This is a genomic window from Nakamurella sp. UYEF19 (genome assembly GCF_040546275.1).
In the GTDB taxonomy this organism is placed as follows: domain Bacteria; phylum Actinomycetota; class Actinomycetes; order Mycobacteriales; family Nakamurellaceae; genus Nakamurella.
The window spans coordinates 55638-170980 of sequence record NZ_JBEPNO010000010.1 but is presented as its reverse complement, the minus strand read 5'-3'; the positions used below and the strand labels follow the sequence as shown (position 1 = coordinate 170980).

The window sequence follows — 115343 nt, the reverse complement described above, 5'->3', positions numbered from 1 at the left end:
TCGTCGGGACGGTCGTCGGCGTCGTGAAGCCGACGGTCGGTCTGGTCGCCACGGTCGCGGCACCGGTGACCGCGACGGTGACGCCGGTGCTCGGTGGCGTGGCCGCCGTGCTCACTCCCGTGGCCAGGGCCGTTGCCCCGATCACCCAGCCGGTCATCGACACGGTGTCACCGATCCTGAGCGCCGCCGGGCCGATCGTCGTGCCGATCCCGCCGGTACTCGACCCGGTCGTCGCACCGATCCTCGACCCGGTGGCGCCGGTGACCGGACCGGTCCTCGGAACGACGCCCATCGTCCCGCCGGTGCCGCTAACCGCCGCGCTGCCGTCGGCCATCCCGCCGTCGACCACTCCGCCGTCGACCACTCCGCCGTCGACCACCCCGCCGTCGACCACCCCGCCCGGATCGCCCGACGGAGGCGGCACCACTGAACCGACCCGGCCCGGCCAGGCCGCGGGATCCGGTCACGGAGTCGCCACCAACCCCGGTCATCCGGCCCCCGGGCGTCCCGTCTCCGGGCGTCCGGCATCGGTCGCGCTCGGAAGCAACGCTCCGTTGTCCGCCTCGGCTGGTCACCGCACGCGGACGGACGCCGTCGTCGCCATCGGGACGCACCATGGCCTGGTCGCCACCGCTGCCCGCGGTGGTTGGGCCCCTCCGTCGGCCGCTCCGACGAAGACCGGCCAGGCTTTCCTTGCGCCGGCACTGTCCGTTCCGAGCCGGTCGGCTCACCTCTCGCTCGAGGATGCTCGTGCATCGCACCCGTTCGCGCGACACGCCGTGACGTCCTCGACCAGTGGCCAGTTCCTCGGCCAGGGTGGGCCGCCGCCGAACGGGAGCATTCCCGCGCCGGCGTCCGCCCCGGGTGCGCCGAGCTCGTCGTCCGGCGGATCGAACGGCCCCGGCGGTTCGGGCGCTGGCGGTTCCGTCGGCGGTTCGTCCTGCGCCTCGGACGTCGTCGACAGCGCCGCATCGGCGCAGCTCGCACTACTGGCGGCACTGTCCGCTTCGGACGAGGCATGCATGGCGCGCTGCGCCCACCGCCCGTCCTTCTCACCCGACTAGGGGTCTGCCCGCTCGCAGTCGATCTCGCCACCGCGGTGCACTTCCGCCCACGGTGAGGAGCGATCGTTCGCGCGTGCCACGGCGCCAAACCCCTCGCTGATCCCTGATCGCTGACGTCGTCCCCACGGACGTCGGGGCCAATCGCCACGGCACCTCACGGTGTCACCGGACACATACGTCCGCCCCTTCGCCCCGCCGCTCACCCCGCCGTCCCTGCCGTGTCCGTCCCCATGGGACATCGGCACACGACAGCCGGGTGACCTCGTCAGATGAGGCCCAGTCATGACCGCACATCCAGCGATCCTTTCACCCGTAGTGCATCAGCGAACCGGTTCGGAAACGACCGGTGAAGCCAGCGATCTCGACCTGATACCGGCAATTGCCGGTGGTGATCGGGGCGCATTCGGACAGCTCTACCGCCGACATCGCACCGCCACCTATCGTCAGGTGCACCGCATCATCAGGGACCCCGACCAGGCGGAGGAGGTCACCCAGGAGGTCTTCCTCGCCGTGTGGCGGCAGGCGGACCGGTTCGACCCGGCTCGCGGCACGGTCTCCGGCTTCCTCTCCGTGCTGGCCCACGCGAAAGCCGTCGACCGGGTCAGGTCCTCGCAGGCGGCCCGGGACCGGGACCTCCGCTACATGACGGTCAACGTCGATCTCGGGACCGGACGCGATCCGGTCTTCGAACTGATCCAGCTGCGTGCCGAGCATTCGCAGGTGCGCGAAGCTCTGGCAGCCCTCACCTTGCAACAGCGTGAGGCGATCACCCTGCACTACTTCGATCGCTACACGTATCTCGAGGTCGGCGCCCTGCTGGGCGTCTCGCCCGGCACCGTCAAGACACGGGTGCACAGCGGGATGGCCAAGCTACGGAACCGGTTGGCCGAGCACTGGTCGCCGGAGTCCGTGCCTCCGGCCCGTCCGTGACGGCCTCACGCTCTGGCTGATCGGTGGCACACCGGGCCGTGAAGTCAGTGGGCGGTGAATACTGGGCGGCATCGTGATCCGGTGCTCCCGCGGCGCCGGGCAGGTCGACCAGCGGAAGGATTGACGTGATGACGCAGGAACCGCCATCGATGACTCCCGAGGAGATCGAGGCCATGAAGAAGTTGTTGTCCATCAATGCGTCGCACGCTGCGCAACGCTTCACCGATCTGGCGGCGACCTGGGGGCTCGGCGGCCTGCGACACCAGCTGGACGAGCTGGTGGAGGGCTTGGTCGAGCACGATCGTCCCGAGGTGGCAACGAACCTGGTGGCGGCGATCGACGCCTACCTGGAGGAATTCGGGCCGAAGGGTGTCGTTGGTCAGTCCGACACGTACCGGGATCACGCCTAGAAAACCCGACACCCCTCGTGGTCACGCGTCAGGCGACACGTACCGGGATCACGCCTAGAAAACCCGACACCCCTCGTGGTCACGCGTCAGGCGACACGTACCGGGATCACGCCTAGTTCATGGGTCTTGCAGAAGCCCGGCGCTAGCCGACGTCGGAAAGAGGGAGGTCGTCCTCACGGCGGTGCAGCCAGAGGTTGCGCCATCCGAAAGGTGCCTGGGTCGAGGCAGCGTGCTCGCGTTCCGAGGCCCAGCGGTCCAGGATCTCGTCGGTACGGCGCTGCGCATCGGCGCTGAGGCGATCGATCTCGGCAAGCTGGGCGTCGAGCTGCTGGCGGGTAGTCATCGGCAAGTTCCTGCTCCGTCGAATGCGGTGATCGAAGTACTGCACTTCGGCCCTTGTGCCAATGAGACGTCGGACCCGCATGCTCATCACGCAGTCGTAACGAAATCTTCTGGGTCACAACGATGAGTCATCGGTGGTCCATCTGGCGCGTTCAGAGCCGTGACGGGGTTCCTTCCACCTCAACAGCCCATCAAGGTCGCGGCGAGCCTCGTCAAGATTCCACCAGGAAGCCGAGATGCATCCGCTCCGTGCCTTCTTCGCTCCGATCTGGCGGCGGAGCTACCCCACCCGTCGGCCAGCTGATGGGCCCGTCGAGCTAGCAGCTCCCCGGCGGAAACGCTGCGCAGGTCGATCACCCCAGACGCGGTCGGCGAATCTCGGTCTTGTTCCGGTACATCGCCTGATCCGCGTCCTGCAGGATCTGCGCAGCATCGCCGCCTGACGCGGTGATGGGGCTGGCGCCCACGCTGACGGTGAGCGAGACCGCGACGCCCTTGTTCGTGATCGGCGCGGACACCGCGACCTCGATCCGATGAGCCAGCCGGTGTGCCGACTCGAGGTCGAGATTGTCGGCGATCACCACGAACTCGTCCCCGCCGAGTCGGCCCACCAGATCGGGTTCACGCACGACGGACCGGATACGCGGACCGATCATCGCCAGCACCTGATCACCGACCCGGTGTCCATGTTGATCGTTGATCAGCTTGAAGTCGTCGAGATCCAGGAACAGCAGAGCGCCCGGTTTTCCGAGCAGACGCGCGGCTTTGACCGACTGGTGCAGCCGCTCGAAGATCAGCGTCCGGTTCGGCAGGTTGGTCAGCGGGTCGTGACGCGCCTGGTGGTGCAGCTCCTCGAGTTGGGCCCGCCGCAGGGAGATGTCCTCGACCTGGCTGACCGCGCAGAGCGGCGACCCGTCATCGGACCGGGCGACGGTCGCCGTCACCGTGACCCAGACCGGGGTACCCCGGTGGTGTAGATATCGCTTCTCGCGCCGGTAGAGGTTGGATCGGCCGGTGATCAGATCCCTGATCAGCTGCTTGTCCGTGGCACGGTCCTCGGCGTGGGTGAGATCCTCCGGAGTCATCCGGAGAAGCTCCTCTGCGGCGTACCCGACGATGCGGCAGAACGCCGGATTGACCCTGACGAACTGACCGGCGTCGTCACCATCGATCCCGATCAGGGCCATGCCGCCGGCGGTGCCGTCGAATGCCTGCCGGAAGATCTCCTCGCCGGTGCGCAGTCGCTCGGCGAGCAGTGCGTTGTCCAGGGCATTGCCGGCCTCGACCGACAACACCTCCAGGAGCTGCCGCTGGGACGCCGACGGCCGCAGTCCGTCCTGCGGCAAATCGACCGAGAGCACGCCGGTGAGCTCTCCGGCCGAGGACCGCAGGGGAGCGAAGAGAGCATCCAGCGGATGCCACGCGTTGCTATGAGACGAGACGGCGAGGTCCGGCACCCAACCGAGCGAGGAGTCGACCGGGGCCCGTTCGGCGGGGACAAATTTGAGCCGGCCCCAGTTGTCGGCGACCTCGAACTCGTCCTCGTATTCCGACAGCGGACGTTCCGTCCCCAGCAGCTGGTGGCGGGCCTGATCGCTGCCGGCCACGGCGATGGTCTTGAACTGGCCGTCCGGCCTGACAATGCTGACGGCCGCAACTCCGAACCCGACCGCCTGCACGACGGCGTCGACCACTGCCTGCATGGTGCCGGCGAGGTCACGCTGGGCGTGGATGTCGGTGATCAGCCGGTAGACGTCGCCCGCCGTGTCGAGCCGGACGACGGACGCGACCTCGTCCATCACCCCGTCCCGTTCCGTCACCACACAATTCTAGTGAGATCCGGCGGCCGGGAGGCGACTTGCCAGAACTGCCACTGCGAGTTTCCAGATCAGGTCAGCCCAGCCGTTGCACCTGCGGCCAGAGTCGGCTCCACGGCAGCAGCTGACCGGTGCACAGCCAGACCACCTCGTCCTGTTCCTCGTTGTCAAGGCCGACGCCGTTGTCGATGGTGGCAACGGGCTGCACCGTGGCGAACCATTGCCGCAGGCGGTCCGGGTCGATGCCGACGGCCACCGCGGATCCGGCGGCGCCCCCGGTGGCATCACGGTCGCCGGGCGGGCCCCAGAGGCCGTAGGCGTTGTGCCCGCTGTAGGCGTGCGGCAGGTGATCGGCCGGCCCGAAGTGGTCGACGGCTCCGGCCTCGCCGTAGTTGCCCATCAGCAGGACCGACCCCGCCGGCGCCGCCCGGTACGCGGCCGCAACGGTGTCGACGAACTGCGGCCACCCGACGGTCTCGCCGGCATCGGCGTTGAGCGCCATCACCGGGCTGTCGGACAGAGTGTCGACCGGTAGGAGCGGCAGCGAGATGACCGCGTCGACCAGCAGGCTCAGCACCACCGCCGCGGTGATGGCCACCCGGCGAGCGGCCGTCCGGCCGCGCTGCAACCACGCCACCGTTGGCTCCGCGCCGGCGGCGAACAGGACGGGATAGAAGCCCACCAGGTAGTACGGCTTGCCCCCGGTGACCACGAAGACGACGGCCAGCAGGACGTAGGCCCAGCCGAACGCGCTGAACTCGCGTCGACGCGGAAGTCCGAGGCCGGCGCCGAAGAGCCGGCCGAGCCCGGCGGCCCACACGGGCACCAGCAGCGGGCTCATGAAGACGAGTTCGAGCGGGACGAACAGGTACCACGGCTCGGAACTGGTCGACCCGCCGTCCGCGATCGACCGGGAGAGCGCGAGCTGGGGCCAACCGTGCTGGGCCTGCCAGAGCAGGTTCGGCAGCCACAGCAGGACCGCGATGAGCGCCCCGACCCAGAGCCACCGCGACCGCAGCGACTCGCGTGGCCCGGCGATCGCCAGTCCGGCCAGGACCGCGACGGCGAAGAACCCGACCAGCCACTTGTTCTCCAGCGCCACGCCCAGTACGACACCGACGACGAGCCACCACCGGCTGTCGGCGCCGGCCAGGATCCGCACCACGAGATAGCCGAGCACGGTCCAGCACAGGAGGTCCAGCGCACTGGTTCCCAGCGTGTGCGTGATGGCAAGTGTGCCGCCGGCTGCCCCCATGCAGCACGCGGCGAGCAGCTGTCCGGCGCGACCAGCACCGATGGTTCTCGCGATGAGGCCGGTCAGCACCACCACGATGCCGGCGATGATCGCCGATGGCAGGCGCAAGACGGTCAGCGAGTCGGGTGCGATCCATGAGATTGCCCGGGCCAGCAGCGGGGTCAGCGGAGGTTGGTCGGGATACCCCCACGCCGGGTGCTGGCCCGACGCCAGGAAATAGAGCTCGTCACGGTGGTACCCGTACCGCGACGAGAACGCCGCCAGCAGCGCGGTGGTGAGTGCCCCGAGCGCCAGTAACGTCCCGCTCGAAGATCGGGTGTGACTCGGTCGGCTGATCATCTCTGGCCCCCGCGGCGGCTGGGTCTTGAACGACTCGGTGTGGCTCATGGTCCGAATCTAGGCACAGCCGGCGCCGGCAGGAAGTGGTTCACCACCCCGGCGATGGGGGTCTAGCCCCCGTGCTTCACCTCCACCGGAGCGACATCCGCAGCGCCGGGCAGGTGCGCGGCGAGGAGTTGAGCCAACGTCATGGACGGCGCGCCGCCCAGTTGGTCGATCTGGGTGCGGCAGGAGAATCCGTCGGCAAGCACGATCGTCGCCGCCGACCGGGAACGCAGCGCGGGCAGCAGGGCGTTCTCGGCGACCGCCACCGACATCTCGTAGTGCCCCGCCTCCATGCCGAAGTTGCCGGCCAGGCCGCAACATCCGGCCACCGAGGTCACCGTTGCGCCGGCCTCCTCCAGCAGTTGCCGGTCGGTTCCGAATCCCATCACGGCGTAGTGGTGGCAGTGCGGCTGGACGAGCAGTTCGACCCCGCCGAGATCCGGCGGCGACCAGGCGTCGGGTGTCCCGTGCCGGCTCGTGAGCTGCTCGGCGAGCGTGCGGGTGGCACCCGCGACGAGGAGTGCGCGCGAATCGTCCGGCAGCAGTTCCGTCAGGTCCGACCGCAACACGGCGACGCAGGACGGTTCCAGCCCGACGATCGGAATCCCTTGGGCAGCATACGGTTCCAGGACGTCGAGCAAGCGGAGAAGCCGCTTTCGAGCGCCGTCGAGCTGACCGGTGGTGATCCAGCTGAGACCGCAGCACGCCACCTCGCCAGCCACGATCACCCGGTAACCGGCGCTGCCGAGGATCATCGCCGCAGCCTGCGCCGACTCGGGGTTCATCCCGTCGGTGAAGGAGTCGGCCCACAGCAGGACGGGATCGCCGGAGCCCGCAGCAACGGGCTTGCGCCGCCAGGTTCGGTGGAACGTCCTCGTCGAGAACCGTGGGGCGCGGCGCCGAGGGTCCATCCCGCCGGCCCGCAGCACCAGACGTTCGACCGGCCGGAAGCCCAGCGCCACGTTGACGACGGACGCCGCTCCACGGGGCAGCCGATCGAGCATGCTGATCCACCGGGGCAACCAGCCGATGCTGTAGTGGCTGATCGGCCGCAGCCGGCGCCGGTACCGGCGGTACAGCACCTCCGACTTGTACTGGGCCATGTCGACCCCGGCGGGGCAGTCGGTGGCACAGGCCTTGCACGACAGGCACAGGTCGAGCGAGTCGTGCACGTCGGACGAGTGGAAGTCCGGGATCAACGACCCAATGGTGATCTCCTGCAGCACCCTCGCCCGTCCGCGGGTCACGTCCTTCTCGTCGCGGGACGCCAGAAACGACGGGCACATGAAACCGCCCGCGGCGGTGGTGTCCGCTCGGCACTTCCCGACGCCGACACAGCGGTGGACGGCCTTCGTGAAGTCCCCGTCGTCATGCCGGAAACTGAATCCGCCGGCCGCGAGCAACGGCAGCGCCAATGGCCGCCGGAGGTCGGCGACGATCGGCCGCGGCCGCACCAGCACACCGGGATTGAGCAGATCGTGCGGGTCGAACATCGCCTTGACCGCGGCGAACAGTTCGATCGCGGCGGGTGAGTACATCAGCGGAAGGAGTTCGCTGCGTGCCCGGCCGTCGCCGTGCTCGCCGGAACACGAACCGCCGTACTTCACGACCAACTTCGCCGCATCGGTGACGAACGCGTGCAGCGTGTCACCGTTGCGTTCGAGGGGAAGGTCCAGCCGGACGTGGATGCACCCGTCGCCGAAGTGGCCGTACGGGAGCCCGGTGACGCCATAGGACTCCATCAGCGCCTCGAACTCGCGCAGGTATGCACCGAGCACGGCCGGCGGGACCGCTGCGTCCTCCCATCCGGGCCACGCCTGACGCCCGTCCGACGTGCGCCCGGCCAGTCCCGCCCCGTCCTCCCGGATCCGCCAGATCGCCGTGGCGGCCGGTCCCGGCGGGAACACCATGGAGTCGACCGCGGCCGAGTCCGTGATGATTCCGACTGCGGCGGTTCGTGCTTCCGCGTCGCTCTCGCCGCCCACCTCGACCATCAACCAACCACCGCCGCGCGGAAGATCGGGCACCGCCTCCACGCCCTTGGCCTGACGGACGATGTCGACCAACCGGGCGTCAAGACCCTCGACGGCCAGCGGCCGATGCGCGAGCAACGCCGGAACCGCGTCGGCGGCCGACGCCATATCGGGGTAGCCGAGCACGACGAGCAGCCGGGCCGGCGTGATCCGGACGAGGTTCACCCGGGCGTCCAACACGACGGCGAGGGTACCTTCGCTCCCCACCAGCGCCTTGGCCAGGTTTCGTCCCTTCTCCGGCAGGAGGTGTTCCAACGAGTACCCGGAGACCTGGCGCGCGAAGGTGCCCAGCTCGGTCCGCAGGACGTCGAGGTGGGCGGCGACGAGTGACTCCAGCCCCGGGACCGCGGCGGTGCCGTCCGAGCCGGCCGAGATCTGCCGGCCGCTGCCGTCGATGATCGTCAGCGATTCGACGTTGTCGGCGGTCCGCCCGTAGCTCAGCGCATGGGGGCCGCAGGCGTTGTTGCCGATCATCCCGCCCAGAGTGGCCCTGGCCTGCGTCGACGGGTCCGGGCCGAAGCGGAGCCCGAAGGGCGCCGCGGCGCGTTGCAGGTCGGTCAGCACCACACCGGGCTGGACGAGCGCGGTGCCGTTCTCCGCGTCGATGTCCAGGATCGTGTGCAGATGACGGGAGAAGTCCAGCACGATCCCGGTGCCGATGGCGTTGCCCGCCACCGTTGTCCCGCCGCCCCGGCTGGTCACCGGTACCCCGGTGTCCCGGCTCACCGCCAGCGCGGCGAGGACGTCGTCGACGTCCAGCGGCGCGACCACCACCTGCGGCACCACCCGGTAGTTGCCGGCATCGGTGGAGTACTCCGCCCGCCTCCGGGCATCGGCCGCGACCTCGCCCCGCACGGTCGACCGCAGTCGCCGCACCACGTCGACGGTTGCCGTCCGATCCTGGTGCACCGGGTCCCCGACGTTCGTCACACCCGCGATGTTACGGGCGCGAACTCGGGCATAAGAAGCTTGTCGAAACTGTTGAATCGGAGGTCAGTGAGCACAATCACCGGACAACAGCCGCCAGATTCGACATCCAAGGACGTCTTATCAACGAATCTGGAGAAGTAAGTCAAGATCCCCGGCCGACCGACCTGGTCGACCGGAGAGCGCAGGTGTTCCAAAGAGGGCAAGCGCACATCGCAACGCGAAGAAGAGAAGGACCCACGCAATGTCCCGCATCATGAGCAACATCAAGCACCGCCGCATCGAGTCGCGCAACGCCCGGGAGTGGCAGCGCATGATCGCGAGCGTCGGTTCGCCGGCCATGCGCGATGAGCTGATCATCATCAGCCAGCGCTCTATGAACGGACTGGGACGATGACCGATGTCGCTGACCGGGCTGGGACGATGATCAGAATCGCCCAGGCCGCCCGGAAGCGCCGCGAACGCCGAGAGGCCTACCGCAAGTCCGTTCACTACGCGATCGCCCACGCGATGTCCGACAGCGAGCGCAACGACCTGTTGCTGCTCGCCGGCGAGCAGGGCGTCCTGGTCTGATCTGCCCGGTCTGATCGACCTGGTTTGATCAGTCACACCCGCACCACGCAAAGAGCCCGCACCGCGTAGCCCACGCTGTGCGGGTTCTGCCGTTTCATGCACCTTCGCATTCGCGCAGAACGCCGTCGAGGTCACCACGTGGTGCGCGACACCACCGACAGCAACAGTGCTCTCGGAGCGATCAACGGGCCTGAGCCTGCCCGGGTGGGCGGCGAAGTGCCGCGGACATCTACGGTGAGCACCACCGGTCCTCGTTCGAGAGGACCGCGCAGGCAGACCCGAGAACGGCGGATGGTCCAGGAGGCCGCATGTCCGGCAGCACCAGTTCTCCTCCGCCGCTGCGCACCGAGGTGGTGATCATCGGCGGCGGGGTGATGGGCGCGAGCGTGGCCTACCAACTGGCCAGGGCCGGCGTCACCGACGTCGTGCTGCTGGAAGCCGGAGAGCTCGCCGGCGGGTCGTCGGGCAAGCCGTTGGGCGGGGTCAGGGCGCAGTTCTCCGACCCGGCCAACATAGAACTCGGCGTCCGGAGCCTGCGCGTCTTCCAGGGCTTCGCCGGCGACCTGCACGTGGATATCGGTCTGCAGCAGGTCGGCTACCTGTTCGCCCTCCGCGACCAGAACGACGTCGCCGCCTTCGAAGCGGGCATCGCATTGCAGAACGAGATGGGCGCCCCGGGACGGATGGTGGACGCCGCGGAGGCGGCTGCACTCTGCCCGTATCTGTCCAAAGAGGGTCTGGTAGCCGCGGCCTGGTCGCCAGAAGCCGGATTCGCCCGCCCCACCGACGTGGTCCGGGGTTTCCTCGAGGCGGCGTCGGCGATGGGGGTGCAGGTACGGACGCACACCTCCGTCATCGGCATCCGGGAGGCGACCGGGCGCCACGCTGTGGTCGAGACCTCGGCCGGGCAGATGTTTCTCGCGGAGGCGGTGATCTGCACGGCGGGGGCCTGGTCGGGAAGGGTGGGCGGCCTGGCCGGTGTCGACCTGCCGATCGAACCCCTCCGCCGGCAGATCGTCTTCACCCCGCCGATCGCCGGCCGGCCATCGAGCCTGCCGTTCACCATCGACTACTCCAGCACGGCCTACTTCCACGGCTCCGAGAACGGCGGGATGCTGGCCGGCTGGGCCGATCCGGACGAGTCGGTCGGCTTCGACACCGGCGTGACCACGTCCTGGCACGCACCGCTCCGCGAGACGCTCCGGCTCTTCGCGCCCGATCTGGCCGATGTCCCGTTCTCCAGTGGGTGGGCGGGCCTCTACGAGATGACCCCCGACTGCAACGCGCTGATCGGCGAGGCCGGCCCCGGGTTCCGCTTCCTGTACGCGGCAGGATTCTCGGGCCACGGCTTCCTGCAGAGCCCGGCGGTGGGGGAATGTGTGACTGCCCTGTATCTCGGACGGGTTCCGCCCGTTGACGTCTCACCGTTCGACGCACGGCGCTTCCGCCGTCCGGCGGTCCGTACCGAACTCGCCATCATCTGACCCACCGGAGAACCCACCATGACGCAGGCCCTTTCCGCCACCTCGACCACCACCGCCGGACTGGCGGACCTTGCCGCACGGGCACTGTCGCGCTGCGGGGCGGACACGGCGGTGCTCACCGGGGATCGACGCCTCGACGTCCGTAGCCCCATCACCGGCGAGGTGGTGATCACCGTTCCGATGGCCGACGCCGGCGATGTGGAGGCCGCGATCGAATCAGCACACCGTTCCTTCCTGGTGTGGCGTACGGTCCCGGCCCCGGCCCGCGGCGCCCTCGTCAAACGGTTGGGCCAGCTGCTGACCGAGCACAAGGAGGACCTGGCCGACCTGATCGGTGTCGAGGTCGGGAAGATCCGCTCCGAGGCGCTCGGCGAGATCCAGGAGATGATCGACATCTGCGATTTCGCCGTCGGGCTGTCCCGGCAGCTGGACGGACGGACGATGCCGTCGGAACGGCCGGGCCACCGGCTGATGGAAACCTGGCACCCGGTGGGGGTTGTCGGCGTGATCAGTGCCTTCAACTTCCCCGCTGCCGTCTGGTCGTGGAACACCGCGCTGGCCCTCGTGTGTGGCGACACCGTCGTCTGGAAGCCTTCCGAGACCACACCTCTGGTGGCGATCGCGAGCTCGGCGCTGCTCGCCAGGGCGGCCAGGGAGCTGTCGGCGCCGGGGAATCTGAACACGGTGGTCGTCACCGACGCCGCGGGCGCCGCGCCGCTGCTGGACAGCCCACGGGTCCCGGTGGTCAGCGCCACCGGGTCCGAGCGGATGGGGGCACAGATCGCGCCCCGCGTCGCGGCCCGGTTCGGCCGCACCATTCTCGAGCTCGGTGGTAACAACGCGGCCGTGGTGACGCCGTCCGCGGACCTGGACATCGCCATCCGCGGCATCGTCTTCGCTGCGGCGGGGACCGCCGGTCAGCGCTGCACCACCCTGCGGCGGCTCATCGTGCACGAGTCGATCGTGGACACCGTGGTCGAGCGGATCGCCGCGGTGTACGGCAACCTGCGCATCGGCGATCCGTTCGCCGATGGGATCCTGGTCGGCCCGCTGATCAATGGCAAAGCCTTCGAGGCCATGGCGGCGGCGCTGCAGGAGGCGGAACGAGCCGGCGGCACCGTCGTCATCGGCGGTCACCGGGTCGACGTCGGACACGACGGTGCGTTCTATGCCGCGCCGGCCGTCGTCCGGATGCCGGCGCAGACCGACATCGTCCGCACGGAGACATTCGCCCCGATCCTCTTCGTGCTGACCTACTCGACGTTCGCCGAGGCCGTCGAGCTGCACAACGGTGTCCCACAGGGACTTTCGTCCAGCATCTTCACCGCCGATCAACGGGAGGCCGAGCGGTTCATGGCCGCCGACGGATCCGACTGCGGCATCGTCAACGTCAACATCGGGACGTCCGGAGCGGAGATCGGCGGCGCGTTCGGCGGGGAGAAGTCGACCGGCGGAGGGCGCGAATCCGGATCGGACGCGTGGCGCGCCTACATGCGGCGGGCCACCAACACGGTCAACTACTCCGACGAACTCCCGCTCGCCCAGGGCGTCGACTTCTCATGACGGCCGATTTCTCGTGACAATCCTGTCCACCACCGGGTTGCGGGCCCGGTTCGCGCGGACGCTGTCCGAGTTGTACGGCCGGGAGGTCCCCGCCTACACGACCCTGGTCGACCTCTCGCAGCAGGTGAACAGCGAGGTGGCGGCCGCCATGGGTGCCGACGCGGAGAGACTCGGCAGCCTGGATCGGGTCACCGCGGAACGGCACGGCGCGATCCGGGTCGGCACCCCCGGCGAGCTGGCGCAGGTTGCGAGAATCTTTGCCGCCATGGGAATGTCACCGACCGGCTACTACGACCTCCGCGATGCGGCCGCGAGCGCCATCCCGGTGGTGTCGACGGCGTTCCGGCCCACCGACCCGGCCGAGCTCGCCCAGAACCCGTTCCGGGTCTTCACCTCGCTGCTGGCCGTCGACGACCGCCGGTTCTTCTCACCCGATCTGTCCCGCCGGCTCCGCACCTTCCTGGCCGGCCGGGAACTGTTCTCGCCGGCGCTGCTCGTCCTGGCCGACAGAGCGGTCGCTGACGGCGGTCTGGGGGAGTCGGACGCGCAGAAGTTCCTCGCCGGCGCTGCCCGGTCGTTCGCGCTGTCCGCCGAACCCATCGACCGGGCGTGGTATCAAGAGCTGGAACAGGTCTCGGCGGTCGCCGCCGACATCGGGGGCGTGCGGTCCACCCACATCAACCACCTCACTCCGCGGGTCCTGGACATCGATGCGCTGTACCGCCGGATGGCCGATCATGGCATCACCATGATCGATTCCATCCAGGGACCGCCGCGCTGGGACGGCCCGGAGATCTTGCTCCGTCAGACCTCCTTCCGGGCCCTGGCCGAACCCCGCCGCTTCCGGAATCCCGACGGCACCGTCACGGAAGGGTCCCTGCGCGTCCGGTTCGGGGAGGTCGAGGCACGGGGCATCGCCCTCACTCCGGCCGGCCGGGTCCGCTACGACCGTGCGGTGGCCGAGATCGACCTGGGCAGCCTCGATGTCGGCGGCCCGGCCGATATCGATGTCACAGCCTGCCGGCAACAGATCTGGGGACAGCACTTCCCGTCGGACGAGAACAGTCTGTTCGCAGAGGGTCTCGGGGTGTTCACCGTCAGCCCGGTTCGTCGACCACCGGACGGTCGACGACCACCGACCTCGGTGGCGGGCCTGATCGCCGGAGGCTGGCTCACCGCCGAACCGGTGGTCTACGAGGACTTCCTGCCGCGCTCCGCGGCCGGCATCTTCTCCTCGAACCTGACCGGCGCCGGGGCCAAGGATGTCACCGTGGACGGTGCCGATCTTGACGAGTCCTGGCTCGAGGGTGTGCTTGGCACCACACTGCACCGTCCCGACGATCTCTATGGCGCGCAACAGGAGTCGAGCATCAGCTGGGCGCTGGCCGCCCTTGGCCTGCCGAGACCGACCGGGCCCGATCACCCCACCTTGACGGCCAGCAGGTATCCGTCGGAATCGTAGATCTGCCGGTAGTCGACACCGGGATGCTGCTGCTCGGCCCAGGTCGCGACCTCCTTGATGTCCTCGGCGCTACGGGTGTCGATCAGGACGTAGTCCGGGACGGCGCTGCCGACGGTTCCGGTCCAGTAGACCTGGTAGTCCGACACCAGGTGGGTGATCAGCCCGAGATTGGTCTCCACGCTCGACCCCTTTGGCATCAGGGCCACGGCCGCGTCAGCGGCCACGGCGTCCGGATTCGCCTGGTAGGTCTCGGCTTTGAACAGATTGTTGATCGGGAACTGCAGGCAGAGCGCCAAGGCCACGGCGAGGGCCGCGGTCGGTGCATGCGCCACGTACCGGCGTAGCCACGCAGGGCCGCCCCTCCCGTCCCGGACCCGCTGGATCGCGTCGAGCATCGCGAGGAAGACGATCGGCATCAGGATCAGCGAGTAGTGGAAGTTGGTGTCCCAGTAGGTCGAGTTCTCCCCGATCCAGCGCCATCCCAGGGTCGGCAACGCGACCAGTACCCACGGTGACCGAAGAGCAAGGAACCCGGTGATGCCGAAGGTCAGCAGTAGGGTCACCGTCTTGAGATCCCAGCCAGTGAAGAATGTCTCGAGAGCGCTGGGGCCCGCAGTGCCGAAACTGACCGACCCCCAGTAGTCGAACGTGCCGTGCTGGTTGAAGGCTGGTACCACGACGAAGACCACCAGGAGGAACCCGACGATCCCGGACGCGAGCAGCGCGACCCCGACCCGACGGGCGCCGACCAGCACGAGGACCAGTCCGATGGCGGCCACGGTGATCCCGAGGTCCTCCTTCACCAGCAGCAGGGGCAGCGACCACCAGGCCACCGCCTTCCACCGGCGGCGAAGGAAGGCGGCGCCGCCGAACGCGACCAACGGTGCCGCGAACGCCACCTCGTGGAAGTCGGTGAAGACCGCGGACTGGATGCCGAACGACAGCGCGAAGGCCACCGCAACGGCGGATCCACCGGCCGCACCTAGTCGCTCGACCGCGATCCTGGTGATCGGCACCAGTGCCACGGTGATCAGCACCGCCTGTGCCACCAGCAGCGTCTGCGCGAACGGGAACACCCGGTAGATCGGGGCCAGCAGCGCGAGGATCGGCGAGAAGTGGTCGCCCAGGATCAGATACCCAGGGCCTTTGATGTCCACGATCGGCGCCCGGAAGTGCGCATAGGCGCTGATCGCCTGCTGGAAGATGGCGTTGTCCCACGACGGCGTCGACAGCCGCGCGAACCGGGTCAGCGACAAGGTCGAGTAGACCCCGGCGAACGCCACCCACATGAGATAGGGCAACCACCGTTCGGCGAAGGGCCGACCGAGCCCCGGCGGCTTCCCGCGAAGTCGCCGCGCCGGCTCCGGCGGAGGCCAGGTCCGCTCGATCTGTTCGGTTGGTGCGAGCAGGCCACCCACGTCGTTGTTCTCCGATCGACTGCCGAGCGTTCACATCAACTGACGTCGATGAGACGGATCTCGGTCCGGATCTGTTGCACGCGGTGCTCGGTTATCCGGCGGAGTACCCCTGCCGGAGTTTGAACTTCTGCAGCTTGCCGGTGGCCGTGCGCGGCAGTTCGTCGACGAACTCCACCTGCTTCGGGCACTTGAACCCGGCAAGGCTGCGGCGGCAGTGGGTGATCAACTCCTCGGCCGTCACCGCAGAGCCCGGAGCACGCACCACCAGCGCCGTGACGAGCTCGCCCCACTTGGCGTCGGGGATCCCGATGACGGCGACCTCACGGACCCCGGTGTGCGACATCAACGCGTCCTCGACCTCGATCGAGCTGACGTTCTCGCCGCCGGTGATGATCACGTCCTTCTTGCGGTCCGAGATCGTCAGGTAGCCGGCCTCGATGCTGCCGCCGTCCCCGGTGTGGAACCAGTTGCCCGCCTGCGCTTCCGCCGTCGCCTCCGCGTTCTGCCAGTAGGCATCGAGGTTGTGGTTGGACTGGGCGAGGATCTCGCCGTCCTCGGCGATGCTCAGACGCACCCCGATGGCCGGGGCGCCGGCGCGGGTCAGCAACCGGGCCTGTTCGGTTGCGGGCAGTTCGTCCCACTCGGACCGCAGCCGGTTGACCGTCAGCAGCGGTGAGGTCTCGGTCAATCCGTAGATCTGGATGAACTCCCAGCCCAGATCTGCACGGACCCGCTCGATGGTGCGGGTGGGCGGCGCGGCGCCCGCGCAGATGACGCGGACCGTTCCCCGGCCGGGGATCTCACCCTCCCAGGTCGCCAGCGCGTCGAGCACGCTGTTCACCACGGCCGGGGCCGCGCACATCACCGTCACGCCGTGCCTGGCCACGCGCCGGAGGATCTCCGTGCCGTCGATCTTGCGGATCACCACCTGCGGGACCCCGACCCCGGTGGTGCCGAACGGCATGCCCCATCCGTTGGCGTGGAACATCGGGAGGGTGTGGAGGTAGACGTCACGGTCGGTCAGGCCGGCGTGCAGCGCGAACACGGTGGCGTTGATCCAGGTCGCCCGATGGGTCTGCTGCACGCCCTTCGGTCGCGCCGTCGTGCCGGAGGTGTAGTTGATCGTCGCGGTGGCCGATTCGTCGCCCGCCCAGGGGCAGGGCGTCGCGTCGGTGCCGGGCCTGCCGAAGATCTCCTCGTCGTCCTCGCCGAGCACGCGAACCGTCCGGGCGGTGATCGGCTCGTCGATGTCGAGCAGGGTGGCCCGCAGCTCCGGGTCGACCAGCAGCACCTCCGCCCCGGAATGCTCGACGATGTAACGCACCTCGGCGGCCGAGAGCCGGAAGTTGATCGGGACGTAGACACGCCCGTAACCGGCGACACCGTAGAACGACGTCAGCATCCGGGAGGCGTTGTGACTCACCACCGCTACCCGACCGCCGGTCTCGACACCGATCGAGTCCAACCACGCCGCCTGGTGACGGGCGCGCCGGGCTAGTTCCCCGTAGGTGATCTCACCCCAGCTCGGCGCGGTTTGGTCCGGCTCGTCGACGAGGCCGATGCGCTCGGGGTAGACCGTCTCCGCTCGGTCGAGGAAGTCCAGGACTGTCAACGGATAGAACACATGAACCTCCGGCGGCGCTGCAGGATCTTCGATGACGCGTATACCCACGTCATTAAACCCGGACGAGTGGCTCCGGTGTTGCCCGGCCTAGTCCTCGGTCACTCCGACTCGAGCATGCAGTGCCCGCAGCGGCCGCGGGGCCCAGAAGTTCGCCGGGCCCAGCAGGCGCATGACGGCGGGCACCAGCACCCCGCGAACCAGCGTCGCATCGATCAGGACCGCCAGGCCGGCCCCGAAACCGAAGAGCTGCAACATCGAGACCGACGACGTGGCGAAGGCGAAGAAGCTGACCGAGAGCAGGACGGCTGCGCTCGTCACGATCCGGCCGGTCCGGGCCAGCCCCTGCGTCACCGCCGTCTGCAGGTCGGCACCGGCGAAGTGCAACTCGGTGATCCGGCTGGCCAGGAACACCTCGTAGTCCATCGACAGACCGAAGGTGATGCAGAGCAGCAGCACCGTCATCGAGGCATCCATCGGTCTCACCGTGGCGCCGAAGAGCCCGATCAGGTGGCCGTCCTGGAAGATCCAGGTGACGATCCCGACCGCAGCGGACAGCGAAAGTCCGTTCACCACCAGCGCTCTGATCGGTTGCACGACGCTCCCGGTGAACAGGAACAGCAGCACGAAGGTGGTCAGGACGATGATCAACAACGCCAGCGGGAGTGGCCGGCCGATCCCGGTGAGGGTGTCGGCGAGCGACGCGTCGACGCCGCCGACCAGAAAACCGGCAGCTGCGCCGCTTCCAATGGCAGCCCGCAATGCGGTCACCACGGCCCTGGCCCGGTCGGACCCGGCCGGTACGTCGGTGCGGACCCCGAGCTTCTGGTAGCCGTCGGACCCGTCGCCGGTCGGCGCCACCGCGACGGCGGTGACGTCGGGCACCGCCCCGAGGCGTGCGGCGACGGCCTGCGCGGTGGGCAGGCCGGCCGGGGCGGATGAAACCACTGTGATGACGGCAGTGGCGCGGGCGGGATACTGCTGCTGCAGCGCCGTTGACACCTCTCTGCTGGCCGCGTCCGTCGGGAGCACCGTTTCGTCGGGCAGGGCGAAGTGAATGCCCAGCAACGGGATCGCGGCCACCAGGAGAGCAAGCAGGACCGGGCCGGCCGTCCGGATCGGGTGCCGGAAGACCGTCACGGCGATGCGCCCCCAGAACGGCGACGCCGACCCCCGTGCGGTTCCGGCGAACGGCAGTTTTCCGGCGTCGACCCGGCGGCCGAGCAGTGCCAGCGCGGCCGGCGTGATGATCAGCGCTGCGAGTGCGGCGATCACCACCACCCCGATGCCGGCGTAGCCGAACGAGGACAGGAAGTAGAGCGGGAACAGGGTCAGGGTCGACAACGCCGCCACCACTGCGGCGGCGGAGAACAGGATGGTCCGCCCGGCGGTGGCGACCGTCCTGGCCACGGCATCCGGTACCGGGGCACCGGTCGCCAGCTGCTCCCGGAACCGGGCGACCAGCAGCAGTCCGTAGTCGATGCCGAGACCGAGCCCGAGCGCGGTCGTCAGGTTGATGGCGAACACCGAGACGTCGGTGACCGAGGCCAGCAGGGACAGCTCGAAGAAGGTCCCGACGATGGCGAAGGTTCCGATCAGCAGGGGCAGCAATGCCGCGACGACCGATCCGAAGACCAGCAGCAGCAGGATCATCGTCACCGGGATGGCGATCGACTCGGCCAGCACCAGGGAACTGCTCACGTGGCTGTTGATGTCGCTGAACACACCGGCCTGCCCGCCGGCCCGCACGGTCACTCCGTGCTGCTCACCGCCGAAGGCCGTCGTGATCTGGAGGCCGCGCGAGACCATCTGCCCCTGGTCGCCGGCCACGACGATCAGGATCAGCGCGGACGTCCGATCGGCTGCGGCGAGTTGCGGGACCGGCGCCTGGAAGTAGGAGGCGGTGATCTGCACGTGGGGCTGCGCAGCCAGCTCCTTGGTCAAGGCCATTCCCGCAGCCCGGCTGGCGGTCGAATCGAGCTGCCCGTCGTCCGGTGTGACCAGCAGGATCAGATTCGGATCGGCTTGGAAATGCGTCCCGGAGATGCTCGCAGCCCGAGCGGAATCACTGGACGGATCGTCGAACCCGCCGGCCTTCAGCCTGCCGAACGCACCCGCGCCGAGCATCCCGAACACCACCAGAGCCAGTGCGCCGATGACCAGAACGACCGTGGCGTGACGGAAAAGGAACAGGCCGAAGCGGTACAACGGCCCGGGCCGGGCCGGTGCAACCGTTGGAGCGGCGGCCATGGTGCCTCCGAGGTGCTCGGTCTGCCGCTCCGAATGCTAGCGGGGTGACGATCTTCGGCCACCACCACCGTCGACGGGCCGGGACGTCGGCCGACGAATTCCTCCAGGCCTGCGGCCGCTCAGTCGTCCCAGCCGACGTCGTCCACCTGGAAGTGCGGGTTCCACGGTGCAGTGGTGCCGACGGCGTGGAAGGTGACGTCGACCCGGGTGATCCGGTTCCGGCAGTCCCAGTCGGCGACGTCCACTGCCACACGATTCCACTGGTCCGTCTTGAACGACGACGGGCTCGAGATCAGGACGTCGTTGCCGCAGTGGAGGATCACCTGCGCGACATAACCCGTTGCGCCCGGCGCGCCGCCGTAGGCGTCGACCCAGACGACGACGGCCTGGGCCGTGGAGAGGTCGGGCGCGATGGCGGGTGTGAGGCTGACGGTGCGAGCCGCGGAGGCGTCGGTGTCGGCGGTCTGTGCGTCGAGCGCACCCGACCCACCGTGTGGGGTTCCGGGGCCGTTGGGGAAGCTGGCGACAGCGGCGATGCCGGTGACGTTCTGCCCGGCCACCCAGCCCTCGGTACCGCCCTCGAAACCGTAGAGCACCGTCTCGGTCGGTGGCGGCAAGGTGAGCACCGTCGGCAGCTGTTGCGTGCCGTATCGGAAGCACAGGAGTGGACGGGTGCGGTCGGCCGGCTGGTATCGGGTGATCCGGACGGTCACCGTCCTGGTGCCGCCGGCGCCGGCGATGCCGACGATCGGAATCGCCGTCGGCGTGAGGCCAACGCCGTCGCAGGCCACGGCGACGAGGCTGCCGGTGGACCGCGCCGGATCGTGGTTTGTCACCGTGATCGCCACCGTGGCGCCGACCCCGTTGCGGCTGGAGGCGGTGGTCGTCAGGTCGATGTTCCGGACGGCCGGCGCCGGGTTGACGGACGCGGAGAGCGTGATCTGGTCGAGATCGAAGCTACCGAGCCAGTTGTCGTCGGTGGTGCCGCGGACCCAGATCTTGATGCGGTCGATGGCGGACCTCTCCGGCCAGGCCGTCAGATCCAGGTCGAGGGTCGTCCACGCCCCGTTGGCATCCACCCTGGCCAACCCGAACGCGACGTGCCCGTCAGTGCCGTAGACCCTGATCTGGACGTAGTCGACGTTGCCCGACGTGAATTGCCCGGGCGGGGGTGTCGGAACCCGGACGGCGAGTCCCAGATGCGGAGTGCGCGAGGCGTTCACCGGTGTGGTGAAGATGCGGTCTGCGCCCTTCCAGGTCTTCGCATCCGTTGACCAGGCGGGCAGGTTCTGGTCGAAATGCACTCGTAGGGCGCCCTTCCCGGCTGCCGGCGAGGTGGTGATCCGCTGGATGGAGGAAGCGTTGTCCGAGGTGAGCCAGCCATCGGTGCCGGACTCGAAACCGGATACCGACCGGGGCGCAACCGGACGTGCGCCCACCTGCGTGCCGACCTGCCGGGGCAGGGCCTGTTGATCGAGACGAGCGGCGTCGAAACCGGGGATGACCTGCTGCCAACTGGTGATGCCGATGATCGGCAGGGCAAAATTCGTCACGCTCGCCGATTTCGACGTGTCGATGTACTTGAAGACGTCGTAGAGGTATTTGTGATCACCGGGCACGGCGAGGTCGGTCCTGTTGGCGTCCCACGTCCACAGGCCCAGTTGCAGGCCACCTTCGGCCTGGTGATCGACGTGCCGGTGCAGGATGAACGCGTCGATCCCGTCGAGGAATCTGACCTTGTAGTAGGCGTAGGCGTAGCAGGCGGCCTGGAGCTTCTGCGCGTCCAGCGAATCACCGGGCGTGTTGCAGCCCTGCTCGGACAGGATGATCCGGCGTTGCTGCCCCTGGTAGGGCAACCCGCCCTGCCGCAGGTACGTCGGCAGCACCTCGATGTTCTTGAACGTGATCAGGGGCGTCTCGAAATCTTTGGTGGCCTGGGTGTCCTGCCAGAAGGCCGGGTTGAACAGATTCTGCGGGTACGGGTGGTAGGCGACACCCCACGGGAAGTCGCCTTCCGCACGTGACAGGGCGGCCAGTCCGTCCACCACGTCCTTGCCGGCGTAGGACTGCAGCGGCTGCCCGGGATCGACCGGGACGGCCCACTGGTGATCCAGCGAGACATAGACCCGGGGTTCGTTGTAGGCCTGGCGCGCCGCCAGCCAGGCAATGCGGACGGCGCGTTGGTAGTACTCCAGGAACGACTGCAGTGGCTGGTCACCCATGTTCGACCAGACGTACGCCGAGTCGACCTCGTTGCCGACGATGTAACCCAGCGCGCGGCCGTACCGCTGGTCGGTGCGGGTGTAGCGCTGCGTGAGGAACTGCATCCCGGCCTTGAAGTACTGAAGTCCGAGCGCGGTCTTGGTGTTGAAGGCGTAGACCGTACCCTTGCCGACGACGGCGTCCGGATGGACCAGCTCGCTGAACGCGGAGTTCGGGTTACTGTCGGCATACAGGATCAGGATGAGGTCGACCAGTGCGCCGTTGTCCGACAGCGCCTTGATCTGGCCGTCGAGGCTCTCGATGTAGGCCCGGTCGAAGAAGAAGGTGCGACCGTCGGTGGTGAACGTGAGCGTGGCGGCCGGTGCAACCGGTTCCCGGAGCATCAATTGGTTGAAGGCCACATTGATGGCCCCGTGGCGGACGCCGAGTTGCTCGGCGTCGTCGGTCATCTCGACCTGGAGACCCTTCTTGTCCCGGATCGCCGGGAAGGGGTAGGTGTTGGTTGCCGTGAACCGGACGTCATCGACGTAGTGCGCATCCCCGAGCGGGCTGCTCGTACCGTCCGCGCCGCCCGCTCCGGCAGCGACGGCCACGGCCAGGTACTTCGAGTAGTAGCCATCGCGGGCCTCGGCGAGGCGCGGAAAGGACACCCGGAACGATGCGGACGAGGGTGAGATGGTGGCCACCGGAGTGCCGGTCGCATATTGCGAGTCGTCCTGCGCCGGATCCAACTGGTACACATCGACCGTCGTGACGGCCGAGTCGTCGGCAGGCGGAAGGGACCCGACGACCGTGATGGACGTCGTGTCGGCGATTACCGAGGTGATGCCCACCCCGACCGCCGCCGGTGACGCGACGACCGGAGCGGTCGCCGCTCGGGCCGGCAGGGTGGCCGGGGTCGCCGCCCGGGCCGGAGCGGCCGAGACGGCGACACCACCGGTCACGGACAATCCGACCGCGACGGTCACCAGCAGGACCAGCACCGAGCAAGCCCGTGACCGGGCCACCCGTCAGCCCACCGTTCGGACGTCGTCGATCTGGAACCGGGGCTGCCAGATCTGCGAACTGCCCACGGCATTCATCGACGCCGAGATGGACGCAACCGAGCTGCGGCCGGCGAACCCGGACAGGTCGAGGGTCAGGGTGGTCCAGCTGTCCGGGCTGATCGGCGCGGTGATCTGCGCCGTCCTGCCGTCGGTACCGGTCACCACGATCGTGCCGGCGTACCCGGTGGCGCCGGGAGCACCGCCGTAGCTGTCCATCGCCAGGGCCAAGGTGGTCGCGCCGCTCAGGTCCAACGGTGACGACGGGGTCACCGAGACCGTCCGCGGGCTGTCGGCCGCGATGCCGGCGCCGATCGCCTCGAGTGCGGCCGCGCCCTGCTCGGGCCGGCCGGGGCCGTTGGCGAAGCTACCCACCGTCGCCAGCGAGGTCACCCCGGTGCCGGCCGTCCAGCCTTGGGTGCCCGACTCGAAATCGTAGATGATGGTGCTGCGCTGCAACGTGAACGGAACCGACGCGACTGCGGTGGCCCCCGATCCGGAGAAGGTGAGTTTCACCGTCGGCGAACCGCTGGCGGCCTGGGGCGAGACGTAGGCGTAGACGTCGACCGTCCGGCTGACCACCCGGCCGTCGCTGGTCACGTCGACACCGGTGGTGGCCGGACTGATCACCCAGCCGGCCGGTCCGGTGACGGCCAGCCGGCCCGTCAGGGTGCCGGCCGCGCGGCCGGTCAGCGTCGCCGTCAGGTGCACGGTGGAACCCGGAGCGACGGAGCTCTGGTCCGACGAGGCGATCAGGGAGACGGTCGTCCTCACCGGACTCGTCGGGGTGACCACCACGGTGTGCTTGCCGGCGCCGACACCGTTGACGGTCACGTAGCCGCCCTGCACCGTCGCCGTCCCCCGCTTGCCGTCCCACACCGTCCGGCCGTCGACGGTGACCCTGACGGAGTCGCCGAAGGTCGGCACCTGGACCGAGCCCGATGTCTTCTTCGGCGCGGTGAGCTGCAGGGTGAAGCCGGACCGGGTGTGGTCCCAGTGCGCGTCCAGGTTCCCCTGCGGAGTCGGCACCGTCCCTTCGGCCCAGGTCAGCGACCCGGGGGTGGGGCGGGCCAACCAGGTCGCATACCCGCCCGAGGTCGGCCGCAGTCCGAGGACACCCTGCGTCAGCGACACGGTCGGGCCGGCCGCCCAGCCATGGGCCAACGACGAGAACTGGGACAGGTTCGGCGTGCCGTCGGGCCGCACGTGCTCCCAGAACGTGGTGCCCGGATCCTGCTGGAGCATCCAGCCCCAGAAGGTCGTCATCAGCTGTTCGGCGGACTGGCCCACCAGCGGGTCGGTTCCGGCCTGGGTGAGGCGGGCGTCGACCTCGAACCCGGACGGCAGCGGGGCGTAGAACGCCGGGAGCGAGGACGGCGCGTTGTCGACCGGCACCGTCAGGGACCCGAGAGTGGACCAGGTGTGCGACCGCAGGTAGGCCAGCGCACTGCTCGCGCGGGCTCCGGTCGCCACCCCGGTCAGGACCGCGGTGGCATTCGCATCCTGCGGGTAGGAGTTCGGTGTCTCCCGCGAGTAGCGGTAGGCACCGGCTACCGGATCCCACAGCTGCACGTTGATCGCGTTGCTCACGGTCGTAGACCTGGCGGTGTAGGTCGCAGCGGAAGCGTTGTCGCCCATCACCTTCGCCAGGTCCGCGGCCTGCTGGAGGTTGCGGACGTAGAGGGCGTTCAGGTAGGTCTCGTGCCCGCAGTCGGTGTACCCGTAGTGCCCGCAGGAGTTCACCGCGGCGAAGGAGATCAGACCCTGTGGGTCCTGCAGCCGCACCGATTCCAGCCAGGCCATGGCCTTCGTGACGGCCGGCCACCAGGTCGTCAGGAACGCCTTGTCCCCGGTGTACATCCAGTTCTGCTCCATGTTGTTGACGAACCACGTGACGTATTCGCCGTAGGTACGTTCCTCTCCGGTGTTGTGGTCGCCCACCAGGCTCTCGGCCGGCATGAATCCGTCGGCCAGCTGCTGGGACGCCAGTGATGCCAGGGAGTTCTCCACCGCGCTCTTGTCGTTGGTGGACAGGTAGGTCACCGGACCCTGCACGGCGAGGTCGCCCTGCCAGACGATGCGGTCACGTTTGCCGCCGTCGTAGATGACTTCCTTCGTCGGATCGGCTCCGGGTACCACGGCGTCCGAGGAGTCGGCCTCACCGGTCACGTACGGCCAGGACTTCGCCGAGTTCGCCGGGCCGGTGTCGAGCTGGGTCGTGTAGGCCCCGGCGTACCAGATCTTGTTGAGGGTGTCGTCGCTGGAGAGGAAGTGACCGGGGTAGTTGCGCAGATCGGTCTGGCCCGGGGCGGCGGTGAAGTTCACCGTGACAGCGTCGACGTCGACCCAGCCCGGGCTGTCGAGAAACAGGGTCAGGTAACGGAAGCCACCGCGCAGCACCTTGTCGCTCGCCGTCCCCGGGAGCGTCGCCGGCAGGTCGAGGAGATGCGAGTCGCTGTCGTAGGTGTATCCGACACCGGGGAATCCGTTGAAGATGTTGGCCGTGTCGCAGCCGGGTGCGATCGCACCTTCACCGCTGTTCTGCGCGTCGGTCAGCGCGAGGTAGTTCTGCGATTCGGAGAAGCAGGCGCGCAGGGACGGTCGTGGATCCGAGGCCGCGAGGACCCGGACGTCCGCCAGTCCGCCGACGTCCTGCCCGAGATCGACGGTGAGCAGGGGAGACCCGCTTCGACCACCGGTGCTGGTGAGCCGCACGGACTTCCCGTCGGTGGCCAATGCGTTGGCCGGTGCCCCGGTGATAATGCCCGCGCGGTCCAGTGCGTGGACCACCGCGGTCGGCTTGATGGTCCGGGACGCCGGGCTGTTCACGTACTGCTGCCACTTGCCGGGCTGCGGCACACCCGTGGCCGCCGCGGCGGAACTGCCAACCGTGCCAACGGCCGCGCTGCCCGGCGCGGACGCTCGGTCGACACCCGGAGTGGCTGCGCCGGTAGCGAGCAGGGCACTGGCCACGAGTGCGGTGGTGATCAGCAGTGGTCGAATTCGCTTCATGGTCTGGGCTCCCTGCCGATGGGGGTTCAAGAAGTGGTGATGTCGGTGGTGCCGTGCAGTCCCTCGAGCACCAGGTCGCCGCCGCTGCGGCGGACGGTGCCCGAGGACGAACCGGTGACGGCATGTCCGGCCTCGAAGACGGTGGCGCCGCCGACTACGACAGTGCCCGTGCCGTCCGGGAGGACGATGCGGTAGCTGCTGCCCGCCGGGGCCGTCACGGCGATCTGGAACGACTGGCCGTGCTGGCGCCAGCCGGCCCCGATCGGGCCCCGGGGCGTGGGGACGGTGCCCTGCGCCCAGGTGACCCCGCCCGCGGGGCGCGGCGCCACCTGGAACGAGGCGAAACCACCACTGGTCGGCGTGACCCCCAGCAGCTGGTTGGTCAGATAGGCCGTCGGCCCGGTACCCCAGCCGTGCGCCATGCTGGTGTAGGACCCGAGACCGAGACCACCGCTGGGCGAGACGGTTTCCCACAGGGTGCTGGTGGTGTCGCCGGTCAACATGTGGGCCCAGGTGCGGCGCAGATCCGACATCGCCTGGGTGTCGCCGGCGGCCGTCCCCAGGGCCGAGTCGGCGAGCAGCTCCTGATAGGACACGAACGGGCTGATGACGTTGGAGACGTTGTTGTTGTCCGTGCTGTCGACGTTGAGTTCGCCGAGCGGCGTGCCGAGCGTCTTGTGCACGAACGCCAGGGCGCGGGTGGCGCGGTCGCCGGTGGCGATACCGGCGACGACGGCCATCGTGTTGCCGTCCAAGGGATGTGCAGTGCTGCCCGGGAGTACCAGGTAGGCGCCTGCGGTGTCATCCCACAGCGTCGCGTTCACCGCCGCAGCCGTCTGCGTCGCCCGCGTCGTGTAACTGCTGGCTGCCGAGGTGTCCTCCTCGACAGCGGCCGCAGCGGCAGCGTCCCGCAGCGCCATCGTGTAGACGGCGTTGTCGTAGGTTTCCTTGCCCGACTGGCCGTAACCCCAGTGCCCGCTGGTCGCCCCCGACACGTCCCACAGATGATCGGCACCGACCTGGGTGGCGAACCACGCCAGGTTTCCCTTCATCGCGGAGTAGTAGCTGTCCAGGAAGGCACGGTCGCCGGTGTACAGGTAGTAGGTCCAGTAGTTATGGACCCACCAGGCCGCGTACTCCCCCCACGCCGACTGGAATCCGGCCGGTGCCGGCAGGTAGACACCCGGGATCTGGCCGTTCGGGAACGGATGGTCCCCGAACCACTCGATGCTGTTCTGCACCGCCTCGCCGCGACCGGTCGTGAGCAACGCCACCGGACCCGAGATGCCGTTGTCGCCGCCCCAGTCGAGGCGGTCACGCTTGGCGCCGTCGCTCAGGAAGCTGGTGCCCTTGGCGACCGTGACGTCGTTGGCCACCGGACCGGGCTGGGCGGGGTAGGGACGACCCGTGTTCGACGCGATGGTCGACAGCTGGGTCGTGTAGGCGCCCGAATACCAGAGCTTGTTGAGCGTCGTGTCGCTGGAGAAAAATGCGCCCTTGTAGTTGCGAAGATCGGGATTGTCCGGGTCACCGGTGAAATGCAGCGCCAGATTCGAGACGGACAATTCGCCGGGTGCGGCGAGGTAGAGCATGAGGTAGCGGAATCCACCGCGGATCACCGAATCGTTGATCGTGCTCCGGCCGGCAGCCGGCTGGAAGAAGTGGGTTTCGGTGGCGACCCCACTCGGATCCTGGCTGAAATCCGACTGTGTGGTGAGGAATTGGATCGACTCGCTGAACGCCACCCCGATTTTGGGCGATCCGGCGCGGTTGTCGACATCGAGGCTGACGGTTCCGGCGACATCCTTGCCGAAGTCGTAGATGACATACGGCGCGCCGAAGATGTCTGACTTCAGCACGGTGGTCCCGGTACCGGAAGCACCCTTGGGGTTGGTCACCGATCCGCCGAAGGGCGCCTGTGCGGCGCCGGTGGCGGCGGAATCCCAGACCCCGGCGATCTGGGCGCCGTCCCCGGGGGTTGCGGTGTTGCGGAAGGTCAGGCGGTAGGTGCCGTCGGCAGCGATGGCCGCCGCCGGCACGGTCAGCGCGTAGTGCACCATCCCGATGGCCCGGCCGCCGAACGCATAGTCCGCGGCGGTCGGCCGACGCTGGTGGAGCGTCGTGGTCCCGACGAGGACGTCGTAGCTGGACGATGCGCTGCCGGCCTCTTCCACCCGCACCGTCTGGGCGCCTTTGCCACTGCCGTGCAACAGATACGAGAAGGATGCGTCCGGTGACGTGCCGCTGCGCCGGACCGCGGTGCCGTCGACGGTGGCGACGCTGGACCCGCTACCGACGGTCCGCAGGCCGTGCGCGGACTGCTCGGAGATCAGGGAGGAGGCGGAGACGTAGTCGGCCAGCAGGCCGGTGCTGTCGGTGACCGTGACGGGCCGGATCGTGCGGGTGGCCGGCGCCAAGTTGTACGCCTGGGCCGAGCTGATCGGCGGCAGACCGAGGATGCCGGCCACCGTCACGGTTGCCGGCATCCGGTGGGTGGCCACCGTCGTGGCCGCGATCGACCCGATGAGGATGACGGCCACCGCACCGACTGCGGTCAGGACGGGCCGGGACGGGCGTCGAGCCCTGATACGCAACATTGCGGTCCTCTCGGTCGATCAGGTTGTCCGGCAGGCCGGGGCCTGACAGGCCCCGGATGACCGGCGAATGCAAAAGCCATCGAAATTCAGATGAAAAGCTCGAGAAACTCCTGGTGCAATCGCATGATGATCGTGCAACGACAGGACGATCACTGTCAAGCCTGGTGATGATAATTCCCGCTCCGAAAATGACGCCCTTCCGAACGCAGACGTGCAGGTTTCAAAAGTCGGTGATATTGCGGTATCCAGTCGGTATTTTCAGGCCGTTGATTGCCCCGGAACCACGGGGACCGGGGCAATCAACGGGGCAGGTCATCCGTTCAGCGCACGACCTGCATGATGGTCCTGGCGGCGGACGCGACCAACTGCGACGACCCGCTGTAGGCGAGGGTGACCGTGTAGGTCCCGGCGGCCAGGTGGGGCAGCGTGGCAATGGCCCTGCCGTTGGCCAGCCGGACGGCGATGGTCGCCACCGCCCGGGAACCGGTGGTCACCTTCGCGGTCACCACCCCGGCGGCGATGGTGCCGGCGGGTGTCGACGTCACCGAGATCGCCACCGCAGCCCTGGTGGTGGTGGTGATCCGCGACGGGGTGACCTTGGCCTTGACCGTGGTGGCTGCCTTGACCACCACCAGCGTGGCACCAACGGCGGAGGCGGCGACGGCGGAATCACCGCCGTAGGTGGCCGTCAGCGCGTGGGTACCCACCGCAAGGCGGATCGGCAACTTGATCACGGTGGCACCGCGGGCCAGTCGCCCGGTGCCGACGACTGTCCTTCCTTCCCTGATGGTCACGATGCCCGTGGCGCTGACCCCGCTTGCACTCACCCTCACGGTCGCACTGACCGCGGACCCGTAGGGCACTTTCGCCGACGACAAGCTGATGCTGCTGGCAGACGGGGCCTTGCTCACCGTCAGGATGACGGCGTCCGAGGAGCCCGCGTAGGTGGTGTCACCGCCGTAGGCGACGGTCAGCGAGTAGCGACCGGTGCGGAAGGCGCTGCCCTTGATCGTCAGCGTCGCCCGGCCACCGGACAGGGCGGCCTGGCTGATCTGTGCGCTCCCGGAGGTGACCCGCACCGTCCCGGTGGGTGTCGCGCCCTGGCCGCCGACCTTGACGGTGAGGGTGACGGTCCCGCCGGCGACCACCGAACTCTTCGACAACGACGCAACGGTGCTGGAATCCAGCAGGGTGATACCCACCCTCGGTACCGAGACCTGATGCGCGGCTTCGCTGTTGCCGGCCTTGTCGATCGCGCGATAGTTGACCACCATCGCGGCGCTGCCGAGCGTCACCGGTCCGGACACGCTCGTCCAGCCCCCGCCCGGCAGCTGGTACTCGACGTGGCCGACGCCCGAGGTGGCGTCCGCCGCAGTGAAGGTGAGCGTGCGGGCCGCATCGTCGAACGTGGCGTTGGACACCGGAGCCAGCTGGTCGATCTCCACCGTCCAGGGCGTCGAGGCGGAGACGATGCCGTCGGCGTTGGTCGCCCGTACGACCGCCGCGTGGGTGCCGTCGGTGGTGAACTGCACCGGGGCCGAGATCTGCGCCCAATCGGCACCGTCCACCTGCGCCTGCACGATCGGGTTCGGATCGACCGGATCGGTGGCGACGACCGCCAGTCGCACCGGGACGGTGTACCACCCGGTGCTGTTCGGCGCCGTCGGGGTGGTGACGAGCCGGACCTTCGGAGCGGTACCGACGGTGAGGGACAGGGTGGCGAAGGACGCCTTGAACTTGTCGTCACCCGGGTAGGAGACGGTCAGCGCGTGTACACCGGCGGGCAGGTCTGCGCCGATCGTCATGATCGCGGTTCCGCCGGTCAGCGCCTTGGTGGCCAGCACCGCGGTGCCCTCGGCGATCGTGACCGTTCCGGTGGGCGTGCCGCCGGTCCCGGTGACGAGGACGGTTGCCGTCGTGGCCGTTCCGACCGCGACGGCGATCGGCGACAGTCCGGCCGTGGTGGTCGAAACAGCAGCCTGGCCGTCGACCGGAGTGACCTGCAGGTCGAACAGGTGCAGCCGGTTGCCGGCCTGGTCGCTCGTCGAGGACGACGGGAGCGTCAGATAGGCAACGGTTTTGCCGGGGTTCAGGGTGATGGTGGTGGTGTACAGGCTGACATCCAGCGCATCGGGATATCCGCTGCCGGGCTTGGGGTTCCACTCGTGGGCGGTCGCCACCAGTTCGTCCTGCGGCAGCAGGGCGGATGACGTCCAGTTGTTGAGTGCCAGCGTGAACGGCGTGGAACTGCCGTCGGTGTAACGGATGGTGCCGGTTCCGGTACCGCTCCCGTTGTTGGCGGCCCCGAGGATCGAGAAGGACCTACCGGCCTGGTTGATGGCGATCCGTTGTCCGGCCGCGACCACGTTGTCCGGCGCCCCGGCCGCGACATCCGGCCAGGTGTAGGTGATCTCGCCGTAAACGACCGGCTGTCCCGGCACGATTCCGACTGCGGCCAGCCCCTGCCTCGAGTAGCTGAAGCCGGCACCGTCGAAGTCCGCGACACCGGGGTTGGCGTGATCGCCGACGCCGACGTTGCCGTAGGCCTTGGCCAGGGAGGCGAACAGGATGGGGATGGACAGCGTGGCGCCGTCGGTCGGGATGACCTCGGAGCCGATCTTTACCTGCAGCGTCGCGTCCAGGGTGGCCGAGGAGGCACCGGCACCGACGGACACGGTGAACGGCACGTCGACCGACGAGCCCGCCGGCACCGTCACGGTGGCGGTGGCCGGCGTCGCGGTCACGCCCGTGGTACCGGTGAGCTGATAGGTCACCTCGGCGTCCGTGTCACCACCGTTGCGCAGGGTGAGGTGGGCCGCCACCGGGGTGCCCGGCTCGACCATGTCGGCCGTGGAGGTGAGTGTGGCGGTGACGATCGACCCGACGGTGACCTGCAGTCCATTCGACGTGGCGTAGCCGCCGTCAGCCGCTGCGGTGGCCGCAAGCCGGAAGATCCGGTTCTGCGTGTCGGCGGGCGGTGTCACCAACCAGGTGGTCTTCAGCTCGACCTCCGGGGCTGCGGTGGCGAAGGTCGACGCACTCGTGGCGATTGCGGTCCAACCGACCGGGACGTCAAGGCCCAGCTCGAGATCGGTCAGGGTCTGCGTCCCTCCGGCGGAGAACCTGGCGGTGACGACATTGCCCCTCATCGGGGTCAGCATCGCCGGCGCTGTCGCCACAGCGGAACGGCTGCCCGCTGTCACACCCAGGGTGAAGCCGACGGTCAGCGGAAGGTTCCGGGACGAGTCGCCCACGTGCACCTGGTAGTCGCCCGGGGTGGTCGACCAGTGATGGGTGCTGCTGTCCCACACCTGCAGGTCGGCCGGTGTCAGGGTGAAGCTGACCCCGGTGGTGGCCTGGGGGGCCAGGGTGACCCGCTGGAAGCCCTTGAGAGCGTTCGGCGGCTCGCCGGCTGCGGACGGATAGCTCAGGTAGAGCTGGGCGACCTCGGAGCCGGTGGTGGTCCCGGTGTTGGTGACGGTCGCCGTCACCGTGCGGCTGCCGTCGACGCCGGCTGCACCGATGGCCACGTCGCTGAAGCCGAAGTCGGTGTAGGACATGCCGAAACCGAAGGGGAGCAACGGCGTCAGATGATGGGAGTCGTACCAGCGGTAGCCGACGTCAAGGCCCTCGCTGTAGTTGATCGTGGTCGTGTTGGTCGACACGTCGACGTCGCCCGGGTAACGCGCGGTGTCGGCGGTCGGCAGCTGGTTCATGCTCGCCGGCCAGGTCTGCGGCAGCTTGCCGGACGGATTCACGTCGCCGAAGAGCACCGAGGCGAGCGCGGCTCCGTTCGCCTGCCCGCCGTACCAGGACTCCAGCAGCGACGGCACCGAGCCCAGCCATGGCATCAGCACCGGCCCGCCGGTGTTCAGCACGACCACCGTCTTCGGGTTCGCCGCAGCGACGGCGGCGACCAGATCGTCCTGCGCACCCGGCAGGGTGAGGTTCTGGCGGTCGCCGTCCTCGCTCTCGTTGTCGTTGACGACGACGACGGCCACGTCGGCTGCGGCGGCAGCAGCAGCTGCCGAGGCGATGGCCGCAGTGTCCGGCGTCTGCCAGCCGAGGGTCACCGATCCGTTGGTCGGCGGGCTCGTCGGAGTGCCGGCCACCGGCCCGGTGGCGCTGTTGATCGGCTGGTAGTTCTCGACCGAGATCGGGGTCGCCACCCCGGCGGTCAGATGGATGGATGACGTGCCGGGTCCGTACTGTGCCCAGTCGTCGAACACGGACTGCCCGTCGACCCTCATCCGGATCCCGCCGGTGTTGGCCATCGAGAAGGTGTAGGTGCCGGTGACCGGTGCCGTCAGGAATCCGGTCCAGCGCACCGAGAATCCGGCTGCGTTGACACCGGGCCCTGGCGAGGCCGTGTAGTGGTCGTCGACGTTCGGTTCGGTCTTCGTCAGGGCCGGTGTCCCGGACAGGTCGAGGTTGTTGAAGTACTCGGCTGTCAGCCCGGGCTTGCCGTCGACCGAGGTGAACGGAGTGGTCGGCACGGTCGGCAGCTTGTCGAAGACGCCCGGCACGTGCAGACCGCCGCGGGACAGCGCGACCTGACCGCCGGCCCCGTCGCTCTTGGAGACGTTCAGCTCCGCGATCGACCACCAGCTGCTGTTGGTCGCGGTCTGGACGACCTCGACGTAGCGCGCGGACGCCGACGGGAAGGACGCGGTGGTCTGCGGGCCGGTTCCGGTCCCCGCCGCCACCGGCCGGCCCCACGTTGCGCCGTCGCCGGAGAGGCGGATCTCGTAACCGCGGGCGTAGTCGCCGACGCTGGTACCGGAATCCATGGAGATCTGGTCGATGGCCTGCGTGGCGCCCATGTCGATGACCAGGCTCTGTCCTGGGACCATCGGGGTGCCGCTGGTCCAACGGGAGGCGAGCTGCCCGTCGAGCATGTTGCTGGCGGCATCCCCGGCACTGGCGGTGGCGAACGGCGTGATCGTCCAGGGGCCGACGTAGTCGACGCGACCGTGAGCTCCGACGCGAGCGGCGATGCTGTCGGCGATGGTCGACACCGCGGCGGCACCGACCGGGACGTGCGAGCTGCCGCCGCCGCCGGTGATCGGTACGGTCTTGGCCGCCTCTCCGATGACGACGATGGACTGCGCGGAGGTCGGGTCGAGCGGGAGCAGACTTCCGCGGTGCTGCACCGGGCTGTTCTTCATCAGGACGGTGGCCTCGGCAGCGACGTCCTGGGCCGTGCGGGTGTGGGCCGCGGACGTGGCATCGGCAGAGGCTGACCCGGGCTGGTTCTCGAACATTCCGTACTTGAACTCCTGCGTCAGGATGCGCGAGATCTTGTCGTTGAGGACCGCCACCGAAACGGCGCCGGAGCGGACGGCATCGGCAAGGGGTTGGCCGAAATTACCGGGGGTGGGCATGGTGAGGTCCAGCTGGGCGTTGGCGGCCCGCACCGTGCTCCGGGCGCCGTCCCAATCGGTGACGACGAATCCGTCGAATCCCCAGTCCTGCTTTGCCGCATCCTTGATCACCGCGGAATTCTCGTTGCTGTGCACCCCGTTGACGAGGCTGGTGGCGGACATGATCGAGGCGGCGCCGCCCTCCTGCACTGCCTGCTTGAAAGCGGGGTAGTAGATCTCGTTCAAGGTGCGCTCGTCGATGACGGAGTCGGCATTGTTGCGGTTCTGTTCCACGTCATTGGCGACAAGATGTTTCAGGTCCGACATGACACCCCGCGACTGCACGCCCTCGACGTAGGCGGTGGCTGCCGATCCGGCCAGGTACGGGTCCTCACCGGCAGTCTCGAAGGCCCGCCCACCGCGGGGATCGCGGACCAGATTCACGTTGGGGCCCAGGTTGACGCTGATGCCCTTGGTCTTGGCCTCTGCGCCCACCACCTGTCCATAAGCTTTCTGCGCGTTGATGTCCCACGTCGCTGCTGCCGCTATCGGGGCCGGCATGGCCGTTGCCCCGCTCATCACCACGCCGGCTCCACCGTCGTGCAGCGTGAGAGCCGGGATGCAGAGTCGGCCGATGGCGGCGATCGATCCCGCGTAGCCGGGGACCGAGGACGAGCCGCGGGTCATCGACAGCTTCTCGTCCAGCGTCATCGCTGCGAGCACCTGCGCTGCCTTGTCCTCCGGGGTGGCGCTGGAACCGACCCAGGGGCACGGCGTTGCGGCGGCTGCGGCACCAGCGACGGCCGGGGAGACGGTGACCAGCAGACCGGCGGTGAGCGCCGCGATCGCCAGCAGGGACGGGAGACGTCGTTGTTTCACAGCGTTTCCTGACGGGGGGTGGAGTGGCTGAACGAAGAAAAGGGCGGGGGGAAGTCGTTCACGCGTCACGTCCATCGTCGTCGAAGGGGCGAGTTCGGGCGAACCATAGCAGCGCTCATAGGCTGTGGTAACACCACACCGATAAACAAAAGCCGCACGGTTTCCTACGGAAGCGCCGCGGTTTCTGCAGGTGCATATTTTCACGCTGAGTACCCGATGCACAGGCATTCGAGTGGTGCCCTCCGAGGAGAATTCGAGCCGTCCGAGTCATCCCGAGACATCATGATCGGTCATCGAAACCGGAGGAGTTTCATACGGAGGTATTCGACCTTCGTTAAATCCCGACTCCTTCCGGTCGCCGGGAATGCCCCCGGGGATCTGGTTCCGTCGATCGGGCGACATTTTCCTTTCACCGGGAAAGTATCGGTTGACCTGCGGAAGCAGGACGTGCATGCTGTGCCTCCGGGACTTGAATGTCCGGTTACTCTTACAGTCTTCATTCGAAAGCAAAGGTGCTTTGAATGCGCATCAGATTCGTGATCGCCATCGCCGCGACCATCGGGCTCGTCACGGTCGGCGGGGGGATCACGCCGGCGTTCGCCGGTACCCCGTCGGCGGCAGCGACACCCGCCGCCATCAGGGCAGCTGCGCCCGCCGCGGCGCCCGAGGCCGCCGGCCTGACCACCAACGACCTGACGAACCCGCTCGGCATCGGTGGCACCACGCCGCGCCTGTCCTGGCAACTCGACGACCCGGCCCGGGGGAGTGTGCAGACCGCCTACCAGGTCCGCGCCGCTACGACGGTGAGCGAGCTGGCCCTTACCCCGAGCTGGGATTCGGGCAAGGTGACGTCGAGTAGATCTCTCGACGTGCCATGGGGCGGTGGCACTCTCGCCTCGAGTAGCCGCTACTACTGGCAGGTGCAGCTCTGGGACAACACGGGAGCCGCGTCGGCATGGAGCACCCCGGCGTGGTTCGAGACCGGACTGCTGAACGTTTCCGACTGGGCAGGTAGCAACTGGGTCGGCTCGGCGGGCAACAACAGCTGGGCGGACTACACGCTGACCTCGGACTTCACCATCAACAACTCGGACAGGTCGGCGGTCGGGTTCTTCTTCCGCGCCAAGGACACCAGCAACGCCTACATGTGGCAGATCAACTTCAACGAGGACCAGACCGGTCTCGCCTTCCGGCCGCACACCAAGGTCGACGGGAACTACTCGGTGCTGGCGGGTGAGTCCAAGGACATCACCGCTCTGATCGGCGATCACGGCGGCGTGATGGCGCAGCACACGATCAGCATCACGGTGGCGGGCAACCGGATCACCACCCTGCTCGATGGCGTTTCCCTCGGCACCATCACCAACGGCGATCACCCGACCGGCGGCGTCGGACTGCGCACCAACGGAGTCGAGAGCGCGACGATCCACGACATGAAGGTGGTCGCAGCCGGGGGCAGCACGTTGTTCGACCCTGACTTCGCCGCCACCAACCCATTCACCGGAGGCAGCACTTCGGCGACCGGGCTGCAGATCAGCGGTAGCAACGAGGTGTGGCAGAACGTCTCGCCGCCGATCCTTCGCGGCACCTTCGCCACCGACACGGCAAAGACCGTGGCATCGGCCCGCGCGTATGCCTCGGCCCAGGGTCTCTACCAACTCAACGTCAACGGTTACCAAGTGGGCGATCAGTACCTGGCGCCCGGCTGGACCGACTACAACGTGACCTACCAGTACCAGACCTACGACATCACGAGCCAGGTGGTACCGGGTGCCAACACCGTTGGCGTCCAACTCGCCGACGGCTGGTTCGCCGGCAACCTGCTCACCGGCCGAAACTTCTGGGGCTCCGACCTCTCGGTGGTCGCGCAGATCCGGGTGACCTACACGGACGGCACCAGCACGACGTTCGGATCCGACGGCAGCTGGACGGCCTCCACCGGCGCCGTCACCTCGGCCGACCTGTACAACGGCGAGTCCTACGACGCCGCCAAGGAACAGAAGGGTTGGGACACCAACACCTTCGATGCCTCGACGTGGAGTCCGGCGGTCGTCCGCCCGTCCCAGACGGCCAAGCTCACCGCGCAGACCGATCAGCCGGTGCGCATCACCGGTGAGCGTCCGGCACTGACGGTGAACGAGCCGAGCACGGGCGCCTTCGTCTACGACCTCGGCCAGAACATGGTCGGCACTGCGAGGTTGACGCTGACCGGACGGACCGGGCAGCAGATCCGGATCCGGTACGCCGAGGTGATCAATCCCGACGGGACGGTCTACACGGCCAACCTGCGTGCGGCGAAGGCGACCGACTACTACACCTTCGCCATGGACGGCACCATCACCTTCCACCCGACGCTGACGCAGCACGGTTTCCGCTACGTCGAGATCACCGGCGTCGACACGGCTCCGGCTCTGAGCGACGTCGTCGGGACCGTCTGGGGCTCCGCCGGTGACAAGACGATGAACCTCACCACCTCCAACGCCCTGGTGAACCAGATCCAGAGCAACATCACCTGGGGGCAGCGCGGGAACTTCGTCTCGATCCCGACCGACACCCCGGCTCGCGACGAACGTCTCGGCTGGACCGGCGACATCAGCGAGTTCGCCAGCACCGCCACCTACAACTTGGATTCCGAGGCCTTCCTGTCGAAGTGGCTCGGCGACCTCCGGACCGGTCAGCAGACCAACGGCGCCTACCCCGACGTCGCACCGTCGTTCAGCGGTTTCGGCAGCGGCAACGCCGGCTGGGCGGACGCCGGCGTCACCGTGCCCTACGCCATCTGGCAGAGCTACGACAACACCGCAGTCATCTCCGAGGGCTGGGCGTCGATGACGAAGTACATGAACTACCTGGCCGGGACGAGCAACAACTTCCAGCGTGACGGCGGGGCCTACCGGGACTGGCTGAACCTCAACGACGACACCGCCTCGAACATCATCGGTACCGCGTTCTACGCCCACAGCGCGGACCTGATGGCGCAGATGGCCTCCGCCATCGGCAACGACGCCGACGCCGCCAAGTACCGCACCCTGTACAACAACATCAGGAGCGCCTACCAGACCGCCTTCCTCGCAGCTGACGGCAGCCTGGCCGGCAACACGCAGACCGGCTACGCCATCTCGATCTCGTTCGGGCTCGTCCCGGATGCGCTCGCAGCTGCGGTGGCGACCAAGTTCGTGGCCACCCTGGAGCGTGCCGACTGGCACCTGTCGACCGGTTTCCTCGGTCTGAAGGATCTGCTGCCGGCCCTCACCGACATCGGCCGCAGCGACGTCGCCTACCGGGTGCTGCTCAACAAGGACTACCCGTCCTGGGGTTACGAGATCAGCAAGGGTGCGACCACGGTCTGGGAGCGCTGGGACTCGATCAAGCAGGACGGCTCGTTCGGCGACGTCGGGATGAACTCTTTCAACCACTACGCCTACGGCTCCGTCGGCGCCTGGATGTACGACACCATCGGTGGCATCTCGGCTCTCGAGCCCGGCTACAAGAAGACACTGATCGCCCCGGTTCCGGGCGGTGACCTGACCAGCAGCTCGATGGACTACCAGACCCCCTACGGAAAGGTCAGCAGCGACTGGACCAAGACCGCGGGCAGCTACCACCTCGACGTCTCGGTACCGGCGAACACCACCGCCCGTGTGGTGGTGCCCGCAGTCAACCCGTTGGCCGTCACCGAGGGTGGCCAGTCCCTCGCGTCGGCTGACGGGGTCGTCTCGTCCACCGACACCGGGCAGACGGTGACCGTCGAGATCGGTTCCGGCGAGTATGTCTTCGCCGTCCAGTCACCGACCGCGGAACTGGCTTCGGTCAAGGACGGTCTCACCGCGTTCAGCACGGCGCTGACCGGCGCGGATCTGACGGGGGACCAGCGAGCGGCGTTGTCGGCAGATGTCCAGCAGGCCGACCAAGCGGTCGACGCGGCGTTGTCCGACCCCACGGTCTCCGCTGCCCGCATCGCCGCAGCCCTGGCTGCCCTCCAGGACGCGAAAGCACTTCTCGCAACCGATCTGGCGGCCGGGCCGCTCGACCAGGCCGGCGCGGATGCACTGACCGCACTGCTGAGCCCGATGCTCGACAGCCTCGGGAGCGCCCTCGCCTCCATCCTCGGCGTCTCGGTAGCCACCACCGGCCCGACCGCTGATCTGATCCCGGGACAGAGCACCGTGGTGAACGTGACGGCGGTCAACAGTTCGGCGACGGCCATCACCGATGTCGGTGCCTCCTTGGACCTTCCGGCCGGATGGACCGCGACGCCGGTCTCGGCCGACCGCGTCACCCTTCCGGCCGGCGGGACCACGACCTTCGGCTTCGCCGTCACCGTCCCGGCGGGCGCCCTGGTCGGCAGCAACCCGATCGTCGGGCGGGTTGACGTGCCCAGCGCGTCCGGCCGGGCGTCGATCCCGGCGTCGACGACCGTGACCGTGGTCACCCCTGTCGTCCTGACGGCTGCCGCTGTTCCGGGGTCGGTCGCACCGGGCGGGTACGCACGGGTGAACGTGTTGCTGCACAACCGTTCCACCACGACGGTTTCGGGCACGGTCACGGTGGCGGTCCCGACCGGCTGGGCGGTCCCCGATCCGTCCGCGCCGATCACCGTGACCCCCGGCGCCGACGCCACCGTCCCGGTGACGCTTGTCGCCCCTGCGACGGGGAACGGCGGTGCGATCGCCGGGATCACGGCCTCCTTCGCCTCGGCGACCCAGACCATGGCCAAGCAGGATGTCCCGATCACCCTGGCCATCGGGAATCCGGACGCGTCCCAGGTGGTCGACTACCTGGACATGGGCAACACGGGGTCCGGGGTCGCGGATGAACCCGCCCACGCGGTGAGGTTCTCCTCGCGGTCCGGGAACCTCCCGGACGAGGCCGGCTACACCCGCCGCTACACCTTCAAGGGCACCACCGACGGCTTCATCCAGTTCACCATGAAGATCACCAAGGGACAGCCGTTCGTCCTCCGGGCTCGTGAAACCTACGACGGCGCGCAGATCAAGCAGTACGCGATCCGGGTCAACGGCGTCGTGGTGAACTCGCGGATGTTCAGCCACCCCGGAGGTCTCGGCACCGAGATGTATCAGGTGCTGGTCGACGACCCCACCCTGCTCACCGGCGACACCGTGACGGTCCGATTCGAGAACAACCCGCAGGGCCTCAACTACGACCCGTCGATCGCCGACGTGTGGACCCTGCCGGCGCCGGGCGCCGACACCACCCCTCCGACGGTCACCCTCACCACGGATCCGTCCGTGCCGACGGGACTGAACGGTTGGTACAACGGCCCGGTCACCGTTTCGGCCATCGCGGTCGACGACGTCGATCCGTCGCCGGTCCTGTCCGCCGTCGTCGACGGGGCCGAGAGCGCCCAGGTCTCGGCGCCGGTCAGTTTGGTCACCGACGGGCGGCACACCGTGTCGGTGACCGCCGCCGACGCCGTCGGGAACGTCTCGGCCGCCTCGAACCTGTCGGTGAAGATCGATGCCACGCCGCCGGTGTCGAATGTCGCGGTCGACGCGGTGGCCCGCAGGATCACCTTCAACGCCGCGGACAACACGTCCGGAGTGTCGAAGGTCGAGTACCAGTTACCGGCCGGTTCCTGGCTCACCGCAACGAGTCCGGTGACCGTGGGGTCGGGAGCAACCACGGTGCAGTACCGCTCGGTCGATCAGGCCGGCAATGTCGAGGCCACCCATCAGGTCTCGGTATCGAAGGCGGGAATCACCCTGCTGGCGTCGTCCACCGTCGCCGTGTTGTCGGGAAGTACGGTGGTCGTCGGCGGATCGGTGACCATCACGGCGAAGGTCACCGGCGCGGGCGCAGTTCCGACTGGAACCATTCGCATCACCGCTCGGGGGGTCCAGGTCGGCCAGGGTATCCTGTCCGGTGGCCGGGTCGTCCTGACGATCAAGGCCGGCGCCTTCCTCCCCGGGTCGTACCAACTGCTCGTCGACTACTCCGGAGGTGCGCTGTACGAGGCGTCCTCCGACACCGTCACGCTGACGGTCGTCAAGGCCACCTCCACCACAGCGGTCAAGGTCTCACCGAGCAGGGTCGTCTACGGCAGCGGGGCGAAAGCTGCAGTGCAGGTGAGTGTTCCCGGAGTCACGGCCACCGGGGTCGTCACCATCACGGAAGGGCGCACGGCGCTGGGACAGGGTCGACTGGCCAAGGGCGTCGTGACCATTACCCTTCCGGCGTCGTTGGCCGTCGGGACCCACACCCTCAAGGCCACCTACGCCGGTGACGGATCGGTCATGGCCTCCTCCGGGACGGCGACCCTGACGGTGGTGAAGGCCGCGGCACGAATCAGCGCGGTCGCTGCCGCGGTGCGGGGCTCAGCCAAACCGGTGGTGGCAGTGACGGTCTCCACCGCGCCGGCCTCGGTCACCGCAACCGGAGTCGTCACCGTGAAGGTGCTGATCGGCAGCCGGACGGTGGCCTCCGGCAGTGCGAGGCTCTCTGGCGGACACACCTCGGTGACGCTTCCGAAACTTGCGATCGGTCGCTACAGCCTGGCCGTTTCCTACCCCGGTAGCATCACCGTCTCGGCTGCTTCGGCGACGATCGGGTTGACCGTGACCCGCTGACCGAAGATCACGGACGATGTACGAACCTGCTCGGGCCACTGCGATCCCGGGCAGGCTTGTGCGCAGGGGCAGATCGCACACCATGGCCGAATGCTGGACATGGATGCGGAGGAGGCAGTGGGGCCGTAGGGGGACGGGCCCACAGGTCGTCCGGGCACGAGTGCGAGCCCCGCGTCTCGGATGGGTTCACGTCGCCCGGTAGTCGACTCCGGTCGCAGCTGTGCCCGTCAGAGGAGGGAGCTCGGCGCGTAGACCGTCGAGGACGATGGTCAGCGTGCGTCGACGCAAGGTGCGTGACCGTGTCTGACTCTCTCCCCGGACTGCGGAGATGGCCTGTAGGAGCACGCCAATATCGGCGAATTCTGCTCCGGCGCGAAGGACACCGCGGTCCCGGACTGCAGTGAACAGCGCTCGGTTCTGGTCGGTGACCTTGTCCCACTGCGTCCGTCGCCGTTCGAAGATCGTGGCCAGGGCCGGCGTACCAGCGGACACGAAGTGAACGTTGGCATCGACGATGGCGGCGAGGAAATCCGAGTAGACCGCCCACGGGTCCTCGCTCGCAGCCAGACGCTCCTGCGCGCAATCGATCTCGCGCTCGTAGGTCAGGCGTGCCTCGTCGAGCAGAGCGGTCAGCAGCTCCTCCTTGCTGGCGTACCGACGGTAGAGGGCGGACATTCCGACACCTGCAGCCTGCCCCACCTCGGAGATCGAGGCACCCGGATTGGCCCCGAAGACCGAGCGTGCCGCCTGGATGATCCGCTCGTCGTTGCGCAAGGCCTCCGCTGCTCGGCCTCGCCGCGATGCTGTGGGCATGGCCTGAATCTATCACTTGCGGAACGGAATATTCCGTTCTACGGTCGTTGGGTCAGGTCAGAACGTGTCAGATCCAGAACACACCGTTCGAAGGAGACGCCCCATGAAGACCGCCCATCGCTCCCCATCTGTGGCAACCAACTCTGCGGAGCCCACCGAGCCATCGAAGAATTCGCGCGAAAGCCACACCGCCGTCACCCCCTTCCGGGTCGAGGTGCCAGAACAGCAGATCGACGACCTGCGTCGGCGCCTCGCCGAGACCCGCTGGCCACAGCCCGAACTCGGTGATCCCTGGAGTCGGGGCGTACCGCTCGACTACCTACGCCAACTCACGGAATACTGGCGGGACGGTTTCGACTGGCGTGTCGCGGAGTCCCGGCTCAATGCGTACCCGCAGTTCACCACCACCATCGACGGCCAACGGATCCACTTCCTCCAGGTGACCTCGCCGGAGCCGGAGGCGACCCCGTTGATCCTGTTTCACGGCTGGCCGGGGTCCGTGCTGGAGTTCCTCGACGTGATCGGCCCACTCAGTGATCCCCGCAGCCATGGCGGCGACCCTGCCGATGCGTTCACCCTGGTCATCCCCTCACTGCCGGGTTTCGGCTTCTCGGCCCCGCTGGCGGACGCGGGCTGGACCGAGCACCGCATGGCGAAGGCGTTCGCCGTCCTGATGGCTCGCCTCGGCTACCAGCGATATGTCGCGCAGGGCGGCGATTTTGGCGCCGGACTGGCGCCCGAGATCGCCCGTGTGGCAGCGGACAAGGTGATCGGCGTCCATGTCAATGCCGCCACTGGTGGCTTCATTCCGTACCACCAGCTCTCCGAGCAGGAGATCACCGCCCTGACGCCGATCGAGAAGGAGCGCCTCGGGCGCCTGGCCGGGTTCATGTCCGACGGCGACGGCTATTTCAAGATCTCCGCCACCAAACCCCAGACCCTCGCCTACGGGTTGCACGATTCACCCGTCGGGCAACTGGCCTGGATCGTGGAAAAGTTCCACGACTGGACCAACCAGGCCAAGGCCCTTCCCGAGGATGCCGTCGAACGCGATGTCCTGCTGGCCGACGTCTCGCTCTACTGGTTCACCGGCACCGCCGGATCCTCGGCGAACCTCTACTACGAGACAGTCCACCAGCGGCAGCAGGCCCAACCGTCCGGAGTCCCCACCGGGGTCGCGTGCTTCGCCCAGGACGTGTCCATCCGCCGCTACTCGGAACCGCTCAACAAGATCGTGCACTGGTCCGACTTCGACATCGGCGGCCACTTCGCCGCCCTGGAGACTCCGGATCTTCTCGTCGACGACATCCGCACATTTGTCCGTGAACTAGACGGCTGAGACAGCGTGAGAATCGTTCCCCGAGGAGGTGAGGACCAGTTCGGCGAAGTGGCGGAGCCTGGACCCGGGACCGGGCACAATGGTGAGTACGGAGTGTGTGGACGGTCGCCCTGCGACCGAACCCCTCCCAGGTCCCGCCGGTCAGCGACCCCCCGCCTGACCGGCGGGACCGCCTCACTTCCAGGGCGCCGATCCGACATCGATGACTTTGTTCTCTTCTGTAAGGCGGCCGAAGGCGTCTACCGTCGAAGTTGATGCCCTGCTCGGCCGGGATCGCATCGCACGCCACCATCGGTCATCGACCAGTCGGCACACACCATGCGACCCCATTCGGGAAGAAGACGGCATGGCAAACATCATCGCGAACACTGCTCCGGAATCCAGCGCTTTGATCCGGGCGCTGGCCGCCCATCCGGATCAGATGGCGGACCTCATCGAAGCGCTGCACCACCGGGCGCAGGATGCCGACGACCTGTTGGACCTGATGGGCAGGCTGTCCCGGCAGGCGGTCCGATTGCTCGATGGTGTCCGCTGGGCCGGGGTGACCGCGCAATTCGACGACCAACCCTTCACTGCGACGCACACCGATGATCAGGTGCTGATCGTCGACGAGGGCCAGTACTCTGCGCACGACGGTCCGTGCCTGCGGGCGATGCGGACCAACCTGCCGGTCAGGATGACGACGGAGGCGGTCGGCACGATCTGGCCCCGTCTCGGTCAGATCGCCGCCGGCGTTGGGGTCCGTTCGTTTCTCGCGGTGCCACTGCATGCCGACGGGCGGTCGGTGGGTGCACTGAACCTCTACAGCTCGCGGGAGGTACCTCCGGACCCGGACCCGGATCTGTTGACGGTTCTGACCGAGTTCGCCGACCGGGGTCTCACCGACTACCAGAACAGCCGGCCCTTCCCGAGCGCGGAGGAGGCCGTCCGGCGGGCCCTGGTCCAGTGGAACGTCATCGAGCGGGCGGTCGAGATCCTGGTCTCCGTCAACGGATTCACCCTGGAATACGCCCGTGACGTGCTCCGTGACCAGGCCGAGGACTGGGGTCGCAGTCTCGCCGAACAGGCTGCGTTCGTCGTCACCGACAACAGCGTGGGGGATTGACCACCGGCCCGACCGACGCCCGTGTCTGCGCTCGCCCCGATGACGTTGGGATATCCCCGGTGACAACGACTTGCATCGTGTTCGAGCAGGGCTCCGAACGGCTGGTGCCGTTGTCGGACATAGGACCCACCATCAGCGGCGTGGCCCCCGGCTTCGTCTGGATCCATCTCGATCGACCGAGTGCCATCCAGATCATCGACACGGCAGGTCGTCTGGGTATTCCGGCCGAGGTGGCCAACGGAATCTCCCACCCGCATCAACGCCCGACGATGGTCTTGCTCGACGATTTCGCGGTCGTCGTTCTCACGGCGAAGCAGTCCGGAATGCCGAGTTAACCGACCGGGTTCGACGACATCTCCATCGTGCTGGGCAACCACCTCGTCCTGACGGTGATGCTCTCCCCGAGCACATTGATGGAGGAGGTCGGCCTCGCGATGAGGGCCGGCGTGAATACGGTCTCACTCGGGCCCGTGGGAGTGCTGGTTGCGACCGCCACGTGTGTGATCAACGGCTACGAGGACGCCATCGGCACGATGAATGATGACGTGGATGTGCTGGAGCGTCTGGTTTTCGGCTCGGGCGAAGCCGATCATTCCGAACAGATCTATCTGACGAAGCGCCGCACCACAGACTTTCGTCGGTCCGTCGTCCCGCTGGCTCGGGGCCTCGAGCGACTGTCCAGGACCGACCTACCCTGGCTGCTCGCCATGCCCGATCGGGTACTGCAGGTCGTGACAGCAGAGCTGTCTAGATCCGGATCCGCTGCCATAGACCGATAGTGGCGTTATCGCCTTCGACTTGCACTGCCGCCGGACGGTTCCAGGACCAGAGGTAGAGCGCTGAGGAGGTGCCCGTCACGGTCGCGGTGGCCGCACTGAGGTCGTCGGTCTGCACGCTCTGGTTCCGTTCCCCGCCGAAAGTCACCAGCCAGGAGGGACCGTCGGTGCACAAAAGCGCCAGCACGCCAGGTGTTTCGGAGGCAAATGATCGCTGGAGCGCGAAACCGGCCACAATCTCCGCGATGCCGTCCTGGGAGAACTCGGGATCGAAAGTGGTGACATCGCCCATGGCCGCCTGCGCGTCGGCCCGATGAATCGCCGTCTCGTGCGCCTGCCGACGTGCCCAGAAGTGGCGTGCAGTCGGCGATCTCAGGAAGGTGAAGGCCGTCAGATCGTCACCACACGACCGCAAGGTTGCCACCAGGGTCGCCAGTCCGTCGGCGATCCAACCGGGCATCTGGTCGTCCTCGACGCGGCTGTGGAACGCCGCACTCCCACCGGTCTCGTTCGTCGCCAACTGCCGGGTGATCGCGTCGTTCGCCCAGCGGTGCACCGCCCCGGTGTGCATGACCAGGGACCGTAGGTCCCAGTCCGTTCCGGGCACCGAAGTTGTCAGATCGGCACCATCGATGACCTGAGCCATCAGCGTGCCATCGAACTCGAGTTGGTCGATGAGGCCAGGGACGTCCATGCCCGACATCGTGCCACTGCGCCGGACGATGCGGACCATGAAGGGCCTGCACCGTCCTGCGCCTGCGACATGCGAACTTTCATCTTGATGGACTTCGCTAGAAGGTTCCGTTCCCGTTGTTCAGGGACACCCAGACCCCGACGTCGCCGAAGCCGGCGATGTCCGCGCTGTGGTCCCCGTTCAGGTTCGCCAGGAACCGCGGATGACGCTCGACCCGCCACCCACCCGCGACGTACCCGAAGTTGGCGATGGCGAGTCGGAGCGCTGCCTTGGTCTTGACCACCATCTCCTGGTCTGGCACCGAGATCGATTGGATGTTGAGCGACCAGGCGGTTCCGTCCTACCACTTGCTGTTCGGCGAAGAATTGTCTCCGAACACCGTCGAGGTCGGCGAGCCGTACAGGTCGGTGCTCTCGCCACCATGGCACGGTATTCGAGATCAAATCGATTGCCAACTGGGCCAGCGACAACTCGTAGTGGAGGGCTGGCGTCATCTATTCGTTGTTGTTACTGCCCAACTTATCTATGTGCGAGATGAAAAGGCCGGCATCGGGCAGGCTGCTGCCTCGGCCGGTCTGCCGACGATTTTCGAGGATGAAGTATTCGGTGGCATTCTTCCGGTAGATCAGAAAATCATTTTCGGCCTGCCTCGACATCGGCTTCCATGCCGTCGTCAACAGTCTCGATCGCACTGGTCCTGCCCGCCGCGTTCTTCAGATAGACATTCACCTCGACGGGATTGAGATCCGAACCGCCGTAGCACATGAGGCAGTAGTTGCCGACGCCGCCGCCCCCGTTCCCGTAGTCGTAGAGGTCCGGAAAGTCGCACACCATGTGACTGTTCTCGTGGCAGAACGTCCGGAGAGTCAGCTCGGTACCGATATCGGTGATCTGGTAGTCGGACAGTTCCGTGCCCGCCGTGACCTGATAGAAACTGGCGAGTGAACAGGAGTGTGGCCCGAGGCCTTCTGACCAGTTGTTGACAGCGCCACCGGCATAGAAGACGTTGAGGGCGAACACAAATCCGCTGCTGTCGCTGCTCAACTGCCCGAAGTCGTGTCCCAGGGCGGTCAGATGATCCAGCGCCTCCACGATCAGCTCACGCGCACGCTGGGTGTAGGGAATTGCGGGATCCGTGCAGTAGGAACGGTTGTGCGCAGCCGTGTAGTAGGCGACCGCTTTGTTCCGGTACTGGAGTTTCCCGCCGGATACCTTCAGGAAGTAGTCGTGCACCGACCCGTTGTTTCCAAACGCCGAGTAGCCGGGAAGGTTGCAGAAGTCGTCGATCTGCTGCTGCGTGATCGTGCCGGGTACGTCGGGAAATTGTCCGAGCAGGCACAGCCCGGTCACGGGTCCGGGCGCTGTCGGCAGCGGTGGCGGAGCAGCAAGTCCGGCACCGGCGGCGGCCCTGACCACCGAGCGACGCTCCTGCCTGCGTTCCTCCCACCGGCGGCGACCGGCATCATCTCGCGCGGCCTGGGCCTGCAGTCGACGAGCCGACGGGGTCGTGCGGGCATGCTTCTCAACATCCAGCGTGGCCGGATCGACCGATCCGGCCCCGATGGCCGTTGCCACCAGCGAGGAGTGGGCGGGGGAGAGGCGAGCGTAGTCGAAGAATCCGGTGGCCGGATTCTTGACCACCGTGTAGCCGTCGGCGGTCTCGAACGTGGCCTGGAACTGGTTGCCCCAGCCCCGAACCCGAATCTCCGACCCGGCGGGATTGTGGAGGGTGAATTCTTCTCCGGCAAAAGCAACTGGCATGACTTCTCCTCGTCGAATGGTCGCTGCGGTCCTTTGACTTACCGCTGGTTTACCCAACAGAAGACCGGCGTGACCACCCAGATACGTTCCGTTCGACCCAACTTGCCGTGGCAAGGCGGAGTGGCCGTGGTTGCTTCGGCGCCAGCCCAACTCGCCCTGGTCTCGTGGCGGCACTGGGGGGCCAGCCATAGCAACTGACCGCTGGTCACGCCGTCGGCACATCTGATCGCAAAGACCTGTCTGCGCGAGCCGTCAGAACGGTGGTTGGTTGGCGCGAGCCGTCAGAACGGTGGTTCGTCGGGGTCGGGGTATTGGCGGGCTTTGTCGGCTGCCAGTTGTAGGCCGTAGGCGATGGGGTCGAAGCGTCTGAGGGTGTTGCTGTTCTGGGTGCGGAACCGTTCGTAGGAGCCGGCGGCGGCGATGTCTTCTTCGATGCGGGCTTTGAACTCTTCCTGCGTCTCCTGGTCGTCTTCGTCGTCTTCGTCGGCGGGCCGGGGGTCTGTGTCCGTGCCGAGGCGGTGGATGAAGGTGGTGCGGTGGTCGAGTTTGATCCGTTGCGCCTTCAGCAGACGGGTGTTCTCGGCTCGGCGGCGTCGCGGCGTGCGATGAGGATTTTGGTTTGTTCGGCGTGACTCTGTGCGGTGCTGCCGCCGTCGAGGATGACCGGGGACGGGCGCGCGCAGGGGCAGCAGTCGTGGTCGTCGGTATCCGCGGTGTGCAAACCGTTTTCGGCTGGTTCGCTGCCGGTCGTCGTCCCGCCGCCAGCGCGGTCGGGGTCGGGTGGGTGTGGTCGTTCGTGGTCGGGGATGGCGAATTCTTTGGGGTGGTCGACGTAGTGGTGCCCGGTGGGGCTGGTCCACAGCATGGTCAATCCATCGTCGGGCTACGGCTGGCGGTCCAGTCGGTGAACGTTTTCAGGAAGTGATGGTGTCGGGACAGCGGGTCGAGACTTTTGGCGTCGGTCTGCCCGCCTTGTTCTGGGTGCTGGTGGTCGAAGGGTTCCCGGTGGTCCAGGTCGCACAGTGGTCCGGGGATCCGGCAGGACGGGAAGCGGCAGGTCCCGGCGGCGGTGAGTACCTGATCGGTGACTGTCTGGGTGGGGATGTATGTCGGAACAGGCGCGGTGGATCCGACGGCCATCGCGTGGCCGTGTTCGTTGACGACGATGACCGCGAGGGTTCGGATGGACGTTTTCATGGCGAGGGCGAGGTGGGCGGGGAGGAATCCGTGTCCGGTGAGTTCGGCGGGGTCCTGGTTGAACTCGGTGAACGCGGCGAGACTCATGGTCAGGTTGAAGTGGGCGCCGCGGCCGTGGTGTTTGGTGATCTTCGACAGGCGCTTACCCGGCCGCGCGGTGATCGGCTGCGGTGCAACGGAGACAGTCGGGTCGGGTGGGACCGCAACCTCGACCGACGCGGCAGCGACGGTCCCGTCGGCAGTCTCGTCGCCCTCGACGGACTCGACGGGCAGATCGGCAGAGTCCTCGGCCCGCTCAGCGGCGGAAGTTTTGTCGAGAATGTCAGTATCGGTGGTTGTTTCGGCTGGAGCGGTCTCTGCGTTGTCGGGGGTGCAGGTGTCGCGGAGGTCGACGAACCCGTTGGCCAGGATCTGCAGGCACATGTCGACCAGGGCGTCGGCGCGGCACGCGGCGATGCCCCGTTCGTCCATCCCGACGGTGGCTTTGGCGATCCGGTCCAAAAGGTCGAACACGGCGACGGCGCCTTCGGCGGTCAGGTGCGCCCGGATCATCCCCATCCCGTCGACGCTGGGGGTGTGGTCGACGAACCGGTCCTTGCGGGCCTTGTCGGCCCGTTTCTTCGACGCGGTGGGGTCGGCCAGGATGACGCGGAGGTCGATCATCGGGCGCAGCAGCCCCGGGGTGCGGGTTTCGGCCAGCGGCAGCACTTTCGCTTCCACCGCGGTGCGCAGGGTGGGGTCGAGGTTGGCGGTGCGTTCGGCGATCATCCGGGCCCGGGGTAGGTCGATCCGCCCGGCCTTCAACACCTCCAACGTCGCCGGCAACTCCTGCACCAACTCCACCGCGGCGGACACCCGGTGGGCGGCGCCCAGCGGCGATTGGTGCAGGGCGGCGCTGATCTCCGCGGCGGCCATGTCCTGGGCCCGTTCGGCGATCAGCACGCTCATCGCTTCCGGGTCGACCAGCCCACCGGGGCGGTTCGCCAGGCCGGTGTGGTCGATCAAACCGTCGATCAGCTTCGTCATGGATCCGCACCGGCCGGGTGTGGCGAACTCCGCGACCGCGGCGATCTGCACGGCCTGCAGGTGGGAGATCAGCCGGTTCGCCGCGACGATCAGATCCGGCAGCTCGGACGGCGACAACGCTGCCGGGACAGCGGAGGTGACCCATTCGAAGGTGTCGGCGACAGGTACGGCAGCGGGGGCAGCAGCCGGTTCCGGCGTCGGCGCAGCGGGCGGTCCGGAAGGTGCGGCAGCACTGTCGGGGTCGACCGGTACCGTCGTCATGACAAACCCCTCCCGTCTTCGGTGAACCTAAATCTCTCGTACATTGATTCGATTCTAACACTGTGAAGTGTTAAAACATAAGTTTCAGCTTGTGGCTGATTCCTGAGCTGCCCGTCTCGCGCAATGCCGCCGAGAAGCTGATGAGGTGCCAGGAGGACCCGATCGCTCCGGCGCCGTTGGGCCTCAAAGACACTCGACACGGTCGGACTGGAAGGGGTCCCGTTCGTCGGACTCATCAACCGGGACGTGAGCCATGCAACCCACGTGCGCATATCAGTCGGCGTCCTCAAGGGCGGACGCTTCGCTCCCTCCGGCCACATGGAAGGTGACCCCGTCCTCGCTTAAGAGCAGGCCCGCCCCAATCCAGACCAGCCACCGCCGTCAGCCGCGAAATGTCGCCACGGAACCGTACGAACCGCCACCCAGCAGGCGATCGGGTCGCGCGGCTACACACCGGGACCGCCGCTGTCCTAAGTCGGCAAACGGATCGATCAAGTACGTTTTGAGCCCGTCGAAGGTAGCCCAACGAAGCCGTGAGGACCCAATGCCCAGCCGATAGTGGTGGGCGATGGAGCAATCGGATTATTGCCATGCCATGAATCGCCTCGATTGTCCGTATTCCAGCGGAATCTTTGCCGATTGATTACTCGATTGGCGCAGGCCGCTTGACCACTTGATTGGAGAGGCCTGAAATTGTGCTGTCGACAACCTGTGACTACGGTCACGTGTTGTCGATCACTATTGGGAGCCATCCATGCCATTGCCGTCCGTCGTCCATCGCGAACCCTCCAGTCGCCCGGCCCGAACGTCAAACCACCATCGGCGGCGAGCGCTATTCCGTCGCAGGGCCTTGGCTCTGGCCTCCGCCCTGGCCCTGGCCCTCTCCAGCTTCGGCACCACCGCCGGACCGGTGAGCGCCAGTCCGGCCCCGACATCGGCCGCAGCGGCCGGCGGGCCGACTGAAGTCACCGTGGCCGGCAGCCTGCAGAGCGAACTCGGTTGTGCCGACGATTGGGCCCCGGCCTGCAGCAACACCAACCTGGTCGACAGCGGCTCCGGCACCTGGTCCAAGAGCTTTTCCATTCCGGCCGGCAACTATGAATTCAAGATCGCGATCAACGGTAGCTGGGACGAAAGCTACGGCGCCGGCGGCTCGGCCACCGGCGGGAACATGCCGCTGGTCCTGACTGCGGCCTACCCGACCGCAGTGACCTTCAGTTTTGACACCGCGACCCATCTGGTGACGCTGACCCCGACCAAGGCTCAGCCCGGGCTCAACGCAGAGGATGGGGCCATGGCCGGCACCAGTCTGCGCTCCGACCTGACCAAGGAGCGCTTCTACTTCGTGATGACGGACCGGTTCAACAACGCCGATCCGAGTAACGATGACGGTCACATCGCCGTGCCGGCCGGGTCGACCGCGGAGCAGGCCAAGATGATCAACGGTCTCGACCCGACGGCGAAGGGCTTTTACCACGGCGGCGACATCAAGGGAATCACCCAGAGACTCGACTACATCAAGAAGCTCGGAGTGACCTCGGTCTGGCTGACACCTTCGTTCAAGAATCGGCCCGTGCAGGGCGAAGGGGACAACGCCAGTGCCGGCTACCACGGGTACTGGATAACCGACTTCACCCAGATCGACCCGCACCTTGGCACGAACGCCGACCTGCAGGCGCTGATCCAGGCCGCCCACCGCAAGGGCATCAAGGTCTTCTTCGACATCATCACCAACCACACGGCCGACGTCATCACCAACGAACAGGGTCTGGACAAGTACGTCACCAAGGCCGAGCAGCCCTACAAGGATGTCGACGGGGTCGAATTCGACGACCACGACTACGCCGCCGGCAACACCTTCCCTAAGCTGGACAAGACGTCGTTCCCGTACACCCCGACATTCGCGACCGAAGCCGACAAGACGGTGAAAGTACCGGCCTGGCTGAACGATCCGACCTATTACCACAACCGCGGCAACGCGGCCTTCGACGGTACCGAGGGTGATGTCTACGGCGATTTCGTCGGTCTGGACGACCTGTTCACCGAGCAGCCCGCGGTGCGCGACGGCCTGATCGACATCTACAAGTTCTGGGCTGAATTCGGCATCGACGGTTTCCGGATCGACACCGTGAAGCACGTCAACATCGAGTTCTGGCAAAAGTTCTCGCCGCAGATCCGGGCCGCCGCGGCCAGCGCCGGCAAGCCGAAGTTCTTCATGTTCGGTGAGGTCTACGACGCAGACCCGGCCAAGATGTCCCGGTTCACCACCGAGGGCGGGCTGCAGTCGACCCTTGACTTCGGATTCCAGGCCCGGGCCACCGGTTTCGGTCAGGGACGACCGACCACGGAATTACGTGATCTCTATACCGGCGATGACTATTACACCGACGCCGATTCCAACGCCCACGAACTGCCGACCTTCCTGGGCAACCACGACATGGGACGGATCGGCAATTTCCTGAACACGCCCGGCATCAGCGGCGCCGAGCTGCTGCAGCGGGATTTGTTGACCCAGCAGTTGATGTTCCTGACCCGCGGCCAGCCGGTCACCTACTACGGCGACGAGCAGGGCTTCACGGGCGACAACGGCGGGGATCAGAACGCCCGGCAGGACATGTTCGGGTCCAAGGTCGCCACCTACAACGACGACACCCTGATCGGAGCCCCCGGCGCCACCACGGCCACCCCGAAATTCGGCACCAGCAACCCGGTCTACCAGGAGATCGCGGCCCTGTCGAAGCTCCGGCAGAACAATCCGGCATTGGCCGACGGCGCTCAGATCCATCGCTACGCCAGCAGCAAGGCCGGGGTCTACGCGTTCAGCCGGATCGACGCCAAGCAGCAGATCGAATACGTAGTGGCCAGCAACAACTCCACCGCGCCGGCCACCGCCACCTTCGACACCTTCAACGTCGACACCGCCTACCACGGCCTGTGGCCGGCCGGCACCAAGAAGATCGTCTCCGACCGAGAAGGCCGGGTCACCGTGACCATTCCGCCGCTCTCGTCGGTGGTCTGGAAGGCCTCTCACGCGCTGGTCAAGCAGAAGCAGGCGCCGGCAGCGAGTTTCAACAAGCCTCTCGCCGGCGGCACGGTCGGCGGCCGGGCCGAGGTCGGCGTCACCGTCCCGGCCGGTGGGTTCAACCAGGTCACCTTCGCCTACCGGGCGGCCGGGACCACCAAGTGGACCAAGCTGGGCACTGACGACAACGCGCCGTACCGCGTGTTCCAGGACGTTTCGACCCTACCCAAGGGGACGCTGCTGGAGTATCGGGCGGTGCTCAGGGATCACTCCGGCAATCTCTCGGTCGCGACCTCGTCGGCCGTGGTCGGTGACCCCCCGCCACCGGTGGTCGGCGGCGGGGGAGCGACCGACGACCCGGTCAGCCCCCAGCCGACCTCGGTCACCGTCGCCGGCGACCTGGACAGCGAGATCGGTTGTCCGGCCGACTAGCAACCTGAGTGCAGCGCCGCGTTCATGACCCTGGACGCCAACGACCAGATCTGGAAGAAGACGGTCACCTTGCCGGCCGGAACCTACAACTACAAGGCGGCGATCGACGGGTCGTGGACGGAGAACTGGGGCGCCAACGGGAAACGGGACGGCGGCAACATCAGCCTGGTCATGCCGACGACGGGTGAGGTGACCTTCTACTACGACCACACCACGCACTGGATCACCACCAGCATCCCCGGGCCGATCGTCACCGCCGCCGGTTCGTTCCAATCCGAACTCGGTTGCTCCTCGGACTGGGCCCCCGACTGCATGCGGGCCTGGCTCAAAGATGTCGACGGTGATGGCACGTACACGTTCTCGACGAACAAGATCCCGGCCGGCTCGTACGACACCAAGGTGGCGCACGGGCTGTCCTGGGACGAGAACTACGGGGCCGGCGGCGCACCGGGTGGCGCGAACATCTCCTTCACGGTCGCAGCCGGAGCCAAGGTCACCTTCTCCTACGTGCTGGCCACCCACGTACTGACCGTCACCTCGTCGACGGCGGCCTCGGCGGCCGACCCGACCAAGGCCAGAGCCCAGTGGCTCGACAAATCCTGGCTGGCCTGGGATCTGCCGGCGGCCGCGGCGAACTGGACCTTCCGGCTGAGCTACTCGAAGCAGGCCGGGCTGGAGCTGGACTCGGAAGCGATCACCGGCGGGCCTTCGGTCGGGCTGACGCTCGGCAGCTTGCCGACCAAGCTGACCACCAAGTTCCCGGCGGTGGCCAAGTACGACGGGCTGCGCCTGCCGGACTGGGTGAGCAAGGACCGAAAGCTGTTGGCCGGCATCCTGTCCGGCCAGATAGCGCTCGCCGCGTACGACGACCTGGGCCGGCTGGTCGATGCCACCTCGGTGCAGATGCCGGGCGTGCTGGACGCGCTGTACCCGGGTGCCGTGAAGCGTGCCCTGGGGATCAGTTGGCACAGCTGGTCACCGATCCTGTCGGTCTGGGCGCCGACGGCGCAGAACGTCAAATTGGTGATCGACCCGGCGGGTTCGGCCCCGCAGCAGGTGCTGGCCATGCACCGGGACGATGACGGCGTCTGGTTGGCCCGTGGCAACACCAAGTGGCGGGGGGCGACCTACGTCTACCGGGTGACGGTTTTCGATCCCGACAGCCGGAAGTTGGTCACCAGTGACGTGACCGACCCGTACAGCGTCGCCTTGACCCTCAATTCGACCGCCTCGGTGATCGCGGATCTCGACGACACGACGTTGAAGCCGTCCGGCTGGGACAGCCTGAAGAAGCCGAAGCTGGCGCAGCCCGAGGACTCCACCATCTACGAATTGCAGATCCGCGATTTCTCGATCGGCGACAACACCGTGCCGGCCGCGCACCGGGGTGGCTATCTGGCCTTCACCGACGCTCAGAGCGACGGCATGAAGCACCTCAAGGCGCTGTCCGCGGCCGGAATGAACACGCTGCATCTGCTGCCGGTGTTCGACATCGCGACCATCAACGAGAACAAGAGCGAGCAGGCCACGCCCGACTGTGACCTACCCGCCCTGTCCGCAGCCGACCCGGCCGGCGAGGCCCAGCAGGCCTGCGTGGCCAAGGTCGTCGAGAAGGACGGCTTCAACTGGGGCTACGACCCTTACCACTACACCGTGCCCGAGGGCTCGTACGCCTCCAACCAGAACGGGGCGGCCCGCACCAAGGAATTCCGGCAGATGGTGGCCGGCGTCAACGGCGCCGGACTCCGGGTGGTGATGGACGTCGTCTACAACCACACCGCAGCGTCCGGGCAGGCTCAGTACTCGGTGCTGGACAAGGTGGTTCCCGGCTATTACCAAAGGCTTTCGGCCACCGGATCGGTGGAGAACTCGACCTGCTGTGCAAATACGGCGGCCGAGCACGCGATGATGCAGAAGCTGATGGTGGACTCGGTGGTCACCTGGGCCCGGGACTACAAGGTCGACGGCTTCCGGTTCGATCTGATGGGGCATCACCCGAAGTCGACCATCCTGGCCATTCGCGCAGCCTTGGACAAATTGACCCTGCGGCACGACGGAGTGGACGGCAAGAAGGTCTACCTGTACGGCGAGGGCTGGAACTTCGGTGAGGTCGCGGACAACGCGTTGTTCGTCCAGGCGACCCAGGCCAACATGGCCGGCACCGGCGTCGGCACTTTCAACGACCGCCTGCGAGACTCGGTTCGCGGCGGCGGTCCGTTCGACGACGATCCACGTTTGCAGGGTTTCGGTTCCGGTCTGTACACCGACCCGAATGTCGCCCCCGGCAACGGGTCAGCCGACACCCAGCTGGCCACCTTGCTGCTGGACCAGGACCGGATCAAGATCGGGTTGACCGGCAACCTCGCCGGCTACACCTTTGTCGACCGGACCGGGGCGACCGTCAACGGCGCCCAGGTGGACTACAACGGACAACCGACCGGATACACCGCCGATCCGTCGGAAACGATCAGTTATGTCGACGCGCACGACAACGAGACGTTGTTCGACACCTTGACCTACAAGTTGCCGCAATCAACGTCCATGGCGGACCGGGTCCGGATGAATACGCTGTCGTTGGCCACCACCGCCCTGGGCCAAGGGCCGTCGTTCTGGCACGCCGGCGCTGACCTCCTACGGTCGAAGTCGTTGGACCGCAACTCCTTCAACTCCGGAGACTGGTTCAATCGGATCGACTGGTCGGGGCAGAACTCGACGTTCGGGTCCGGGTTGCCGCTGTCGACGGACAACTCGGCCAAGTGGTCGTTCATGAAGCCGCTACTGTCCGATTCAGCGTTGAAGCCGACCCCGGCCGACATCAAGGCCGCGGGCGATGGCAGCGTCGACCTGCTCAAGCTGCGGTTCTCGTCGCCACTGTTCAGGCTCGGTTCAGCAGCCCTGATCCAGCAGAAGGTGTCGTTCCCGTCGTCTGGCCCCGGCCAGACTCCGGGGGTGATCGTCATGCAGTTAGACGACCGTGTCGGCCCGAACATCGATCCCAAGGTTCAACGAATCATAGTGGTGTTCAACGCCTCGGCCGTGACGGCCACCGTCGCGGTGGTGGGGAATGCCGGAATGAAGCTGAGCCCGATCCAAGCCACCGGGTCGGACCCGGTGCTGAAGACATCGGTCGTCGCGGCCGGGTCGGTGCAGGTGCCGGCCCGAACGGTGGCCGTGTTCGTGCAGTGAGGCCGGGGTGGCTTCCGGTGTGGATACGGCCGGAAGCCACCGATCGGGCGCTGATCGACCGATCAGCCGACCCGGGACGAACCGGCCGTGACAATCAATCACCTCTACCACCGGACCAATCTTGCAGCGGGCCGGTATGTCGACCTGACTGTGTCGCCGGAGCAGGATGTCTCCAGCGCGGCCCGGGACCTGCTGACCGACTCCGGACTTGATCCCCAGATCCAGCTTGGTTACTTCGTCTCCGTTTTCCCGAGCCCGGCGGCCGAGTGAGCCAGGTCCTGTTCGGCGTCGGCGATGTCAGTTGCGCAGATTCCACAAAAATGGAAGAAACGCTGTTCTTGACGTCAGCGATCGCCACTAGGAGGCATTTCTTGACGCAATACTGTTTTCAGCAGGCCGAATGCAGGCCACATGGACACCACGACAGGAACGGAGACTGGGCTGATGCACCTCGCCCCCGGAACCAGCTGGCCGGACACCTACGCACGGGCCTGCCGCGCCGCGCCGGAGGCATTCGCTCCGGATCGGATACTCAATCTGATCGACGGCGAATGGGTCGACAACGGGGTGATGGGCCATCACGTCACCCCGATCGACGGAACCGTCGTTCCCGGGCCGCCGTGCATCGACCTCGCCGCCGCCGAACAGGCTGTCAGCGGAGCCGTTCGCGAGCATCGCCTCTGGGCCGGTACGGATCTGGACGAGCGGCGCTCGCGGGTCCTGGCCGCCGTCGAGGCGATGCAGGGGCACCGCGATCTGCTGGCCATGTTGCTCGTGTGGGAAATCGGGAAGCCGTGGCGCCTTGCCTGTGCGGACGTCGACCGTGCCCTGGACGGGGTCCGGTGGTACGTCGAACAGATCGAGCGACAGTTCGCCGGCCGAATGCCGCTGTCCGGCCCGGTCAGCAACATCGCCAGTTGGAACTATCCGATGAGCGTGCAGGTCCACGCCGAACTGGTGCAGATGCTGTGCGGTAATGCCGTGATCGCCAAGACGCCGAGTCAAGGGGGTTTCCACTGCCTGACGCTGGCGCATGCCCTCATGCGCCGAGCGGGCCTCCCGGTCACCCTGGTGTCCGGTGTCGGATCGCAACTGGGCGACACGCTCATTCGCGGTGAGGGTCTCGGTGCGCTTGCCTTCGTCGGTGGCCGCGCAAACGGTCGGAAGGCCGCCACCTCGTTGGCCGACACGGGACGCCGCCATTTCCTGGAGCAGGAGGGCCTCAACACCTGGGGCGTTTTCGGGTTCAGCCAGTGGGACCTCTTCGCGCGACACCTTCGAAAAGGGTTCGAATACGGCAAGCAACGGTGCACCGCCTACCCCCGCTACGTGGTTCAGCGTTCGCTGTTCGACCAGTTTCTGCAGACCTATCTGCCGGTCGTCGACAGTCTGCAATTCGGCCATCCGCTGGCTGTGGAGCACGATACCGATGACCTCCCGGAGCTCGATTTCGGCCCGGTGATCCATGCCGACAAGGCTGGCGACCTACGGGCGCGATTCGACGAGGCGGTCGGCGGCGGCGGAATCCCGCTCGTCCGACGGACCGTTGAATCCGGCAGGTTCCTGCCGGGGCAGGATGTGAGCGCCTACGTGGCACCGGCGGCCGTGCTGGCGCCGCCCCCGGCCTGGTCCTTGCACCACAGCGAGCCTTTCGGCCCGTTGGACTCGGTGGTCCTGGTCGACACCGAAGCCGAACTGCTGTCGGCGATGAACGCGTCGAACGGATCGTTGGTCGCCTCGCTGGCGACCGACGACCCTGACCTGGCCGCCCGGGTCGCAGAAGAATTGCAAGCTTTCAAGGTGGGCGTCAACCAACCACGATCACGCGGTGACCGTGACGAGGTGTTCGGTGGGCTGGGGGCTTCGTGGAAGGGAGCCTTCGTCGGCGGTGACCTCCTCGTCCAGGCCGTCAGCTGCCTCGCGGACGGTTCTGCGGAGCAGCTCTACGGGAACTTTCCCTCCTACTCGCTGTATCCACGGCGGTAGGCGATGTCACCACGCCCGGGGAGAACCGGAGTCCGATCAACTGTGTGTGTCCGAGAGGGGACTTGAACCCCCACGCCCTTGCGGGCACTAGCACCTCAAGCTAGCGCGTCTGCCATTCCGCCACCCGGACCGGGTGCGCTGCGCGGTGGTGCGCAGTGCGATCACCCACTTTACTGGACAGGGTCGCCTTCCGAAGAACCTGCAGGTCAGAACCCCGTCAGGTGATCGACGTCGGCGACGGTGACCGACCAGCCACCGACTGCTCCCACACCTGCACCAGGACGATGGTAGGAAAGCAGGATGGCCGACACCGAGTCCCCCCAGCACACGCTCACGCCCACCATCGCGGCGGACGAGGTGGTCCGGTTCTGCAGCGAGCTGATCCGATTCGAGTCGGTCAATACCGGCGACCCGGACACCATCGGCGACGGCGAGGCGCAGGCGGCCCGCTACATAAAGGAGAAGCTCGAGGAGGTCGGCTACGAGACGATCTACATCGAGTCAACGCCCGGCCGCGGCAACGTCGTCTGCCGGCTCGAGGGTGCAGACCGGGTCAGGGGATCGCTGCTCATCCACGGCCATGTCGACGTGGTCCCCGCCCAGGCGGAGGAATGGACGGTCGACCCGTTCTCGGGCGCTGTGCAGGACGGTTTCGTCTGGGGGAGAGGCGCTGTCGACATGAAGGACATGGTCGCCATGACCCTCGCGATGGCCCGTGAGTACAAGTCCAACGGTATCGTCCCGCCGCGGGACATCATCTTCGCGTTCGTCGCCGATGAGGAAGCGGGCGGTACCTGGGGCGCCCAATGGCTCGTGGAGTTCTATCCGGAGCTCTTCGCCGACGCGACCGAAGCCATCTCCGAAGTTGGTGGCTTCTCGATCACTCTCGACGACGCCCGTCGCGCCTATCTGGTCGCCGCAGCCGAGAAAGGCGTGGCTTGGGCGCATCTCAAGGCTACCGGCCGTGCCGGGCACGGATCGATGATCAACGACGACAACGCCGTCACACGGATCGCCGACGCGGTCTCCAGACTCGGTAGCCACCAGTTCCCGCTGACCATGACGGCCACCGTCCGCAGCTTTCTCGACAAGATGACCGAGCTGACCGGGATGGTGTTCCCCGAGGACGATCTCGCCGGCAGCATCGCCAAGATCGGCCCGGTGTCCAGGATCGTCAATGCGACGCTGCGAAACACGGCCACCCCCACCATGCTCAAGGCCGGCTACAAGGCCAACGTCATTCCTTCGTCGGCCGAGGCCACCGTCGACTGCCGAGTCCTCCCCGGGTCCGAGGAGCACTTCCGCGAGCAGATCGCCGAGATCGTCGGGGACGGCATCGAGATCACCTGGACGTGGCAGCCTCCCCTGGAGGTGCCGTTCTCGGGTCCTCTGGTCGAGGCCATGAAGGCCGCGCTCACAGCGGAGGACCCCGACTCGATCGCAGTGCCGTACATGTTGTCCGGCGGCACCGACAACAAGGCGTTCGCCCGACTGGGCATTGCCGGGTACGGGTTCTCGCCGCTGAAACTTCCCGCTGACCTGGATTTCTCGTCGCTGTTCCACGGCGTCGACGAGCGGGTGCCGGTCGAGTCGCTTGTCTTCGGGACCAGGGTGCTGGATCGGTTGCTCCGCAACTGCTGACGCGTTGTCACCGCGGGGGGATCGGGTCACATGGCCGGTCACATCAATGGAATGAATTGGCTTGACTGACCCGCTCTGTCGGTTCCGCAGTCTGTTTCGGAATCTCGGTCAGGAACCCGGGACAAAATGACGCACCAGGCCGGTCGTCACGGCCGCCAGGATCACCACCACCAGGAACGGCGCTCGCCGCCAGACGGCGATCCCGGCCACCGCGACTCCGGCGAGCCGAGCGTCGAGGTGGATCGACTGACCGCTGCCGAGGGCCTGCACGGCGATCAGCGCGGAGAGCAGCACGACCGGCACCAGAGCAGCGATGCGTTGCACCACCGGACGCGCCAGGACGGCCGCGGGAACGGACAGTCCGGCCAGTTTGAACAGGTACACGCCGAGGGAGGCGACCAGGATCGCGGCCCACGTCACGACTTCGCTCCGGCCATGCCCTGACGCGGCCACGCCCCGACGACGATGCCGAAAGCTGCCGCGATCAACACCGGGATACCCGGCGCCACCAAGGGAGTCGTCAGGATGGCGATGATCGCTGCAGCAAGCGCAATAGCCCACGGTTCCCGGCCCCGAAGTCTTGGAGCGAGCAACGCCAGGAAGGCTGCCGGTGCCGCCGCGTCCAGGCCGAGCACCCGTGGATCGGCCAGGACCGATGCGCCGACAGCGCCGATCAGCGTCCCGAGATTCCAGAGCGCGAACACACCGATACCGGTGGCGTAGAAGCCGAGTCGACCGACCTGCGGCGACGATCGACCCATCGACATCGCACTCGATTCGTCGATCACCACCTGGGCCGCCAGCACCCGCCGCCACGACCGCAGGTTCAGCAACGAGGACAACCGAAGGCCGTAAAGCGCGTTCCGACCTCCGAGCATGATGGCAGTGGCAGCACCGGCCCACGGCGAGCCGCCGCCCGCTATCACCCCCACCAGCCCGAACTGGCTGCCGCCGGAGAACATCAGCAGAGAGAGCGCCATGGTCTGCCAGACATCGAGACCGCCGGCCGTCGAGATCGCCCCGAAGGAGAGCGCGTACGCGCCGGTGGCGACGGCGACCCCGAGGGAGTCACGCATTACCGATCGGCGCTCGGCGACATCGCTTTCGCGGAGTCCGGCAGACAGTTCGTCCTGTCCTCCCGGCTGTCGGTCCTGTCCTCCCGGCTGTTCCATCGCCCCTACGACGCCACCGTGAGGACGACCGCCAGTGCCGCCGGGACGAATTGGATCAAGGCCGCGCGCAACTTGCTCAGGCTGATGGTGAGCAGGACGATCGCAGCCAGCGCCATGCTGCCGCACCCGAACAGCACCAGGGCCCGGCCGACGCTCTCGTGGCCGGACACCAGGAACAGTCCGACGCCGACGCCGACTGCCAGGAACAGGTTGTAGAAGCCCTGGTTGTAAGCCAGGACCTTGGTCGTCTCGGCCTCCTGCTGACTGGCCAGTCCGAACCGGGCCCAGATCTTCGGCGTGGTCCAGAGGACACTCTCGAAGACGAAGAACACGACGTGAAGCAGGGCAGCCAGCGCGGCGAAGATCACGGCAAAGAGCGACATGGCGCGGCCTTCCGACAGTGGACACCGGCAGTCGGGAGTGGCTGCGGGCGGGCCGAGCCTATCCAAGTACCGCCGATCGCCAGTCGATCCAGCTCCGTCAGGGCGTCAGGTCGGGTAGCAGTCCGGGGGAGCGCCTGCGTCGCATCCAGACCTGGCGACTGCCGTCCTCGAATCGCAGCACCCGGTCCAGCTCCCAGCCGGCAAACTCGGCTCGGAGCGAGAGCATCGTCGCTGCAGCTGATCTCGTGGTGTTCGCGTCGATCCGGAGGCCTTGGTATTCGAAGTCGGTGATCGCCTCGGACGGCGTCGGATAGCTTGCCCAGCGCGGTACGCGGCGGGGGAATCGGGCCGATTCGATGGCCGGTCACCTCCAGTCGTTCGTCGGGCCGCCTCACGCCTGCCCGTCTGGACCATCATCCTCCACGTCTGATTCGCGGACCTTTGCGCTTGGACGACTCGACGTCCGGCCGTATGACTCCACGCCCGGCCGTATGACACTTGAGGGTCAGACCGGCTGGTCTGGCGTCATGCGGGTGCCGGACCGTCATACCGGGCACTCACCTCAACCGACCTGGTCGGCGGTACCGGCATCGGCATCGGCATCGGCAGCCTGATGAACAGTGCCAGGATCCGCGTCGGCCGTGCCGGACTGCTGCAACAGCGCGCACAGCCGGGTGCGCCGCGGCTCGGCTCCGATGGACCGCACCGCTCTGGCCAGCATCGGGCCCGCAGCGTGGATCACCGAGAGATGCCGACGGGCCCGGGTGAGCGCTGTGTAGATCAACGGTCGCGACAGCATCGACCCGGCCTCGGGCGGCATCACCGCGACGACAGCCTCCCACTCGCTGCCCTGGGCGCGGTGCACGGTGATTGCCCAGCCGTGTAGGAGATCACCGAGCGACTTGCCGGCGATGTCCGACTCACCGGTGGTGAAAGCGACCCGGAGGGAGTTGTCGCCCGTGGAGATCACGGTGCCGACCTCGCCGTTGGCGTAGCCGGTGGGTTCGGCGTCGAGATGGTTCGCAGTCGCAACCACCCGATCGCCGGCGTCGAACCCACGGACGGCGCCGCGGCCCGGATTCAGCACCGCCTTGAGAGCCCGGTTCAGGGCCTGGGTGCCGGCCGGACCCTTGTGCACCGGGGTGACGACCTGCAGCTGATCCGGTGTCGTTCCGAAGACACGGGGGATGGAATCGGTGACGAGTTGCACCACCCGGCGCGCGCCGTCCTCCGAACCGCGGGCCGGCACGATCACCACCTCGCGGCTCTCGTCGGCGACCTGCACCAGCTCGCCGCCGCGGACCGCCATGGCCAGGCGTGCGATCGCGCCGCCCTCGGTCTGCCGATACAGGGTCTTCAACTCGGTGACCGGGATGACGCCGCTGTCGATCATGTCGCCCAGCACCCGGCCCGGGCCGATCGACGGCAGCTGGGCCGGATCGCCGACGATCACCAGATGTGTCTTGTCCTTCAGAGCCCGGAGCAGCGCAGCAGCAAGTTCGACATCCAGCATCGAGGCCTCGTCCACCACCACTAGCCGGGCCTCGATCGGGTTGCTCTCGTCGTGGTCGAAACCTGCTGAGACAGAACCGTTCCCGCGACGAGCACCGAGCAGGCGATGGATCGTGGTAGCGGGTGACCCGGCGAGTTCTTCCAATCGCTTGGCCGCCCGGCCCGTCGGCGCGGCCAGTGCGATGTCGACGCTCACCCGGTGGCAGAGCGCGACCACCGCCGCGATCGTCCGACTCTTGCCGGTGCCGGGACCACCGGTCAGGATCGAGACGCCGTGCCCGGCCGCCGCACTCACCGCGCCGGCCTGCACCGTGTCGAGCTCCTGGACGACGTTCTTCACCGCCCGCTCACCGGCCAGCGAAGTGGAGGTCGCCATCAACCGCTTCAGGTGCTCGGCGATGCTGTCCTCGGCCTCGGCCAACACTGTCCGCGCCACCCAGGGCTCCGGCTCCGGCTCGGTCTCGGGCTCAACAGGGTCCGCGCTTATCAACTTGGCCGTTTTGGGACTGGTGGGACGCGAATCGACCACTTCATGAGCGCCGTTGAAGTTGATAAGCGCGGCGGGGGGCGGGGCGGGGACGGTGGCGACGAGGCCGGCGTCGACGGCGGCACGGACGGCGGCGCCCGCGTCGACCCCGAACGCCCGGAGTGCGTCGGCCACCTGCTGCTGGGAGGCGGCGGTGTGGCCCTGACGGGCGAAACGGGCCAGGGTCCAGTCCACCAGCGACCGGCCGCGGCGCGGGTCGTTCCGTTGCACACCCGGGTCGACCGCCAGCGCCACTCGATCGGCCTGGGCGACCGTGGCGTCCGGCAGCGCCAGCAACCGCCACGGGTCCTGCGCCAACTGGTCAGCGGCGTCGTCCCCGATCGCTTCCATCAGCCGACCGGCCCAGCGGACCGGGATCTCCTGCGGGACAAGCAGTTGCGCGACGGCGTAGGCCTGGCCGGCACCGATCCAGGAGGTGTAGATGCGGTCGGCCCGCTTCGGAGTCATCTTCGGCAGCGCCGCCAACGCGGCCACCGACACCTTCGACGCCGACGTGATCCCGCCCTTGACCAGCGTCTGCGACATCGCCTGCCCCACTCCCGGCCACAGCCCGGACCCGGCGAACTCGGTGAAGACATTCGTCGACACCGGTACGCCACCGTAGGACGTCACGCCGCAACCACCGGAACCACCGGAACCACCGACGCCACCGGTCACTGCTGCTGGGGGTCGTCGGCCGCTTCGAGCGAGCTGACGTCCTCCAGCGCCGACCGGATCTCGGCCGGCAGGGTGATATCGACGGCCGCGAGCGACCCCAGCAGCTGGGCGTTGTCCCTGGCCCCGACGATCGCGCTGGCCACCCCGCGTCGATCACGGACCCACGCGCAGGCCACGGCGAGCGGTGACGTGCCGAGACCTTCCGCCGCGGTGACCACCGCCTCGACGATACGACCCGCATCCGGCCGCAGGTGACGACCCACGTAGCGGGTGAAATGTGGTGAGGCGCCGCGGGAGTCGGCCGGCGTGCCGTGTCGGTATTTTCCGGTCAGCACCCCGCGACCCAGTGGCGCCCAGGCCAGCAGGCCCACTCCGTGCAGCGCAGCGGCCGGCAGCAGTGACTCCTCGGCGCCGCGCTCCACGAGCGAGTACTCGGCCTCCGTGGACACCAGGGGACAGCCGGCACCGCGCAGCCACGTCGCGAAGGTGGCCAACTGCCAGCTGGCGAACCCGGACAGTCCGATGTACTGGGCGCGCCCCGACTCGACTGCCCGTACCAACGCCGAACAGGTCTCCTCGAACGGAACGGTCGCGTCGTAGGCGTGGACCTGCCAGAGGTCGACGTGGTCGGTGTTGAGCCGGCGGAGAGAGCCGTCCAGGGTCGCCAGGAGTCGGCCGCTGCTGCCGCCGATCCCCACGGTCGTGGTGGCCAACACCACGTCGTCGCGGGGGATGACGTCCGGGACGAGGGTGCCGATGATCGACTCGGCGTCTCCGTCGCCGTAGACGTTGGATGTGTCGATCAGCGTCCCACCGGCCCCGACGAACGACTCCAGCTGCGAGGCGGCGTCGTCGGCGTCCGTGTCACGGCCCCAGGTCATCGTGCCCAGACCCAGCCGGGACACCTCCAGCCCGCTGCGACCGACCCGCCGATGATCCATGGGCATCAACCTAGTGGCTCGCTCCACACCCCCCGGCGACACCACGCTGCGCCCGACACCGGTGCCACACTGCGACAGCGCGAGACACCGACCCGGGCCGCAGGCCCGGCTCGCTGACCGAACGGGCCACCACGGACCGGTAGCGTCCTACCGCATGCGACTCGGTTTGAACCTTGGCTACGTGACCTCTGCTGCGGAGCTGCACGACAACCTCGAACTCGCCAGGGCAGCGGACCGCATCGGGTACGACGTGGTCTGGGTGGCCGAGGCCTACGGCTCGGACGCGGCCAGCGTGCTCGGCGCGATCGCGGCCACCACCACCCGGATCGACATCGGTTCGGCGGTGTTCCAGATCCCGGGTCGCACCCCCGCGATGACGGCGATGACGGCCGCCACGCTCGACGCGCTGTCGGGTGGCCGGTTCCGGCTGGGTCTGGGGGTGTCGGGACCACAGGTCAGCGAGGGCTGGCACGGCGTCCGGTTCTCCGATCCGGTCGGCCGGACCCGGGAGTACGCCCAGATCGTCCAACAGGCCATCGCCCGACGACGGGTCACCGCCGGCGGTAACCACTTCACGCTGCCGCTTCCCGACGGCCTCGGCAAGTCGCTCGTGCTCTCGCTCCAGCCGGTGCGACCGAGGGTGCCGCTCTACCTGGCCGCCGTCGGACCGAAGAACCTGACCCTCACGGGCGAGATCGCCGACGGCTGGCTCGCCATCTTCTTCGACCCGGAACTGGGCGCCGGGCAAATCCAGCGCATTCGGGACGCGGCGAACGCCATCGGGCGTGATGCGTCCGCGATCGACATCTCGGTCCAGGTGTCGCTGGCGCTGCACGACGATCCCGAGCAGGCAGCCGCGCTGATCCGCCCCGGAGCGGCGCTGTACGTCGGCGGGATGGGCGCGAAGAAGGTGAACTTCTACCACGGCATCGCGACAGCCATGGGCTTCGAGAAGGAGGCCGACGAGGTGCAGGAGAAATTCCTGGCCCGCGACTACGCCGGGGCAGCCGCCGCGGTCCCGTTCGAGTTCATCGACCGCACCAGCCTGATCGGCGATGCCGGCAGAATCGTCCGGCGCCTGCAGGCGCTGGCCAGAGAAGGAGTGACCACCGTGAACATCTCACCGGCCGACCCCGACCCCGCGGCACGTCTGGAAGCCTTACACGTCCTCCACGCAGCAGCCTCCGCGGCCGGGGTGCTCGCGTGACCCTGATCGCCGCGATCATCCTCGGCATCGTCGAGGGTCTGACCGAGTTCCTCCCGGTCTCCTCCACCGGGCACCTGACCATCGTCAGCCGGATGCTCGGCTACAACATCTCCGACCCGAGCATCACCGCCTTCACCGCCGTCATCCAGGTCGGCGCCATCGCAGCCGTCATCATCTACTTCTGGTCGGACATCTCCCGGCTGGTGGTGGCCTGGGTGCGCGGACTGTTCGACAAGGCGCAACGGCGCAATCCCGACTACCGGATGGCGTGGCTGGTCATCATCGGGTCACTGCCCATTGCGATCGTCGGATTCCTTCTGCGCCATGTCATCTCCAACCAGTTGCGCAGCCTGTGGATCGTCGCGTTCGCGCTGATCCTGTGGGGCGTCGTGATGCTGTACGCGGAGGCGGTGGCCAAGCAGGACCGTCCGGAGAAGGACCTCAACCTGGTCGACGTGCTGCTGATCGGCTTCGGTCAGTGCCTGGCCCTGATCCCCGGCGTATCGCGCTCCGGCGCCACCATCTCCATCGGCCTGATCCGCGGCCTCGACCGGGTGGCCGCCACCCGACTGTCCTTCCTGCTCGGCATCCCGGCGCTGATCGGCGCCGGCGCATTCGAGCTGCCTACCGCACTCAAGACCCCGGTACCGACCGTCGAGTACCCGCACCCCGTGCACGTCGGCCTCGCGCCGACGCTGATCGCGACCATCGTGTCGTTCGTCGTCGCCTATGCCTCGGTGGCCTGGCTTCTCAAGTTCGTCTCCGGCCACAAGATCACCTGGTTCGTCTGGTATCGCTGGGTGGTCGGCGTCGCGCTGATCATCGCCCTGTCCGCCGGAGCACTCTCATGACGAGGAGTTGCCCGTGACCCACCCCAACGCTGCCACGATGGTGGTCGCCATCTGCAACGCGAAGAGGCCCTCTTGACCCACCCCAACGCTGCCACGATGGTGGTCGCCATCTTCGACGCGAAGGTTTCTCAGTGACGACCGTTGTTCTACTACGCCACGGCCGCTCCACCGCCAACGTCGCGGGCGTGCTCGCCGGCCGGACGCCTGGCGTGTCCCTGGACGACAAGGGCCGGGAGCAGGCCGAGGCGGTCGCGACGAGGCTGGCCGGCATCACCCTCGACGCCCTGATCAGCTCCCCGATGGACCGTTGCCAGCAGACTGTTGCGCCGCTGGCCGCGGCCAGTGGGCTGGCCGTGCGTCTGGAACCCAGGCTGGCCGAGGTGGACTACGGCGACTGGACCGGCCGGGCCCTGAAAGACCTTTCCGGCGAGGAACTCTGGCGCACGGTGCAAGGTCATCCATCCGCCGCGGTCTTCCCTGGCGGCGAAGGTCTGGCCGCCGTCGGAATGCGCGCCGTCGGCGCGATCCGCGAGCTGAGCGCCGAATACGGTCCGGACGCCGTCATCCTGGTCTGCTCCCACGGCGACGTCATCAAGGCCATCCTGGCTGACGCGCTGGGCCTGCACCTGGACGGCTTCCAGCGGATCGTCGTCGCTCCCGCATCGCTCTCGGTCATCCGCTACACCCTGTTCCGGCCGTTCGTCGAACGCATCAACGACTCCGGAGAACTGGGGTCGCTGCGGCCGCCGCCCCCACCCCCGGCCGAGGCGACTCCCGAAGACCCAGCGGGACAGCCCACCGGGCAGGGCCGGCACCAGGCGGACGAATCGAGCTCCGACGCCCCGGTCGGCGGCGGCGCCGGCTGAGGACGGAGAGCCGACCCGGTGACCCCCACCACAAACCGGCCGGACGGTCGACAGCCTCGTCGCCAGCGGGGCCCCGCCCACCGGCCGTTGGCATAAGCTCGAAGGCGATATGACACGACAGGTCCACGTCTTCCGCTCGCCCGACCGCTTCCTCGCCGGAACCATCGGGCAACCTGGCGACCGCGAGTTCTTCCTCCAGGTGGCCAAAGGCCGCCGCATCTTCTCCGTGGCCTGCGAGAAGCAGCAGGTGGCCGTGCTGGCCGATCGGCTCGGCTCCCTCATCACCGAGGTGGCCAAACGATTCGACGTGACGGCGCCGGCAATGGAGGGAGCGGGTTCCACCGAGCTGACGCTGACCACCCCGGTCGACGCCGAGTTCCGGGTCGGCACCATGGGTCTGGCCTGGGACGGCGAGGAATCGCAGGTGATCGTCGAGCTGCTCGCGCTCAGCGAGGAGGAGGTCGGCGAGGACATCGTGCTCGAGGACCGGGAGGACGGACCCGATGCTCTGCGCGTCTTCCTGACCCTGGCCGAGGCCAGTGACTTCGCCCGTCGCGCAGAGCTTGTCGTCTCGGCCGGGCGACCCCCGTGCCCGCTCTGCTCCAACCCCCTCGATCCGGAAGGGCACATCTGCCCGCGGCTGAACGGCTACCACCGCGGTGCCGGGGCCTGACGCGCCATCGGTGATCCGATGAGTGCCGGAGATCTGCCGGACCCGGCCGAGATGACGGACCAGTTGCTGGACGAGGACACCGTCAGGCAGGTGTTGACCGAGGGCACGCTGGAGATCAGCGGCCGACTCACCGACGCGTCGAACCTGACCTTGCTGGCGGTGTCGTCGCTGGACGGCGTCGAGTTGGAATGCGTCTACAAGCCGATCCGTGGTGAGCGCCCGCTGTGGGACTTCCCGGACGGCACCCTGGCCCACCGCGAGGTGGCGGCCCGCCGAATTGCCGAGTATGCCCAGTGGGACTGCGTCCCGCTGACCATCATGCGTGGCGGCCCCTACGGAAACGGCATGGTGCAGCGCTGGATCGAGCAGCCGGACGACAGTCCGGACCTGGTGGACCTGGTGCCCGCCAAGAAGATCCCCAGGGGATGGCTGCCGATCATGCGCGCGGTCGACACCGGGGGCGCCGACGTGGCCGTCGTTCATGCCGACGAGGACAAGCTCAAGCTGCTGGCCGGTTTCGACGTCGTGGTGAACAATGCCGACCGCAAGGGTTCCCACATCCTGACGACAGCCGCCGGGGGAGTGCTCGGCGTCGATCACGGTCTGTGCTTCCACACCGACGACAAACTGCGCACCGTCCTGTGGGGCTGGGCCGGGGAGTCCCTCCCGGACTCCGTCGTCGAGGGACTGGCACGGCTCGCGACGGGTATGGCCGGCGATCTCCGTCTGGAGATGGACGAATACCTGACGGTGACCGAGATCGACACGCTGGCAAGGCGGATCGACTACCTGCAGATGTCGCCGCTGTACCCGATGCCGCCGCGCGGGCGGTCCGCCATCCCGTGGCCGCCGCTGTAGCCGTGGCGATCCGCAGGAACGACGAACAGAACGCGTCCCCACGGCGACCGACCGGCTCGGGCCTGCTCGGACCGGTCACCGGATTCGCCCGTGCGTTCGGCCGCACGGCTGCCGGTATGACGCTCGACCTGGCCAGCGGAGCCGCCCGACTGGGTGAGGCCACCGTCGACACCTTGGTCGGCCGCCACCGCGCGCCGGGAGTGCTGCGGGTCCAGGTGCTGATCCTGCGGGACGAGAGCGGGACACCGCTGTGCAGCGCCGACGCCGTGCGCCCCTCGCTCGAGAACGCCGGCCGCATCCTGCAGCAGCATGCCGGTCTCCGCGTCCGGGTCGTCGGAGTTCGCACCGTCTCCGAAATTCCTCCGCCCGAAGCGCTGGACCCACGCGCCAACCGAGGGCTGATGATCGATGACATGTTGGGGCACACCGCTTTCTACCGTCGTCATCTCGGCGCCGAGGTGAATGACGGGGTCGATCCCGGGCTCGTCGCCGCGCCCATCACGGTGGTGGTGGTGCGGAACATCGCGGGCAACACCACCGGCTGCTCGCTCGGGATCTCGGCGGACTGGGTCATCACGCAGAGCACCCTGTACGACGCCGCCAACCCACACTCGTACGACGAAACCGTGCTCGCGCACGAACTGGGCCACGCGTTGAACCTGCCACACCACTCCGATCACGCCAACCTGATGTTCCCGGTGTCATCGCCCCCGCAAAACGTCAGGGGGATGGCTCTCACCCGGTGGCAGCGGGCGGTCCTGCAGACCAACCGTCACGTCGTCCCCGGACGGTCCGGGGACCCTGTCGACCTTGGATAGTCTGGTCGGGTGCGTTCCTGGCTCTCTCCTTCCGTGCCCACCCTCACCCCACGACCTGATGGTTCCGGAGGGAGCGCGATCCTGAGTCTCTACGACTCCTCGACCGGCACGGTCCGTCCGACCGGTCCCGGCCCGGTGGCGACCATCTACGTCTGCGGGATCACCCCGTACGACTCGACGCATCTCGGCCACGCCGCCACCTACCTGGCATTCGATCTGGTGCAACGGTTCTGGCTCGACGCCGGACACCAGGTGCACTACGTGCAGAACATCACCGACATCGACGACCCGCTGCTGGAACGCGCCGAGCGCGACGGCATCGAGTGGGCGGATCTGGCCGCCGAGCAGATCGAACTGTTCCGTCAGGACATGACAGCCCTCCGGGTCCTGCCGCCCGCGGACTACATCGGCGCAGTCGAGGCGATGGACGAGGTCTCGGCCGCTGTGCACCGGCTGGTCGAACTCGGAGCGGCGTACCGGGTCGACGATGCCGAATTCCCGGACGTCTACTTCGACGTCGAAACCTCCGGCCGTTTCGGGTACGAATCCCGGTACGACCGGGCGACGATGGACAAGTTCTTCGCCGAGCGCGGTGGCGACCCCGATCGACCGGGCAAGAAGCACGAGCTCGACCCGCTGCTCTGGCGGATGGCCCGACCCGGCGAGCCGTCCTGGCCGTCAGCTCTCGGGAGGGGAAGGGCCGGCTGGCACATCGAGTGCGCGGCCATCGCCGGTCACCGGCTGGGCGTCCTCGGAGCCGATGGCCGGCCGATCGACGTGCAGGGCGGGGGCAGCGATCTCATCTTTCCGCACCACGAATGTTCGGCGGCCCACGCCGAGGTGCTGTCCGGGCTGGACCGCTTCGCGCAGCACTACACGCACGCCGGGATGATCGGGCTCGACGGTGAGAAGATGTCCAAGTCCCGCGGCAACCTGGTCTTCGTGTCGAAGCTGCGGACGCAGGGTGTCGACCCGATGGCGATCCGGCTGGCGCTGCTGGCGGGCCACTACCGAACCGACCGGTTCTGGGACGACCTGCTGCTGCAGGTCGCCGCCGAACGCCTGGCCACCTGGCGGGCCGCCGCCGGACGTCCCGGAAGCGACGGCGCCCCGGTCGTCGCCGCACTGCGGGAGGCCCTGTCGAACGATCTGGACACGCCCGCCGCTCTGTCGATCCTGGACGAGTGGGCGGCCGGCACCACGGTGGGGGGGCCGACGGTGGCCGCCGCGGTCGACGCCCTGCTGGGTGTGGAGCTGTAGAAGGCCTGGACCGAGCACTCGGGCTGGGTCCGGCGTCCGCGGAACGGGTGGGTCAGGGCCGGCTCGATCAGGCCGGCACTCCCATGCAGTCGCGCAACCTGATGAGTCCGTCACGCATCCGGGTCTTGATGGTCGGCAGCGCAGCACCCAGCATCTCGCCGACCTCACGTTGCGTGTGTCCGCCGAAATAGGCCAGCGTGATGGACTCGCGCTGCAGTGGGGTCAGGGTGTCGAGGCATTCGCGCACCTCGACGGCGTCCGCTTGGTCCACCACGGAGTCGGCCACCGAATCGACGTCCCGATCGAAATTGTCGACCGACGAGCGGAGATCGCGCACGCGTGACGCCTGCGACTGGCGCACCCGGTCGACGGAACGGCCATGCGTGAGCGTCATGATCCAGGAGGTCGCGCTGCCACGGGCCCGGTCGAATCGTGCGGCCCGGCGCCAGATCTCGAGGAAGATTTCTTGTGCAACCTCCTCGGCCTGGCTCGGATCGCGGAGGATGCGATTCGCCAGGCCGAAGACCCTGGCCGAGAACCGCTCGTACAGCTGGGTGAACGCCGGCCGGTCACCGCCGCTGACGCGCTCGAGCAGAAACTCGGGCGTGACGTCCTCGGACACGACAGATCCACCGAGCGACGACACCTGCGCCTCGGGGGAACCCATGTGACCATCCTGACTCACGGATGCACTCCGTGTCTAATGTTGGACGCAAAGTAACACTGATTGTGACCTTCGGCTGAGATGGACACCCTCAGTGAGCAAGTTTGCGGATCCGCCACCCCAGTGCCAGTTCCCCGACACCGCGGACGATGAACGAGATTCCGGCAATCAACGCCACCGTCACGATCGCGACACCGGGGTGGGTGAGCAACACGATGGCAGCCACGATCGACAGCACGCCCAGGATGCCGAACCATACCCGGTTTGCAGGCGACGCGGAGGCGACGAGGAGGTCACCGAGCCCCGTCAGCAGGAACCAGATCGCACTGCCGAGGACGATCGCCCAGATGCCGGCTCCCGGGTGGAAGATGCAGATCAGGCCGGCCACCACGGCGATACCGCCGATGACGTACGTGGCGACCGGGCTGCCGCCGGCCCGGCGCACCACGGACCCGACCCCGATGGCCATGACGCCGACCATCAACAGCAGCAGGCCGAAGATGAGCGCCAGGACGACAATCGTCACCCCAGGCCAGGCGAGCGCGATGAGGCCGGCGACGACGTCGATGCTGCCGATCACCAGCAGATGACCGCTGCTGTAGGAGCGGGTCAGTCGGCGCATGGCGCCGAGGCCCCCAAGGCCGCCGGCAGCGCCTCCGGACAGGGCGGAGTTCGACGAGAAATCAGGACCGATGCTGTTGGACACGACTGGCCGCCTTCTGTTCTCGAGGTGCTGATGCTGTCAGCGCGTCCGAACAACGACCGGCAGGCGTCATTGGGTTCCCCGAGCCCGGCACGGGGAGGACATCATCGACGCGAGTCGCCCGGCTTCGGGCCACGACGGCGCAGGTAGCGCTCGAACTCGGCGGCGATGGACTCGCCTGATGCCGGCTTGAGCGGCTCGTCCTCCTCGTCCCGTTCCTCGAGGGCCTTGATGTACTCGGAGATCTCCTCGTCCTCCGCGGCGATCTGGGTGACCTCGACCTCCCATTCGTCGGCCTGCTCGGGGAGACCGCCCAGTGGGACCTCGATGTCCAGGACCTCCTCCACGCGATGGAGCAGCGCGAGGGTGGCCTTGGGAGACGGAGCCTGCGAGACGTAGTGGGGGACGGAGGCCCAGAACGAGATCGCCGGGATGCCGACCTGGATGCAGGCGTCCTGGAACACCCCGGAGATCCCCGTCGGGCCCTCGTAGCGGGAGCTGGTGAGCCCGAGCCGCTCCGCCGTCGACTCGTCGTGGGCCGAACCGGTCACCTGGACCGGCCGCGTGTGGGGCACATCCGCGAGCAATGCACCCAGGGTGATGACGGTGGCCACATCGTGTGCGAGCGCGATGTCCAGCAGTTCCTGGCAGAAGGCCTTCCACCGGAAGTTCGGCTCGATGCCGTGCACCAGGATCACGTCGTACGGGACGGTCGGCAGGCGGCAGACGGACAGTCTGGTGGTCGGCCACTCGATGGTCCTGGTGACGCCCTCGATGAGGCGGACCGTCGGACGGCTGACCTGGAAGTCGTAGAACCCCTCCGGATCGAGCTCGCTGAGCGGTGACGCGTCCCAGACCAGGCCCAGTTGCTCCACCGCCGAGGTGGCCGCGTCCCCTGCATCGTTCCAGCCCTCGAATGCGGCGATCATCACCGGACTCCGAAGCGCCGTAGGTTCGCCACTGTCGAAAACGTCACTCACGTCGCTCACCCTACGTCGGGGGAAGGCCGCTCGTGGCGACCCCGACGCCGCGCCGGACGCTCCGTCAGCCGCTCGTGGACCCGATATTCTTCTGGGCGTCGCCCCGCCCGATCCGTCCAGGATCGGGTCGACCCCAACCGAGGAGTTCCCATGATGTCCCCAGCCGCCGGCGCCTCTCCCGAGCTCCGGGCCGTGCTGTTCGACATGGACGGCACGCTGACGGACTCCGAGCGGCTCTGGACCATCGCCCTCGACCGGGTGGCCGCCCACTACGGCGGGGCACTGCGGCCCGAAACCCGCGAGGCCATGGTCGGGCAGGACATGTGGGCGACCATCGGCCTGATGCACCGTGAGCTCGGAGTCGACGGCACGCCCGAGGCGACGGCGCGGATGCTGACCGATCACACCTTGCAGATATTCCACGACGGGCTGCCCTTCAAGGATGGTGCCGGCGAATTGCTGGCCGCCGTGAAAGCGGCCGGGCTGCGGACCGCTCTCGTCACGGCGACCTACCGGAACCTCGTCGAGGTCGCGCTGGATACGTTGGGCCACCGTACTTTTGACGTCATCGTCTGCGGTGACGAGGTGTCGAGGAACAAGCCGGACCCGGAACCCTACCTGCGGGCCTTGGAACTGCTCGGCCTACCCGCCCAGGATTGCCTCGTGGTCGAGGACTCGCCGACCGGGTCACGGTCCGCGTCGCTGGCCGGCATCGGCGTGCTGGTCGTCCCGTCCGAGATCCCGGTTCCCGAGGCGCCCGGACTCGTCTTCGCCGAGACGCTCGTCGGCATCGACGTGGACCGGCTGGATCAGATCCACTCGACGCTGCTCGGCGCCCGCGTCTGACCGGCGGCGGTCGCCCGCCGCCGGTCACTGCGTCATCCTGGCTAGGTCACTCAGTCATCCTCCGGGGCGATTCGCGCCCGCACCGGGCCTGGTGAAGCCACCCGCTCCGTTACCCGTGTTGGCGTTGCCGCTTCCGCCCAGCAGACCGGCGGCGCTACTGCTGCTGGGCGTCGCCATCGGCTGGTCGAGATTGGCGATCGCGACCTGCTGGCCGGCCTCGAGCCCGGAGGTGATCTCGGTCAGGTCGGTACCGATCGCTCCGACCTCGACCGCCACACTCTCCAACTGGCCGTTGGTCAGCACCGAGACCGAGTGGACATTGCCCGACGTGTGCACGGCAGAGGTCGGGACGGTCAGCACATTCGCGACCTGTGCCAACGTGATCGCCACCGAGGCGCCGGCGCCCTGGTACAGCGTCTGCGCGGACGGATCCAACAGGACGGTGACCGGATAGGTGGTCGTTCCCGAGGTGGCGGAACTGCTCAGTATCCCGACGTAGGTGACCTTGCCGGGGATCGAATCGGTGATGCCGTTGACCGTGACAGCAGTCTTGTCGCCGACCTCGAGCTGATCGATGAGCGCGAGGCTGATGGTGGTCGACACCTGGTACTGACCCGGCCCCAGAATCGTGATGACGCTCGTGGTGGAGTTGGCGCCGACCGCGGTACCCGCCGTCATGGACACGGAGGCCACGGTGCCGGCGATGGGACTCGTCAGCGTGGCCGCCTTCAGGTTCTGGGCGACCACCGAGATGTTGGCCTCGTCGAGATCGATCTGCGCCTGATCGGCGGCGATGTCGGCGGCTGTCGGCGTGCGTCCCGACTGCCCACCATTGGCCGCCGCTCCGCCGGAACCCTGCGGGTTGGAGGCCGATCCACCTGATCCTGCGATGCCGGTGCCGGTGCCGGTGCCGGTGCTGGTGCCGGTGCCGGAGCTGGAGCCGGAGCCGGAGCCGGAGCCGGAGCCAGCAGAACCGCCGCTGCCCGAACCCGATACACTGCCCGCTCCGGCTGCAGCCGAGGTCGAGCCCGACGTGCCGGTGCCCGTTCCTGCGCCGGAGCCTGAGCGGGTGCCCGAACCGGTCCCTGACGTGTTGCCCGTCCCAGTTCCGGTGCCGCTACTGGTGCCGCTACTGGTGCCAGAGCCGCTCCCAGTGCCTGTTCCGGAGCCGTTTCCGGCGCCCGAGCCACCCCGCGAGGAGGTGCTCGTGGGCGCCAACCCGGACGTGGTCGGCGCGCTCGAGCCGCCGCGGCCGGTGCCCGTGCCCGTGGTGCCGAGGTCGAGCAGTTTGTCCAGGGTGACCAGATTCTTCTGCTGGGTCGACTCGAGGTCGGCCAGTTCGGTCTGATCCTTCAGCACCTGGGCCACCGCCGCCTGGCACTGACTCAGCGCCGCGGCCGGAGCCAACGACGTCGAGGTGCTGACCGGGGCGCTCCTGGCTGTCGTGCTGCTGGCCGTTGTGCTGCTGGCCGGGGCGCTGCTGGCCGGAGCGCTGCTGGCTGTCGTGCTGCTGGCCGTTGTGCTGCTGGCTGTGGTGCCGGGCGTGGACACCTCGAGCTCGTCGTAGGCGGCCTGCGCCGCCACCAGGGTGTTGCCCCGCCCGACGACGACGTCCTCGATCGCGTCCTGCATGGAACGCGTGACGCTCACGGAGGCCGCCGGTTGGTTCGCCGTCGCGGTGGCCGTCGTCGTTGCCGTCGTCGTTGCCGTCGTCGTTGCCGTCGTCGTTGCCGTCGTGGTGACGGTCAACGTGTTTGTGGGCGTGGCTGTCTTTGTGACGGTGGAGGGAAGTGTGACCGTGGTCGGCACCGTCCGCGTGACGGTGACCGGTGACGGCGTCACCGTCACAGTCGAAGGATCAGGCGGGGAAGCCGTGGACGACGAGGTCGCCTCGGTCGGAGTCGTCGCGTCGGTCGCTGTAGTGTCGCCGGGCGGTGTCGTCGCGGTGGTCGGTGTCATGGCCGTGGTCGGTGTCGTGGCCGTGGTCGACGTCGGTGTCGAATTGGTCGGTGTCGAACTGGTCGCGGTCTCGGTGGTCGGCAACGTCATGGTCGAGATCGGTGTGCATGCCGTCAGAGCGGTTTCTGCCTTCACCGTGGTCAGCAACTTGTCGATGGCGGACTGGGTCGAAATCACCGCCTGCTGCGCATTCTTCAGATCGTCGCCCGCTCCCGAGCCCGGTGGCGTCGCGGTCGTTCCGGTCGTCGGCGTCGTGGTGGTGGTCCCGGACCGACCGGGCCCGCCACCAGCGCCCGCCGTCGCCGCGGCGACGGTCGTGGGCGCTGCGGAATGTGATGTGCTGCCAGTCGATCGGCCGGAACCGTTGGCGGTCGCCGCGGCGGAGCCGGAACCACTCCCGGACGAGCCGGACCCACTACCCGACGAGCCGGACCCACTACTGGACGAGCCAGAGCCACTACTGGACGAGCCAGAGCCGGAGGAGCCGGACCCGGCCGACCCGGAACCGCTACCCGATCCCGCGGCAGCCGCAGCGGTCGTGGTGGCAGCGGCGGTGGTCGCGGCGGTTGTCGTCGTTGCAGTGGTGGTGGCCGCCGCGGACTGCGCGGCATCAGCTGCCTGGGTCGCCAGATCCGTCGTCAAGGCGCGTTGATCTGCCGCCAGGGTCGCCTTCGCCGCGGTGACGTCGGCCAGCAGATCGCTGGGATCCAGGGTGGCGATCACCTGGCCGGCGGTCACGCTCTGCCCCATCTTGACCGCCACGGTCGCCACCGTCCCGGCCACCGAGAATGCGGAGGTCGAGTTCTTGACGTAGCTGATGATCCCCGCGGACGTCGTCGTCTGGTCCACCGATCCGAGTGCCGCCAGCGCGGTCCGGTAGGAAGTCGCCTTGGTACCGCTGTTGGCGTAGGCGATCCCGCCACCGATCGCCAGCAATCCACCGATGGCGATCAGGGAGACCGTTGCTCGGCGACGCTGCTTGCGCCGCTTTCGTGCCGTCACCGCCGGGCTGACCATCTCAGCCATTGGTGGTCACCGGGCCGCTGTTGGTGCCGCCCTGACGACCGGTGCGGTTGCCGAGACCGCCGGCCCCGAAGCCGCTGGTACACCCCGTCGCGCCGGCCGGGCTCAGCGCGATGGATTTGGCCGCCACCGCACCCGTCGTATCCGCCGTGCCGATCGCGACCGCACAGAGTCCCACCTCGAGTGCGGTGGATTTCGCCGCGGCCGTCTCGGTGTAGGCCGTCTTGCCGTTGACCGTCACGGTGACCTTGGTGGTCGCCCTCGTCGTGCGATTGGTTTCCTGCACCACGATGGTCGAACCGCTGATCGAGGTCACCGTGCCGGAGGTGCGCTCGCCGAAGGAACCGAAGTTTCCGCGACCGGCCGTCCCGGAGCCGGACGCGCCCGCTCCGCCGGCGCCCGATGCCCCGGAGGGGACCGCACCGTTGGCGGCGCCACCGTTGGCAGCGCCGCCGTTCGGGACGGCCGCTCCGGTCGGGCGGGTGCCGGCTCCACCGCCGAAGCCGCCTCCGGCGCCCGCCTCGCACACGCCCGCAACAGGCTGCGAGATCAGCACTGTCGCCGCGGTCAGCTCGGTGACGGCCGCTCGTGAGGTCGGCGCCTGTGCCGCGCCGCTGGCAGGCGCGGACCCGGTGCCGGTCGGTTGGGTCACCGCAGCCGCTGCTGTCACGCATGAACCGACCTTGACGTCGCGGATCGCCTTCTTCACCGTCTCGGTGAAGGTGGTCGCCGACGTGTACTTGACGGTGGTCTGGGCCGTGGTGTTCTGCACCTGCAAAGTGCCGGCGGCGAGCGCGGCAATGGATCCGTAGGCTTCCGGGCGGACACCGCCTGCCACACCGGCGCCCGTCCCTGTTCCAGCGGCGCCTCCGGTCGTCGCCCCGGCCGTGCCGTTCGGCGCGACGACCTGTCCGGCGGGGGCCGGCGTCGCCGTGCTCGAAGAACTGCTGCAGGCGACCAGGGTTCCCGCGATGGCGAGGGCGGCAGCTCCCAGGATCAACGACCTGGGCCAGGTGCGGGGCGCCCGAGGTGCGCTGAGGATGATCCTGGTGTTCGTCATGAGTGGTCCTTCACTTCGCTGGTGATCGGCTGTTGGCGATGACGTGATGGCGAGAAGCGTTGCGGGGCGTACGGAACGATTAATCTGAGTCTTCAAGGAGTCACTCGCTGCGCAGGGCATCGATGGGCGCGAGCTTGGCTGCCCGGGCGGCCGGGTAGACGCCGAAGATCACACCGATGGCCACTGCGATGGCGATCGAACCACCGACTGCCATCGGAGAGATGACCAGGACGGTGGAGATGAAATGTGGCAGAACCTTTGCGCCGATGATGCCGAGGGCAGCGCCCAACAGGCCGCCGGCCAGGCCGAGAATCGTTGCCTCCACGAGAAATTGGCGCCGGATCGCACCGGGTGGGGCCCCGAGTGCTTTGCGCAGCCCGATCTCCCTGGTCCGTTCGCTGACCGAGACCAGCATGATGTTCATGACGCCGATGCCGCCGACCAGCAATGAGAGGGCGGCGATTCCGGTGAGCAGGATCGTCAGGGTCCTGCTCACGGAGGTGGCCGTGGACAGCAACGATTCCTGACTGCTGATGGTGAAGTCCGCCGACGTGGTCGCCGTGACGTGATGTAGTTGCAGCAGCAAAGATGTCGCCTCCTGATCTGCCGCCGACAGCTGGTCCGCCGATGCCGCCTGGACGTAGATGGTGGACACCGAACTCTTGTTGGTACCTCCCACGACCCTGTTGGCCACGGTGGCCATGGGGAGGATGGCCTGGTCGTCCAGACTCGTGGTCGAGTCGGATCCGGCCGTCGCCAGCACCCCGATCACGGTGAACTCGATGTTGTTCGTGGTGAAGGTCTGACCGACCACGTCCGTACTGCCGTAGAGCTCCGTCGCCGTCGACGAGCCGATCACGGCGACAGCAGCTTGGGCGGATTCGTCCGCGTCGGTGAGGAACCGGCCACTGGACAGCGTTCTCGACCGGACGGACAACCAGGAGGGGCTGGTGCCGACCACGGACGTCGTCCAGTTCGTCGAGCCGTTGGTCAGCGACAACGAAGTGGTCTTGACTGCCGCGACGGCACCGATGTCGGGTGCCGCGACCTTGGAGGCCAACGCGGTTGCGTCCGCGGTGGTCAACGTCGACGCCGAACCGAACCCGCCGCGGACACCCGCCGTCGAGGTGGTGCTACCGGGGGAGACGATCAGCAGATTGCTGCCGAGGGCGCTGATCTGGGCGCCAACCTGCTGCTGGCTTCCCAACCCGAGGCCGACGGTGAGAATCACCGCGGCGATCCCGATGAGGATGCCGAGCATGGTCAGACCGGAACGCAGCCGGTGGGAGACGATGGAAGCCCAACCGGTGCGCAGCGTTTCGAGGAAATTCACGCGTCGACACCGGCCCCGTGCTGCTTCGGACGGCCGCCGACTCGGACGAGGTCACGGCCGACGTCGGGGTTGGCCGAGTCGGAGGTGATCACGCCGTCCCGGACCCGGACGATCCTCCTGGCCCGTTCGGCGACCTCGAGCTCGTGGGTGATCAGCACGATGGTGCGACCCTGCTCGTGCAGTTCGTCGAACAGGCCGAGGGCGTCCTCGGTGGCGGTGGAGTCCAGATTTCCCGTCGGCTCGTCCGCCAGGATCAACGAGGGATCACCGACCAGGGCTCTGGCCACGGCGACACGTTGCTGCTGGCCACCGGACAACTCACCCGGCTTGTGGTTCACCCGGTCCTCGAGGCCCACCCGCCGGAGAGCTTCGATCGCCTTGGCCTTGCGCGCACCCTTCGACAGGCCGGCATAGATCATCGGCAGCTCGACGTTCTTCCAGGCCGTCAGCGAGGGCAGCAGGTGGAACTGCTGGAAGACGAATCCGATGCGGCGGTTGCGGATCTGGGCGAGATCGATCTCGTCCATCTCGCTGACGTCCTCCCCGGCGAGGTGGTAGCTGCCCTCCGACAAGACATCCAGACAGCCGATGATGTGCATCAACGTCGACTTCCCGGATCCGGACGGACCCATGATGGCCACGTATTCACCCTCCTCGATGCATAACGAGATGCCGTCGAGGGCGCGTACCGAGAGCGAACCGGTCGCGTAGATCTTGGCCACCTGGTCCAGCTCGATGACGGGTGCGGCGGCGGGTGGCCCGGACATCACAGTGCGCCTGAAGACGATCGGCTGCTCATCCGTGATTTCCTCGGCGGATCCTCGCGCCATCTCAGCCACCCGTCCGGTTGGTGCCGCCGGTGAATCCGCCTGCAGCGCCGCCGGTTCCGCCGCCGGTGAACCCGCCGGCACCCGCTCCGGTCCCGCCCCCAAAACCGCCCTCGCCACCGGTGAACCCGCCGGGGCCTCCATAGCCACCGGTCCCGGCCCCGGTGCGGCCGGTCGTCCCGGTTCCGGTACGGGCGACCGTCGTGGTGGTCACCAGGACCTCGTCACCCTCGGCCAGCCCGGTGAGAATCTGCGTCACGCCGTTGCCGACCGCTCCGGTGGTCACGACGGTCGACACCTGCTTTCCGGCCACCGTCTGGTAGACGACCTTCCCTGTCGTCGTCGTGTGGATCGCGGCAGTCGGTACGGTCAACACGTCGGTGAGCTGTTTGTAGATCAGCACCACCGTTGCCGAGGTGCCGTCGTGCAGGCCGGTCGGTGTCCCGGTGATGCTCACGACCACCGGATAGCTCGCCGTGCTGCCGGTGCTCGTCGAGATCAACCCGACCGAGGCCACGGTGCCGAAGACCGGAGTGGTCGCGCTGCCCACGGTGAGCTGCGCCTGGATCCCCGCCTTGATGAGGGCGATGGAGGTGTCGTCGACGGTCACGTTGGCGACCCAGCTCGCGGTGGAGACGATCAGGAAGGGCGTGGAACTCGACGTGGTGCTCGAGGAACCGGTACTTCCCGACCCGGCGCCGGCACTGCCGGACGCGGCGCCGGACCCCTCGCTCGAGGTGGATCCGGTCGAGGAGCCGGACGCGCTGCCGGTCACCGAGTCTCCGACCGCGACTCCGACCGTCGCCACCAAGCCGGCAACGGGCGCGACCAGCGTCGCCGCGCTCAACTCGGTCCTGGCAGTGGCCAAGGCAGCCTCGGCGGTAGTGACCGTGCCGTTCGCCGAGATCACCTGCGCCTTGTCTGACACGAGGTTGGCCTGCGCGGTCTGCACATCGGCTTCCGCTGCGGTCAGGTTGTTCTGTGCCGTTGTGAGACCCGTTGCGGCAGTCGCCTCCTCGGTGCTGCTGCCGTCATCGGCCGCCGTCGTCACCGCTTCCTGTGCGGTGGTGAGGGCCGTCTCCGCGGTGGTCACCGCCGTCTGAGCGGTCGTGACGGCCGTGGTGTCGGTCGTGACGGTGGCCTTGGCAGCGGCGACTTTCGCCTTCGCCGAGGCCACGGTGGCATTGGCCGAGGCCAGGGCGGCCTTGAGGCCGACCGTCGAGAGAGTCGCCAGCACCTGGCCCTTCTTGACCGTCTGCCCAGCCGAAACCTTGACAGCCGTGACCGTTCCGGAAGCGCCGAAGGTCACCGAATCCTGCACGGCCGGGGCGACGGTGCCCGAGGCCGAGACGGAGGAGGTGATGGTGCTGACGCTGGCGGCGACAAAGCGGGTCGTCGTGGTGGCCGCCGCTCCGGTCGTCGTGGTCGTGCGGTGGAAGTACCACCACGCACCGCCGCCGGCCCCGACCAGGACCACGACCAGCAGGGCCGTCAGAAGTGGTCGCATTCGCATTTTCAGCCACACGGCAGACATGCATCACCTTCACGGTCGGTGGACCGGGAGCCCTGATGGGCCACCGGCTCACTGAACCTAGGGCGGCTGACTGGTCCGTGACGGTGGAAGTGCTGAGCGCCAGCTGTGACCGACTGTGCGCAAGCTGTGCATTCTTCGTCGACGATCGACTGCCAGCGATCTACTGCGTGGAGCGGCCGATCACCACCGCGGAGACGGGGGGCAGCCGGACCAGGTCGGACTGCGGTTCGATCCCGTCGGCGGTCGCGAACAGCACGGGTCCCGTCCCGCCGGGGAGCGGGAGCACCTGCTCCTTCTCCGCGAAGTTGACGAGCACCCGGACGTCACCGCGTGCCAGGACCAGCCAGCGCGCGTCCGAGTCGTGCTGCGTGCCGACCCGGTCGAGGCGTGGATCGGTGAGGTCGGACTGCTCACGGCGCAGGACGGCGAGCTGCTGGTAGAGGCTCAGCATCGCCGCGTGGTTGCCAGACTCCGGCTCGCTCCAGTCGAGCTTGGAATCCAGGAAGGTGCTCTCCTGCTGGGGATCCGGGACGACCTCGGGGTCCCAGCCCATCTCGGCGAATTCGGAGATCCGGCCCTCGGCCGTCAACCGTCCGAGCTCGGTCTCGGGGTGCGAGGTGAAGAACTGCCACGGCGTGGACGCCGCCCACTCCTCGCCCATGAACAGCATCGGCGTGAACGGGCTGGTGAAGAGCAGAACCGCTGCCAGGGCCAATTGCCGCTGGTCCAACTGCTGGGTCAGCCGATCGCCGATCGCGCGGTTCCCGATCTGGTCGTGGTCCTGGGCGAAGACGACGAATTTCGAGCCCGGCACGATGGCGGTGTTCACCGGCCGGCCGTGTCGTCGGCCGCGGAAACTCGAGAACGTCCCGTCGTGGAAGAAGGCCGAGGTCAGCACCTTGGCCATCGCGTCCAACGAGTCGAAGTCGCAGTAGTAGCCGGTGGTCTCGCCCGTCAGTGCGACGTGCAGCACGTGGTGGAAATCGTCGCTCCACTGCGCCGTCAACCCGTACCCGCCGGCTTCCCGGGAGGTGATCAGGGTCGGATCGTTCAGATCCGATTCCGCGATGAGGGTGAGCGGCCGGCCGACGTGGGCGGACAGCGCGTCCACCTCGGCCGCCATCTCGGACAGCAGGTGGGTTGCCCGGTGGTCGACCAGCGCATGCACGGCATCCAGCCGGAGCCCGTCGACGTGGTAGTCGTCGAGCCACATCAGGGCGTTCTCGATGATGTAACGGCGCACCGGATCCGACTCCGGTCCATCCAGATTCATCGAGGAGCCCCAGGTGTTCGCCCGTCCCTCGTGCAGGTACGGACCGAACTCGGGGAGGTAGTTGCCGCTGGGACCCAGGTGGTTGTAGACGACGTCCTGGATGACGGCCAGACCCCGCTGGTGGCAGGCATCCACGAAGGCCTGGTATCCGGCCGGGCCCCCGTAGATCTCGTGCACCGTGTACCAGAGCACCCCGTCGTAACCCCAGTTGTGCACGCCGTTGAACCCGTTGACGGGCAGGACCTCGACGAAGTCCACCCCGAGCGACACCAGGTGGTCGAGCTTGCCGATGGCCGCCGCGAAGGTGCCCTCGGGGGTGAAGGTCCCGATGTGCAACTCGTAGATGAGCCCGCCGGCGAGTTGGCGTCCCGTCCACGAGACGTCGTGCCACTCATAGGATCCCGGGTCGAAGGTCGCGGACGCTTCGTGGACGCCGTCGGGTTGACGTCGGGAACGTGGGTCGGGCAGGGCCTTCTCGGCGCCGTCAAGTCGAAACCCGTAGCGGGCGGTGTCGTCCGGCGCGGCGGAGGTGGTCCACCAGCCGCCGTCACCGGCGTCCATCTTCACGTCGACGCCGTCGGCGACCAGCACGACCGCCGACGCCTTCGGCGCCCACAGCTGGAATGTCTTGCTCAACTCAGTCCTCCCGAACCAGAATCGCCACCGGATAGATCTCGAGCAGGTCGGCAACGCGGACTCCGCCGGCCAGCGGACCGGGCTTGTTGTCGTGCAGCACGTTCCGCCAGGTTCCCGGAGGGAGCGTGAGCTGGGTGGTTGCCCATCCGCCCCGGTCGGCGAGCCCGATCGACAGCCGGGTGACGACGGCGATCACGCCGCCGCGGTCGAACGCCACCAGGTGATCGGCCGCCGGGCCGGCTCCGACGAGCGGGGTGTAGCCGCTGAACAGCTCCGGCCGGTCGCGCCGCAGCCGGAGAGCCCGCGACACGACGAGCAGCTTGGCCGCCCCGGTGTCGTCGATCGGCGGCTGGAGTCCGGCATCGAGGTCCATCAGCAGGTTGTCGGCGATGGTGTGGTCGACCGGACGCCGGTTGTCGGGATCGACGAGCGAGTCCTCCCACAGCTCGGTGCCCTGGTAGACATCGGGAACGCCCGGTCCAAGCAGCTGGACCACTTTGGCGCCCAACGAGTTCGCCCGGCCGGGGCCGGTCAGTCGCGTTGCCGTCGCGACGATGGACTCGTGCAGTTCGACGTCGTCGAAGACGGCGTCGACCAGCTGGTGCATGGACTTCTCGAACTCCTCGTCCGAGTCGATCCACTCCGTGGAGTTGCCGGCCTCTCGGGAAGCCTTCTCCGCGTAGGCGTGCAGACGGTCCCGGTCGAGGGGCCAGGCGCCCACGACGGCCTGCCAGAGCAGGTTCGCCAAGGGGCCGTCGGCCAGCGGGGCGAGGCGGTTCCAGCCGCGGACCGACTCGGCCCATTGCTCTCCGATCTCCGCAATCGCGGAAATCCGGGCCCGGACGTCCTCCCCGCGCTTGGTGTCATGCGTGGAGAGCGTGGTCATGGTGTACGGGGTCGAACTGAACCGTGCCGCCTGGATGGCGTGAAAGGTCAACGGGTCGATGGCGAAGTCCGACGGCTCGGCGCCGACCTCGGTGAGCGAGGTGAGCCGCGTCCAGCGGTAGAAGGCCTTGTCCTCCACACCCTTGGCCATCACCATTCCCGACGTCTGCTGGAACCTGGTCGCGAACTCGGTGTCGGCCTGCAGGAGCCGGTCGGCGATCTCCTGCAGGACAGGCGCGAGCAGCGGGCGCCGCGCCTTCGCCGTGGCCAGGGCGACATCGAGATCGTGCTGCCCGTCGGGTAGATAGGTGCGGTAGACGTCGAATGACGAGAGCAGCTCGGCGATCCCGTCGGCGGCACCGTCGAGATCCGGGACGAGACGGGCCAATCGGAGGACCTCCGAATTCAGGATCCCGTCGGCCACCGCGCGTTTGGTGCCGCCGATCATGGCATGCCAGTCGACCCGGACGCCGCCACGGAGTTCGGCGTCCAGATCGTCGAGCACCGACTCGCCCGCCGGGTCCACGAACAGCCGATCGACGACGGCCAACGCGTCATAACCGGTCGTGCCATGGCATTTCCAGTCGGCGGGCAAGCGCTCGGGGCCTTCGAGGATCTTCTCGACCAGCACATAACGCTGTCCGATCAGTTTCTCGAGATCGCGCAGGTACCCGGCGGGGTCGGCGAGCCCGTCCGGATGGTCGATGCGGAGGCCGTCCACCCAGCCGCGGTCGAACCACTTCTTGATCTCGGCGTGGGACGCCGCGAAGACCTCGGGCAGCTCCACCCGGATCCCGGCCAGCGTGCTGACGGCGAAGAACCGGCGATAGTTCAGTTCGGAATCGGCCCGCCGGAAGCTGACCAGCTCGTAGTGCTGACGGTCGTGTACCTGCTTCGCCGTGCCACCGAGAGTGCCGGCGGCGATGGGGAAGTGGTGGTCGTAGTAGTGGAGCTCGTCACCGACCACCTCGAGATGGTCGAGTTCGTCCGCGCCGTCACCGAGCATCGGCAGGCGAAGCCGCCCGCCACCGAAATCCCAGTCGATGTCGAAAGCGTTGGCGTGCTCGGATTCCTGACCCTTGGCCAACACGTCCCACCACCACACCGAGTGCGACGGGGTGGCGACCCCCACGTGATTCGGGACGATGTCGACCAGCACACCGAGGCCGGCATCGTGAGCTGCCTCGGCGAATTCGACGAGCGCCGACTCACCGCCGCGGGCCTCGTCGACGCGCCCGTGGTCCACCACGTCGTAGCCGTGGTCCGATCCGGGCTCCGACTCGAGAATGGGGGACAGGTAGGCCCAGTCGGCCCCGAGCCGGGCCAGGTAGGGCACCGCCGCAGTCGCCTTGTCGAGACCGTTCGTCGGCGACACCTGCAATCGGTAGGTGGAAACGGGAATTCGTTCAGTCATTCGTGTCGTCACTTCCACGTTTCGGCGCAGGGCGCTGCGCGGGCTTCCGCGGAGTGGCCGCGCGGCGGCGCTTGGGCTTGGCGGGCGCCTCGGCCGGTTCGGGATCCGAGGGTGCGACGACGCTCTGCTCGACCGGCTCGGCCTGGGCGGCGTCCGCCGTCGGCATCGGCACCGGAGGAACCGCCGGCACGGCGGCGGCCGGAGCCGTCCGTGCCACCGGAAGGCTGCTCTCGGCCAGTGCCTGGAGCACGATCAACCCCTTGCCGGGCACCGAGATCGACTCGCCCGCCCTGGTGGCCTCGGCCGTCGCGGGCATCCCGGCGGTATCGACGACGCAGGACCAGGCCGGCGCGAACTCCTCGGGCGGCGCGGTGAAGTCGAGAGCCTCGTCGTGGGCGTTGAACAGCAACAGGAACGAGTCGTCGACGACGCGGCCGCCGCGTCGGTCCATCCCCCGGATCCCGTTGCCGTTGAGGAACACCCCGACCGACCGACCGAATCCGGAGTCCCAGTCCTCCGGGGCCATGACCGAGCCACTCGGATTGATCCAGACGATGTCCGGCAGCGGCTCGCCCTCGCCGCGGGTCACCGGGCGACCGTCGAAGAACCGGCGGCGACGGAACGTCGGGTGCTGCTTGCGCAGCCGCGTCAGCGACGCCGTGAACTCGATCAGGTCGAGATCGGCGTTCTCCCAGTGGATCCAACTGAGCTCGGAATCCTGGCAATAGGCATTGTTGTTGCCGTGCTGGGTACGTCCCAATTCGTCGCCGTGGGCGATCATCGGAACGCCCTGCGACAGCAGGAGGGTCGCCAGGATGTTCCGACGCTGACGATCGCGGAGAGCCACGATGTTCGCATCGTCCGTCGGACCCTCGGTCCCGCAGTTCCACGACCGGTTGTGGGATTCACCGTCGTTGTTGTTCTCGCCGTTGGCCTCGTTGTGCTTCTCGTTGTAGGAGACCAGGTCGTTGAGGGTGAAACCGTCATGGGCGATGACGAAGTTGATGGACGCCACCGGCCGCCGACCCGAGGTCTCGTACAGGTCCGCCGAACCGGTGAGACGGGAAGCGAACTCGCCCAGGGTGGCCGGCTCCCCACGCCAGAAATCACGAACGGTGTCGCGGTACTTGCCATTCCATTCTGTCCACTGCGGGGGGAAGTTGCCGACCTGGTAACCGCCGGGCCCGAGGTCCCACGGCTCAGCGATCAACTTCACCTGGCAGACGATCGGGTCCTGCTGCACGAGTTCGAAGAAGGTGGACAGCCGGTCGACGTCGTAGAACTCGCGCGCCAGGGTGGCCGCGAGATCGAACCGGAATCCGTCGACGTGCATCTCGGTCACCCAGTAGCGCAGCGAGTCCATGATCAGCTGCAGCGAATGAGGATGCCTGACGTTGAAGGAGTTTCCCGTCCCGGTGTAGTCCATGTAGTACTGGCTGTCGTCCTCGACCAGCCGGTAGTAGGCCGCATTGTCGATGCCACGGAACGAGATCGTCGGACCGAAGTGGTTGCCCTCGGCGGTGTGGTTGTAGACGACGTCGAGGATGACCTCGATGCCTGCGGCGTGCAGGGCCTTGACCATCGCCTTGAATTCCTGCACCTGCTGCCCGCGGTCACCGAACGCGGAATAGGCGTTGTGCGGCGCGAAGAAGCCGATGGTGTTGTAGCCCCAGTAGTTGGACAGCCCCTGGTCGACGAGGGTGCTGTCCTGGACGAACTGGTGCACCGGCATCAGCTCGACAGCCGTTGCGCCCAAACGGGTCAAATGGTCGATGACGGCCGGGTGGGCCAGACCGGCGTAGGTGCCACGCTGGCTCTCCGGGATTTCCGGGTGCAGTTGGGTGAGTCCCTTGACGTGCGTTTCGTAGATCACGCTCTCGTTGTAGGGAATGCGCAAAATCCGGTCACCGGTCCAGTCGAAGAACGGATTGATGACGACCGACCGCATGGTGTGCGGCGCCGAATCGTCGTCGTTCTTGGAATCGGGAAAACCGAGGTTGTAGGAGAAAACGGAAGGGTGGCTGTCGACCTGGCCGGTGACCGACTTCGCATACGGATCGAGCAGCAACTTGTTCGGGTTGCAGCGAAACCCGTTCGCCGGGTCGTACGGGCCGTGCACGCGGTAGCCGTAGCTCTGTCCGGGCTGGACCGTCGGCAGGTAGCAGTGCCAGACGTAGGCGTCCGTCTCCGGCATCCTGATCCGCGTTTCGGTGCCGTCGTCGTCGAGCAGGCAGAGCTCCACCTTCTCCGCGACCTCGCTGAAGAGTGCGAAGTTGGTTCCTGTTCCGTCGAAGGTCGCCCCCAGTGGGTAGGCGGTACCTGGCCAGATTTCCATCGGACTCCTCAAATCTTCCTGCTCCGGTCTTCCGGTGCACGCGCGGTAGTGCCTCGCTTCCGATCGATCGCTGACGACCGCCGGACGAGCCGTGAACACAGTAACCACCGGCCGCGCCGCGGGTGGCTGTCTCCGGTGAGAGGTTCACCAACGGCCCCCGTTCGAAACCCCGGCCCGCACCGGGCCATGGCTTCGGGTCTCTCCGTGCCACCGCCGTCGCTGGACGGGGTGGAGCCACTCCCACCCAGCAACACCACCGCCGATACCTGCCGGCGAGCCTTCGGCCCGCGTCAACTGTCGGTGCAACCGATTACCCTCGGCGCTGTGCCAGATCCGTCGACCTACCGCCCCCCGGTCGGGACCATTCCCGAGTCCCCGGGCGTCTACAAATTCCGCGACTCCTCGGGACGGGTGATCTATGTCGGCAAGGCCAAGAGTCTTCGATCGCGGCTGAACTCCTACTTCTCGGACCTGTCGGGCCTCCACCCACGGACAGCGCAGATGGTCACCACAGCAGGATCGGTCGAGTGGACGGTGGTGTCGACCGAGGTCGAGGCCCTGCAGCTGGAATACAACTGGATCAAGGAGTTCGATCCGCGCTTCAACGTGCGGTATCGCGACGACAAGTCGTATCCGGAGCTGGCCGTCACCCTGGGGGAGGAGTACCCGCGCCTGCAGGTCATGCGAGGTCCGCACCGTAAGGGAGTCCGCTACTTCGGGCCATACGCCCATGCGTGGGCCATCCGGGAGACCCTCGACCTGCTGCTGCGGGTCTTCCCGGCCCGGACCTGTTCGGCCGGCGTGTTCAAGCGGTCTGCCCAGATTGGCCGCCCGTGCCTGCTGGGTTACATCGGCAAATGCGCCGCTCCCTGCACCGGTGCGGTGTCGAAGGAGGAACACCGCGAGATCGTCGAGAGCTTCTGCGACTTCATGGCGGGCAAGGCCGATCCGCTGATCCGCCGGCTCGAGCGGGAGATGGGCGCGGCCGCCAAGGAACTCGACTTCGAGAAGGCCGCCCGGCTGCGGGACGATCTCGGCGCCCTACGCCGCGCGGTGGAGAAGCAGGCGGTCGTGCTCGGTGACGGCACCGATGCCGATGTGATCGGTATCGCAGCCGACGACCTGCTTGCCTCCGTCCAGGTCTTCCACGTCCGCGGTGGCCGGGTGCGGGGCCAGCGGGGCTGGATCGTGGACGTGGACGCAGAGACGGCGAGCGACCGGGACAACGGCAGTGACGAGGGCATGGGTCGGCTCGTCGAGAACTTCCTGATCCAGTTCTACGGCGGCCGCGCCGCCGACGACGGCGCCACGGCGGTGCCGAAGGAGATCCTGGTGCCGGCCGTGCCGTCGGACGCCCAGGAGCTGACCCAGTGGCTCGCCGACCTGCGGGGCGCTGGGGTCTCCCTGCGCGTCCCGCAGCGGGGCGACAAGAAGGATCTCGCGCTGACCGTGACGCGCAATGCCGCAGAGGCACTCGCCCAGCACCGGCTGAAACGCGCGAGCGACCTGACGGCCAGGTCGGCGGCGCTGGTCGAAGTGGCCGAGACGCTGGGCATGGACGCCGCACCGCTGCGGATCGAGTGCATCGACATCTCGCACGTGCAGGGCACCAACGTGGTGGCCTCACTGGTGGTCTTCGAGGACGGGCTGCCGAAGCGGAGCGACTACCGACGGTTCGCCATCCGCGAGAAGCCCGGCGACGACGTCGCCTCGATCGCCGAGGTGGTCCGCCGACGGTTCACCCACGGGGTCAGCGGCCGAATCAACGACCTGGATGCCGAATTCGTCTCCACCGACCCGGCCGATAGCTCCGCCGGAGGATCGGGTGGCACAGCGGATTCCAGCGGATCCGCTGCCACCCCCGAAACGGAGCGTCCGGCCGGCATCGATCCCGACACCGGGCGGGTCCGCCGGTTCGCCTATCCGCCGCAACTCCTGGTGGTCGACGGCGGTGCCCCTCAGGTGAATGCAGCCGCGGCCGTGCTCGCCGACCTGCAGATCACCGACGTGACGGTGTGTGGCCTGGCGAAGCGTCTGGAGGAGGTCTGGGTGCCGGGCGAGGACGACCCGGTCATCTTCCCCAGGACGAGCGAGGCCCTCTACCTGCTGCAGCGGCTCCGCGACGAGGCGCACCGGTTCGCCATCACCTACCACCGGGCCAAGCGGTCGAAGTCGATGACGCAGTCGGCCCTTGACGGGGTCGCCGGGCTGGGACAGACGAGACGGACCGCTCTCGTCAAACACTTCGGGTCGCTGGCCGCCCTGCGCAAGGCGGACGTCGAGCAGATCGCCGGAGTCCAGGGCATCGGCCGCATGACGGCGGAATCCGTTCATGCCGCCCTGCACCAGACAGACCCGGCAGAGGGCTCTCCACCGCCGACCGGGATGCCCGCAGCCGCCGATCCGTCCGTGCTGGGCCTCGACACCGTGGCGAAGGCTGACGTGCCGTTGAACGGGGAGCGCCTGTCCGAACACACCCCGACAGGGCAGACTGATCACCGGCTGGAAGCGGCATCCGAAGAGTCCGAGAGGGTGTGACTGGTGGAAGAGACCCAGGACGTAGCGGGTAGCCAGAGCGGCATCGAGGTGGCGATCGTGTCCGGCCTGTCCGGCGCCGGGCGGTCGACGGCGGCGAAATGCCTGGAAGACCTCGGCTGGTTCGTCGTGGACAACCTGCCTCCGGAACTCATCGCGACCATGGTCGACCTCGGCGCCAGGGCTCGCGGTGGCCTCACCAGGATTGCTGTCGTTCTGGATGTCAGATCCCGGGCGTTCACCGAGGATCTCGCGTCCGTGATCAAGGATCTCGACGCCGACGGCTACCGGCCGCGGGTGCTCTTCCTGGAGGCGTCCGACGCCTCCCTGATCCGTCGCTTCGAGGCGAACCGTCGTGAACATCCACTGCAGGGCGGGGGGCGACTGGCCGATGGCATCAGAGCGGAGCGTGCCTTGCTCGGTGCCCTGCGGGACGAGGCCGACGTCATCATCGACACCTCCGACCTGTCCGTCCATCAGCTTCGCGAGCAGGTAGAGCGTGGGTTCACCGTCGCGCCGCGGGTCGCCTCGCTGACGGTGCTGAGCTTCGGCTACAAATACGGACTCCCGCTCGACGCCGACCTGGTGATCGACATGCGTTTTTTGCCCAACCCGTTCTGGATCCCCGAGCTGCGCGACCAGACCGGGCGGGACGAAGCGGTGTCGAAATACGTGTTGTCGCAGGAAGGAGCAGGGGAGTTCCTCGAGCGCTACGTCGAACTCTTCAAGCTGATCAGCGGCGGATACCAGCGTGAGGGCAAGCGCTACCTGACGCTGGCCGTCGGTTGCACCGGAGGCAAACACCGGTCGGTCGCCGTCTCGGAAGAACTCGGTGCCAGGCTCGCCGCGGACAATCTCTCCGTGCAGGTGGTGCATCGGGACCTGGGGCGGGAGTGACCACCGCTACGGGGAACGTGTTCGACCAGCCAGCGCCGAAGATCGTCGCGCTCGGCGGCGGTCATGGTCTGCACGCGATGCTGTCGGCACTCGGTCGGCTGGATGCCCGGATCACGGCGGTGGTCACCGTCGCCGATGACGGCGGGTCCTCCGGCCGGCTCCGTCGGGAGGTCCCAGGGGTCGTTCCGCCGGGCGACCTACGGATGGCACTGGCCGCGTTGGCCGCCCCTGGTCCCGAGGCACAACTGTGGGCCGAGACGTTCCAGCACCGTTTCGCCGGCGAGGGCGCGCTGACCGGCCATCCGGTGGGCAACATCGTGCTCGTCGGGTTGACGCAGGTGATGGGTGACACCGTCGCCGCCCTTGATGCGATGGGCGCCGTACTGGGCGCCAGGGGCCGGGTGCTACCGATGTCCTGCCAGCCGCTGGACCTCATCGCCGAGGTGGAGGGTCTGGACGACGACTCGGCCGCGGTGCGGCGGATCCGGGGCCAGGTCGCCGTGGCGTCGACTCCTGGCCGGGTCCGCACGGTGACGCTCGATCCGCCGGAGGCGCCGGGCTGTCCGGAGGCCGTCGCCGCCATCGAGGACGCCGACCTGGTGATCCTGGGGCCTGGGTCGTGGTTCACAAGTGTGCTGCCGCACCTGATGCTCCCCGACATCGCTGACGCCCTGATCTCGACGCGGGCCCACCGTCTGGTGGTGTTGAATCTTGCGCCACAGCCAGGGGAAACGGAAGGATTCTCGCCCGAGCAGCACCTGGACGTACTCTCTGCTCACGCACCGGACTTCCGGATCGACACGGTTCTCGCCGATCTGGAGTCAGTCGCCCTGCCGGGGCGGCTGCGGGCGGCGTCGAAGCGGATCGGGGCTCGCATGGATCTGGCCGACATTGCCATTCCCGGTACCGAGCGACATGATCCCGTCGCCCTGGCCGGCGCAGTGGAACTCGTGCTGATGCGAATGATGTTGGCCAACGGAGGGACCGCACCGCTCGAACAGTCCAGAGACGAAGAGGCTGTCTCGGCAGACGAATGAACGCTCGGTCTCTACCAAACCCAGCAGCAGTTCTGGATCGAACAGTCCGCGACCGGGACTGCGGGTGGGCAGCCAGCTGGCTGGACAGCCAGCTCATGATCATGGCTCGACGACGGATGGGGAGTGGCGCCGCATGGCGATGACGGCCGCGGTGAAGGATGAGCTCAGCCGGGTGACGGTGGCAAAGGTGTCGGCGCGAAAGGCCGAGGTGTCCACGGTTCTGCGATTCGCAGGCGGCCTGCACATCGTGGCCGGGAGGGTCATCGTCGAGGCGGAGCTGGACACCGGTGCGGTGGCGCGGCGGCTCCGCCGGGACATCGGGGAGCTCTACGGCCACACCGCCGAGGTGCAGGTGCTCACGGCATCCGGTATCCGCAAGACCACCAGGTTCGTGCTGCGCGTGGTGGCCGGCGGCGACCAGCTGGCTCGGCAGACGGGCCTGCTCGATCAGCGCGGGCGCCCTGTTCGCGGCCTCCCGGCCCAGATCGTTGCCGGTTCGCTCGCTGACGCCGAAGCCGCTTGGCGAGGAGCCTTTCTGGCCCATGGATCGCTCACCGAACCGGGTCGGAGCGCGTCTCTCGAGGTCACCTGCCCGGGGCCTGAAGCTGCGTATGCGCTGGTCGGGGCGGCTCGACGGATGGGCATCACCTCCAAGGCGCGAGAGGTCCGCGGTGCCGACCGGGTCGTCGTCCGTGACGGTGATGCGATCGCCGCCCTGCTCACCAGGCTGGGGGCACACGCGTCCGTGCTGGCCTGGGAGGAGCGCCGGATGCGCCGCGAGGTACGGGCCACCGCAAACCGTTTGGCCAACTTCGACGATGCCAACCTGCGCCGGTCCGCACGGGCCGCGGTGGCCGCGAAGGCCAGGGTCGAGCGCGCGCTGGCCATCCTGGGCGCCGACGCCCCTCCGCATCTGTCGGAGGCCGGCAAGCTGCGCATCGCGCACGGCCAGGCTTCGCTGGAAGAACTGGGCCAGCTCGCCGATCCGCCGATGACCAAGGACGCCATCGCCGGCCGGATCCGCCGTCTGCTCACGATGGCCGACAAGCGCGCCCAGGACGACGGCATCCCCGACACGGAGTCGGCCGTCACTCCGGACATGCTCGACGGCTGAGCCGACCCGCCTGACCCGCCTGCGCACACCGCCCGACCCCCGGGGCTGCGCAGACCGCCCGACCCCGGACCTCCGCAAACCGCCCGACCCTCCGGGGCGGCGCAAACCGCCCGAACCCCAGGGGCTGCGCAAACCGCCCGAACCCCAGGGGCTGCGCATACAGGACGGCCCTCGAATCGGACAAATACCCCATCATCGGGAGCTCCTGTAAGCGCAGCGCAGTCCCGTATGCGCGGGAGCGGTGCAGGTCCGGTATGCGCAGCGCAGTCCTATATGCGCGGGAGCGGTGCAGGTCCGGTATGCGCAGCGAGCGGGGCGGCGGCGCGAACGGGTTGCGGCTCAGCATGTTTCGGGGGTGTTTCGGGGCCGGTTTCTTCCCGGACCTGATCTGCCGATACAGTGAGGCCCGTCGCCCCCGGCGCTGTGGGCGGTGTCACTTGATCGATCCGGTACGGGTCAGCGGGACACGGCCGGGCAAACACGAAGAAGGGCTGACACACGTGACTGTGCGCGTCGGAGTGAACGGATTTGGCCGAATTGGCCGCAACTTCTGGCGGGCGCTCGACTCGCTTGACCACGATGTCGAGATCGTCGCCGTCAATGATCTGACGGACACCAAGACGCTTGCCCACCTCCTCAAGTACGACACCATCCTCGGCAAGCTCAAGCACGAGGTTTCCGCGGGCGAAGGCGTCATCACCGTCGGCGGCAAGGACATCAAGGTCCTGTCCGACCGCGACCCTGGCGCCCTGCCCTGGGGCGATCTGGGCGTCGACATCGTCATCGAGTCGACCGGCCACTTCACCAAGGCCGACGGCGCTTCGAAGCACCTTGCCGGTGGGGCCAAGAAGGTCATCATCTCGGCTCCGGCCACCGGTGAGGACCTGACGGTCGTCATGGGCGTCAACGACTCCGCCTACGACGGCAGCCAGACGATCCTGTCGAACGCCTCCTGCACCACGAACTGCGTGGCCCCGATGGCGAAGGTGCTGAACGACAACTTCGGCATCGTCAAGGGTCTGATGACGACGATCCACGCGTACACGAACGACCAGGTCATCCTGGACTTCCCGCACTCGGATCTCCGTCGCGCCCGCGCCGCCGCGCAGAACATCATCCCGACCTCGACGGGTGCAGCGAAGGCCACCGCCCTGGTGCTCCCGGAGCTCAAGGGCAAGCTGCACGGATACGCGCTGCGCGTCCCGGTGATGGACGGTTCGGTCACCGACCTCACGGTCGAGCTGTCCAAGTCGGTCACCGTCGACGACATCAACGACGCGTTCAAGGCGGCGTCCACCTCGGGCCCGCTCGCGCCGTACATCGCGTACTCGACCGACCCGATCGTCTCCTCCGACATCGTCGGCGCGCCGGTCTCGGTCACCTTCGACTCGCCGCTGACGCTGGTCTTGGAAGGCAATCTCGCGAAGATCGTCGGCTGGTACGACAACGAGTGGGGCTACTCGAACCGGCTGGCCGACTTCACCGCGCTCGTCGCGTCGAAGATCTGACCAGGACGACGATCTCCACCCTGATCTGACGGGTGGTGCAGGGCGGTCACCCGCTCCGCACCACCCGTGCTGTGTCCGGATCGCAGACGCGTCCGGACCGCACCGTGCGTCCCCAGATTTCCCGATCCGGCAACCCCGGCCTAAGGAGCTCCACACTCGTGCAAACTCTCGACGACCTGCTCGCCATCGGCGTTTCCGGCCGGACGGTGCTCGTCCGATCGGATCTGAACGTCCCCCTGGACGGCACCACCATCACCGATGACGGCCGGATCCGCGCCTCGGTGCCGACCCTGCAGGCGCTGACCGCGGCGGGCGCCAAGGTCGTCGTGACCGCACACCTCGGCCGACCGAAGGGCGCGCCGGAAGACCGCTATTCGCTGGGTCCGGTCGCCACCCGCCTCTCCGAGATCCTCGGTGCCCCGGTGGCCTTCGCCACCGACCTGGTCGGTGACTCCGCCGCTGCCACCGTCGCCGCGCTGGCCGATGGATCGGTCGCACTGCTGGAGAACGTCCGGTTCGATCCCCGCGAGACCTCCAAGGTCGAGGACGAGCGGGTCGAGCTGGCCAAGGCGCTCGTGCACCTCGTCGGGGGTGACGCAGCCTTTGTCTCGGATGGGTTCGGTGTCGTCCACCGCAAGCAGGCGTCCGTCTACGACGTCGCCCAGCTGCTGCCGCACTACGCCGGCTACCTCGTCTCCGAGGAGACCGCGGTGCTGCACAAGCTCACCGTCGAACCGGCACGACCCTACGTGGTCGTCCTCGGCGGCTCGAAGGTCTCCGACAAGCTGGGGGTCATCACCGCCCTGCTGCCCCAGGTCGATTCGCTGCTGATCGGCGGTGGCATGGCGTACACCTTCCTCGCGGCCCAGGGTCACGAGGTCGGGACGTCCCTGCTGCAAGCCGACCAGATCGGCACCTGCAAGGGTCTGCTCGACACCTACGGCGACAAGATCGTGCTCCCGTCCGACCTCGTCATCGCGGATGCGTTCGCCCCGGACGCGAACACCGAGATCGTCGCGTCCGACGCGATTCCCGCCGCCTGGCAGGGCCTCGACATCGGTCCGGCCACCCGCCAGGCGTTCGCCGCCGTCATCTCCACCGCCGCCACCGTGTTCTGGAACGGGCCGGTCGGCGTCTTCGAGATGGAGGCCTTCTCGGCCGGTACCAAGGCTGTCGCCGAGGCGATCGCCGCCGGTTCGTCGTTCTCGGTGGTCGGCGGTGGCGATTCGGCCGCTGCGGTCCGGACGCTGGGCGTCGACGAAGCCGGATTCACCCACATCTCCACCGGGGGCGGTGCGTCCCTGGAATTCCTGGAGGGCGCCACGTTGCCCGGTCTCGCGGTCCTGGAGGCCTGAACGCTGTGACGAAGCCAAGCTCATCCACCAAGCAGGTCGGCCGCAAGCTGCTGATCGCCGGCAACTGGAAGATGAACCTCAACCACCTGGAGGCCATCGCCCTGGTGCAGAAGATCGCCTTCACGCTGCCGGAGAAGTACTACAGCAGGGTCGAGGTGGCGGTCTTCCCGCCGTTCACCGACATCCGTTCGGTGCAGACCCTGATCGACGGCGACAAGCTGCAGTTGGTCTACGGCGCGCAGGATCTCTCGCCGCAGGACTCCGGCGCCTACACCGGTGACGTCTCCGGCACCATGCTCGCCAAGCTCGGATGCACCTACGTGCTGGTCGGACACTCCGAGCGGCGCGAGCTGCCGCACGAGACCGACGCACTGCTCGCCACCAAGGTCGACGCGGCCTACCGCAACGGGCTGACCCCGATCCTCTGCGTCGGCGAAGGTCTCGACGTCCGCGAGGCCGGCAACCAGGTCGAGCACGCGACCGCCCAACTGGATGCCGCCCTGGTGTCGGTGTCCGCCGAGCAGGCCGCCAGTCTGGTGATCGCCTACGAGCCGGTCTGGGCCATCGGGACCGGCCGGGTCGCGACTCCTGCCGACGCGCAGGAGGTCTGCGGTGCGCTCCGCGCCGCGCTGGCCAAGAAGTACTCGCCAGAACTCGCCGCCGGCGTCCGGGTGCTCTACGGCGGATCGGTGAAGTCGGGCAACGTCGGGGAGATCGTCGGGCAGCCCGATGTCGACGGTGCACTGGTCGGGGGCGCCTCGCTGGACGGCACCGAGTTCGCCTCGCTGGCGGCCAATGCCGTCGGCATCATCAGCTGATCAGGGTTCCGCGGGTTAGACTTGCGCCCGGCCAGCTCCTCCCTGCCGCCCGATCACCTGTCCGGAACCACCGAGCACGCTAGGCACTCATGAGAACGTTCCTCGATATCCTCCTGATCATCACCAGCATCGCGCTCATGGCGCTCATTCTGCTGCACCGCGGCAAGGGTGGAGGCCTGTCGTCGCTGTTCGGCGGAAGCATGCAGAGTTCGCTGTCCGGATCCTCCGTCGTGGAGAAGAACCTCGACCGACTGACGCTGTTCGTGTCAGCGGTGTGGGTCATCTCGGTCATCGGTGTCGGCCTTCTGATCAAGGTCGGCGCCTGACCCATGGCGGGGGGGAATCCGATCAGGGGCTCTCGGGTGGGCGCCGGCCCGTCCGGTGAGTCCCATCGCGGCGAGGTGGTGGCCCGTCACCGGCTCGAGTTCTACTGCTCGAACGGTCACTCCACCCGGCTGTCGTTCGCCATCGATGCCGACCTGCCCGAGACGTGGGACTGCCCCAGCTGCGGCCTTCCTGCCGGCCTCGACCAGCAGTCACCGCCGGAGACTCCGCGCAACGAGCCGTTCAAGTCACACCTGGCCTACGTCAAGGAACGTCGTACCGACGAGGACGGCGAAGCCCTGCTGACCGAGGCCCTGGCCCGGATCGCCGGCAAGCGAACCCCCACCGCCTGAGAGCCCCGGCCCTCTGAAAGCCGGGCGGCTCACAGATGCTTGAGCATCCTGGTGTTGCCCAAGGTGTTCGGCTTGACGTACGGAAGATCCAGGAACTCCGCGACGCCAGCATCGTAGGATTTTCGCAGCTCGGCGAAGGCCTCCGGTGTCAGGTCGAGTTCCTCGATCGGTTCGAATCCGAGGCCCGAGAAGAACGACACCTCGAAGGTCAGAACGAACAGCCTGGTCAGGCCCATCCGGCGTGCCTCGGCGATGATCTCCTCGCAGACGGCGCGGCCGATGCCGCGGGCTCGCGACCCGGGATCAGTTGCGACGGTGCGGATCTCGCCCAGGTCCTCCCACAGCACGTGGAGGGCACCGCAGGCACTCACCGTGCCGTCCTTCTCGGCCACCCAGAATTCGGTGACGTCCTCGAACAGGTTGGCGAGCGTCTTCTCGAGCAGAATCGCCCCGGCGTAGTAGTCGACGAGTTCCTTGATCCGCCTGACGTCGCCCGCTCTGGCTCGGTGCACCGTGATCACGTCGCCAGTGTATCCAGTCGAAGGTATAACTATCCAATCGCTGCGGTCTGCACTCCGACCTGCCGCGGCGGTCCGGCCGGTCGCTGCGTGGCGACTACTCTGGGGCGGTGCCTGCCGTGTCCACCGAGTCTGCCGTTCCCGATCTGTCGTCCCTCCCGACGTCGACACCTTCGACGTCTCCGGAGCACACCAACGGCGCCCGCTCCGGCTCCCGCGTCTCGCTGATCACCATGGGTTGCGCCCGGAACGAGGTGGATTCGTCCGAGATCGCCGGCCGGTTGGCGGGCAGTGGGTATGAACTCGTCGCCGACGGGGATCCGGCCGATGTCATCGTGGTCAACACCTGCGCCTTCGTGGCGAGCGCCAAGAAGGACTCCATCGACACCGTGCTGGCCGCCGCCGACACCGGCGCCAAGGTGGTCGCCGTGGGGTGTCTGGCGGAGCGGTACGGCAAGGAACTGGCGCAGGCTCTCCCGGAGGCCGACGCCGTCCTGGGCTTCGACTCCTATCCGGACCTGGCCGAACTGCTCGGTGATGTGCTGGACGGGCACCGGCCGACGTCCCATGTCCCGGTCGACCGTCGCACCCTGCTGCCGATCTCACCTGCCTCGCGACCGGCTGCCGCCGGTGGGGTGTCGGTCCCCGGACACGGCGCCCGCCCCTCGGGTCGCGACACCGCCGGTCCGGCCAGCGGTCCCGTACTGGTCCGCAAGCTGTTGCACAGCGGCCCGGTAGCACCTCTCAAGATCGCGTCCGGGTGTGATCGCCGGTGCACGTTCTGCGCCATTCCGGCGTTCCGCGGCTCCTTCGTCTCCCGGCCCGCCGACGAGATCCTGGCCGAGGCCGGATGGCTCGCCGGCCAGGGTGTCCGCGAGATCGTGCTGGTCAGCGAGAATTCCACGTCCTATGGGAAGGACCTACCGGGCGACGCATTGCTGGAGAGCCTGCTCGAGGGGCTGACCGCGGTGCCGGGCATCGTCCGTGTCCGGTTGTCCTACCTCCAGCCCGCGGAGACCAAACCTTCGCTGGTCTCCGCGATCGCCAGGCTCGAGGGCGTCGCCGACTACTACGACATGTCGTTCCAGCACGCGTCGGAGACGGTGCTGCGGCGGATGAAGCGATTCGGGTCGCGCGACTCCTTCCTCGCCCTCACCGCGCAGATCCGCGCCGCAGCGCCCGAAGCCGGCATCCGCTCCAACGTGATCGTCGGTTTCCCGGGGGAGACGGCGGCGGAACTGACCGAACTCGAGGAGTTCCTGGTCGGCGCCCGGATGGATGCCGTCGGTGTGTTCGGATATTCGGACGAAGACGGAACGGCCGCGCTCGCCCTGCCCGGCAAGATCGACCAGGACGAGATCGACGAACGGGTCGAACGGATCACGTCGCTGGTCGAGGAGCTCACCTCCCAGCGTGCCGAGGACCGGATCGGGACCACGATCACCGTGTTGGTCGACGATCTGTCCGACGGCGTCGTCGGCCGCGGCGAGCACCAGGCGCCCGAGGTCGACGGCAGCACCACCCTGCGGGACGCCGCCGGAGTGCTGCTGGGTGATCTCGTCCGCGCCACCGTGGTCGGCACCGACGGGATCGACCTCATCGCCGACGTCATCGAGGTCCTGCCGGCCCCGCGCCCCGCCGGCGGCATCGACATGACGGAGCATCGCAGCGCGGCTGGGTCGAGCCGACTGGCACACAGCGGAGCGAGTGAGCGATGAGCGCCTGCGCGAAGAGCCAGGATCAAGTATCGAGCGGCGCGAACGCATGACCGAGCAGCCGCGGGTCTCGTTGGTCAATCTCCCCAACGCGCTGACTGTGCTGCGGCTGGTCCTCGTGCCCGTGTTCCTGTTCGCGCTGTTCGCCGGCGGTGGCCACCAGACGTCGTTCCGCTGGCTGGCATGGTCGATCTTCGCGGTGGCTGCGATCACCGATCGTTTCGACGGTCACATCGCCCGCAAACGGGGCCAGGTCACCGACTTCGGCAAGATCGCCGATCCGATGGCCGACAAGGCCCTGACCGGCTCGGCCCTGGTCGGCCTCTCGATGCTGAACGATCTCGCCTGGTGGATCACCGTGGTGATCCTGGTCCGGGAGATCGGTATCACCCTGCTCCGGTTCGCGGTGCTCCGCTACGGGGTCATCGCGGCGAGTCCGGGTGGCAAGGCCAAGACGTTGATCCAGATCCTCGCCATCGGGCTCTACATCCTCCCGCTGCCGGCGGCGCTGCACTGGATCGGCGTCACCCTCATGGTGGCGGCTGTCGCCCTGACGATCGCCACCGGCATCGACTACGTGATCCGGGCCGCGGCCCTGGTCTCGCGGTCGCGGAACCCCGAAGCCGGCGGCTCCTCCGCCGCAGCGAACAACACCACCCCGGGTCGATCCGGACGGTGACGTCCGAAGGGGCGCTGGCACAACTGGTCGGCCTCGCGCCCGGCCGGCTGCCGGCGCTCGTGGCCGACCTGGCCCGCCTGCGAATCACCGTCGCCGGTGCCGAGTCACTCACCGGAGGCCTGCTCTGCGCACTCCTGACGGAGGTGCCCGGTTCCTCGGCCGTCGTCCGCGGTGGTCTGGTCGTCTACGCCACCGAACTGAAGCACCAGCTGGCCGGCGTCGATGCCGATCTGTTGGCCGCCCGTGGCCCGGTCGACCCGGAGGTGGCGATCCAGTTGGCGCAGGGGGTCCGCTCCGTGTGCGGCGCGACGGTCGGCCTCGGGCTCACCGGGGTCGCCGGGCCGGATCCGCAGCACGGGGTGCCGGTCGGCACCTGGTTCGTCGCGCTGGTAGGGGAGTCCGGGCACCATCTGGTCAGTGGCTCGCCGGGTACGCTCGGCGCCCACCCACGCACACCGCAGACTGCTCACTCCCTTCCGTCCGGACGCGAACGGATCCGGAACGACGCGGTGCGGGGGGCTGTGGATCTCCTGACAGAACTGGTCGCACGCAGCTGACCTGGCCCGATGCTCCGACCTGCAGGGTTACACACCGGCAACCCATTGCCCACGGAACATTTACGCGTCGGCGGACGTTTTTTACTACAGCGAACGAGAACCTGATGAGTCCCGCCGGTGTCTCGGAGTAGTTTGAAGTCACCCGGAGCATCGCGCGACATGTTCCTGGTGCTGGTGCCGAATGGGTGGTCCATGGACGACTGCCACGACAGAACGGGTCGTCCGAGCGGACAACGATCAGTGGGAGGAGGTGCGACATGTTGCTTCGTGATGCTCTGGGGGAAACCCTTCGCGATGCACGAAACAGCCAGAACCGGACTTTGAGAGACGTGTCCACAGCGGCCAATGTGTCGTTGGGCTACCTCTCCGAGGTCGAGCGGGGACGCAAGGAGGCGTCGAGCGAATTGCTGGCGTCGATCTGTGACGCACTGGATCTGCAGATGTCCGACGTGCTCGACACCGTCAGTCAGAACCTCCGGACTGACTCTCGCATTGCCGCGGCAAAGAGTCGCGTCATCGAGAACTCGTCGAAGCGCGGTATGGGAAGCGGCGCGGACCACCGGTCCGGGATCGAGACTTCCCTGCGGATCGTGCTGCCCTACGGTGCGGGACGGCCCGAAGCGTCCGTCGCCTGACGGATGCATCAGGCCGGAAAGCCATCCGTCGTCAGGTCAGGAAGCCGTCCGTCGTAGGGTCGGGTCATGGATCTCGTGACCGAAGCATCTGCCCTGACCGACGACCTGGTTGCTCTGCGCCGACGCTTGCATGCGTGCCCCGAGGTGGGGCTCGATCTGCCCGTCACGCAAGCAGTGCTACTCGAGGAACTGGCCGGCCTCGGCCTGGAGATCAGCACCGGTAAGGGCCTCACCTCCATCATCGCAGTGCTTCGCGGTGGCCATCCGGGCCCGCTGGTCCTGCTGCGCGGCGACATGGACGCGCTACCGGTGGTGGAGAGAACCGGTGTGCCGTTCGCGCCCGCCGTGGACTCGCCCCACGCTGCCGCGATGCACGCCTGCGGCCACGACCTGCACATGGCCGGTCTGATCGGCGCCGTCCGGCTGCTCGCCGCCCACCGCGAGGAGCTGCACGGCGACGTTTTCTTCATGTTCCAGCCGGGGGAGGAAGGGCACGACGGTGCCGGCCGGATGATCGACGAGGGCCTGCTGGCCGCCGCCGGGCGGGGGATCGACGCGGCCTACGGCCTGCACGTCTTCTCCTCCTGGTTCCCGAATCGGGTCTTCGCCGCGCGTCCCGGCACTCTGATGGCCGCCTCCGCCGGCCTCGAGGTCAAGGTGGTCGGGGCCGGCACCCACGGCTCATCACCCCACAAGGGTCAGGATCCGATCCCGGTGGCCTGCGAGATCGTGACCGCCCTGCAGACGATGGTCACCCGGCAGTTCAACATCTTCGATCCGGTGGTCATCACCATCGGGTCGTTCCACGCGGGGACGAAACGCAACATCATCCCCGACGACGCCGTGTTCGATGCGACGGTGCGCAGTTTCTCGGCGGAAGCCGCCTCCGCGGTCGCGCACAAGGCGGTGCTGTTGTGCGAGGGCATCGCCGCCGCGCACGGTCTCACCGCCGAGGTGACGTTCGTCGGCGAGTACCCGGTGACGGTCAACGACGAAGACGAGTACGAGTTCGTCGCGGCCACGGCGGCCGACCTGTTTGGCGCCGACCGCTTCCAGGAGATGCCGGATCCGCTGTCGGGTTCGGAGGACTTCTCCCGGGTGCTCGAGAACGTCCCCGGCGCCTACCTCTTCCTCGGCGCGGCGACCATCGACGGCTTCGACACGGCGCCGTCCAACCACTCACCGCTGGCCGCCTTCGACGACTCGGTGCTCCCCGACGCCGCCCTACTCCTGGCCGAGCTGGCGATCCGGCGGATGGCCCGCGGCTGACGGCCTCGTTGCACCTGGCCCGCGACTGACGGCCGTGCGTCAGACCTGGCCGGCGGCTGAACGCCTCTGCGTCAGACCTGGCCGGCGGCTGAACGCCTCTGCGTCAGACCTGGGTGTGCGAGAGCGCAGCCAGCGCGGCGAGGGTGTCGTCCGCACGGTCGGTCGGCACGAACAGGTGGTCGTGGTGGTAGCCCGCAATGATGTTGCAGGAGATGCCATCCCGGGTGAGCGCACCGGCCACGGCCGCCGTCAGCCCGACGGCGTGCAGGGCGGACGGCACCCGCAGGGTGATCCACGAGCAGGGGAAGATGCCGGCCAGGCCGGCCTGCTCCGCCTGCTCGGCGGGCAGCACCAGGGTGATCCCTTCGGACTCGGCGACCACCACCACCGGATCTGTGCCGGCCGGCACCTTCTCGACGGTGCAGTACACGTACTCGCCGCGGTGCAGCTCCGGTTCGAGCGCGGACAGCAGGGCCGACAGGTCGGCGACCGGAGTCGGCCGGCGGCGGTAGGTGACGAAGCTGAATCCGTCGCGGTGATCGACGCGGATCCGCTCGAAGTCCGCCGGGGCGATCGCCGGAAAGCGGGTGTCACCGGGCAGATCCAGTTCGATGTGGGTGATCTCGAGACGGCCGGCCACAGAGATCGTCTGCGCGTAGACCTCACCCCCACCGATGACGAAGGCTTCCTCGCCCGCCACCAGGTCCAGGCCGTCTTGTACCGAATGCACGACCTCGACGCCGGCTGCCGACCAGTCCGTCGATCGGGTCATCACGATCGTGCGACGGCCGGGCAGCGCCCGCCCGATCGAGTCGAAGGTGCGGCGCCCCATCAGGATCGGGTGTCCCATGGTCAGGTTCCTGAACCGCCGCAGGTCGTCCGAGTTCCGCCACGCGAGATCGCCGTCGGCACCGATGGTCCCATTCTCGGCAACCGAGGCAATCAAAGTGATCATGGTGTTCTCATACGGCGATCGGGGCCTTGATCCCGGGGTACGGGTCGTAGGCGTCGACGGTGATGTCGGCGTATTCGAAACCGTCCAGATCGCTGATCCCGTCGGCGAGCGTCAACCGCGGCAGCGGGCGGGGGGTGCGGGTGAGCTGGAGCCGTGCCTGCTCGAAGTGGTTGGAGTACAGGTGGGCGTCGCCCAGGGTGTGGACGAAATCGCCCGGCACCAGGCCGACCACCTTGGCCACCATCTCCGTCAGGAGTGCATAGGAGGCGATGTTGAACGGCACGCCCAGGAAGACGTCGGCCGACCGCTGGTAGAGCTGGCAGGAAAGCCGACCGTCCGCCACGTAGAACTGGAACATGGTGTGGCACGGCGGAAGTGCCATCTCGCCGACCTCCGCGACGTTCCAGGCGGACACGATGTGACGGCGCGAATCCGGGTTGGTCCGCAGCGACTCGACGACCGCGGCGATCTGGTCGATGTGCCGTCCGTCGGGTGCCGGCCACGACCGCCACTGGTGCCCGTAGACCGGACCCAGCTCGCCTTCGGCGTCGGCCCACTCGTCCCAGATGCTGACCCCGCGGTCCTGCAGCCAACGGACGTTGGTCGATCCCTGCAGGAACCACAGCAACTCGACGACCACCGACCTCAGGTGGATCTTCTTGGTGGTGACCAGCGGGAAACCTTCGGACAGGTCGAACCGCATCTGATGACCGAAGATGCTCCGCGTCCCGGTCCCCGTCCGGTCCTGCTTGTCGCTGCCGGTGGTCAGGATGCGATCCATCAGATCCAAGTACTGCTGCATCACTCCACCCTAGTGGGCCGTCCGTGGCCGGTAGCCCGAGGCACAACGGCCTCGGCCGGATCCCGTTGCGGGATCCGGCCGAGGTCGTTCGTTGCGTGAGGCGTGATGCTTTCGAAGAGCCGGCTTCGGGTCAGCGACCCATCAGAGCCGCGGCCATCGCAGGAAGGTTCAGGGTGCCGATACCGGTGACGGTGTCATAGCCCTTCGTGGTGACCAGCGAGGTGTCCTGGTTCAGGCTGATCGTGACATCGGCGCCGGTGCTCGGCCGCTTGAAGTACAGGATCGCGGTCGGCTTGGGTGCCAGCACGTCGTTGAACGTCTTCGGGCTGGCCTTGGCGGCCATGTAGAGCGCCGGGTTCGCGAAGCCGATGGTGCGACCGGCGACCTGCTGGAGCAATGCCATCTTCGCTGCCACCAACGGCGAGGCGAGGCTGGTACCGCCGATGGAGCTGAACTCCAACGGTCCCGTCGCCAGGGTTTCCTCGTTGATGATCGGGCGAATACCGAACTGGAACCCCGTGTACGGATCGGCGAGATCTGAGACGTCCGGCTGGGTGCGACCGGCCTGTCCGGTGCTGTCGGTCGAGAACTTCTTCGGCACGACCCCCTTCTGGTACGCGGGCTGACCGATGGTTTCGCTGACGCCGCCTCCGGCACCTGCGTAGAACGGACCAGGAACCGGCGCCTGGTAGACACCGTTGACGAAGATGTCTCTCGCGTCACCCCAGCCGGTCTGCAGTACGTTGTTGCCACGGGCATCGATCCCCAGGCTCGTGCCACCGACCGCGGTCGCAAAGCTGGAGATCGGGTCCGGGCTGGCGTATCCGGTGGATGCGGACTCGTCACCGCTGTCGCCGGTGGAGTAGTAGAGCCCGATGCCCTCGCCTGCGGCCTGCACGCCGGTGTCCTGAATGTGGGTGATCGTACTGTCCGCCACCAGGGCTTCGGCGCCGTAGCCGTAGCTGTTGCTGACGATGGTTGCCAGCTTGCTGTCCAGGATCTTGGATAGAGCGATGTCGATCCCTCCGGCGCAGTTGAAGCCGCCCGAGTACAGGATCGCAGCGCCCGGCGCGATCGAATGTGCGGACTCCACGTCCAGCGTTTCCTCGCCCTGCCAGCCGGAGGGGAAGCCACATGCTTCCTCGTCCTGGAACGTACCGGGCTTCAGCTGCGAGAACTTGGTGAGGATGGGAGCCCCGGCCGCCACCATGTAGTCGTTGGTGTCCTGCAGGATGGTCGGTGAGGCGTAGGCGTCGACGATGGCAACCGTCTGGCCGGAACCGTCGTAGCCGGCATTGATCAGCTTGTTGATGCCCGCCGATTGGCGCAACTGGGAGGGCAGGTAGCCGCAGAGGTCGGTGGGAGCCACGGTATGGCCGAAGATCGACGGTACCGAGTGCGTGTACTCGCCGTAGAAGTCGCTGCAGCTGGTCGAGTCGGCGGCCGGGGCGGCCTTTCCTGCGGTGTGCGCGCTGATGCCGGTTGCTGTCTTCAGTTTCGCCGTCGGCGCGGAGCCCGAGCTGACCGTCGTCGGCCTGGTCAGCCGGACACGGGAGTCACCGAGGCTCATCCCCTGGACCTTGGACGCGATGGAGGCCGGCAGCGTCGGCGCACTCGAAGGGGCGGAGACGACCTGGCCCTGCACTCGGTAGTTGCGGAGGGTCGTCCCGAAGGCCGGGGCGACGGTGGCTGCCGGCCCACGGAACACGATGTACTCCCGGCTGGCGGGGGTGGCGTAGATGGTCTCACCACTGGCCACGAGGTACTTCTTCACCGCGTCGAAGTCGGCCTGGGTGGGCGAGTACTTCGCGATCCACGCCTTCGGGCTCAGGTACTCCCCGTACTGCCGGTTCCCCGGCGTTGACACCGCCGTCGCAAAGGCCTGCGCACCGACGGAGTCCCGCAGGGGCAGGTAGACCTCCCCCTCGACGGTGGTGTCGGCGGCCGGACCCGCATCCGCGGCCGCAGTGACGAAACTGGGGACCGAACCAGGGAACGAGGTCCGCCCGGCCGGGATGGCTGCGTTGGCCGGAGTGGCCACCACCATCATTCCGGCGCCCAGGCACAGTGCTGCGAGCCCGGTCACCCCCCGCTTGAGTGCTGTGACGCGTGACGCCATGTACGACTCCCTTGTGACTGAAGCGCTGTCAGGTACTGACAAGAGCTGACAAGTGCTGACCCGGCTCGAAATGAGCCCGGCTAAACATAAAGCACGGCTTTGCCGTCCGCCAGAGGGGTGATCGGTTGATTTTTTGTGCAGTTGAGTGAAGTTCTTGCGGCCAAGTGGGCTATCGGCGACAGAAGGGCGCCAGGCCACCACACCGGGTGGCAACGGGCCCGACCTCTTGGGCACACACAGCGCAGTTCCGGCGCGGCTCGGCGTGATTCCCGAAGATGGGCCAGGTCATCGCCCACATCCCGGAGCCGGTGATCGGCGGGGCGGCCACCGTCAGGCTTGCGATGGTCACCGTCATCGGCATCCAGACGCTGTCGAAGGTCTCATTCACGGACAACCACAACCTGCTGAAGGTCGCCGTCTCGTTGTCGGTCGGCATGGCTCCGGCGTTGCTGACGACCTTCTACTCGAAGTTCCCGGAGTGGCTCCAGATCATCTTCGGTTCGGCGATCACCTCGACCGTGATCGTGGTGTTCGTGCTGGACCTGGCGTTCAAACGTCGAGGACGGCTTCCAGGAGAACTGGGTGGGGGAGCCCGGTCCGAAGGCCTGACCCGACCACCATCACGCGTCGGGACCTCTGTCGCCACCCCGTTCCCGGCACGCCGCCGGGCGCGGGGTGGCTGCGTTTCACATCCCCACTGACTACGGTTGGGCCTTCGACCAGGCGAGGGGAAGTGTGTGGAGCAGGATCACGCGAGCACCGGCTTCTCGCACCGGGGCGAGGCACAGCAGCGCCGTGTCGTCGAGTCGCTGTCGGTCGACCTGCTGGAGGACGAGGCGCATGCGCCGTCCCGCGACATCGTGCTGGCCCGGCGTCTGGCCGTGATCGGCATCGCCGGGGTGCTCGTCTCGTTTGCGGCCATCGCCCTGCTCCACGTGATGGCACCCAGCCGGTCGCTGGATCCGTTGTCCCGCACCATCAGCGAGTACGCGCTACTGCCCAACGGCTGGATCTTCGACTGGAGTGTCGTCCTGCTCGCCGTGTCGTCGGTGATCGTCCTGGTGGCGATGGTGTTGCGCGAGATGGTCGACGCACGGTCCTGGGGCGCGGTGATGACGATCGTCTGGAGCATCGGACTGGTCGGCCTGGTCGTCTTCCCGAAGCAGGGCATGGGCCCCGACCCGTCGGTGGCCGGCCGGGTGCACTGGACCTGGACCCTGATTGCCTTCTTCAGCCTGCCCATCGGGGCGTACCTCATGGCCCGGCGGCACCGGGTGATCGCCGGCCGATGGCCCACCTGGGCCGTCCGGTTGTCGATGGTGTCCGCGGGTTGGTTCCTGGTGCTGGCCGGCCAGACGGTGCTCTCGGCCGTGAGTCCGATCGAGGCGTGGCGGGTGGTCGGGCTGGTGGAGCGAGCATTGTCGCTGACCGAGATGGCAGTGGTGGTGATGCTGGGACTCTGGGTGATCCATGACAGCAAACCGCCGGCCGTGCCCTCCTGAGAGAACTATTCTTCGCAGGTGGACTGGAATCTGAGCACCTGTGGCCGTCATGGCCATGAGACCTTCGCCCCCGACGAGCCCGCGCTTCGCGAGCGTCTGCGCGTCGACACGCCCGCCGGCGAGGCCTGGCGTTGCCTGCGCTGCGCGACCTACGTCGTCGGTGATCCGAAGTCGAGTGGTTCGGCCGACGACGCCCCCGAGGTACCGCGGGGGCGGCTGCTGCGTGACAAGCGGATCATGCGCCTGCTGGCGGCCGAACGGGGGATCCGAGGGCTGGGCCTGCTGGCTCTGGCCGTGCTGGTCTTCGTCTTCCGCAAGTCCAAGGGCGACCTGCGGGCGTCGTTCGACAAGGACCTTCCGCTGCTGCGGCCGCTGGCGGACCAGATCGGTTGGAACATCGACAGTTCCAAGATCGTCCGCGGCATCGACAGCGTCTTCTCGCTGTCGGAGAAGACGCTGACACTGATCGCGATCGGGCTGATCCTCTACGGCATCCTCGAATTCGTCGAGGCCGTCGGACTGTGGCTGATGAAGCGCTGGGGCGAGTACTTCGCGGTGGTCGCGACGAGCATCTTCCTGCCGCTGGAGATCTACGACCTGACGGAGAAGATCACCGTCCTCCGGGTGCTGCTGTTCGGAATCAACGTGGCCGCCGTGCTCTGGCTGATCTGGAGCAAGCGACTCTTCGGTCTGCGCGGCGGCGGGAGGGCCTATCACGACGAACACCACGCCGAAAGCCTGATGACGGTGGAACGGGCCGCGGTGGCCCAGGATCACCAGAGGCCGGTGGTCGGTTCCTCCGCCGGGCCGGCGAACGAGGGCAACCTGCCGCTGTAGAGCACACCGAGGCGCTGCGTGGCCCTGGTGATCGCGACGTACAGGTCGTTGCGGCCCCTGGTCGACTCCGACATCACCAGGTCCGGCTCGACCAGGATCACCGAGTCGAACTCCAGACCCTTCGCCTCCCGGACGGTCAGCACCACCACCGGGTTGTCGACATCGGTGCCGTCACCGGCACCCGGGACACCGGCGACCACCGCCGCCAGCACCTCGGCATGCAGGGCGTCGGGGACCAGGACCGCCAGGTGCTGCTCACCGGCCGCAGCGGCATCCCGCGTGGCCATCTCGACCGTCGCCGCGACCAGGTCCGCCCGGTCCGCGTGCCGCCACCAGGGTTCGACACCGGTCGAGCGCACCGAGGTCGGCGCCGTCAGCCGGGGATCGATCTCGGCGAGTACCCGATCGGCGATGACGGTGATCTCGGTCGGCGTCCGGTAGTTGACCGTCAACTCCTCGAAGCGCCAGTCACGCCCGACGTAGGGCCGCAGCACGCTGCCCCAGGACGAGGCCCCCGCAGCGTCGCTGGTCTGGGCGAGGTCGCCGACCAGCGTCATCGACTTCACCGGGCAGCGCCGCATGACGATCCGCCAGGCCATGGGCGACAGCTCCTGGGCCTCGTCGACCACGACGTGCCCGTAGGTCCACTCGCGGTCGGCGCCGGCACGTTCCGCCGTGGAGGTCAGCAGGACCCGGTCCTCCTGCAGCTCGACCAGGTCGGCGGCGGTGACCATGCCCAGCAGCGGGCGGTCGCCCAGATCCACGTCCTGCGCCTGCTCGGCGCCGGCGTCCTGCCCGTCGTCGAGCATGTCCAGCACCGTCTGGGCGTATTCCTGACGTTGCTCCCGGTCGCGGGCAGCTGCGGCCAACGTCAGGCGATCGTCGTGCCCGAGCAGTTCGGCGGTCTCGTCCAGCAGCGGGACGTCGGAGACGGAGAACTGATACGTCGCGCCGGCGGCAGCTGCTGCAGAAGGTCCGGCCAGCAACAGTTCTCGCTCCGCCTCGGACAGGAACGGGGCGGCCATCCGCAACCGTCGCGCCGAGCCGAGCAGGTCGCGGACCACCGACTGCGCGGTCAGGCCGGGCCAGAGGTCGACCAGGACCGCGGCCAGGTCCTCGTCCGCCCGCAGGTCGCGGCGGATGTCGTCGAAGTCCTCGGAGGTCAGCGGGATCGCACTGGCCAGACCCTCGCGGTGACGTCTGGCCACCTGCCGCGCCAGCTGGTCGAAGATCGTCTTCAGGAAGATGTTCCTGGCCCGGTTGTGGGGGAGCCTCGACTGCCACGCCCGCACCTGGGCACGCGAGAGCAGCTGGCTGTCCAAGGTGAGAGTGCCGCCGTCGTAACGGATCCGGATGGTCTTCTTCGGCATCCGCTGCCGGTCGAGGACGACGTTGGCGATCACCTTGGCCATGTTCAGCCGACCCTTGAGCACACCAACGGCGTCGATCTCCACCCGCTGGGCGCGGACCCCGGGGAACAGATCGCCGACAGTGGAGAGCACCACCGCGTTCTCGCCGAGCGAGGGCAGCACCTGGCCGATGTAGTTCAGGAAGGTGCGGTTCGGCCCGATGACGAGCACACCGCGGTTCGCCAGCTGCTTGCGGTGCGTGTAGAGCAGGTAGGCGGTGCGGTGCAGCGCGACGGCGGTCTTGCCGGTGCCCGGGCCGCCCTGGACGACGAGGATGCCCGACCGCTCGGCCCGGATGATCCGGTCCTGCTCGGCCTGGATGGTCTCGACGATGTCGCCCATCCGGCCGGTCCGCGGCGCGTTGAGCGCCTGCAGGAGGGCCGCCTCACCGGTGAGACCGGCAGCACTCAGCCTGGCCAGGGCCGGGTCGTCGGGGGACAGCCCGGACAGGTCCAGGTATTCGTCCGACAGCGATTCGACCTGACGTCGGCGCACCCGCAGATGACGGCGGCGGCGGACGCCGAGCGGGGCAGCGGCGGTCGCCACGTAGAACGGCCGGGCCGACGGCGCCCGCCAGTCCATCAACAGCTGTTCGCGGGCCTCGTCCTCGGAGAAGATGCCCATCCGGCCGATGTGCATGTGCTCGCCGTCGACGGTGTCGAGACGTCCGAAGCAGAGCTTGTCCTCGGCGACGTTCAGATCGATCAGTGTCTGCGCGTGGCTGGCGTAGGCGATGTCGCGCTGCACCCGCCCGCCGGGAGTCCCGTCGCTGTCGCGGAGATAGGTGTCGCGCAGGCGGGTGGTCTCCTCGCGCATGCGGTCAAGGCGCTGGTAGAGCGTGGCGATGAAGTCCTGCTCGGCGAGGAGGTCGTCGGGCTGGGACAACGGACCACCTCCGACGCTTCGACCACGCAGCGAGCGGCACCTGGGGGCGCCGGCACCCCGGTTCCGGGGCGCCGACAACCTTCCCACCCAGGAGGGTGCCTCCGCTAATCGCCTCGCCGCGGCGGGCAGCTTCAGGCGCGGTCGAGCGTGACCATGACCCAGCTCAGCGGCGGCAGTTCGAGGTGGAGTTCGCCATCCAGCAGTTCCACCTTGTCCAGCGTGCGTGGGACCACACGGTCCTGGTGCTCGGCGGTGTTGGTCGCCGACGGATCGGCATCGCTGAGCACCAGGGCGGTGCCGACGGCCAATGCGCCGAAGGTTGCGACATCCCCGATCAGCGCCACCGATTCGGACTGCGAGCGGTTGATCGCAAACAGCACCAGCGAACCGGAATCCTCGTCGTGGGTCAGCACGCTGTCGACGACCGGGGCGTCCCCGTAGCGGGCGGTCGGGAGCGTCGGCGCGGTCTGCGTGGTGCGCAGCACCCGACCCTTGGCGCGGGCCGCGGTCTGCGCGAAGGGGTGGAAGATCGTCTGGCGCCAGGCCGGCCCGTCCGGCTCCGAGCGGATCGGTGCGATGACGTTCACCAGTTGCGCCAGACTCGCCGAAGTCACCCGGTCCGCGTGCCGCAGCAGCGAGATCAGCAGGCTGCCGACCACCACGGCATCGGTGACGCTGTACTCGTCCTCGATGAGACGTGGCGCCTCACTCCACTCCGGCCCGGTGCCCTTGGCCACGAATTCCCTTGCGTACCAGACGTTCCACTCGTCGAAGGAAAGGCCCAGCTTCTTGTCGGAGTGCCGGCGGGCACCGACGGCGTCGGCCGTGGCGATGACCGCCTCGATGAAGGCGTCCATCCCGACGGCGCTGGCCAGGAAGGAGTCGACGTCGCCGTCGACGGGCTCGTAGTAGGCGTGCAGCGAGACGAAATCGATGGCGTCCCACGCCTCTTCGAGCACCTCGGACTCCCAGGCGCCGAAGGTGGGCATGTCCATGTTGGAGCTGCCGCAGGCGACCAGCTCCAGGGTAGGGTCGTACTGCCGCATTGCCTTTGCCGTCTCGGCGGCAAGCCGGCCGTATTCGGCAGCAGTCTTGTGGCCCGTCTGCCACGGCCCGTCCATCTCGTTGCCAAGGCACCACATCCGGACGTCGTGCGGCTCGGTGGCGCCGTCGGCGATCCGGCGCTCCGAGAGTGTCGAGCCGCCCGGGTGGTTGCTGTACTCGAGCAGATCAAGTGCCTCCCGGACACCCCTCGTGCCCAGGTTCACCGCCATCATCGGCTCGACCCCGGCCTGCGCGGCCCACCGCATGAATTCGTTGAGGCCGAACTGGTTGGTCTCGGTGGTGTGCCACGCCAGGTCCAGCCGCTTCGGCCGGTCTGCCGCCGGCCCCACCCCGTCCTCCCACTGATAGCCGGAGACGAAATTGCCACCGGGATAACGGATCGTGGTGACGCCGAGTTCGCGGACCAGTTCCATCACGTCCTGACGGAAACCCTCGCTGTCCGCGGTGGCGTGGCCCGGCTCGTAGATTCCGGTGTACACGCACCGGCCCATGTGCTCGACGAACGAGCCGAAGAGCCGGGGTGGCACGGGACCGACGGAGAAGGCGGGATGGGCGGTAAAACGTGCGTCGAACAACAGCTTTCCTTTCGATGGATTTGCTGACGGAGCGCTTATTTGATGCCGGTGCTGGCGATGCCCTGAACGATCTGACGCTGGAAGAGCAGGAACACCGCCAGCAGCGGGAGGAGGCCGAGGACGGCGGAGGCCATCACCTCGGCGTACTGGATCCCGTATCCGCCGGCCACCGTGGCCAGTCCGACGG

General features: G+C 67.8%; 85 protein-coding genes, 1 tRNA gene and 1 pseudogene (2 of these 87 cut by a window edge). 45 read left to right on the top strand and 42 right to left on the bottom strand.

Annotated features, from left to right (window positions below):
- The 3 genes from ABIB25_RS15610 to ABIB25_RS15600 form a co-directional block, all read left to right on the top strand.
- Positions 1-1064 carry the 3' portion of a hypothetical protein gene (locus ABIB25_RS15610; RefSeq protein WP_354529380.1) on the top strand. Its footprint begins 676 nt before the window's first position, so 1064 of the gene's 1740 nt are visible here — the last part of the coding sequence; its start codon lies beyond the left edge, outside the window; its stop codon occupies positions 1062-1064.
- 282 nt (positions 1065-1346) lie between these two features.
- Complete coding sequence (locus ABIB25_RS15605; protein ID WP_354529379.1) at positions 1347-1994, top strand: sigma-70 family RNA polymerase sigma factor; 648 nt, start codon at positions 1347-1349, stop codon at positions 1992-1994.
- A 128-nt stretch (positions 1995-2122) separates the two neighbouring features.
- Positions 2123-2404, top strand: a complete 282-nt coding sequence (locus tag ABIB25_RS15600) for a hypothetical protein (protein ID WP_354529378.1) — start codon at positions 2123-2125, stop codon at positions 2402-2404.
- Positions 2405-2546: 142 nt separating this feature from the next.
- On the opposite strand, the gene ABIB25_RS15595 is transcribed toward ABIB25_RS15600, so the two are convergent.
- From ABIB25_RS15595 to ABIB25_RS15580, 4 genes are all read right to left on the bottom strand, one after another.
- The gene (locus tag ABIB25_RS15595; RefSeq protein ID WP_354529377.1) at positions 2547-2747 is read right to left on the bottom strand and encodes a hypothetical protein; all 201 of its coding nucleotides are present in this window, start codon (positions 2745-2747) and stop codon (positions 2547-2549) included.
- Positions 2748-3099: 352 nt separating this feature from the next.
- Entirely contained in the window at positions 3100-4566 is a 1467-nt protein-coding gene (locus ABIB25_RS15590; RefSeq protein ID WP_354529376.1) for a diguanylate cyclase, read from the bottom strand.
- Positions 4567-4639: 73 nt separating this feature from the next.
- Entirely contained in the window at positions 4640-6205 is a 1566-nt protein-coding gene (locus tag ABIB25_RS15585) for an ArnT family glycosyltransferase (protein WP_354529375.1), read from the bottom strand.
- 62 nt (positions 6206-6267) lie between these two features.
- Positions 6268-9165 carry an FAD-binding and (Fe-S)-binding domain-containing protein gene (locus tag ABIB25_RS15580; RefSeq protein WP_354529374.1) on the bottom strand — a complete coding sequence of 966 codons (2898 nt, stop codon included), beginning with the start codon at positions 9163-9165 and terminating at the stop codon, positions 6268-6270.
- 241 nt (positions 9166-9406) lie between these two features.
- On the opposite strand from ABIB25_RS15580, the gene ABIB25_RS15575 reads away from it, so the two are divergent.
- From ABIB25_RS15575 to hglS, 5 genes are all read left to right on the top strand, one after another.
- The gene (locus tag ABIB25_RS15575; protein WP_354529373.1) at positions 9407-9559 is read left to right on the top strand and encodes a hypothetical protein; all 153 of its coding nucleotides are present in this window, start codon (positions 9407-9409) and stop codon (positions 9557-9559) included.
- On the top strand, positions 9556-9735 hold the full coding sequence (locus tag ABIB25_RS15570; RefSeq protein ID WP_354529372.1) for a hypothetical protein: 180 nt from the start codon (positions 9556-9558) through the stop codon (positions 9733-9735). Before ABIB25_RS15575 ends, ABIB25_RS15570 begins: the two co-directional genes overlap by 4 nt.
- A 308-nt stretch (positions 9736-10043) precedes the next feature.
- Positions 10044-11219: an NAD(P)/FAD-dependent oxidoreductase gene (locus tag ABIB25_RS15565; RefSeq protein WP_354529371.1), complete on the top strand. Its 1176-nt coding sequence runs from the start codon at positions 10044-10046 to the stop codon at positions 11217-11219.
- An 18-nt stretch (positions 11220-11237) separates the two neighbouring features.
- Positions 11238-12782, top strand: coding sequence for an L-piperidine-6-carboxylate dehydrogenase (gene amaB / locus ABIB25_RS15560; protein ID WP_354529370.1), 1545 nt, complete (start codon positions 11238-11240; stop codon positions 12780-12782).
- 19 nt (positions 12783-12801) lie between these two features.
- Entirely contained in the window at positions 12802-14244 is a 1443-nt protein-coding gene (gene hglS, locus ABIB25_RS15555) for a 2-oxoadipate dioxygenase/decarboxylase (protein ID WP_354529404.1), read from the top strand.
- Here hglS and ABIB25_RS15550 read toward each other — a convergent pair.
- From ABIB25_RS15550 to ABIB25_RS15520, 7 genes are all read right to left on the bottom strand, one after another.
- Positions 14202-15662, bottom strand: a complete 1461-nt coding sequence (locus ABIB25_RS15550) for a DUF2079 domain-containing protein (protein WP_354529369.1) — start codon at positions 15660-15662, stop codon at positions 14202-14204. The two genes, hglS and ABIB25_RS15550, sit on opposite strands and share 43 nt — an antisense overlap.
- A 91-nt stretch (positions 15663-15753) precedes the next feature.
- Complete coding sequence (locus tag ABIB25_RS15545; protein ID WP_354529403.1) at positions 15754-17286, bottom strand: AMP-binding protein; 1533 nt, start codon at positions 17284-17286, stop codon at positions 15754-15756.
- Positions 17287-17373: 87 nt separating this feature from the next.
- Positions 17374-19533, bottom strand: a complete 2160-nt coding sequence (locus ABIB25_RS15540) for an MMPL family transporter (RefSeq protein WP_354529368.1) — start codon at positions 19531-19533, stop codon at positions 17374-17376.
- A gap of 119 nt (positions 19534-19652) precedes the next feature.
- The gene (locus tag ABIB25_RS15535) at positions 19653-22763 is read right to left on the bottom strand and encodes a DUF5722 domain-containing protein (protein ID WP_354529367.1); all 3111 of its coding nucleotides are present in this window, start codon (positions 22761-22763) and stop codon (positions 19653-19655) included.
- 3 nt (positions 22764-22766) lie between these two features.
- Positions 22767-25811, bottom strand: coding sequence for an alpha-L-rhamnosidase-related protein (locus ABIB25_RS15530; RefSeq protein WP_354529366.1), 3045 nt, complete (start codon positions 25809-25811; stop codon positions 22767-22769).
- A 26-nt stretch (positions 25812-25837) separates the two neighbouring features.
- The gene (locus tag ABIB25_RS15525) at positions 25838-28408 is read right to left on the bottom strand and encodes an alpha-L-rhamnosidase-related protein (protein WP_354529365.1); all 2571 of its coding nucleotides are present in this window, start codon (positions 28406-28408) and stop codon (positions 25838-25840) included.
- 320 nt (positions 28409-28728) lie between these two features.
- The gene (locus ABIB25_RS15520; protein ID WP_354529364.1) at positions 28729-34650 is read right to left on the bottom strand and encodes a glycoside hydrolase family 3 C-terminal domain-containing protein; all 5922 of its coding nucleotides are present in this window, start codon (positions 34648-34650) and stop codon (positions 28729-28731) included.
- 521 nt (positions 34651-35171) lie between these two features.
- On the opposite strand from ABIB25_RS15520, the gene ABIB25_RS15515 reads away from it, so the two are divergent.
- On the top strand, positions 35172-41237 hold the full coding sequence (locus ABIB25_RS15515; RefSeq protein ID WP_354529363.1) for a family 78 glycoside hydrolase catalytic domain: 6066 nt from the start codon (positions 35172-35174) through the stop codon (positions 41235-41237).
- Between the two features lie 186 nt (positions 41238-41423).
- Here the strand turns inward: ABIB25_RS15515 and ABIB25_RS15510 are convergent, their stop codons facing one another.
- Entirely contained in the window at positions 41424-42050 is a 627-nt protein-coding gene (locus ABIB25_RS15510) for a TetR/AcrR family transcriptional regulator (protein ID WP_354529362.1), read from the bottom strand.
- A gap of 103 nt (positions 42051-42153) precedes the next feature.
- Between ABIB25_RS15510 and ABIB25_RS15505 the strand changes: the two genes are divergently transcribed.
- The 4 genes from ABIB25_RS15505 (at position 42154) to ABIB25_RS15490 (ending at position 45273) form a co-directional block, all read left to right on the top strand.
- On the top strand, positions 42154-43389 hold the full coding sequence (locus ABIB25_RS15505) for an epoxide hydrolase family protein (RefSeq protein WP_354529361.1): 1236 nt from the start codon (positions 42154-42156) through the stop codon (positions 43387-43389).
- Between the two features lie 346 nt (positions 43390-43735).
- A complete protein-coding gene (locus ABIB25_RS15500; protein WP_354529360.1) occupies positions 43736-44494 on the top strand; it encodes a GAF and ANTAR domain-containing protein in 759 nt (252 codons plus the stop codon).
- A 59-nt stretch (positions 44495-44553) separates the two neighbouring features.
- A complete protein-coding gene (locus ABIB25_RS15495) occupies positions 44554-44829 on the top strand; it encodes a hypothetical protein (protein ID WP_354529359.1) in 276 nt (91 codons plus the stop codon).
- A 27-nt stretch (positions 44830-44856) separates the two neighbouring features.
- Positions 44857-45273, top strand: coding sequence for a CorA family divalent cation transporter (locus tag ABIB25_RS15490; protein WP_354529358.1), 417 nt, complete (start codon positions 44857-44859; stop codon positions 45271-45273).
- On the opposite strand, the gene ABIB25_RS15485 is transcribed toward ABIB25_RS15490, so the two are convergent.
- From ABIB25_RS15485 to ABIB25_RS15465, 5 genes are all read right to left on the bottom strand, one after another.
- A complete protein-coding gene (locus ABIB25_RS15485; protein ID WP_354529357.1) occupies positions 45242-45964 on the bottom strand; it encodes a maleylpyruvate isomerase family mycothiol-dependent enzyme in 723 nt (240 codons plus the stop codon). The two genes, ABIB25_RS15490 and ABIB25_RS15485, sit on opposite strands and share 32 nt — an antisense overlap.
- A 97-nt stretch (positions 45965-46061) precedes the next feature.
- Complete coding sequence (locus ABIB25_RS15480; RefSeq protein ID WP_354529356.1) at positions 46062-46265, bottom strand: hypothetical protein; 204 nt, start codon at positions 46263-46265, stop codon at positions 46062-46064.
- A gap of 332 nt (positions 46266-46597) precedes the next feature.
- A complete protein-coding gene (locus tag ABIB25_RS15475) occupies positions 46598-47725 on the bottom strand; it encodes a metallopeptidase domain-containing protein (RefSeq protein WP_354529355.1) in 1128 nt (375 codons plus the stop codon).
- 562 nt (positions 47726-48287) lie between these two features.
- Positions 48288-48590 (bottom strand): hypothetical protein, encoded by a 303-nt coding sequence (locus ABIB25_RS15470; RefSeq protein WP_354529354.1) that lies wholly within the window; start codon positions 48588-48590, stop codon positions 48288-48290.
- A gap of 2 nt (positions 48591-48592) precedes the next feature.
- Complete coding sequence (locus ABIB25_RS15465) at positions 48593-50209, bottom strand: DUF222 domain-containing protein (protein WP_354529353.1); 1617 nt, start codon at positions 50207-50209, stop codon at positions 48593-48595.
- An 850-nt stretch (positions 50210-51059) separates the two neighbouring features.
- On the opposite strand from ABIB25_RS15465, the gene ABIB25_RS15460 reads away from it, so the two are divergent.
- From ABIB25_RS15460 to ABIB25_RS15445, 5 genes and pseudogenes are all read left to right on the top strand, one after another.
- Positions 51060-53663: an alpha-amylase family glycosyl hydrolase gene (locus ABIB25_RS15460; RefSeq protein ID WP_354529352.1), complete on the top strand. Its 2604-nt coding sequence runs from the start codon at positions 51060-51062 to the stop codon at positions 53661-53663.
- A gap of 12 nt (positions 53664-53675) precedes the next feature.
- A pseudogene (locus tag ABIB25_RS29220) lies at positions 53676-53876 on the top strand (pullulanase X25 domain-containing protein); the annotation flags it as partial.
- A complete protein-coding gene (pulA, locus tag ABIB25_RS15455; RefSeq protein ID WP_502919822.1) occupies positions 53853-56849 on the top strand; it encodes a pullulanase-type alpha-1,6-glucosidase in 2997 nt (998 codons plus the stop codon). The pseudogene ABIB25_RS29220 and the gene pulA, both read left to right, overlap by 24 nt.
- Before the next feature lie 87 nt (positions 56850-56936).
- Positions 56937-57119 (top strand): hypothetical protein, encoded by a 183-nt coding sequence (locus ABIB25_RS15450; protein ID WP_354529350.1) that lies wholly within the window; start codon positions 56937-56939, stop codon positions 57117-57119.
- A gap of 141 nt (positions 57120-57260) precedes the next feature.
- Entirely contained in the window at positions 57261-58835 is a 1575-nt protein-coding gene (locus tag ABIB25_RS15445) for an aldehyde dehydrogenase family protein (protein ID WP_354529349.1), read from the top strand.
- A 47-nt stretch (positions 58836-58882) separates the two neighbouring features.
- On the opposite strand, the gene ABIB25_RS15440 is transcribed toward ABIB25_RS15445, so the two are convergent.
- Positions 58883-58965, bottom strand: a tRNA-Leu gene (locus tag ABIB25_RS15440).
- 170 nt (positions 58966-59135) lie between these two features.
- Between ABIB25_RS15440 and ABIB25_RS15435 the strand changes: the two genes are divergently transcribed.
- A complete protein-coding gene (locus ABIB25_RS15435; RefSeq protein WP_354529348.1) occupies positions 59136-60476 on the top strand; it encodes a M20/M25/M40 family metallo-hydrolase in 1341 nt (446 codons plus the stop codon).
- 108 nt (positions 60477-60584) lie between these two features.
- Here ABIB25_RS15435 and ABIB25_RS15430 read toward each other — a convergent pair whose 3' ends face one another.
- From ABIB25_RS15430 to ABIB25_RS15405, 6 genes are all read right to left on the bottom strand, one after another.
- Entirely contained in the window at positions 60585-60896 is a 312-nt protein-coding gene (locus tag ABIB25_RS15430) for an AzlD domain-containing protein (RefSeq protein WP_354529347.1), read from the bottom strand.
- Positions 60893-61552 (bottom strand): AzlC family ABC transporter permease, encoded by a 660-nt coding sequence (locus ABIB25_RS15425; protein WP_354529346.1) that lies wholly within the window; start codon positions 61550-61552, stop codon positions 60893-60895. Before ABIB25_RS15425 ends, ABIB25_RS15430 begins: the two co-directional genes overlap by 4 nt.
- A 101-nt stretch (positions 61553-61653) precedes the next feature.
- Complete coding sequence (locus tag ABIB25_RS15420; protein WP_354529345.1) at positions 61654-62031, bottom strand: DUF1304 domain-containing protein; 378 nt, start codon at positions 62029-62031, stop codon at positions 61654-61656.
- Between the two features lie 97 nt (positions 62032-62128).
- Positions 62129-62323 (bottom strand): DUF5703 family protein, encoded by a 195-nt coding sequence (locus tag ABIB25_RS15415; RefSeq protein ID WP_354529402.1) that lies wholly within the window; start codon positions 62321-62323, stop codon positions 62129-62131.
- 270 nt (positions 62324-62593) lie between these two features.
- The gene (locus ABIB25_RS15410; RefSeq protein ID WP_354529401.1) at positions 62594-64615 is read right to left on the bottom strand and encodes an AAA family ATPase; all 2022 of its coding nucleotides are present in this window, start codon (positions 64613-64615) and stop codon (positions 62594-62596) included.
- Between the two features lie 128 nt (positions 64616-64743).
- Positions 64744-65688, bottom strand: coding sequence for an aldo/keto reductase (locus ABIB25_RS15405; RefSeq protein ID WP_354529344.1), 945 nt, complete (start codon positions 65686-65688; stop codon positions 64744-64746).
- A gap of 154 nt (positions 65689-65842) precedes the next feature.
- Here ABIB25_RS15405 and ABIB25_RS15400 point away from each other — a divergent pair, with 154 nt between their 5' ends.
- The 7 genes from ABIB25_RS15400 to mshC all read left to right on the top strand — a co-directional run bounded on the left by ABIB25_RS15400 (position 65843) and on the right by mshC (position 72221).
- On the top strand, positions 65843-66895 hold the full coding sequence (locus ABIB25_RS15400; protein ID WP_354529343.1) for an LLM class F420-dependent oxidoreductase: 1053 nt from the start codon (positions 65843-65845) through the stop codon (positions 66893-66895).
- Complete coding sequence (locus ABIB25_RS15395; RefSeq protein WP_354529342.1) at positions 66892-67746, top strand: undecaprenyl-diphosphate phosphatase; 855 nt, start codon at positions 66892-66894, stop codon at positions 67744-67746. Before ABIB25_RS15400 ends, ABIB25_RS15395 begins: the two co-directional genes overlap by 4 nt.
- A gap of 131 nt (positions 67747-67877) precedes the next feature.
- On the top strand, positions 67878-68612 hold the full coding sequence (locus ABIB25_RS15390; protein ID WP_354529341.1) for a histidine phosphatase family protein: 735 nt from the start codon (positions 67878-67880) through the stop codon (positions 68610-68612).
- A 109-nt stretch (positions 68613-68721) separates the two neighbouring features.
- Complete coding sequence (locus ABIB25_RS15385) at positions 68722-69285, top strand: DUF3090 domain-containing protein (RefSeq protein ID WP_354529340.1); 564 nt, start codon at positions 68722-68724, stop codon at positions 69283-69285.
- Positions 69286-69303: 18 nt separating this feature from the next.
- A complete protein-coding gene (locus ABIB25_RS15380; RefSeq protein ID WP_354529339.1) occupies positions 69304-70143 on the top strand; it encodes an SCO1664 family protein in 840 nt (279 codons plus the stop codon).
- 2 nt (positions 70144-70145) lie between these two features.
- Positions 70146-70961: a matrixin family metalloprotease gene (locus ABIB25_RS15375; protein ID WP_354529338.1), complete on the top strand. Its 816-nt coding sequence runs from the start codon at positions 70146-70148 to the stop codon at positions 70959-70961.
- A 9-nt stretch (positions 70962-70970) separates the two neighbouring features.
- Complete coding sequence (gene mshC, locus ABIB25_RS15370; RefSeq protein ID WP_354529337.1) at positions 70971-72221, top strand: cysteine--1-D-myo-inosityl 2-amino-2-deoxy-alpha-D-glucopyranoside ligase; 1251 nt, start codon at positions 70971-70973, stop codon at positions 72219-72221.
- Positions 72222-72288: 67 nt separating this feature from the next.
- Here mshC and sigK read toward each other — a convergent pair whose 3' ends face one another.
- From sigK to ABIB25_RS15355, 3 genes are all read right to left on the bottom strand, one after another.
- A complete protein-coding gene (sigK, locus tag ABIB25_RS15365; RefSeq protein ID WP_354529336.1) occupies positions 72289-72888 on the bottom strand; it encodes an ECF RNA polymerase sigma factor SigK in 600 nt (199 codons plus the stop codon).
- Between the two features lie 88 nt (positions 72889-72976).
- Positions 72977-73591 carry an HdeD family acid-resistance protein gene (locus ABIB25_RS15360; protein ID WP_354529335.1) on the bottom strand — a complete coding sequence of 205 codons (615 nt, stop codon included), beginning with the start codon at positions 73589-73591 and terminating at the stop codon, positions 72977-72979.
- A gap of 101 nt (positions 73592-73692) precedes the next feature.
- Positions 73693-74517 carry a PAC2 family protein gene (locus ABIB25_RS15355; protein WP_354529400.1) on the bottom strand — a complete coding sequence of 275 codons (825 nt, stop codon included), beginning with the start codon at positions 74515-74517 and terminating at the stop codon, positions 73693-73695.
- A 201-nt stretch (positions 74518-74718) separates the two neighbouring features.
- Here ABIB25_RS15355 and ABIB25_RS15350 point away from each other — a divergent pair, with 201 nt between their 5' ends.
- A complete protein-coding gene (locus ABIB25_RS15350) occupies positions 74719-75414 on the top strand; it encodes an HAD family hydrolase (RefSeq protein WP_354529334.1) in 696 nt (231 codons plus the stop codon).
- Between the two features lie 54 nt (positions 75415-75468).
- Here ABIB25_RS15350 and ABIB25_RS15345 read toward each other — a convergent pair whose 3' ends face one another.
- Complete coding sequence (locus ABIB25_RS15345) at positions 75469-77064, bottom strand: efflux RND transporter periplasmic adaptor subunit (protein WP_354529399.1); 1596 nt, start codon at positions 77062-77064, stop codon at positions 75469-75471.
- On the opposite strand from ABIB25_RS15345, the gene ABIB25_RS15340 reads away from it, so the two are divergent.
- Positions 77054-78025, top strand: coding sequence for a hypothetical protein (locus ABIB25_RS15340; protein WP_354529405.1), 972 nt, complete (start codon positions 77054-77056; stop codon positions 78023-78025). The two genes, ABIB25_RS15345 and ABIB25_RS15340, sit on opposite strands and share 11 nt — an antisense overlap.
- 366 nt (positions 78026-78391) lie before the next feature.
- On the opposite strand, the gene ABIB25_RS15335 is transcribed toward ABIB25_RS15340, so the two are convergent.
- The 7 genes from ABIB25_RS15335 to glgX all read right to left on the bottom strand — a co-directional run bounded on the left by ABIB25_RS15335 (position 78392) and on the right by glgX (position 89693).
- A complete protein-coding gene (locus tag ABIB25_RS15335) occupies positions 78392-79456 on the bottom strand; it encodes a hypothetical protein (protein ID WP_354529333.1) in 1065 nt (354 codons plus the stop codon).
- Positions 79457-79556: 100 nt separating this feature from the next.
- Complete coding sequence (locus ABIB25_RS15330; RefSeq protein ID WP_354529332.1) at positions 79557-80789, bottom strand: ABC transporter permease; 1233 nt, start codon at positions 80787-80789, stop codon at positions 79557-79559.
- Positions 80786-81556, bottom strand: a complete 771-nt coding sequence (locus ABIB25_RS15325; protein ID WP_354529331.1) for an ABC transporter ATP-binding protein — start codon at positions 81554-81556, stop codon at positions 80786-80788. Before ABIB25_RS15325 ends, ABIB25_RS15330 begins: the two co-directional genes overlap by 4 nt.
- Positions 81557-81620: 64 nt before the next feature.
- Entirely contained in the window at positions 81621-83150 is a 1530-nt protein-coding gene (locus ABIB25_RS15320; protein ID WP_354529330.1) for an efflux RND transporter periplasmic adaptor subunit, read from the bottom strand.
- Positions 83151-83310: 160 nt separating this feature from the next.
- Positions 83311-85059: a malto-oligosyltrehalose trehalohydrolase gene (gene treZ, locus ABIB25_RS15315; RefSeq protein WP_354529329.1), complete on the bottom strand. Its 1749-nt coding sequence runs from the start codon at positions 85057-85059 to the stop codon at positions 83311-83313.
- Position 85060: 1 nt separating this feature from the next.
- Positions 85061-87358: a malto-oligosyltrehalose synthase gene (treY, locus tag ABIB25_RS15310; RefSeq protein WP_354529328.1), complete on the bottom strand. Its 2298-nt coding sequence runs from the start codon at positions 87356-87358 to the stop codon at positions 85061-85063.
- Positions 87351-89693, bottom strand: coding sequence for a glycogen debranching protein GlgX (glgX, locus tag ABIB25_RS15305; RefSeq protein ID WP_354529327.1), 2343 nt, complete (start codon positions 89691-89693; stop codon positions 87351-87353). Before glgX ends, treY begins: the two co-directional genes overlap by 8 nt.
- A 324-nt stretch (positions 89694-90017) precedes the next feature.
- Here glgX and uvrC point away from each other — a divergent pair, with 324 nt between their 5' ends.
- The 9 genes from uvrC to ABIB25_RS15260 all read left to right on the top strand — a co-directional run bounded on the left by uvrC (position 90018) and on the right by ABIB25_RS15260 (position 99634).
- Positions 90018-92231: an excinuclease ABC subunit UvrC gene (gene uvrC / locus ABIB25_RS15300; RefSeq protein ID WP_354529326.1), complete on the top strand. Its 2214-nt coding sequence runs from the start codon at positions 90018-90020 to the stop codon at positions 92229-92231.
- Positions 92232-92273: 42 nt separating this feature from the next.
- A complete protein-coding gene (gene rapZ / locus ABIB25_RS15295; RefSeq protein WP_354529398.1) occupies positions 92274-93125 on the top strand; it encodes an RNase adapter RapZ in 852 nt (283 codons plus the stop codon).
- Complete coding sequence (locus tag ABIB25_RS15290; RefSeq protein WP_354529325.1) at positions 93122-94162, top strand: gluconeogenesis factor YvcK family protein; 1041 nt, start codon at positions 93122-93124, stop codon at positions 94160-94162. Before rapZ ends, ABIB25_RS15290 begins: the two co-directional genes overlap by 4 nt.
- A gap of 133 nt (positions 94163-94295) precedes the next feature.
- A complete protein-coding gene (gene whiA, locus ABIB25_RS15285) occupies positions 94296-95276 on the top strand; it encodes a DNA-binding protein WhiA (protein WP_354529324.1) in 981 nt (326 codons plus the stop codon).
- Between the two features lie 500 nt (positions 95277-95776).
- Positions 95777-96784, top strand: coding sequence for a type I glyceraldehyde-3-phosphate dehydrogenase (gap, locus tag ABIB25_RS15280; protein ID WP_354529323.1), 1008 nt, complete (start codon positions 95777-95779; stop codon positions 96782-96784).
- A 158-nt stretch (positions 96785-96942) separates the two neighbouring features.
- Complete coding sequence (locus ABIB25_RS15275; protein ID WP_354529322.1) at positions 96943-98139, top strand: phosphoglycerate kinase; 1197 nt, start codon at positions 96943-96945, stop codon at positions 98137-98139.
- 5 nt (positions 98140-98144) lie between these two features.
- Positions 98145-98957 carry a triose-phosphate isomerase gene (tpiA, locus tag ABIB25_RS15270; protein ID WP_354529321.1) on the top strand — a complete coding sequence of 271 codons (813 nt, stop codon included), beginning with the start codon at positions 98145-98147 and terminating at the stop codon, positions 98955-98957.
- Positions 98958-99046: 89 nt separating this feature from the next.
- Positions 99047-99283: a preprotein translocase subunit SecG gene (gene secG, locus ABIB25_RS15265; RefSeq protein ID WP_354529320.1), complete on the top strand. Its 237-nt coding sequence runs from the start codon at positions 99047-99049 to the stop codon at positions 99281-99283.
- A gap of 3 nt (positions 99284-99286) precedes the next feature.
- Complete coding sequence (locus tag ABIB25_RS15260; protein WP_354529319.1) at positions 99287-99634, top strand: RNA polymerase-binding protein RbpA; 348 nt, start codon at positions 99287-99289, stop codon at positions 99632-99634.
- Positions 99635-99663: 29 nt separating this feature from the next.
- Here the strand turns inward: ABIB25_RS15260 and ABIB25_RS15255 are convergent, their stop codons facing one another.
- Positions 99664-100155 carry an amino-acid N-acetyltransferase gene (locus tag ABIB25_RS15255; RefSeq protein WP_354529318.1) on the bottom strand — a complete coding sequence of 164 codons (492 nt, stop codon included), beginning with the start codon at positions 100153-100155 and terminating at the stop codon, positions 99664-99666.
- Positions 100156-100385: 230 nt separating this feature from the next.
- Between ABIB25_RS15255 and rimO the strand changes: the two genes are divergently transcribed.
- The 5 genes from rimO to ABIB25_RS15230 all read left to right on the top strand — a co-directional run bounded on the left by rimO (position 100386) and on the right by ABIB25_RS15230 (position 105007).
- Positions 100386-101870, top strand: a complete 1485-nt coding sequence (rimO, locus tag ABIB25_RS15250) for a 30S ribosomal protein S12 methylthiotransferase RimO (RefSeq protein ID WP_502919821.1) — start codon at positions 100386-100388, stop codon at positions 101868-101870.
- Between the two features lie 46 nt (positions 101871-101916).
- Positions 101917-102546, top strand: coding sequence for a CDP-diacylglycerol--glycerol-3-phosphate 3-phosphatidyltransferase (pgsA, locus tag ABIB25_RS15245; protein WP_354529396.1), 630 nt, complete (start codon positions 101917-101919; stop codon positions 102544-102546).
- Positions 102543-103103, top strand: coding sequence for a CinA family protein (locus ABIB25_RS15240; protein ID WP_354529317.1), 561 nt, complete (start codon positions 102543-102545; stop codon positions 103101-103103). Before pgsA ends, ABIB25_RS15240 begins: the two co-directional genes overlap by 4 nt.
- Positions 103104-103360: 257 nt before the next feature.
- Positions 103361-103738, top strand: coding sequence for a helix-turn-helix domain-containing protein (locus tag ABIB25_RS15235; protein ID WP_354529316.1), 378 nt, complete (start codon positions 103361-103363; stop codon positions 103736-103738).
- A gap of 66 nt (positions 103739-103804) precedes the next feature.
- Complete coding sequence (locus tag ABIB25_RS15230; RefSeq protein WP_354529315.1) at positions 103805-105007, top strand: M20 metallopeptidase family protein; 1203 nt, start codon at positions 103805-103807, stop codon at positions 105005-105007.
- A 103-nt stretch (positions 105008-105110) separates the two neighbouring features.
- Here the strand turns inward: ABIB25_RS15230 and ABIB25_RS15225 are convergent, their stop codons facing one another.
- The 3 genes from ABIB25_RS15225 to ABIB25_RS15215 form a co-directional block, all read right to left on the bottom strand.
- Positions 105111-105962 carry a dihydrofolate reductase gene (locus ABIB25_RS15225; protein WP_354529314.1) on the bottom strand — a complete coding sequence of 284 codons (852 nt, stop codon included), beginning with the start codon at positions 105960-105962 and terminating at the stop codon, positions 105111-105113.
- Between the two features lie 7 nt (positions 105963-105969).
- Positions 105970-106764, bottom strand: coding sequence for a thymidylate synthase (locus ABIB25_RS15220; RefSeq protein ID WP_354529313.1), 795 nt, complete (start codon positions 106762-106764; stop codon positions 105970-105972).
- Positions 106765-106894: 130 nt separating this feature from the next.
- Positions 106895-108883 (bottom strand): S53 family peptidase, encoded by a 1989-nt coding sequence (locus ABIB25_RS15215; RefSeq protein WP_354529312.1) that lies wholly within the window; start codon positions 108881-108883, stop codon positions 106895-106897.
- Positions 108884-109158: 275 nt separating this feature from the next.
- On the opposite strand from ABIB25_RS15215, the gene ABIB25_RS15210 reads away from it, so the two are divergent.
- The 3 genes from ABIB25_RS15210 to ABIB25_RS15200 are packed head-to-tail and all read left to right on the top strand — an operon-like array spanning position 109159 to position 111222.
- The gene (locus tag ABIB25_RS15210; RefSeq protein ID WP_354529311.1) at positions 109159-109584 is read left to right on the top strand and encodes a solute carrier family 23 protein; all 426 of its coding nucleotides are present in this window, start codon (positions 109159-109161) and stop codon (positions 109582-109584) included.
- A gap of 36 nt (positions 109585-109620) precedes the next feature.
- Positions 109621-110385, top strand: a complete 765-nt coding sequence (locus tag ABIB25_RS15205; RefSeq protein ID WP_354529310.1) for a DUF998 domain-containing protein — start codon at positions 109621-109623, stop codon at positions 110383-110385.
- Positions 110386-110403: 18 nt separating this feature from the next.
- Complete coding sequence (locus tag ABIB25_RS15200) at positions 110404-111222, top strand: DUF2127 domain-containing protein (protein ID WP_354529309.1); 819 nt, start codon at positions 110404-110406, stop codon at positions 111220-111222.
- Here the strand turns inward: ABIB25_RS15200 and ABIB25_RS15195 are convergent.
- The 3 genes from ABIB25_RS15195 to ABIB25_RS15185 form a co-directional block, all read right to left on the bottom strand.
- Positions 111159-113516, bottom strand: a complete 2358-nt coding sequence (locus ABIB25_RS15195; RefSeq protein WP_354529308.1) for a HelD family protein — start codon at positions 113514-113516, stop codon at positions 111159-111161. The two genes, ABIB25_RS15200 and ABIB25_RS15195, sit on opposite strands and share 64 nt — an antisense overlap.
- Positions 113517-113647: 131 nt before the next feature.
- Positions 113648-115156: an arabinosylfuranosidase ArfA gene (gene arfA, locus ABIB25_RS15190; RefSeq protein ID WP_354529307.1), complete on the bottom strand. Its 1509-nt coding sequence runs from the start codon at positions 115154-115156 to the stop codon at positions 113648-113650.
- Between the two features lie 35 nt (positions 115157-115191).
- Positions 115192-115343 carry the end of a carbohydrate ABC transporter permease gene (locus ABIB25_RS15185; protein ID WP_354529306.1) on the bottom strand. 742 nt of this gene lie beyond the right edge of the window, so only the last 152 of its 894 coding nucleotides appear in the window; the start codon falls outside the window, past its right edge — the gene reads right to left on this strand; its stop codon occupies positions 115192-115194.

What these genes read in the sequence shown, in the direction of transcription:
- ABIB25_RS15220 (WP_354529313.1), bottom strand. Translation starts at nt 106,764, where the DNA reads ATGCAGCAGTACTTGGATCTGATGGATCGCATCCTGACCACCGGCAGC.
- ABIB25_RS15355 (WP_354529400.1), bottom strand. Translation starts at nt 74,517, where the DNA reads ATGATCGCCGCATTCGAGGGCTGGAACGATGCAGGGGACGCGGCCACC.
- ABIB25_RS15510 (WP_354529362.1), bottom strand. Translation starts at nt 42,050, where the DNA reads ATGCCCACAGCATCGCGGCGAGGCCGAGCAGCGGAGGCCTTGCGCAAC.
- ABIB25_RS15210 (WP_354529311.1), top strand. Translation starts at nt 109,159, where the DNA reads ATGGGCCAGGTCATCGCCCACATCCCGGAGCCGGTGATCGGCGGGGCG.
- glgX (WP_354529327.1), bottom strand. Translation starts at nt 89,693, where the DNA reads ATGGAAATCTGGCCAGGTACCGCCTACCCACTGGGGGCGACCTTCGAC.
- ABIB25_RS15475 (WP_354529355.1), bottom strand. Translation starts at nt 47,725, where the DNA reads ATGCCAGTTGCTTTTGCCGGAGAAGAATTCACCCTCCACAATCCCGCC.
- ABIB25_RS15215 (WP_354529312.1), bottom strand. Translation starts at nt 108,883, where the DNA reads ATGGCGTCACGCGTCACAGCACTCAAGCGGGGGGTGACCGGGCTCGCA.
- ABIB25_RS15530 (WP_354529366.1), bottom strand. Translation starts at nt 25,811, where the DNA reads ATGAAGCGAATTCGACCACTGCTGATCACCACCGCACTCGTGGCCAGT.
- ABIB25_RS15380 (WP_354529339.1), top strand. Translation starts at nt 69,304, where the DNA reads ATGAGTGCCGGAGATCTGCCGGACCCGGCCGAGATGACGGACCAGTTG.
- ABIB25_RS15260 (WP_354529319.1), top strand. Translation starts at nt 99,287, where the DNA reads ATGGCGGGGGGGAATCCGATCAGGGGCTCTCGGGTGGGCGCCGGCCCG.
- amaB (WP_354529370.1), top strand. Translation starts at nt 11,238, where the DNA reads ATGACGCAGGCCCTTTCCGCCACCTCGACCACCACCGCCGGACTGGCG.
- ABIB25_RS15470 (WP_354529354.1), bottom strand. Translation starts at nt 48,590, where the DNA reads ATGCTGTGGACCAGCCCCACCGGGCACCACTACGTCGACCACCCCAAA.
- ABIB25_RS15230 (WP_354529315.1), top strand. Translation starts at nt 103,805, where the DNA reads ATGGATCTCGTGACCGAAGCATCTGCCCTGACCGACGACCTGGTTGCT.
- ABIB25_RS15235 (WP_354529316.1), top strand. Translation starts at nt 103,361, where the DNA reads ATGTTGCTTCGTGATGCTCTGGGGGAAACCCTTCGCGATGCACGAAAC.
- secG (WP_354529320.1), top strand. Translation starts at nt 99,047, where the DNA reads ATGAGAACGTTCCTCGATATCCTCCTGATCATCACCAGCATCGCGCTC.
- ABIB25_RS15485 (WP_354529357.1), bottom strand. Translation starts at nt 45,964, where the DNA reads ATGGACGTCCCTGGCCTCATCGACCAACTCGAGTTCGATGGCACGCTG.
- ABIB25_RS15325 (WP_354529331.1), bottom strand. Translation starts at nt 81,556, where the DNA reads ATGTCCGGGCCACCCGCCGCCGCACCCGTCATCGAGCTGGACCAGGTG.
- ABIB25_RS15425 (WP_354529346.1), bottom strand. Translation starts at nt 61,552, where the DNA reads ATGCGTGACTCCCTCGGGGTCGCCGTCGCCACCGGCGCGTACGCGCTC.
- ABIB25_RS15320 (WP_354529330.1), bottom strand. Translation starts at nt 83,150, where the DNA reads ATGTCTGCCGTGTGGCTGAAAATGCGAATGCGACCACTTCTGACGGCC.
- ABIB25_RS15405 (WP_354529344.1), bottom strand. Translation starts at nt 65,688, where the DNA reads ATGGATCATCGGCGGGTCGGTCGCAGCGGGCTGGAGGTGTCCCGGCTG.
- ABIB25_RS15385 (WP_354529340.1), top strand. Translation starts at nt 68,722, where the DNA reads ATGACACGACAGGTCCACGTCTTCCGCTCGCCCGACCGCTTCCTCGCC.
- ABIB25_RS15500 (WP_354529360.1), top strand. Translation starts at nt 43,736, where the DNA reads ATGGCAAACATCATCGCGAACACTGCTCCGGAATCCAGCGCTTTGATC.
- ABIB25_RS15515 (WP_354529363.1), top strand. Translation starts at nt 35,172, where the DNA reads ATGCGCATCAGATTCGTGATCGCCATCGCCGCGACCATCGGGCTCGTC.
- ABIB25_RS15595 (WP_354529377.1), bottom strand. Translation starts at nt 2,747, where the DNA reads ATGACTACCCGCCAGCAGCTCGACGCCCAGCTTGCCGAGATCGATCGC.
- ABIB25_RS15445 (WP_354529349.1), top strand. Translation starts at nt 57,261, where the DNA reads ATGGACACCACGACAGGAACGGAGACTGGGCTGATGCACCTCGCCCCC.
- ABIB25_RS15335 (WP_354529333.1), bottom strand. Translation starts at nt 79,456, where the DNA reads ATGACGAACACCAGGATCATCCTCAGCGCACCTCGGGCGCCCCGCACC.
- ABIB25_RS15605 (WP_354529379.1), top strand. Translation starts at nt 1,347, where the DNA reads ATGACCGCACATCCAGCGATCCTTTCACCCGTAGTGCATCAGCGAACC.
- ABIB25_RS15435 (WP_354529348.1), top strand. Translation starts at nt 59,136, where the DNA reads ATGGCCGACACCGAGTCCCCCCAGCACACGCTCACGCCCACCATCGCG.
- ABIB25_RS15505 (WP_354529361.1), top strand. Translation starts at nt 42,154, where the DNA reads ATGAAGACCGCCCATCGCTCCCCATCTGTGGCAACCAACTCTGCGGAG.
- sigK (WP_354529336.1), bottom strand. Translation starts at nt 72,888, where the DNA reads ATGGGTTCCCCCGAGGCGCAGGTGTCGTCGCTCGGTGGATCTGTCGTG.
- ABIB25_RS15525 (WP_354529365.1), bottom strand. Translation starts at nt 28,408, where the DNA reads ATGTTGCGTATCAGGGCTCGACGCCCGTCCCGGCCCGTCCTGACCGCA.
- ABIB25_RS15600 (WP_354529378.1), top strand. Translation starts at nt 2,123, where the DNA reads ATGACGCAGGAACCGCCATCGATGACTCCCGAGGAGATCGAGGCCATG.
- ABIB25_RS15465 (WP_354529353.1), bottom strand. Translation starts at nt 50,209, where the DNA reads ATGACGACGGTACCGGTCGACCCCGACAGTGCTGCCGCACCTTCCGGA.
- ABIB25_RS15400 (WP_354529343.1), top strand. Translation starts at nt 65,843, where the DNA reads ATGCGACTCGGTTTGAACCTTGGCTACGTGACCTCTGCTGCGGAGCTG.
- ABIB25_RS15585 (WP_354529375.1), bottom strand. Translation starts at nt 6,205, where the DNA reads ATGAGCCACACCGAGTCGTTCAAGACCCAGCCGCCGCGGGGGCCAGAG.
- ABIB25_RS15540 (WP_354529368.1), bottom strand. Translation starts at nt 19,533, where the DNA reads ATGGCCGCCGCTCCAACGGTTGCACCGGCCCGGCCCGGGCCGTTGTAC.
- whiA (WP_354529324.1), top strand. Translation starts at nt 94,296, where the DNA reads ATGGCGATGACGGCCGCGGTGAAGGATGAGCTCAGCCGGGTGACGGTG.
- ABIB25_RS15410 (WP_354529401.1), bottom strand. Translation starts at nt 64,615, where the DNA reads ATGTCGCAGACGCTGGTCAAGGGCGGGATCACGTCGGCGTCGAAGGTG.
- treY (WP_354529328.1), bottom strand. Translation starts at nt 87,358, where the DNA reads ATGACTGAACGAATTCCCGTTTCCACCTACCGATTGCAGGTGTCGCCG.
- rimO (WP_502919821.1), top strand. Translation starts at nt 100,386, where the DNA reads ATGGGTTGCGCCCGGAACGAGGTGGATTCGTCCGAGATCGCCGGCCGG.
- ABIB25_RS15575 (WP_354529373.1), top strand. Translation starts at nt 9,407, where the DNA reads ATGTCCCGCATCATGAGCAACATCAAGCACCGCCGCATCGAGTCGCGC.
- ABIB25_RS15565 (WP_354529371.1), top strand. Translation starts at nt 10,044, where the DNA reads ATGTCCGGCAGCACCAGTTCTCCTCCGCCGCTGCGCACCGAGGTGGTG.
- ABIB25_RS15570 (WP_354529372.1), top strand. Translation starts at nt 9,556, where the DNA reads ATGACCGATGTCGCTGACCGGGCTGGGACGATGATCAGAATCGCCCAG.
- ABIB25_RS15225 (WP_354529314.1), bottom strand. Translation starts at nt 105,962, where the DNA reads ATGATCACTTTGATTGCCTCGGTTGCCGAGAATGGGACCATCGGTGCC.
- ABIB25_RS15350 (WP_354529334.1), top strand. Translation starts at nt 74,719, where the DNA reads ATGATGTCCCCAGCCGCCGGCGCCTCTCCCGAGCTCCGGGCCGTGCTG.
- ABIB25_RS15420 (WP_354529345.1), bottom strand. Translation starts at nt 62,031, where the DNA reads ATGTCGCTCTTTGCCGTGATCTTCGCCGCGCTGGCTGCCCTGCTTCAC.
- pgsA (WP_354529396.1), top strand. Translation starts at nt 101,917, where the DNA reads ATGACCGAGCAGCCGCGGGTCTCGTTGGTCAATCTCCCCAACGCGCTG.